The 106,203-nt window shown below is 72.7% G+C and carries 104 protein-coding genes and 5 pseudogenes; 51 read left to right on the top strand and 58 right to left on the bottom strand.

The window, feature by feature from the left end:
• The 11 genes and pseudogenes from IEZ12_RS21030 to IEZ12_RS40405 all read left to right on the top strand — a co-directional run.
• Positions 1-699 (top strand): helix-turn-helix transcriptional regulator (locus IEZ12_RS21030; protein ID WP_229847740.1); only part of this gene is annotated, 699 nt, incomplete at its 5' end.
• Positions 696-926 carry a CpXC domain-containing protein gene (locus tag IEZ12_RS21035; protein WP_043911529.1) on the top strand — a complete coding sequence of 77 codons (231 nt, stop codon included), beginning with the start codon at positions 696-698 and terminating at the stop codon, positions 924-926. The genes IEZ12_RS21030 and IEZ12_RS21035, both read left to right, overlap by 4 nt.
• Before the next feature lie 16 nt (positions 927-942).
• Entirely contained in the window at positions 943-1,098 is a 156-nt protein-coding gene (locus IEZ12_RS21040) for a hypothetical protein (protein ID WP_161801053.1), read from the top strand.
• A 143-nt stretch (positions 1,099-1,241) separates the two neighbouring features.
• On the top strand, positions 1,242-1,517 hold the full coding sequence (gene tatA / locus IEZ12_RS21045) for a Sec-independent protein translocase subunit TatA (protein ID WP_189273561.1): 276 nt from the start codon (positions 1,242-1,244) through the stop codon (positions 1,515-1,517).
• 104 nt (positions 1,518-1,621) lie between these two features.
• A complete protein-coding gene (gene tatC, locus IEZ12_RS21050) occupies positions 1,622-2,497 on the top strand; it encodes a twin-arginine translocase subunit TatC (protein WP_189273753.1) in 876 nt (291 codons plus the stop codon).
• Between the two features lie 136 nt (positions 2,498-2,633).
• A complete protein-coding gene (locus tag IEZ12_RS21055; protein WP_189273563.1) occupies positions 2,634-3,806 on the top strand; it encodes an NAD(P)/FAD-dependent oxidoreductase in 1,173 nt (390 codons plus the stop codon).
• Positions 3,807-3,896: 90 nt separating this feature from the next.
• Positions 3,897-4,205 carry a (2Fe-2S)-binding protein gene (locus IEZ12_RS21060; protein ID WP_373295505.1) on the top strand — a complete coding sequence of 103 codons (309 nt, stop codon included), beginning with the start codon at positions 3,897-3,899 and terminating at the stop codon, positions 4,203-4,205.
• The gene (locus tag IEZ12_RS21065; protein WP_189273567.1) at positions 4,186-5,589 is read left to right on the top strand and encodes an FAD/NAD(P)-dependent oxidoreductase; all 1,404 of its coding nucleotides are present in this window, start codon (positions 4,186-4,188) and stop codon (positions 5,587-5,589) included. The genes IEZ12_RS21060 and IEZ12_RS21065 overlap by 20 nt, the downstream gene beginning before the upstream one ends.
• Positions 5,590-5,631: 42 nt before the next feature.
• On the top strand, positions 5,632-6,570 hold the full coding sequence (locus IEZ12_RS21070; RefSeq protein ID WP_373295506.1) for a dihydrodipicolinate synthase family protein: 939 nt from the start codon (positions 5,632-5,634) through the stop codon (positions 6,568-6,570).
• Between the two features lie 85 nt (positions 6,571-6,655).
• Complete coding sequence (locus IEZ12_RS21075) at positions 6,656-7,663, top strand: proline racemase family protein (protein ID WP_043911550.1); 1,008 nt, start codon at positions 6,656-6,658, stop codon at positions 7,661-7,663.
• 189 nt (positions 7,664-7,852) lie between these two features.
• Positions 7,853-8,677 (top strand): annotated as a pseudogene (locus IEZ12_RS40405) (aldehyde dehydrogenase family protein); the annotation flags it as partial.
• Here the strand turns inward: IEZ12_RS40405 and IEZ12_RS40410 are convergent.
• Positions 8,614-8,787: a hypothetical protein gene (locus IEZ12_RS40410; RefSeq protein WP_308431057.1), complete on the bottom strand. Its 174-nt coding sequence runs from the start codon at positions 8,785-8,787 to the stop codon at positions 8,614-8,616. The pseudogene IEZ12_RS40405 and the gene IEZ12_RS40410 sit on opposite strands and share 64 nt — an antisense overlap.
• Before the next feature lie 32 nt (positions 8,788-8,819).
• Between IEZ12_RS40410 and IEZ12_RS40415 the strand changes: the two genes are divergently transcribed.
• The 4 genes from IEZ12_RS40415 (at position 8,820) to IEZ12_RS21095 (ending at position 12,442) form a co-directional block, all read left to right on the top strand.
• Positions 8,820-9,299: an aldehyde dehydrogenase family protein gene (locus IEZ12_RS40415; RefSeq protein ID WP_308431058.1), complete on the top strand. Its 480-nt coding sequence runs from the start codon at positions 8,820-8,822 to the stop codon at positions 9,297-9,299.
• A gap of 458 nt (positions 9,300-9,757) precedes the next feature.
• Positions 9,758-10,765 (top strand): proline racemase family protein, encoded by a 1,008-nt coding sequence (locus IEZ12_RS21085; protein WP_189273571.1) that lies wholly within the window; start codon positions 9,758-9,760, stop codon positions 10,763-10,765.
• Positions 10,762-11,691 carry an ornithine cyclodeaminase family protein gene (locus IEZ12_RS21090; protein ID WP_189273572.1) on the top strand — a complete coding sequence of 310 codons (930 nt, stop codon included), beginning with the start codon at positions 10,762-10,764 and terminating at the stop codon, positions 11,689-11,691. Before IEZ12_RS21085 ends, IEZ12_RS21090 begins: the two co-directional genes overlap by 4 nt.
• A 64-nt stretch (positions 11,692-11,755) precedes the next feature.
• The gene (locus IEZ12_RS21095) at positions 11,756-12,442 is read left to right on the top strand and encodes a GntR family transcriptional regulator (RefSeq protein ID WP_189273574.1); all 687 of its coding nucleotides are present in this window, start codon (positions 11,756-11,758) and stop codon (positions 12,440-12,442) included.
• 31 nt (positions 12,443-12,473) lie between these two features.
• Here IEZ12_RS21095 and IEZ12_RS21100 read toward each other — a convergent pair whose 3' ends face one another.
• Positions 12,474-13,091 (bottom strand): flavin reductase family protein, encoded by a 618-nt coding sequence (locus IEZ12_RS21100; protein WP_189273576.1) that lies wholly within the window; start codon positions 13,089-13,091, stop codon positions 12,474-12,476.
• Positions 13,092-13,156: 65 nt separating this feature from the next.
• On the opposite strand from IEZ12_RS21100, the gene IEZ12_RS21105 reads away from it, so the two are divergent.
• A complete protein-coding gene (locus IEZ12_RS21105) occupies positions 13,157-13,867 on the top strand; it encodes an ArsR/SmtB family transcription factor (RefSeq protein WP_189273589.1) in 711 nt (236 codons plus the stop codon).
• A 278-nt stretch (positions 13,868-14,145) separates the two neighbouring features.
• Here the strand turns inward: IEZ12_RS21105 and IEZ12_RS21110 are convergent, their stop codons facing one another.
• Together IEZ12_RS21110 and IEZ12_RS21115 are read right to left on the bottom strand one after the other, a co-directional pair.
• Positions 14,146-14,844 (bottom strand): ABC transporter ATP-binding protein, encoded by a 699-nt coding sequence (locus tag IEZ12_RS21110; protein ID WP_189273591.1) that lies wholly within the window; start codon positions 14,842-14,844, stop codon positions 14,146-14,148.
• A 32-nt stretch (positions 14,845-14,876) separates the two neighbouring features.
• Positions 14,877-15,932 carry an FtsX-like permease family protein gene (locus IEZ12_RS21115; protein WP_189273593.1) on the bottom strand — a complete coding sequence of 352 codons (1,056 nt, stop codon included), beginning with the start codon at positions 15,930-15,932 and terminating at the stop codon, positions 14,877-14,879.
• 285 nt (positions 15,933-16,217) lie between these two features.
• On the opposite strand from IEZ12_RS21115, the gene IEZ12_RS21120 reads away from it, so the two are divergent.
• The 4 genes from IEZ12_RS21120 to IEZ12_RS21135 all read left to right on the top strand — a co-directional run bounded on the left by IEZ12_RS21120 (position 16,218) and on the right by IEZ12_RS21135 (position 19,691).
• Complete coding sequence (locus IEZ12_RS21120) at positions 16,218-17,438, top strand: sensor histidine kinase (RefSeq protein WP_373295508.1); 1,221 nt, start codon at positions 16,218-16,220, stop codon at positions 17,436-17,438.
• On the top strand, positions 17,435-18,079 hold the full coding sequence (locus tag IEZ12_RS21125; RefSeq protein ID WP_043911576.1) for a response regulator: 645 nt from the start codon (positions 17,435-17,437) through the stop codon (positions 18,077-18,079). Before IEZ12_RS21120 ends, IEZ12_RS21125 begins: the two co-directional genes overlap by 4 nt.
• 62 nt (positions 18,080-18,141) lie before the next feature.
• Complete coding sequence (locus IEZ12_RS21130; protein WP_189273596.1) at positions 18,142-18,750, top strand: TetR/AcrR family transcriptional regulator; 609 nt, start codon at positions 18,142-18,144, stop codon at positions 18,748-18,750.
• Positions 18,751-18,752: 2 nt separating this feature from the next.
• Positions 18,753-19,691 (top strand): glycoside hydrolase family 113 protein, encoded by a 939-nt coding sequence (locus tag IEZ12_RS21135; protein WP_189273754.1) that lies wholly within the window; start codon positions 18,753-18,755, stop codon positions 19,689-19,691.
• Positions 19,692-19,755: 64 nt separating this feature from the next.
• Here the strand turns inward: IEZ12_RS21135 and IEZ12_RS21140 are convergent, their stop codons facing one another.
• Complete coding sequence (locus IEZ12_RS21140) at positions 19,756-20,601, bottom strand: NAD(P)H-binding protein (protein WP_189273598.1); 846 nt, start codon at positions 20,599-20,601, stop codon at positions 19,756-19,758.
• Between the two features lie 125 nt (positions 20,602-20,726).
• On the opposite strand from IEZ12_RS21140, the gene IEZ12_RS21145 reads away from it, so the two are divergent.
• The 6 genes and pseudogenes from IEZ12_RS21145 to IEZ12_RS21165 all read left to right on the top strand — a co-directional run bounded on the left by IEZ12_RS21145 (position 20,727) and on the right by IEZ12_RS21165 (position 24,423).
• Entirely contained in the window at positions 20,727-21,116 is a 390-nt protein-coding gene (locus IEZ12_RS21145) for a winged helix-turn-helix transcriptional regulator (RefSeq protein ID WP_189273600.1), read from the top strand.
• A gap of 94 nt (positions 21,117-21,210) precedes the next feature.
• Positions 21,211-22,482, top strand: coding sequence for a WXG100-like domain-containing protein (locus IEZ12_RS21150; RefSeq protein ID WP_189273602.1), 1,272 nt, complete (start codon positions 21,211-21,213; stop codon positions 22,480-22,482).
• Positions 22,475-23,161 carry a hypothetical protein gene (locus IEZ12_RS21155; RefSeq protein WP_189273604.1) on the top strand — a complete coding sequence of 229 codons (687 nt, stop codon included), beginning with the start codon at positions 22,475-22,477 and terminating at the stop codon, positions 23,159-23,161. Before IEZ12_RS21150 ends, IEZ12_RS21155 begins: the two co-directional genes overlap by 8 nt.
• Before the next feature lie 128 nt (positions 23,162-23,289).
• Positions 23,290-23,388 (top strand): annotated as a pseudogene (locus IEZ12_RS38830) (VOC family protein); the annotation flags it as partial.
• A 102-nt stretch (positions 23,389-23,490) separates the two neighbouring features.
• Positions 23,491-23,946, top strand: coding sequence for a hypothetical protein (locus tag IEZ12_RS21160; protein WP_189273607.1), 456 nt, complete (start codon positions 23,491-23,493; stop codon positions 23,944-23,946).
• Entirely contained in the window at positions 23,947-24,423 is a 477-nt protein-coding gene (locus tag IEZ12_RS21165; protein ID WP_189273609.1) for a hypothetical protein, read from the top strand. It begins immediately after the preceding gene.
• 37 nt (positions 24,424-24,460) lie between these two features.
• Here IEZ12_RS21165 and IEZ12_RS21170 read toward each other — a convergent pair whose 3' ends face one another.
• Both IEZ12_RS21170 and IEZ12_RS21175 read right to left on the bottom strand, forming a co-directional pair.
• Complete coding sequence (locus IEZ12_RS21170; RefSeq protein ID WP_189273612.1) at positions 24,461-24,934, bottom strand: carboxymuconolactone decarboxylase family protein; 474 nt, start codon at positions 24,932-24,934, stop codon at positions 24,461-24,463.
• Between the two features lie 146 nt (positions 24,935-25,080).
• Positions 25,081-25,536 carry a hypothetical protein gene (locus IEZ12_RS21175; RefSeq protein WP_189273614.1) on the bottom strand — a complete coding sequence of 152 codons (456 nt, stop codon included), beginning with the start codon at positions 25,534-25,536 and terminating at the stop codon, positions 25,081-25,083.
• A 137-nt stretch (positions 25,537-25,673) separates the two neighbouring features.
• Between IEZ12_RS21175 and IEZ12_RS21180 the strand changes: the two genes are divergently transcribed.
• On the top strand, positions 25,674-26,693 hold the full coding sequence (locus IEZ12_RS21180) for a nitronate monooxygenase (RefSeq protein WP_189273622.1): 1,020 nt from the start codon (positions 25,674-25,676) through the stop codon (positions 26,691-26,693).
• Positions 26,694-26,701: 8 nt separating this feature from the next.
• On the opposite strand, the gene IEZ12_RS21185 is transcribed toward IEZ12_RS21180, so the two are convergent.
• Positions 26,702-27,196 carry a GNAT family N-acetyltransferase gene (locus IEZ12_RS21185; RefSeq protein WP_189273624.1) on the bottom strand — a complete coding sequence of 165 codons (495 nt, stop codon included), beginning with the start codon at positions 27,194-27,196 and terminating at the stop codon, positions 26,702-26,704.
• Positions 27,197-27,318: 122 nt separating this feature from the next.
• Here IEZ12_RS21185 and IEZ12_RS21190 point away from each other — a divergent pair, with 122 nt between their 5' ends.
• On the top strand, positions 27,319-27,987 hold the full coding sequence (locus IEZ12_RS21190) for a RibD family protein (RefSeq protein ID WP_189273626.1): 669 nt from the start codon (positions 27,319-27,321) through the stop codon (positions 27,985-27,987).
• 7 nt (positions 27,988-27,994) lie between these two features.
• Here IEZ12_RS21190 and IEZ12_RS21195 read toward each other — a convergent pair whose 3' ends face one another.
• On the bottom strand, positions 27,995-29,113 hold the full coding sequence (locus IEZ12_RS21195; protein WP_189273627.1) for a DUF6183 family protein: 1,119 nt from the start codon (positions 29,111-29,113) through the stop codon (positions 27,995-27,997).
• Positions 29,114-29,157: 44 nt separating this feature from the next.
• Positions 29,158-30,603 carry an aminopeptidase P family protein gene (locus IEZ12_RS21200; RefSeq protein ID WP_189273629.1) on the bottom strand — a complete coding sequence of 482 codons (1,446 nt, stop codon included), beginning with the start codon at positions 30,601-30,603 and terminating at the stop codon, positions 29,158-29,160.
• Between the two features lie 254 nt (positions 30,604-30,857).
• Between IEZ12_RS21200 and IEZ12_RS21205 the strand changes: the two genes are divergently transcribed.
• The 6 genes from IEZ12_RS21205 (at position 30,858) to IEZ12_RS21230 (ending at position 38,473) form a co-directional block, all read left to right on the top strand.
• A complete protein-coding gene (locus IEZ12_RS21205; protein WP_189273631.1) occupies positions 30,858-32,597 on the top strand; it encodes an ABC transporter substrate-binding protein in 1,740 nt (579 codons plus the stop codon).
• Positions 32,598-32,613: 16 nt separating this feature from the next.
• Positions 32,614-33,573, top strand: a complete 960-nt coding sequence (locus IEZ12_RS21210; protein WP_189273633.1) for an ABC transporter permease — start codon at positions 32,614-32,616, stop codon at positions 33,571-33,573.
• Complete coding sequence (locus IEZ12_RS21215; RefSeq protein ID WP_043911590.1) at positions 33,570-34,559, top strand: ABC transporter permease; 990 nt, start codon at positions 33,570-33,572, stop codon at positions 34,557-34,559. Before IEZ12_RS21210 ends, IEZ12_RS21215 begins: the two co-directional genes overlap by 4 nt.
• Positions 34,556-35,539 carry an ABC transporter ATP-binding protein gene (locus IEZ12_RS21220; protein WP_189273635.1) on the top strand — a complete coding sequence of 328 codons (984 nt, stop codon included), beginning with the start codon at positions 34,556-34,558 and terminating at the stop codon, positions 35,537-35,539. The genes IEZ12_RS21215 and IEZ12_RS21220 overlap by 4 nt, the downstream gene beginning before the upstream one ends.
• The gene (locus IEZ12_RS21225) at positions 35,536-36,513 is read left to right on the top strand and encodes an ABC transporter ATP-binding protein (RefSeq protein ID WP_189273637.1); all 978 of its coding nucleotides are present in this window, start codon (positions 35,536-35,538) and stop codon (positions 36,511-36,513) included. The genes IEZ12_RS21220 and IEZ12_RS21225 overlap by 4 nt, the downstream gene beginning before the upstream one ends.
• Before the next feature lie 166 nt (positions 36,514-36,679).
• Positions 36,680-38,473 (top strand): glycoside hydrolase family 36 protein, encoded by a 1,794-nt coding sequence (locus IEZ12_RS21230; RefSeq protein WP_189273639.1) that lies wholly within the window; start codon positions 36,680-36,682, stop codon positions 38,471-38,473.
• 2 nt (positions 38,474-38,475) lie between these two features.
• On the opposite strand, the gene IEZ12_RS21235 is transcribed toward IEZ12_RS21230, so the two are convergent.
• From IEZ12_RS21235 to IEZ12_RS21285, 11 genes are all read right to left on the bottom strand, one after another.
• Complete coding sequence (locus IEZ12_RS21235; protein ID WP_100584654.1) at positions 38,476-38,850, bottom strand: hypothetical protein; 375 nt, start codon at positions 38,848-38,850, stop codon at positions 38,476-38,478.
• Positions 38,851-38,952: 102 nt separating this feature from the next.
• On the bottom strand, positions 38,953-39,384 hold the full coding sequence (locus IEZ12_RS21240) for a roadblock/LC7 domain-containing protein (RefSeq protein WP_063856568.1): 432 nt from the start codon (positions 39,382-39,384) through the stop codon (positions 38,953-38,955).
• A gap of 37 nt (positions 39,385-39,421) precedes the next feature.
• Positions 39,422-40,411 carry a transcriptional regulator gene (locus IEZ12_RS21245; protein WP_189273642.1) on the bottom strand — a complete coding sequence of 330 codons (990 nt, stop codon included), beginning with the start codon at positions 40,409-40,411 and terminating at the stop codon, positions 39,422-39,424.
• The gene (locus IEZ12_RS21250; RefSeq protein ID WP_189273644.1) at positions 40,411-40,794 is read right to left on the bottom strand and encodes a hypothetical protein; all 384 of its coding nucleotides are present in this window, start codon (positions 40,792-40,794) and stop codon (positions 40,411-40,413) included. The genes IEZ12_RS21245 and IEZ12_RS21250 overlap by 1 nt, the downstream gene beginning before the upstream one ends.
• Positions 40,795-40,972: 178 nt before the next feature.
• Positions 40,973-42,271, bottom strand: a complete 1,299-nt coding sequence (locus tag IEZ12_RS21255) for an MFS transporter (protein ID WP_189273647.1) — start codon at positions 42,269-42,271, stop codon at positions 40,973-40,975.
• Positions 42,268-42,840 (bottom strand): winged helix-turn-helix domain-containing protein, encoded by a 573-nt coding sequence (locus IEZ12_RS21260; RefSeq protein WP_189273649.1) that lies wholly within the window; start codon positions 42,838-42,840, stop codon positions 42,268-42,270. Before IEZ12_RS21260 ends, IEZ12_RS21255 begins: the two co-directional genes overlap by 4 nt.
• Positions 42,841-42,921: 81 nt before the next feature.
• Complete coding sequence (locus tag IEZ12_RS21265) at positions 42,922-45,267, bottom strand: immune inhibitor A domain-containing protein (RefSeq protein WP_229847742.1); 2,346 nt, start codon at positions 45,265-45,267, stop codon at positions 42,922-42,924.
• 66 nt (positions 45,268-45,333) lie between these two features.
• Positions 45,334-47,436, bottom strand: coding sequence for a S9 family peptidase (locus IEZ12_RS21270; RefSeq protein WP_189273651.1), 2,103 nt, complete (start codon positions 47,434-47,436; stop codon positions 45,334-45,336).
• A gap of 179 nt (positions 47,437-47,615) precedes the next feature.
• Complete coding sequence (locus IEZ12_RS21275; protein WP_043911599.1) at positions 47,616-47,945, bottom strand: ArsR/SmtB family transcription factor; 330 nt, start codon at positions 47,943-47,945, stop codon at positions 47,616-47,618.
• A 46-nt stretch (positions 47,946-47,991) separates the two neighbouring features.
• Positions 47,992-48,366, bottom strand: coding sequence for a hypothetical protein (locus IEZ12_RS21280; protein WP_043911600.1), 375 nt, complete (start codon positions 48,364-48,366; stop codon positions 47,992-47,994).
• A gap of 600 nt (positions 48,367-48,966) precedes the next feature.
• Positions 48,967-49,698: a DUF7873 family protein gene (locus tag IEZ12_RS21285; protein WP_043911601.1), complete on the bottom strand. Its 732-nt coding sequence runs from the start codon at positions 49,696-49,698 to the stop codon at positions 48,967-48,969.
• 311 nt (positions 49,699-50,009) lie between these two features.
• On the opposite strand from IEZ12_RS21285, the gene IEZ12_RS21290 reads away from it, so the two are divergent.
• Positions 50,010-52,859, top strand: a complete 2,850-nt coding sequence (locus IEZ12_RS21290; RefSeq protein ID WP_189273653.1) for a DEAD/DEAH box helicase — start codon at positions 50,010-50,012, stop codon at positions 52,857-52,859.
• A gap of 94 nt (positions 52,860-52,953) precedes the next feature.
• Here IEZ12_RS21290 and IEZ12_RS21295 read toward each other — a convergent pair whose 3' ends face one another.
• The 12 genes from IEZ12_RS21295 to IEZ12_RS21350 all read right to left on the bottom strand — a co-directional run bounded on the left by IEZ12_RS21295 (position 52,954) and on the right by IEZ12_RS21350 (position 65,147).
• Entirely contained in the window at positions 52,954-54,153 is a 1,200-nt protein-coding gene (locus tag IEZ12_RS21295; protein WP_189273655.1) for a type III PLP-dependent enzyme, read from the bottom strand.
• Complete coding sequence (locus IEZ12_RS21300; RefSeq protein WP_189273657.1) at positions 54,150-55,145, bottom strand: alpha-ketoacid dehydrogenase subunit beta; 996 nt, start codon at positions 55,143-55,145, stop codon at positions 54,150-54,152. The genes IEZ12_RS21295 and IEZ12_RS21300 overlap by 4 nt, the downstream gene beginning before the upstream one ends.
• Entirely contained in the window at positions 55,142-56,137 is a 996-nt protein-coding gene (locus IEZ12_RS21305; RefSeq protein ID WP_229847743.1) for a thiamine pyrophosphate-dependent dehydrogenase E1 component subunit alpha, read from the bottom strand. Before IEZ12_RS21305 ends, IEZ12_RS21300 begins: the two co-directional genes overlap by 4 nt.
• Positions 56,134-57,048, bottom strand: coding sequence for a phytanoyl-CoA dioxygenase family protein (locus IEZ12_RS21310; protein ID WP_043911604.1), 915 nt, complete (start codon positions 57,046-57,048; stop codon positions 56,134-56,136). Before IEZ12_RS21310 ends, IEZ12_RS21305 begins: the two co-directional genes overlap by 4 nt.
• Positions 57,049-57,095: 47 nt before the next feature.
• Positions 57,096-58,088 (bottom strand): VOC family protein, encoded by a 993-nt coding sequence (locus IEZ12_RS21315; RefSeq protein WP_189273659.1) that lies wholly within the window; start codon positions 58,086-58,088, stop codon positions 57,096-57,098.
• A gap of 71 nt (positions 58,089-58,159) precedes the next feature.
• Complete coding sequence (locus IEZ12_RS21320) at positions 58,160-59,422, bottom strand: beta-ketoacyl-[acyl-carrier-protein] synthase family protein (RefSeq protein ID WP_189273661.1); 1,263 nt, start codon at positions 59,420-59,422, stop codon at positions 58,160-58,162.
• Positions 59,419-61,050 (bottom strand): class I adenylate-forming enzyme family protein, encoded by a 1,632-nt coding sequence (locus IEZ12_RS21325; protein WP_189273663.1) that lies wholly within the window; start codon positions 61,048-61,050, stop codon positions 59,419-59,421. Before IEZ12_RS21325 ends, IEZ12_RS21320 begins: the two co-directional genes overlap by 4 nt.
• Before the next feature lie 103 nt (positions 61,051-61,153).
• Entirely contained in the window at positions 61,154-61,561 is a 408-nt protein-coding gene (locus IEZ12_RS38835) for a beta-ketoacyl synthase N-terminal-like domain-containing protein (RefSeq protein ID WP_229847744.1), read from the bottom strand.
• Positions 61,562-62,013: 452 nt separating this feature from the next.
• Positions 62,014-63,120, bottom strand: coding sequence for a beta-ketoacyl synthase N-terminal-like domain-containing protein (locus IEZ12_RS21335; RefSeq protein ID WP_189273666.1), 1,107 nt, complete (start codon positions 63,118-63,120; stop codon positions 62,014-62,016).
• A complete protein-coding gene (locus tag IEZ12_RS21340; RefSeq protein ID WP_229847745.1) occupies positions 63,117-63,383 on the bottom strand; it encodes an acyl carrier protein in 267 nt (88 codons plus the stop codon). Before IEZ12_RS21340 ends, IEZ12_RS21335 begins: the two co-directional genes overlap by 4 nt.
• A complete protein-coding gene (locus IEZ12_RS21345) occupies positions 63,380-63,658 on the bottom strand; it encodes an acyl carrier protein (protein ID WP_043912717.1) in 279 nt (92 codons plus the stop codon). The genes IEZ12_RS21340 and IEZ12_RS21345 overlap by 4 nt, the downstream gene beginning before the upstream one ends.
• A gap of 58 nt (positions 63,659-63,716) precedes the next feature.
• Complete coding sequence (locus IEZ12_RS21350) at positions 63,717-65,147, bottom strand: class I adenylate-forming enzyme family protein (protein ID WP_189273668.1); 1,431 nt, start codon at positions 65,145-65,147, stop codon at positions 63,717-63,719.
• A gap of 173 nt (positions 65,148-65,320) precedes the next feature.
• Between IEZ12_RS21350 and IEZ12_RS21355 the strand changes: the two genes are divergently transcribed.
• From IEZ12_RS21355 to IEZ12_RS21365, 3 genes are all read left to right on the top strand, one after another.
• Positions 65,321-66,406 carry an alpha-hydroxy acid oxidase gene (locus tag IEZ12_RS21355; RefSeq protein ID WP_189273670.1) on the top strand — a complete coding sequence of 362 codons (1,086 nt, stop codon included), beginning with the start codon at positions 65,321-65,323 and terminating at the stop codon, positions 66,404-66,406.
• A gap of 296 nt (positions 66,407-66,702) precedes the next feature.
• Positions 66,703-67,641, top strand: coding sequence for a LipP1 family hormone-sensitive lipase (lipP1, locus tag IEZ12_RS21360; RefSeq protein ID WP_189273672.1), 939 nt, complete (start codon positions 66,703-66,705; stop codon positions 67,639-67,641).
• Positions 67,638-68,948, top strand: coding sequence for an aminotransferase-like domain-containing protein (locus IEZ12_RS21365; RefSeq protein ID WP_189273674.1), 1,311 nt, complete (start codon positions 67,638-67,640; stop codon positions 68,946-68,948). The genes lipP1 and IEZ12_RS21365 overlap by 4 nt, the downstream gene beginning before the upstream one ends.
• 55 nt (positions 68,949-69,003) lie before the next feature.
• Here the strand turns inward: IEZ12_RS21365 and IEZ12_RS21370 are convergent, their stop codons facing one another.
• From IEZ12_RS21370 to IEZ12_RS21385, 4 genes are all read right to left on the bottom strand, one after another.
• Positions 69,004-69,768 (bottom strand): ABC transporter permease, encoded by a 765-nt coding sequence (locus tag IEZ12_RS21370; protein WP_189273676.1) that lies wholly within the window; start codon positions 69,766-69,768, stop codon positions 69,004-69,006.
• A 24-nt stretch (positions 69,769-69,792) separates the two neighbouring features.
• Positions 69,793-70,746 carry an ATP-binding cassette domain-containing protein gene (locus IEZ12_RS21375; protein WP_189273678.1) on the bottom strand — a complete coding sequence of 318 codons (954 nt, stop codon included), beginning with the start codon at positions 70,744-70,746 and terminating at the stop codon, positions 69,793-69,795.
• A gap of 88 nt (positions 70,747-70,834) precedes the next feature.
• The gene (locus tag IEZ12_RS21380; RefSeq protein ID WP_189273681.1) at positions 70,835-71,992 is read right to left on the bottom strand and encodes a glycosyltransferase; all 1,158 of its coding nucleotides are present in this window, start codon (positions 71,990-71,992) and stop codon (positions 70,835-70,837) included.
• Positions 71,989-72,306, bottom strand: a complete 318-nt coding sequence (locus IEZ12_RS21385) for a hypothetical protein (RefSeq protein WP_189273683.1) — start codon at positions 72,304-72,306, stop codon at positions 71,989-71,991. Before IEZ12_RS21385 ends, IEZ12_RS21380 begins: the two co-directional genes overlap by 4 nt.
• A gap of 99 nt (positions 72,307-72,405) precedes the next feature.
• Between IEZ12_RS21385 and IEZ12_RS21390 the strand changes: the two genes are divergently transcribed.
• The 4 genes from IEZ12_RS21390 to IEZ12_RS21405 are packed head-to-tail and all read left to right on the top strand — an operon-like array spanning position 72,406 to position 75,203.
• Positions 72,406-73,338 carry a 3-oxoacyl-[acyl-carrier-protein] synthase III C-terminal domain-containing protein gene (locus IEZ12_RS21390; protein ID WP_189273685.1) on the top strand — a complete coding sequence of 311 codons (933 nt, stop codon included), beginning with the start codon at positions 72,406-72,408 and terminating at the stop codon, positions 73,336-73,338.
• 53 nt (positions 73,339-73,391) lie between these two features.
• Positions 73,392-73,691 (top strand): acyl carrier protein, encoded by a 300-nt coding sequence (locus IEZ12_RS21395; protein WP_189273687.1) that lies wholly within the window; start codon positions 73,392-73,394, stop codon positions 73,689-73,691.
• Between the two features lie 4 nt (positions 73,692-73,695).
• Entirely contained in the window at positions 73,696-74,496 is an 801-nt protein-coding gene (locus IEZ12_RS21400; RefSeq protein ID WP_189273689.1) for a 2-hydroxy-acid oxidase, read from the top strand.
• Positions 74,493-75,203, top strand: coding sequence for a 4'-phosphopantetheinyl transferase family protein (locus IEZ12_RS21405; RefSeq protein WP_189273691.1), 711 nt, complete (start codon positions 74,493-74,495; stop codon positions 75,201-75,203). Before IEZ12_RS21400 ends, IEZ12_RS21405 begins: the two co-directional genes overlap by 4 nt.
• A gap of 78 nt (positions 75,204-75,281) precedes the next feature.
• Here IEZ12_RS21405 and IEZ12_RS21410 read toward each other — a convergent pair whose 3' ends face one another.
• From IEZ12_RS21410 to IEZ12_RS21420, 3 genes are all read right to left on the bottom strand, one after another.
• Complete coding sequence (locus IEZ12_RS21410; protein ID WP_189273693.1) at positions 75,282-75,779, bottom strand: GNAT family N-acetyltransferase; 498 nt, start codon at positions 75,777-75,779, stop codon at positions 75,282-75,284.
• Positions 75,776-77,080, bottom strand: a complete 1,305-nt coding sequence (locus IEZ12_RS21415; protein ID WP_189273695.1) for a DUF6271 family protein — start codon at positions 77,078-77,080, stop codon at positions 75,776-75,778. Before IEZ12_RS21415 ends, IEZ12_RS21410 begins: the two co-directional genes overlap by 4 nt.
• A 594-nt stretch (positions 77,081-77,674) precedes the next feature.
• The gene (locus IEZ12_RS21420) at positions 77,675-80,587 is read right to left on the bottom strand and encodes an AfsR/SARP family transcriptional regulator (RefSeq protein WP_189273698.1); all 2,913 of its coding nucleotides are present in this window, start codon (positions 80,585-80,587) and stop codon (positions 77,675-77,677) included.
• Positions 80,588-81,025: 438 nt separating this feature from the next.
• Between IEZ12_RS21420 and IEZ12_RS21425 the strand changes: the two genes are divergently transcribed.
• Positions 81,026-81,736: a helix-turn-helix transcriptional regulator gene (locus IEZ12_RS21425; RefSeq protein WP_229847746.1), complete on the top strand. Its 711-nt coding sequence runs from the start codon at positions 81,026-81,028 to the stop codon at positions 81,734-81,736.
• A gap of 200 nt (positions 81,737-81,936) precedes the next feature.
• Here the strand turns inward: IEZ12_RS21425 and IEZ12_RS40630 are convergent.
• The 13 genes and pseudogenes from IEZ12_RS40630 to IEZ12_RS21490 form a co-directional block, all read right to left on the bottom strand.
• Positions 81,937-82,046: pseudogene (locus IEZ12_RS40630) on the bottom strand (IS5/IS1182 family transposase); the annotation flags it as partial.
• A 53-nt stretch (positions 82,047-82,099) separates the two neighbouring features.
• Positions 82,100-83,269: a hydroxymethylglutaryl-CoA synthase gene (locus IEZ12_RS21430; protein ID WP_189273700.1), complete on the bottom strand. Its 1,170-nt coding sequence runs from the start codon at positions 83,267-83,269 to the stop codon at positions 82,100-82,102.
• A 3-nt stretch (positions 83,270-83,272) separates the two neighbouring features.
• Positions 83,273-84,334 (bottom strand): hydroxymethylglutaryl-coenzyme A reductase family protein, encoded by a 1,062-nt coding sequence (locus IEZ12_RS21435; RefSeq protein WP_189273702.1) that lies wholly within the window; start codon positions 84,332-84,334, stop codon positions 83,273-83,275.
• The gene (fni, locus tag IEZ12_RS21440; RefSeq protein ID WP_189273704.1) at positions 84,331-85,425 is read right to left on the bottom strand and encodes a type 2 isopentenyl-diphosphate Delta-isomerase; all 1,095 of its coding nucleotides are present in this window, start codon (positions 85,423-85,425) and stop codon (positions 84,331-84,333) included. The genes IEZ12_RS21435 and fni overlap by 4 nt, the downstream gene beginning before the upstream one ends.
• Positions 85,422-86,510: a phosphomevalonate kinase gene (locus IEZ12_RS21445; protein ID WP_229847747.1), complete on the bottom strand. Its 1,089-nt coding sequence runs from the start codon at positions 86,508-86,510 to the stop codon at positions 85,422-85,424. The genes fni and IEZ12_RS21445 overlap by 4 nt, the downstream gene beginning before the upstream one ends.
• Positions 86,507-87,553 (bottom strand): diphosphomevalonate decarboxylase, encoded by a 1,047-nt coding sequence (gene mvaD, locus IEZ12_RS21450; protein ID WP_189273708.1) that lies wholly within the window; start codon positions 87,551-87,553, stop codon positions 86,507-86,509. The genes IEZ12_RS21445 and mvaD overlap by 4 nt, the downstream gene beginning before the upstream one ends.
• Entirely contained in the window at positions 87,543-88,547 is a 1,005-nt protein-coding gene (mvk, locus tag IEZ12_RS21455) for a mevalonate kinase (RefSeq protein ID WP_229847748.1), read from the bottom strand. Before mvk ends, mvaD begins: the two co-directional genes overlap by 11 nt.
• A 79-nt stretch (positions 88,548-88,626) precedes the next feature.
• Positions 88,627-89,673: a polyprenyl synthetase family protein gene (locus IEZ12_RS21460; RefSeq protein WP_229847749.1), complete on the bottom strand. Its 1,047-nt coding sequence runs from the start codon at positions 89,671-89,673 to the stop codon at positions 88,627-88,629.
• Between the two features lie 643 nt (positions 89,674-90,316).
• Entirely contained in the window at positions 90,317-90,529 is a 213-nt protein-coding gene (locus IEZ12_RS21470; RefSeq protein ID WP_043911625.1) for a ferredoxin, read from the bottom strand.
• Positions 90,522-91,970 (bottom strand): cytochrome P450, encoded by a 1,449-nt coding sequence (locus IEZ12_RS21475; RefSeq protein ID WP_308431059.1) that lies wholly within the window; start codon positions 91,968-91,970, stop codon positions 90,522-90,524. Before IEZ12_RS21475 ends, IEZ12_RS21470 begins: the two co-directional genes overlap by 8 nt.
• A 63-nt stretch (positions 91,971-92,033) precedes the next feature.
• Positions 92,034-92,969, bottom strand: coding sequence for a terpentetriene synthase (gene cyc2, locus IEZ12_RS21480; RefSeq protein ID WP_189273714.1), 936 nt, complete (start codon positions 92,967-92,969; stop codon positions 92,034-92,036).
• Complete coding sequence (locus IEZ12_RS21485) at positions 92,969-94,498, bottom strand: prenyltransferase/squalene oxidase repeat-containing protein (protein WP_189273716.1); 1,530 nt, start codon at positions 94,496-94,498, stop codon at positions 92,969-92,971. Before IEZ12_RS21485 ends, cyc2 begins: the two co-directional genes overlap by 1 nt.
• Positions 94,491-95,741, bottom strand: a complete 1,251-nt coding sequence (locus tag IEZ12_RS21490; RefSeq protein ID WP_189273718.1) for a cytochrome P450 — start codon at positions 95,739-95,741, stop codon at positions 94,491-94,493. The genes IEZ12_RS21485 and IEZ12_RS21490 overlap by 8 nt, the downstream gene beginning before the upstream one ends.
• A gap of 527 nt (positions 95,742-96,268) precedes the next feature.
• On the opposite strand from IEZ12_RS21490, the gene IEZ12_RS21495 reads away from it, so the two are divergent.
• Positions 96,269-96,781: a DinB family protein gene (locus tag IEZ12_RS21495; protein WP_189273720.1), complete on the top strand. Its 513-nt coding sequence runs from the start codon at positions 96,269-96,271 to the stop codon at positions 96,779-96,781.
• A gap of 52 nt (positions 96,782-96,833) precedes the next feature.
• Here the strand turns inward: IEZ12_RS21495 and IEZ12_RS21500 are convergent, their stop codons facing one another.
• Positions 96,834-98,261: an MFS transporter gene (locus IEZ12_RS21500; protein ID WP_189273722.1), complete on the bottom strand. Its 1,428-nt coding sequence runs from the start codon at positions 98,259-98,261 to the stop codon at positions 96,834-96,836.
• Between the two features lie 476 nt (positions 98,262-98,737).
• On the opposite strand from IEZ12_RS21500, the pseudogene IEZ12_RS40840 reads away from it, so the two are divergent.
• Positions 98,738-98,884, top strand: a pseudogene (locus tag IEZ12_RS40840) (IS630 family transposase); the annotation flags it as partial.
• Here the strand turns inward: IEZ12_RS40840 and IEZ12_RS21505 are convergent.
• From IEZ12_RS21505 to IEZ12_RS21520, 4 genes and pseudogenes are all read right to left on the bottom strand, one after another.
• A pseudogene (locus IEZ12_RS21505) lies at positions 98,865-99,407 on the bottom strand (5'-3' exonuclease); the annotation flags it as partial. The pseudogenes IEZ12_RS40840 and IEZ12_RS21505 overlap by 20 nt on opposite strands.
• The gene (locus tag IEZ12_RS21510) at positions 99,397-99,993 is read right to left on the bottom strand and encodes a hypothetical protein (protein WP_189273727.1); all 597 of its coding nucleotides are present in this window, start codon (positions 99,991-99,993) and stop codon (positions 99,397-99,399) included. The pseudogene IEZ12_RS21505 and the gene IEZ12_RS21510, both read right to left, overlap by 11 nt.
• A gap of 226 nt (positions 99,994-100,219) precedes the next feature.
• Positions 100,220-100,747 (bottom strand): GNAT family N-acetyltransferase, encoded by a 528-nt coding sequence (locus tag IEZ12_RS21515; protein WP_373295507.1) that lies wholly within the window; start codon positions 100,745-100,747, stop codon positions 100,220-100,222.
• Entirely contained in the window at positions 100,744-102,006 is a 1,263-nt protein-coding gene (locus IEZ12_RS21520; RefSeq protein ID WP_189273729.1) for a helix-turn-helix domain-containing protein, read from the bottom strand. Before IEZ12_RS21520 ends, IEZ12_RS21515 begins: the two co-directional genes overlap by 4 nt.
• Positions 102,007-102,249: 243 nt before the next feature.
• On the opposite strand from IEZ12_RS21520, the gene IEZ12_RS21525 reads away from it, so the two are divergent.
• The 6 genes from IEZ12_RS21525 (at position 102,250) to IEZ12_RS21550 (ending at position 105,704) form a co-directional block, all read left to right on the top strand.
• Complete coding sequence (locus IEZ12_RS21525; protein ID WP_189273731.1) at positions 102,250-102,702, top strand: ATP-binding protein; 453 nt, start codon at positions 102,250-102,252, stop codon at positions 102,700-102,702.
• On the top strand, positions 102,699-102,884 hold the full coding sequence (locus tag IEZ12_RS21530) for a hypothetical protein (protein WP_189273733.1): 186 nt from the start codon (positions 102,699-102,701) through the stop codon (positions 102,882-102,884). Before IEZ12_RS21525 ends, IEZ12_RS21530 begins: the two co-directional genes overlap by 4 nt.
• Before the next feature lie 20 nt (positions 102,885-102,904).
• Positions 102,905-104,047, top strand: coding sequence for a cyclophane-forming radical SAM peptide maturase AmcB (amcB, locus tag IEZ12_RS21535; protein ID WP_189273735.1), 1,143 nt, complete (start codon positions 102,905-102,907; stop codon positions 104,045-104,047).
• The gene (amcA, locus tag IEZ12_RS21540; RefSeq protein ID WP_189273737.1) at positions 104,044-104,208 is read left to right on the top strand and encodes a multiple cyclophane-containing RiPP AmcA; all 165 of its coding nucleotides are present in this window, start codon (positions 104,044-104,046) and stop codon (positions 104,206-104,208) included. Before amcB ends, amcA begins: the two co-directional genes overlap by 4 nt.
• A 67-nt stretch (positions 104,209-104,275) precedes the next feature.
• Positions 104,276-104,965 (top strand): pentapeptide repeat-containing protein, encoded by a 690-nt coding sequence (locus IEZ12_RS21545; protein ID WP_189273739.1) that lies wholly within the window; start codon positions 104,276-104,278, stop codon positions 104,963-104,965.
• A gap of 22 nt (positions 104,966-104,987) precedes the next feature.
• The gene (locus tag IEZ12_RS21550) at positions 104,988-105,704 is read left to right on the top strand and encodes a hypothetical protein (RefSeq protein WP_189273741.1); all 717 of its coding nucleotides are present in this window, start codon (positions 104,988-104,990) and stop codon (positions 105,702-105,704) included.
• Positions 105,705-106,203 lie beyond the last annotated feature (499 nt).

Here is a 106,203-nt window from a genome sequence, read left to right on the forward strand (position 1 = left end):
GCGCTGCTGGTCGCCGCCCGCGCCGTGGCCGGCCTGCCCGGGCTGCGCGAGCGCGACCGGCAGGCGCTCACCCGGGCCGTCGCCAAGATCGAGGACGCGGCCGGCGAGAGCGCCGAGTCCGCGGCCCGGATCGGCGTCACCTTCGAGGCCGAGGGCACCGTCTTCGCGGACATCGACCGGGCGCTCAGCGAGGGTCGGCTGATCTGGCTGCGCTACTGGTCGCACGGCCGCGGCGAGCTCACCGAGCGCGAGGTCGACCCGATCCGGCTGGTCACCGAGGGGCACACCTACCTGGAAGGCTGGTGCCGCACCTCCGAGGACCGGCGGACCTTCCGGCTCGACCGGATCGCCGAGATCAAGGTCCTCGACGAGCCCGCCAACCCGCCCCGGATGCAGCCTCGCGACCTGTCCGCGGGCCTGGTGGCGCCCGCCGCCGACGACCCCGAGGTGGTGGTCGAGGTCGGCCCCGGCGGCCGCTGGGTCGCCGAGTACTACACCCACGACAGCGCCGAGGAACTCCCCGACGGCGGCCTGCGGATCACCCTGCGCTCCGCCGAGCCGTCCGGCCTGCGCACGCTCGCCCTGCGGCTCGGCCGGGACGGCCGGATCACCAAGCCGCCGCAGCTCGCCGAACAGGCCCGCACCGCCGCCCTGGCCGCGCTGGAGCACTACCGGGACGGACAGGTCCGAACCACGTGACCGAGGGCACCAGATTCAAGGTGTACTGCTCGCAGTGCCGGGAGAAGGTCGAGCTCCCGGCCCCCGAGTTCCGGCTGGCGCTCGGCGCCAGCCGGGAACGCACCTTCTACAGCTTCACCTGCCCGGCCTGCGGCGCGTCCGTCCGCAAGATCGCCGGGGAGCGGATCGTCGCCGCGCTCACCGCGGCCGGCGTGCACACCATGCGGCTGCTGCCGGTGGACGGATAGGAAAGGCCGCACGCACATGAACTGGACCCTGGTCGGCGCCGTCCTGCTGTCCACCGCGGGCCTGCTGGTGCTCGGCGTGCTCGCCGTCCGGCTCTGGCTGGACGCCCGGGCGCTGACCCGCGAGGTGGACGGGGCGGTCGCCGCGCTGCAGCGGGCCGCGGACAGGAACTGACCGCGCGGGCCCGGTCGCCGAACGTTGGGGACCGGGTTCCCGCCGCGACACCCCGAGCGGCTACCATCGCCCGCAGGGGGAGCTCTGCCTCCCCGGACCTCCCGGGTCTCCCGGATCTCCCGGACAAGGAAGGCGGTGCTCCGATGCGGATCCTGTCACCCGCCTCGCTGCTGGTCGTCGTGGTGTTCGCCGCGCTGCTGTTCGGCGGCAAGCGGCTGCCCGACGTGGCGCGGGGGATCGGGCGGTCCCTGCGGATCCTCAAGAGCGAGGGCAAGGCGCTGCGCGGCGAGTTCGCGGCCGGGGCCCAGGCCCCTGCCGCGCAGTCCGCGGCCGCCGTCGCCGAGCCGGAGCGGGTGGTCAAGTCCGCTCCCGGCGCCTCCGGTGCCCCCGGTGCCTCCCGTACCGACCGGGCCGCCTGAACCGTACGGCTGCCCGCACCACTTCCGACCACCATCGACGAGCGCACGATTCGAGGACCGGGTTGAGCAAGACGACCAAAGCGCCCAAGGACCCTGAGGGGCGGATGGCGCTGGCCGACCATCTGCGCGAGCTGCGCAACCGGCTGGTCAAGTCACTGCTGGCGATCATCGTTCTCACGATCGCCGCGGCGTTCTACCACCGGGAACTGGTGGAGTTCCTGATCCGTCCGTTGCCGGCGTGCAATCCGGACGGGTCGCTGCCGGCCGGGCTGAAGCAGTGCGTGGAGATCTCCAACATCGGTCTGACCACGCCGTTCACCGTCGCGCTGAAGGTCAGCCTCACGGCCGGTGTGGTGGCCGCCACTCCGATCTGGCTGTACCAGCTCTGGAGGTTCGTGGCGCCCGGCCTGCACCGGCACGAGAAGCGCTACTCGGTGTCGTTCCTGGCGCTCGGCACTCCGCTGTTCCTGGCCGGCGCGGTGCTCGCCTACGTGGTCATGCCGGTCACGGCGCAGATGCTGATCAGCTTCATCGCGGACGGCGTCAAGTCGATCGTGCCGGTGGAGACCTACCTCGACCTGATCACCCGCATGGTGCTGGTGTTCGGCCTGGGCTTCGAGCTGCCGCTGTTCCTGGTGATGCTGAACGTGGTCGGGGTGCTCTCCGGCAAGCGGCTGCTCGGCTGGTGGCGCGGTTTCGTGATGGGCATCACGGTGTTCGCGGCCTTCGCCACCCCGTCCGCCGAACCGCTGTCGATGCTGGCGCTGGCCGCGCCGATCTGGGCGCTGTACTTCCTGGCGGCCGGCTTCGGGGTGCTCAACGACAAGCGCAAGGCGGCCCGCAACCCCGATGCGCTGCTCGACGACGAGCAGGCGTCCGAGGTCGACCTGACGGTGGACGCCATCGAGGACTCGGAGGCGGTGCAGGCCCCGGCCCCGGTGACGGCCGCGCGCCGGGACCAGATCGACGACATCACCTGATCCGCGAGGATCGCCGTCCCGAACGGCCCCGGACCCGACGGTCCGGGGCCGTTCGGCGTTCCCGGGCCGGCCGCTCCGGGGATTTGGGCTGGTGGGGGGCTTGTCGGTGCTTCTGGATATGTGACATATTACTGACGTGCTGAAGCGAACCTCCTACGACGTCGTGGTGGTCGGCGCCGGTGTGGTCGGCGCCGCCTGCGCCTACTACGCGGCCCGGGCCGGACTGCGGGTCGCCGTGGTCGACCGCGGGCCGGTGGCCGGCGGCACCACCGGCGCCGGCGAGGGCAACCTGCTGGTCTCCGACAAGGAACCCGGCCCCGAGCTCGACCTCGCGCTGCTCTCCACCACGCTGTGGCGGGAGCTCGCCGAGGAGTTCGGCGACCGGGTCGAGTACGAGCCCAAGGGCGGCCTGGTGGTCGCCTCCGCGCCCGCCGGACTGGACGCCCTGAACGGCTTCGCCGCGAAGCAGCGGACGGTCGGGGTGGAGGCCGTCCCGGTCGCCGCGGACTCGCTGCGCGAACTGGAGCCGCACCTCGCGGAGGGCCTGCCCGGCGGCGTGCTCTACCCGCAGGACGCGCAGGTCCAGCCCGCGCTCGCCGCCGCCCACCTGCTGCGCGCCTCCGGCGCCGAGCGGTACCTGGGCGAGGCCGTCACCGCGCTGCGGCGCGGGCCCGACGGCGCGATCCGCGGCGTGGTCACCGAGCGCCGGGAGCTGGCCGCGCCCGCCGTCGTCAACGCCGCCGGGACCTGGGGCGGCGCGGTGGCCGAGCTGGCCGGAGTGCGGCTGCCGGTGCTGCCGCGGCGCGGCTTCGTGCTGGTCACCGAGCCGCTGCCGCGACTCGTCCGCCGCAAGGTCTACGCCGCCGACTACGTCGCCGACGTGGCCTCCGGCTCCGCGGACCTGCAGTCCTCGGCGGTCGTCGAGGGCACGCCCGCCGGGCCGGTGCTGATCGGCGCCAGCCGGGAGCGGGTCGGCTTCGACCGGACGCTGCGCCCCGAGGTGCTGCACCGGCTGGCCGCGCAGGCCGTCGCCCTGTTCCCGGTCCTGCGCACGGTCGCCGTGCAGCGCGCGTACCGGGGCTTCCGCCCGTACCTGCCCGACCACCTGCCCGCGATCGGCCACGACGCCCGGGTGCCCGGCCTGTACCACGCGTGCGGCCACGAGGGCGCGGGCATCGGGCTCGCGCCGGCGACGGGGCTGCTGATCGCCCGTCAACTGGCGGGTGAGGCAGTGGAGTTCGAGCTGGCGCCGTTCCGGCCGGAGCGGTTCGACGGGACGGCCGAGGGTTCGGGTTCCGGTGCGGAGTAGGTGAGCGGGCCGGAGGCGCCCGCGCGCGGGTGCCGATGGTCCGGTGGTGTGACCGGTGTGGCAGGTCAACGGTGTCAGGGAGGTGTGAGCGTGGATCCGCTCGAGTTGGTGGGGGCCGAGCCCGGCCCCGCGCGGACGATTCTGTTCGACGGGCGGCCGGTGTCCGCGCTGCCCGGGCAGACGTTGGCGGCGGCGTTGTGGGCCGACGGGGTGGTGGCGTGGCGGACGACCCGGGTGGGTGGACGGCCGAGGGGCGCGTTCTGCGGGATCGGACAGTGCTTCGACTGCCTGGCGACCGTCAACGGGCGTCCCAATCAGCGGCTGTGTCTGTTGACCGCCGAGCACGGCGACGCCGTCACCACCCAGGAAGGGCACGGACATGGTGAACTCGACGTCTGAGCAGGTGCGGTACGACCTCGCCGTGATCGGTGCGGGGCCGGCCGGGTTGGCCGCCGCCGACGCGGCTGCCGGGCTCGGGCTGCGGGTCGCGCTGGTTGACGCGGGTGCGGGGCTCGGTGGGCAGTACTACCGGCACCCTGCGCCCGAGCTCGGGGCGGCGCGGCCGGACAAGCTGCACCACGGGTGGCGGACGTTCGCCGAACTGCGGGAGCGCCTGGCGGCGGCCCCGCTGGTCGACCACCTGGCCGGGCACCACGTGTGGGCGGCGGAGCGCGGCGAGGACTGGATCCTGCACGCGACCCGCGGGCCGGAGGCCGCCGACCGGGCCACCGTCACGGCCCGGTGCCTGCTGCTGGCCACCGGCGCGTACGAGCGTCAACTGCCCTTCCCCGGCTGGACGCTGCCCGGCGTGGTGACCGCCGGTGGGGCGCAGGCGATGCTGAAGTCGGGGCTGGTGCTGCCGGGGCGGCGGATCGTGGTGGCGGGCAGCGGCCCGCTGCTGCTGGCCGCCGCGTCCTCGCTGGCCGCCGCCGGGGCACGGATTCCCGCGATCGTGGAGGCGACCGCCTACCTCGGGTACGCCCGGGGGCTGCCGGTGCTGGCCGGGAACCCGGCGAAGCTCGCCGAGGGCGCCGAGCACGCGGCCCGGCTGCTGCGGCACGGGGTGCGGCTGCGCCGTCGCTCCGCCGTCGTCGAGGCGCACGGCACGGACCGGATCACCGGCGTCACCGTGGCCCGGCTGGACGCCCGGTGGAAGCCGGTGCCCGGCACCGAGCGGCGGATCGACTGCGACGCGCTCGCCGTCGGCCACGGACTCGTCCCGCAGATCGACCTGGCCGTCGAGCTCGGCGCGGACACCGTCACCACCGCCGACGGCACGGCCGCGCTGCGGGTGGACGCCCAGCAGCGCACCAGCGTGCCCGGGCTGTGGGCGGCGGGGGAGACCTGCGGCGTCGGCGGCGCGGACCTGGCGCTCGCCGAGGGGGTGCTCGCCGCCCACTCGGTGGCCGGAAAGCCTGCTCCCGCACGGGAGTTGACGGTGCGCCGGCGGCGGCGGGCGTTCGCCGCGCTGATGGCGGCCGCGCACGCGCCCGGGCCGGACTGGACGGGCTGGGTGACCGACGACACCGACGTCTGCCGGTGCGAGGAAGTCCCGGCGCGGGCCGTCCGGGAGGCCGTCACCGAGCTCGGCGCGGCCGACGCGCGGACCGTCAAACTGCTCACCCGGGCCGGCATGGGCTGGTGCCAGGGCCGGATGTGCGGGCCCGCGGTGGCCTGCCTGTCCGGCGGCCCGGTCGGCCGGCCCGACAGCCGGCCGCTGTCCTGCCCCGTTCCGCTGGCCCAGCTGGCGCAGCGGGACGGGACGACGGAGCTCTCCGAGTAGAGCCGAGTGGGGCCTTGTGCGCCCCCGTCGACCATTTATAAAATGTCACACATCATATCGAGGGAGATCCCCGTGACTCGCACCGCCCACGACTCCGCCCGCCCCTGGCGCGGCATCATGGTCGCCACCACCCTGCCGTTCCGCGAGGACCGCAGCGTCGACTACGACGCCTACGCCGACCACGTCCGCTGGCTGCTCGACAACGGCTGCGACGGCGTCGTCCCCAACGGCTCGCTCGGCGAGTACCAGACCCTCACCGCCGAAGAGCGCGCCAAGGTGGTCACCACCGCCGTCGAGGCCGCCGGTGACGGTGCGCGCGTCATGCCGGGCGTCGCCGCCTACGGCAGCGCCGAGTCCCGCCGCTGGGCCGAGCAGGCCGCCGAGGCCGGGGCCGGCTCGGTGCTGCTGCTCCCGCCGAACGCCTACCGCGCCGACCACGACGCCGTCCGCGCCCACTACGCCGAGGTCGCCAAGGCCGGGGTGCCGATCGTCGCCTACAACAACCCGATCGACACCAAGGTCGACCTCGTCCCCGCGCTGCTCGCCGACCTGCACACGGCCGGGCACATCGTCGCCGTCAAGGAGTTCTCCGGCGACGTCCGCCGCGCCTACGAGATCGCCGAACTCGCCCCCGGCCTCGACCTGCTGATCGGCGCCGACGACGTCCTGCTGGAGCTCGCGATCGCCGGCGCGGTCGGCTGGATCGCCGGCTACCCGAACGCGCTGCCCGCCACCAGCGCCGAGCTGTACCACGCCGCCGTGGCCGGCGACCTGGCCACCGCGCTGCCGCTCTACAAGTCGCTGCACTCGCTGCTGCGCTGGGACTCCAAGACCGAGTTCGTCCAGGCCATCAAGCTCTCCATGGACCTGGCCGGCCGCACCGGCGGACCGACCCGCGCCCCGCGACTGCCGCTGAGCCCGGAGATCGACGCCGCGGTGCGCGCCGCGACCGAGAAGGCGCTCGCCGAGGGCCACAAGTAGAGCCCGCCCCATGCCCCGACCCGGACCGGCGACCTCGGGGGCGCCGGTCCGGGCCGGACCACCAGCCGTCAGGAGAGGACCCGCGATGCGGACCCGCCACGTCTTCCACGCCGTCGACTCGCACACCGAGGGCATGCCCACCCGGGTGATCACCGGCGGCTTCGGCACCATCCCCGGCGCCACCATGGCCGAGCGGCGCACCCACTTCCAGCAGCACCTGGACCACTTCCGCACGCTGCTGATGTACGAGCCGCGCGGCCACGCCGCGATGAGCGGCGCGATCCTGCAGCCGCCCACCCGGCCGGACGCCGACTTCGGCGTGCTCTACATCGAGGTGTCGGGCCTGCTGCCGATGTGCGGCCACGGCACGATCGGCGTCGCCACCGTCCTGGTCGAGACCGGCATGGTCCCGGTGGTCGAACCCGTCACCACCGTCCGCCTCGACACCCCCGCCGGGCTGGTGGTCGCGGACGTCCAGGTGCGGGGCGGCGCGGCCGTCGGCGTCACCATCCGCAACGTCGCCTCGTTCTCGGTCGAGCTCGACCGCAAGCTCGACGTGCCCGGGTACGGCTCGGTGACGTATGACCTGGCGTACGGCGGCAACTACTACGCGATCCTGCCGCTGGAGCAGTTCGGGCTGCCGTTCGAGCGGGAGCGCAAGGACGACATCCTGGCGGCCGGGCTGGCCATGATGGACGCGATCAACGCCTCGGAGGAGCACCGCCCCGTGCACCCCGAGAACCCGTCCATCCACAGCTGCCACCACGTCCAGCTGCTCGCGCCCGGCTCCGACGCCGTCCACTCCCGGCACGCGATGGCCATCCACCCCGGCTGGTTCGACCGCTCCCCGTGCGGGACGGGCACCTCGGCGCGGATGGCCCAGCTGCACGCGCGGGGCGAGCTGGCGCTCGGCGTGGACTTCCGCAACGACTCCTTCCTCGGCACCACGTTCGTTGGTCGCCTGGTGGAGGAGACCACGGTGGCCGGCGTGCCCGCCGTGGTGCCGACCGTCACCGGCCGGGCCTGGGTGACGGGGACGGCGCAGTACTTCCTCGACCCGACGGATCCGTTCCCGGCCGGGTTCCTGCTGTAGCCGGGGCGCCGCGCGTGACGGGGGGCGCGCGGCACACGGCATGCGGTGGGCGGCGTCCGGTCCGTGCGGCATGGACGGCCGCGTCCTGCGGAAGGAACAGGTCGGCGGCGGCCCGTCCTTCCGTTCCGCCCGTTGTGCGTCCCCGGCCGGGCGGGCCCCGAATTTCTTGCAACGAAAGGTGTTTCGATCGTGACCACTGTCGACTCGTACAACCCCGCCGACCCCGGCGACCTGGTCGTCTCCGCGCCCTCTGCGGGGGCCGCCGGAGTCGAGGAGGCGATCGCGCGGGCGCGAGTCGCGCAGCGGGAGTGGTGGGCGCTCGGCGCGGCGGGGCGCTCGGCGGCGCTCGGCCGGGCCGCGACGGCCGTGGAGGCGGCGGCCGAGGAACTGGTCGCGCTGACGGTGCGTGAGGTCGGCAAGCCGGTCGCGGAGGCGCGCGGCGAGGTGGCGCGGACGGTCGCGATCTGGCGCTACTACGCACAGGCGCCGTTCGCCGCGGCCGGCGAGCTGCACGAGCCGGCCGCCGGGCAGGGCCTGCTGCTGACCCGGCGTCGGCCGTACGGCGTCGCCGGGCTGGTGACGCCGTGGAACTTCCCGCTGGCGATCCCGACCTGGAAGGCCGCGCCCGCGCTGGCCGTCGGCAACACCGTGGTGCTCAAGCCCGCCCCCGAGGCGACGGCGTGCGCGCTGCGCCTCGCCGAGCTGGCCGGACTGCCGGACGGCGTTCTGACGGTGGTCCCCGGCGGCGGCGAGGAGGGTGCGGCGCTGGTCGCCGGCACCGACGTGGTGTCCTTCACCGGCTCGACCGCCGTCGGCCGGCAGGTGGTCGCGGCGGCCGCCGGGCGGGGCGTCCCCGTGCAGGCCGAGATGGGCGGCCTGAACGCCGCACTGGTGCTCCCCGACGCCGACATCGCGCAGGCGGCCGCGCACCTGGCCTCGGCGATCGCCGGCTACGCGGGCCAGAAGTGCACGGCGACCAGCCGGGTGATCGCGGTCGGCGACGCGTACGAGCCGCTCGCGGAGGCGCTGGCCAAGGCGCTCGCCCAGCTCGCCGCCGCCGACCCGGCGCTGGCGACCACCGCCTGCGGCCCGGTGATCAACGCCCAGGCGCTGACCCGCCTCACCGAGGCCGCTGGCGACCACCGCCTGCGGCCCGGTGATCAACGCCCAGGCGCTGACCCGCCTCACCGAGGCGATCGACAGCGCGCGGACGGCCGGCGCGACCGTGCTGACCGGCGGCGTCCGGACCGCGGACCGGGACGGCTGGTACCTGGAGCCGACGCTGCTGGAGGGCGTCCCGGCCGAACACCCGCTGGCGAGCGAGGAGTTCTTCGGCCCCGTGGCGGTGCTGCTGCCCGCCGCCGACCTGGACGAGGCGATCGCGCTGGCCAACGACACCCGCCACAGCCTCTCCACCTCCGTCCACTCGCGCAGCCTGGACGTCGCCCTGGCCGCCGCGGACCGGCTGGACGCGGGCATGATCCGCATCAACGCGCCCTCCAGCGGCGTGGACTACCACCTGCCGTTCGGCGGTGCGAAGGCCGCGTCGTACGGCTCCCGCGAGCAGGGCCAGGCGGTGCTGGACTTCTACACGGCCTCGCGGACCGTCAGCGTGCTGCCGACCGAGACGTACTGAGGAACGGGGCCGGCGGCGGTGCGAGGCGCCTCCGGCGGTCGGGCGCGGGAGCGGGTGCCGTCGGCCGGGGCGGAGCCGGGCAGTCGGGGCGCGTGGTGCGGGTTCGGGGCGCTCGCGCGGCCGCCGACCCGGTCCGACCCGGTCCGACTCCGGGCGTCCGGTCCGTGTCGGGGCGTCGCGCGTTCCGCCGGCGGGCCGGTGCCGGGCACCGTCGTGTGTCGGCGGGCGCGGTCTCGTGGCGGAAGTTCGCGCCCGTGCGGGGTCGGCCGGTGTGCGGTCCTGCCGCGCCGGCCCGTTCTGCGTTCTGTTTCGTCGGCGGGTCTCGTCGTAGGTGCTCGGTCCACCGGCGGGTCCGTCCGATCCGTCGTCAGCCGCCGGGCTTCGGGCCGTGGTCGCCTCGGCCCGGCGGGCTGTCCTTCTCTCCCTCTGTCAGCGTGCGTTCCTTCGTGGAGTACTGAATGAACATCACCACTACCGACTACCACACAGCCGGTGAGCCGTTCCGGATCGTCACCGGAGGCCTGCCGCCGGTGCCCGGGGACAGCGTCGTCGAGCGACGGGCGATCGCGATCGGCGCGGGTGGGACGGCGACCTCGCCCCGGCGCAGTGCGTTGGACGACGTGCGGCGGTTGCTGACCCGGGAGCCGCGGGGCCACGCGGGGATGTACGGGGGGTTCGTCGTTCCCGCGGACGACGACGAGGCGGACTTCGGGGTGCTGTTCTGGCACAAGGACGGGTACTCGACGGCGTGCGGGCACGGGACGATGGCGCTCGGGGCGTGGGCGGTGGACACCGGCCGGGTCCCGGCGCCCGAGGACGGGACGGCGTTGGTGCGGATCGACGTGCCGTCCGGGCGGGTGAGCGCGACGGTGCACCGGCGTGGCGGTCGCACCACGGCCGTGACGTTCCGCAACGTGCCGACCCGGGTGCTCGCGAGGAAGGTCGAACTGGACACCTCCCGCGGGCCGTTGGCGGTCGATCTGGCGCACTCCGGCGCGGTCTACGCCTCGCTCCCGGCGTCCGCGCTCGGCCTGGCCGTCGCCCCCGAGCAGCTGCCCGAACTGACCGCCGCCGGGCGGGAGATCAGGGCCGCGCTGGAGGGACATCCGGCGCTGGCGGAGTACCGGGACGGCGTCTACGGCGTCATCCTGTACGACGAACTGCCCGACATGCCGTCGGGCCCCCACCAGCGGAACGTCACGGTGTTCGCGGACGGCCAGATCGACCGTTCGCCCTGCGGGTCCGGCACCTCCGCCCGGCTGGCGCTGCTCGCCGACGAGGGCGCGCTCCGGCCGGAGCAGAGCCTGCGGCACGACTCGATCATCGGCACGGTGTTCACCGGCCGGGTCCGCGAACGGCGGCCGGACGGCGTGGTCACCGAAGTCACCGGCGCCGCGCACCGCACCGGCGAGCACCGGTTCGTGCTGGACAGCGACGACACCCTCGGCGCGGGGTTCCTGCTGTGATCGAGAGCCTGGAGTTGACGCTCGGCCACCCGGCGGCCGTCGAGGCGCTGGAGCGCACCCTGCTGGACGGGCTGGACGTGGAGCGCTGCCCGCAGCGGTCCGCGGTGCCCGTTCCGGCGGGGGAGTTGCTGTTGATGCCCGCCGCCACGGGTGCGTTCGCGGGTGTGAAGATCGCGGGCGTGGCGCCCGCCAACCCGGCGGCCGGGCTGCCCCGGATCACCGGCAGCTACCTGCTGCTGGACGGGCCGACCCTGCAGCCGCTGGCCCTGCTGGACGGGGCGGCGCTCACCGCGCTGCGCACGCCGGCCGTCACGGCGCTCGCGCTGCGCGCGCTCGCGGGGCCGGACGCGGCGCACCTGGTGGTGTTCGGCGCGGGCCCGCAGGCGTTCGGGCACGTGGCGGCGCTGCGTGCGGTGCTGCCGCTGGAGCGGGTGACGGTGGTGGCCCGCCGGCCCGGCCCGGCGACCGAACTCGTCCGGTACGCGCAGGGGTTGGGCCTGGCCGCGGCGGTCGGTGGCGCGGACGCGGTGGCGAAGGCGGACCTGGTGGTCTGCTGCACCACGGCGCGCACCCCGCTGTTCGACGGGCGGCTGGTGCCGGACGGCGCGGTGGTCGCGGCGGTCGGCTCGCACGAGCCGGACGCCCGCGAGGTGGACGAACAACTGGTGGGCCGCGCCGACCTGTTCGTGGAGGCGCGGGCGGTGGCCCGGCGGGAGGCCGGAGACCTGCTGATGGCGGGGGCGGCGGAGGAAAGCCTGGTCAATCTGTCGGAACTGGTGACCGGCAGGGCCGTTGTCCGCCATGATCGGCCGAGGTTCTTCAAAAGCGTCGGCATGGCCTGGCAGGATCTGGCGGTGGCGGCGGCGCAGTACTCCGAGAGCCGGTCGAGCGGAAGCGGATCAAGTCATTCACTCTCCGCAACGTGACATTGTACAATGGGGCTCTGCTGAAACCCCGCTGGGGTTCTGCTGAACCCCCGGAGGAACCGCCATGTCCGACCTGAAGCCCCGCAACCTCATCTCCGTCCAGGAGAGGCTGCGCGACCAGGTCGCCCACGCCCTGCGCGCCGCCCTGATCTCCGGTGAGCTGCGCCCCGGCGTGGTCTACTCGGCGCCGGCGCTGGCCGCCGACTTCGGGGTCTCCGCCACCCCCGTCCGGGAGGCGATGCTCGACCTGGCCCGCGAGGGCCTGGTCGAGGCCGTCCGCAACAAGGGCTTCCGGGTCACCGAGCTCAGCGACCGCGACCTCGACGAGTTCACCGAGATCCGCGCGCTGATCGAGGTCCCGACCGTCGGCCGGGTCGCCCGCACCGCCGCCGCCGAACAGCTGGAGGCGCTGCGCCCGCAGGCCGAGGCGATCGTCGCGGCCGCCCGCAAGCACGACCTGATCGGCTACCTGGAGGCCGACCGCCAGTTCCACCTCGACCTGCTCGCCCTCGCGGGCAACGCCCGCCTGGTGGAGACCGTCGGCGACCTGCGCAAGCGCTCCCGCCTGTACGGCCTCAACCGGCTCGACCAGCGCGGCGAGCTGGTCTCCTCCGCCGAGGAGCACCTCGAACTGCTGGACGTGCTGCTCACCGGCGACGCCAAGGCCGCCGAGGAGTGCATGACCCGCCACCTCGGCCACATCCGCCACCTGTGGGCGGCCGACGAGGAGGCCCGCGCGGCCGGGCGCTGAGCGTTCGGCCGCGTTCAGGGCCGAGCGTCCGTCAGGCGGTGCGCGGTGTGCGGCTGCGGGACGAGTGGCCGAGCTCCGGGCCCAGCCCGAAGTAGTGCCGGAAGTTGTACACCAGCGGGCTCCACGCGGCCGGCTCCACGTAGTCGGTGCCGGGCACGGTGATCGATTCGGCCGCGTGCACCCGCAGCACCTGCACCTCGGCCACCAGGAACTCGCCGGTCGCGTCCGCCCGCAGGTCGGCCACCCGGGCCTCCAGCTGGAGCGGGCACTCGACGACCCGGGGCGGCGCGACCAGCTCCGCGGGCTGCGCCGTCAGCCCCGCGTGCCCGAACTTGTCGCGGACGAAGTGCGCCGCGCCCGCCCGCCCGGTGGCGCCGCCGAGCAGCTCCACCTGCCGCCACAGCCCCGGGCCCGGCACGTTGACCACCAGCTCGGGGCGGGCGGCCAGGTTGCGGGAGGTCTGGCCGTCCGGGCCGAGGCCCAGCACCACCGTGCGGTCCAGCGCCCACGCGGAGGAGATCGGCGCCAGGTTGACCGCGCCGTCGGCGTCGACCGTGCTCAGCAGCACCACCGGGGTGCCGAAATACAGGATGTGCGGCTCCACCACGCGGTGCGTCGGGCCGGCGTCGGGCAGGGAGATCTCGTTCATGCCGCCGACCGTAGGCCGGGCACGCTTCGGCGCCCGCCGAAGCGTCCGCGCGGCACCATGGACGGGTGGACACCCCGCTCAGCGCCCGCCGGCTCGCCGACACGGCGGCCCTGCTCGCCGACCCGACCAGGGCCGCGATCTGCCTCGCCCTGCTGGACGGCCGGGCCTGGACGGCCGGCGAGCTCGCCCGGCACGCGGCGGTCGCCGCCCCCACCGCCACCGGCCACCTCAACCGGCTGGTCGCCGCCGGGCTGCTCGCCGAGGAACGCCAGGGCCGGCACCGCTACCTGCGGCTCGCCGGGCCGACGGCCGCCGAACTCGTCGAAGTGCTCGCCCAGTTCACCGGCGGCCCGCCGCCCGTCGCGACCTCGCTGCGGGCCGCCCGACAGAGCGGTGAACTCGCCCGCGCCCGCACCTGCTACGACCACCTGGCCGGGGCGCTCGGCGTCACCGTCACCGGGGCGATGACCGCCCGCGGCCTGCTGGACGACCGGCACGGCCTCGCCCTCACCCCCGCCGGCGCCGACTGGCTGACGGCAACCGGCATCACCGTCGCCCCCGCCCGCCGCGCCGCCGTCCGCGCCTGCCTGGACTTCACCGAACGCCGCCCCCACCTGGCCGGCGCCGTCGGCGCCGCCCTGTGCGCCCACGCCCTGACCGCCGGCTGGCTGGAACGCCGCCCCGACACCCGGGCCGTCCGGGTGACGGTGACGGGCGAGCGGGCCCTGCACGACCTGCTGGGCGTGCGCTGGGCGGACGTCCGGCCGGCGCAGTGACCCGGCGGTCGGCGGTGCGGTCGGACGGCCTTCCGCCGGCGGGTGGTCACGGCCTGCGCGGTACGGGGCGGCGGCAGTGCGGATCGCGTCGTCGGTCGGCGCGGTCGGGCAGCTCGCGGCGAAGGGCGACCGTCGCCGGCCCCGAGTGCGGCCACGGCGGCACCGCAGTGCCGTCGACGGCCTGCGCGCCCGTCTCCGCTCCGCCCGGCCGCACCCGCGACATCGGCACCCGCGGCAGCCGGCGGTGATCGGGCGACCGTCGCCGGGCGCCGCGCTGCCTAGCGGGCCGTCAGGCGGCCGTCCTGCATTTCCAGCACCCGGTCGGTGCGGCTCAGCAGGTCGCGGTCGTGGGTGACCATGACCGTCGCCGTGTCGTGGGTGCGGGTGATCTCAGCCAGCAGGTCGACCACCTGCGCGCCGCGTTCGTGGTCGAGGGCCGAGGTCGGCTCGTCGACCAGCAGGACGGACGGGTTGCCGAACAGGGCGCGGGCGATGTTGACCCGCTGGCGCTCGCCGCCGGACAGCTGGTGGGGGCGGCGCTGCTGCTTCGGGCCGGCCAGGCCCACCGACTCCAGCAGGTCCTCGGCGCGCTGCCGGGCGGCGGCCGGGCGGCGGCCGCGCACCGACTCCAGCACCAACAGCTGCTCCACCGCGGTCAGCGAGGCCAGCAGGTTCGACTGCTGGAAGACGATGCCCAGGCGCTCGCGGCGCAGCGACGTCCGCTCCCGGTCGCCGAGCGCGCCCGCGTCCACGCCGTCGATCAGCACCTGCCCCGAATCGGGGCGCTGGAGCGTCGCGGCGACCGCCAGCAGGCTGGACTTGCCGCAGCCCGACGGGCCGACGATGGCGGCGAACTCGCCGGGGGCGACGGAGAGTTCGATGTTGTCCAGGGCCGTCAGCCGGCTCTCGCCGTCCGGGTAGGTGAGGGTGACGCCACTCAGTGCGAGGCCGGTGCGGACGGCGGTGGTGGTGGTCATGGCGGGGTCCTTCGGGAAGAGAGGTACGACGGTCATCGGTTGGCGCCCAGCGCGGCGAGCGGGTCCACGGAGGTGATCCGGCGCACTGCGAGGGCCGCGCCCAGCAGGCCGAGCAGCACCATCGCGCCGACCGGCACCGCCACCGTGAGCACACCCACGTCGAACGGCACCGCCGCCGAGGCGAACGCCCCGCCGATCGCGCCGATCGCCCCGCCGAGCAGCGAGCCCGCCACCAGAACGGCCGCGGCCTGCGCGAGCGCGTCGCGCACCAGGTAGCCGCTGGACGCGCCGACGGCCTTGAGCACCGCGATGTCGGGGCGGCGCTGCACCGTCCACACCGTGAAGAACGCGCCGATCACCAGGGCGCTGACGGCGAACAGGAAACCCTGGATCATCAGCAGACTGCCCCGCTCCGCCGAGTACCCGTTGATGCCCGAGAGCGCGTCGCTCCGGGAGACCGCCTTCAGGTCGGTGGGCAGGTTCTTCGGGGAGCCGTGCACCGCGACCGCGGTCGGCTGCTTCTGGCCGGAGACCTGCTGCCACGTCGTCGTGGTCGTCCAGACGCTCGGTGCGTGCGAGAGCGAGCGCTCGGCGGTGATCGCGCTGACCGTCAACTTCTGCGCGCCGAGGGTGACTTGGCTGCCGGGGGAGAGATGGTACTCGGCGGCGGTGTCGGTGCCGACGGCGACCTCGCCGTCCTTGGGCGCCGCACCGGCCGACAGCGGCGGAAGCAGCGCCGCGTCGGTGCCCAGCACGCTCACCGAGGCCGCGCCGTCGGGGGCCGTCAACCGCGTCATCGCCACGCCCAGCGGGTGCGCGTCCCGGGTGCCCGGGGCCGCGGCGACCTGCGCCTGCTGCTCGGCCGTCACCGTGCTGGAGGCGAACGACACCTCCGGCGCCGCGCCCGCGGGCGCGCCGAACACCACGCCGTCCACCGGGAGTTCGGCGATCGTCGAGGACGCCGCCGAGGACAGGCCGCCGGTCAGGCCGTAGAGGAACACCACCAGGGTCGTGATCAGAGTGACCACCGCGCCCATCAGGGCGAACCGCCCCTTGGCGAAACGGATGTCACGCAATGCGACGAACACGGGAAACCTTCCGAAGGACAGCTGGACGAGAAGACCACTCCACCTTCGCGTTTTCGGCCCGTCCTGCCATCAGGGAGAAGGCGGACTGTGCACCGTCCGTGCGGTGCAGCCGAAAATCCATCGAACGGTTGATGCCGCGTCGCGCCGACCGGTCGCCGACGCCCCGTACCCTCGGACAGCGTGCCCCGTACCGAACCACCCCCGCCCCCGCCCGCCCCCGCACCGCACCGCTCACCCGCCGGCCCGACGCCCGCGCTGCGACTGGCCAACCTCGCCGTGCACGGCATGTTCTTCACCCTGCTGGCCGTCCTGCTGATCCGGGCCGCCGCCGACGGCGAACTCGGCGTGGCCGGCTGGGTCTGCGCCGGGGCACTCGCCGTCGCCTACGCCGCCGGCGGCGTCCTGCGGCAGATCCGCGAATCGCGCGCGCTGGGCACCGCGTGGCTGCTCGCCGTCGCCCTGCTGTGGATCGAACTCACCCTGCACCACCCCGAGTTCAGCTACCTCGCGTTCCCGCTGTACTTCGTCTGCCTGCACGTGCTGCCGGTGCGCTGGGCGTTGCCCGCGGTGGCCGGCCTGACCGCCGCCGTGATCGCCGCGCAGGCCACCACCCCCGGCGGGCTCACCACCGCCAAGGTGATCGGCCCGCTGGCCGGCGCCGCCGTCGCGCTGCTCACCGCCTACGGCTACGCCGCCCTCTACCGGGAGAGCCGGGCCCGCCAGCAGCTCATCGACGACCTGGTCCGCACCCGCGGCGAACTCGCCGCCAGCCAGCGCGAAGCCGGCCGCCTCGCCGAACGCCAGCGGCTGGCCCGGGAGATCCACGACACCCTCGCCCAGGGCCTGTCCGGCATCGTGCTGCTGGCCCGCGAAGCCGCCGCCGCCCTGCCCGACACCCCCTCGCCGGCCCTTCCGCTGCTGCGCGAGATCGAACAGAACGCCTCCGCGAACCTCGCCGAGGCCCGCCGCTTCGTCCACGCGCTCACCCCGCCCGCGCTCGACGACACCACCCTCGCCGACGCGCTGCGCCGCCTCGCCGACGGCGCCGACGCCGCGTTCCACCTCGACGGCGAGCCCTACCCCCTGCCCGTGGAGGCCGAGGTCGCCCTGCTGCGCCTCACCCAGGAAGCCCTCGCCAACGCCGTCCGGCACGCCGCGGCCCAGCACATCGCCGTCACCCTCGGCTACCTCGACGACACCGTCACCCTGGACGTCTACGACGACGGCACCGGCTTCGACCCCGCCACCGCACCCGCCCCCGGCTCCTTCGGCCTGCACGGCATGCACGAGCGCATCGCCGCCCTCGGCGGCACCCTCACCGTCGAGTCCACCCCCGGCGAGGGCACCGCCGTCGCCGCGACCCTGCCGCTGCGCGCGATCGACCCGCTGCCGATGGCCGCCGACGGCCCCGCGCCCGGCGCCCGCCCGAAGACGCCGCCCGGCGGCCGGCCGAGCACGCCGCCCGGCGGTGCGCTGCGCCTGCGGCTCGCGGGGGTGCGGCGGTGATCCGGGTGCTGGTGGTGGACGACCACCCCGTGGTGCGGCGCGGCCTTCGCGCGATGGTCGACGACCTGCCCGACGTCACCGCCGTCGGCGAGGCCGCGGACGGGGCCGCCGCGCTCGACCTGCTCGCCGCGCTCCCGGCCGGGCAGCGCCCGCACGTCGTCCTGATGGACCTGCAGATGGGCGCCGGCATGCACGGCGTCGAAGCGACCCGCCGGATCACCGCGCTGCCCGACCCGCCCGCCGTACTGGTCCTCACCACCTACTCCACCGACGCCGACATCCTCGCCGCGGTCGAGGCCGGCGCCACCGGCTATCTGCTCAAGGACGCCCCGCCCGAGGACCTCGCTGCCGCGATCCACGCCACCGCCCGCGGCGAGACCGTCCTCGCCCCGCCGGTCGCCGCCCGCCTGCTCGGCCGCGTCCGGGCCGGGCGCCCCACGCTCTCCCCGCGCGAGGCCGAGATCCTCCAGCTCCTCGCCGAGGGGCTGCCCAACCGGCAGATCTCCAAGCGCCTGTTCATCAGCGAAGCCACCGTCAAGACGCACCTGGTGCACATCTACGACAAGCTCGGCGTCGACTCCCGCACCTCGGCCGTCGCGGCGGGCCTGGCGGCGGGCCTGATCCGCGCCGTCGACCGCTGACCGACCGCCGCAGAAACCCGGACCGGGTACAGTTTCGGACCCGGTCTGAGTATGATGATCCGATGGTCGGACTGCGTGAACTCAAGAAGGAGCGGACCGGACGCCGGATCGCCGAGCAGGCCCTGCGCCTGTTTGCCGAACGCGGCTTCGAGGACGTGACGATGGGCGAGGTCGCCCGGGCCTCCGAAGTGGCCCGGGCGACCCTGTTCGCCTACTACCCCACCAAGGAGTCGCTGGTCCTGGCCGGCGTGGCCGGCGACGACCTGGCCGCGACGGTCGCCGACCGCCCCGACGGACAGTCGGCCCTCGCCGCCCTGCGCGCCCACCACCGCACCCTGGCGGCCGGCCCGGTCGCCGCCGCCGACCTGCCCGCACTGCTCACCCGGGTACGGGTGATCCAGGCCAGCCCCGCGCTGCGGGCCGCCGCCGACAGCCTCCGGTACCGCCAGCGGCAGGCCCTCGCCGACGTCCTGTCCGCCGAACACGGCGAGACCGCCGGCACGCTGATGGCCGCCCAGATCGCCGCCTCGCTGGCCGCCCTGCAGGAACGCCACTTCGCCCGCCTGGTCGCCGGCACCCCCGCCGAGCAGGCCGACCGGATGCTCGCCGAAGACCTCGAACTCGCCTTCGACCTGCTGGAACACGGCCACAGCGGAACGAGGGAGCAGTGACGGTGCGCACCCTGGGCATCACCTACGACACCGGGACCTTCACCGGCGAACGCCGCACCCGCCGCCGCTTCGACCCCGCCCGGGTCCGCCACGACCTGACGGTCGTCGCCCGCGAACTGCGCTGCGACGCCATCCGGATCACCGGCGGCGACCCCGAACGGCTCGACCTGGCCGCCCGGTTCGCCGCCGACGCCGGACTCGACGTCTGGTACTCGCCGTTCCCCGCCGACCTGCCGCCCGCGCAACTGCTGCCGCTGTTCGCGGACTGCGCCCGCCGCGCCGAGACGCTGCGCCGCTCCGGCGCCCGGGTGGTGTTCGTCGCGGGCTGCGAACTCAGCGTGTTCGCCGAAGGGTTCCTGCCCGGAGCCACCCACCTCGACCGGCTGCACGCCATGACCACCGCCGACCTGGACTGGTGGCTGGCGCTCGGCCCCCTCCCCGAGCGGCTGAACGCCTTCCTCGCCGAGGCCGCGACGACGGTCCGCCAGGAGTTCGCCGGCCCCGTCGGCTACGCGTCCGGACCGTGGGAGCCCGTCGACTGGACCCCGTTCGACCTGGTCGGCGTCGACGCGTACCGGTCCGCGCAGAACGCCGACGAGTACCGCGAGCACCTGCGGGCCGCCCGCGCCCACGGCAAGCCGGTCGCCGTCACCGAGTTCGGCACCTGCGCCTACCGCGGCGCCGCCGACCTCGGCGGCATGGCCTGGCAGGTGCCGCCCGGCGCCGTCCCCGACGAGGGCGAACAGGCCCGGCACCTCGACGACCTGCTCGACGTCTTCGCCCAGGAGGGCGTCGACAGCGCCTTCTGGTTCACCTTCGCCGCCTACGACAAGCCCGGCCCCCGCGACCTCGGCTCGTACGGCGTGGTCCGGACGCTGGACGACGAACGGTGGGAGCCCAAGCGGGTGTTCGACACGATGGCCGCCCGGTACCGGCGCTGACGGTGACCCGCTTGCGGTGGCCCACCTAGAGGCGGCTCACATGCGGCGGCCCACTTGAGGAGGCTCACTTGAACGCGGCGACGTACCGCCGCGCCCAGTCGGCGAAGGTGCGCGGGGCGCGGCCCAGGACGCGCTCCACGTCCGGGCTGATCCGCCGCTCCGCCGGAGTGGGAGCGCCGAGGATGCTCAGCGTAGTCTCCACCACGGGCTCCGGCATGAAGTCGAGCAGCTGCGCCCGCGCCTCCTCGGCCGTCTGCTCGACGAACCGCACCGGCTCGCCGAGCGCGTCGGCGAGCGCCTCGGCCCGTTGGCGGGGCGTGGTGGCGACCGGACCCGTCAGCTCGTAGATCCGCCCGTCGTGGCCGTCCGCGCGCAGGGCGACGGCCGCCACCTCGGCGATGTCGTCCGGGTCGACGGACGGCAGGGCGACGTCCGCGAACGGCGCGGCGACCGTCCGGTGGGCACGGACCGGCTCGGCCCACGCGTACGCGTTGGAGTGGAACCCGCCGGGCCGCAGGATCGTCCACGCCAGCCCCGACTGCCGCACGGCCTCCTCGAACGCCAGCGCCGTCGCCCCGTGCGACGGCGACTCGGGCCGGGTCGCCACGCCCTGCGAGGACAGCAGGACGACGCGGCCGATGCCGGCCGCCCGCGCGACGTCCAGAATCCCGTGCGGGCTCAGCAGGTGGGCGCTCGGCCCGCCGTTCTGCAGGAACAGCGCGTCCGCCCCGTCGAACACGGCCCGCAGGCCCGCCGGATCGGCCAGGTCCGCCCGCCGGTGCGCGACGTGCTCCGGGACGTCCGCCGCCGAGACGTTCCGCGACGTCGCGGTCGTCGGCATGCCGGCCGCCGCGAGCGCCCGCACCAGCGATCCGCCCACGTTACCCGTCGCTCCCGTGACTACGATCATGGCAATTCCTCTGTTCCGTACGGTGATTGACGCCCAGTCGGAGCGGCGCTCCCGGGCAGTGCGAGGACGCTAACAAGGCCGATACAGTAGGTACCTAGAGGAAAGCGACTACCCGTGGAGTGCGTGTGGCCACCGAGACCGACCGAGCATCGGCCGCCGCCACCGACCCCGAACTCGCCTGCCCCACCAGCGCGGTGGTGGACATCGTCTTCAGCCGCTGGACCACGCCGATCCTGTGGACCCTGCACACCCACGGCCGTCAGCGCTTCGTCGAACTGGAACGCCGGATCGGCGCCATCACCGCGAAAGTCCTGACGCAGCGCCTGCGTCAACTCGAACGCGACGGCATGGTCGTCCGCACCTACCACCCGGAAGTCCCCCCGCGCGTCGAGTACGAGATCACCGACCTCGGCCGCAGCCTCGCCCCGCTCTTCGCCCACCTCTCCCAGTGGGCCGCCGCCAACCTCGACCAGGTCGAACTGGCCCGGCACGCCTATGACGGGCAGGCGCCCTGAGGTCGCAGTGATTCGGTGGTCAGCGCCGCCGCGTGTGTGTATCGTCGCAGTGCGCGACCGGACGGCTGTCGCGAAACAGCAGCTGGGGGCGGCAATGGCTGTGCAACCACCACCGGGACTCGATCCTGTCATCAGCCTGCTCGGCGTCCGCTTCCCGAGCATCGACGAGGACGAACTCAGGCTTCTGGCCGACCAGTTGGAGAAGTTCGCCGAGGGTCTGGACGGCGCCCAGACGGCGGCGGACGCGGAGCTGGCCCAGCTGTACGAGGTCTACCGGGGCTGGTCCGCGGGCAAGCTCGCCGAGCTGTGGAGCACCGTCACCGGGTACTCCGGGCTGATCACCGAGACCTGCCGCACGGTGGCCAGGGTGCTGCGGGCGGCGGCCGTCGTGGTCGAGGTGGCCAAGACCCAGCTCATCACGCAACTGCTCGCCGTCCAGGCCCAGTTGGCGAAAGTCTCGGCCCGCGGCTCGTGGCGTGCGGCGGCGGTGCTGCGGCTGGGCCGCAAGATCGTCAACCAGTTGCTGGCGGCGGCGGCCGACCGGCTCGCCCGGACCGTCGCCCGGCCGATCGACGACATGGTCGACAAGGTCGCGCAGAAGATTCCCCCCGCCCCGGTGGACGGCTCCGACCGCTTCGACGGTCAGAGCTTCGGCATCGACCTCGGCCGGCTCGAATCGTGCGCGGCCGGCCTGCGGCGCGGCGCGGACGACATCGAGTCGAAGGGCCTCGACCTCCGGCGGACCGTGCAGGGCCTTACTGCCGGCGAGCCCCGCGACCCCTTCGGTGAGTTGGCGATCGAGGCCACCGAGAAGATCCTGCGGGCGATCACCGACGACGCCCTCGGACGGATCCTCACCTCGTTCCGCGACACCGCCGCCGGGATGGACAGGCTCGCGGACAGCCTGACCGAGGACGAGGACAGCAACCGCATGTCGTTGAACAGCCTCTCCATCACCGTCACCGACCGGCTCCGCCTGTCCCCCTTCTCCGATCACGGCCTCTCGCGGGGCGGTTCATCGGCGGCCGGGCTCGCCGCCGCGGTGCCCCGGTACAGCCCGGTCGGCTTCCGCCGAAGGCCCGGCGCCGACAGGCCTGCCCTGACCTGGGACTCGCCGTACGACAAGGACACCGCCCCCCGCGCCGCCCGCCCGCCCGAGCTCGTCCGGGACCACGTGCGGCGGCTCCTGGACACCGACCTCACGGCGCTCGGCGCACTCGACGAGGCCTCGCTGGAGGAGATCGCGGACACCGTGGACCGGGGTCTCACCGAACTGCTGGAACGACTCGACCGCCTGCCCGTCCCGACGAACGGGACCCTGGGCGACGATCCGACGGAAAGGCCCACCGGGGAACATCGTGGCTGAGGACGAGCAGTACGAGGCGGACTCCGAACCGGGCGGGCCGTACGAGGAGGGCTTCGAGTCGGACGACCTCTGGCAGAGCCGGGCGTTCGAGCAGGCGAGCAAGATGGCCGCGAAGTGGGGCGACGTCCCCGCGCCGACCGTCGTCGCCATGCTGGCCACCCTGAACCAGGAGGCCGAGCGCAAACAGCAGTTGCGCCTCAAGCTGGCGGAGTTCCAGCACGAGCTGGAGATGGCCAGGCTCAAGGACGGCGAGCGGCTCCACGAGTTGGAGATGGCCAAGCTGAAGGACGGCGAGCGGCTCCACGAACGGGAGATGGCCAAGCTCAAGGACGCCGACCGGCGGCACAGGCTGGACATGGCCAGACTGAAGGACGGCGAACGGCTCCACGAGCGCGAGATGGCCAAGCTCAACGACGCCGACCGGCAGCACCTGGTGGGCGTGGCCGCCGGCGTGCTGGTGAGCCTGAGCTGCATCGGCGGCGCGATCTGGTTCGGCGCGGTCGGCCACTACTGGCCGATGGGCATCCTGGTCGGTCCGGTGCTGATCGTGCTGACCAAGATGTTCGTCCTGCGCAGGAGCGACACCGGCGACGTGGGCGCGATCGCCAACACCTTCGGCAGGCGGCTGGGCCTGAGCCCCGCCCCCCGCGCCGACGCCGAAGGCACCGACGTCGGCTGAGGCGCTCCACCGGCCGGTCCGGCCGGGCAGTTCGCTCAACTCCGCCGAGGCGCTCGGGTATGTGCCCCGGGAGGGGATGAGGGACGACCGAGGGCCGGCAGCCCCCACCGGCCGGCGCCAGCGGGCGGCGGGTCGGCTGGGACAGCTACCCGGAGGACCCGGACTTCGTGGTGCTCGCCGACACCGAGGGGGACCGCCTCTGTGTGATCGACACCAGCCACGGCTGACCGAGGGCGGGGTGCGGGGTGCACGACCAGCGCCCCCGGTGGTCCGCTCCCTCCTGGAAAACCACTGGTCAGGGCGCCGGCGAGGCTGGCAGGCTGCCGGGTATGGACTCCTTGCGCGTGGTGGCGAACCGTCAGGCCGTCGGGTGGATCTGGCCCGAGCGGCTTCCGATGGCGGCGGCGGATCTGCTGGTGGACGGTCATGACTCCCCGGCACTGCGGGAGTTGGCCGGGTGCAGTGGCCGCGAGCAGCGTGCCGAGCTGGATCGGCTCTGGCGGCGGGCGCTCGACGAGCTGGGGGAGGCGGAGCCCGAGCAGGAGGACGCGGAGCGGTGGGCGCTGCGCGATGTCGCGGCCCGGCTGGCCTTCGGTGAGATCCGGTCGATGGGCGAAGTGATGGCTGCCGTCGGCGGGTTGGAGTCTGCGGAGGGGGAGTTCGTCCGGGTCGTGGGGGAGGGGTGCTGCGACGGGTGCGTCGAGTACTGGACTCCCGAGCAGGTCCGGGCCTGGGAGGCGCAGGCGCGTGCCGCCGCGGCGGCGCTCGTGGCGGAGGGGCGGTGAGTGGGAGTGCCGGAGATGGAGCGGGTGCGGCTGGTGGCGCTGCGGTACCGCGCGGGTGAGCTGAGCACCGGTGAACTTCCGATGGCCGCCGCCGAGTTGGTGGCCGACGGGTTCGATTCCCCGGCGTTGTACGACCTGGCCGGGCGGGGGCGCCGGGAGTCGGCGTCCGAGTTGGAGCCGTTGTTGCGGGAGGTGCTGGACGACTTCGGTCTGGCGTACCCGGGGGCGGTGGACGGCAAGCGGTGGCTGATGCGCGAGCTCGCGGCCCGGGTGGTGGCGAGCGGCATGACGCCCGCGGAGCTGGCTGCGGCGGTGAGCGACTGGGACTCCGAGGGCCTGGACCAGGACGAGTCGGCGTTGCTCGGGCTGCTGGCCGTCCACTGCGACTGCTGCGCCGGGTACTTGACTGCCCGGCAGTTCCGCGGATGGGAGGCCGACGTGCGGGCCGCCGCTGCCGCGCTCTCCGGGGAAGGTTGAGGGCGGCCCCTCCCCTGCGGGGGAGGGGCCGAACGGGTCAGGCGAACTGACCGGGGACGTAGTCGCCCGCGGGCTGGCGAATGATCACGTTGACCCGGTTGTAGGTGTTGATCAGGGCGATCAGGCCGACGAGGGCGATCAGCTGCTCCTCGTCGTAGTGCTTGGCGGCCTCCGCCCAGGCCTCGTCGCTGACGCCGCCCGCCGCGTCGGCGATCCGGGTGCCCTGCTCGGTGAGTTCGAGCGCGGCGCGCTCGGCCTCGGTGAAGCAGGTCGCCTCGCGCCAGGCGGCGATCATGTTCAGCCGCTGCTGGGTCTCCCCGGCGTGGGTGGCGTCCTTGGTGTGCATGTCGGTGCAGAAACCGCAGCCGTTGATCTGGCTGGCCCGGATCTTCACCAGCTCCTGGGTGGCGGCCGGGAGCGAGGAGCCGCCGATGGCGGCGCCGGCCGAGTTGATGTGCTTGATGATCTTCCCCGCGAGGGGGTTGCCGAAGTAGTTGAGGCGTGCGTCCACGGTCGGGCTCCTTGTCGAGTGTGCTTCTGCAAGGACTGACCCCGCAGCTCCCCCGAATGTGACCGCTCCGCGGATGTGACGCCTGTCACGCCACCCGTTCGCGTCCGTTCGCCTCCGTTCGGCCGTGCGGGCGGGCCGGGGCGGCGTCAGCGCGGGGCCGTTCCGACGCTGCGCACCCACACGGGAAAGGGCGGGAGCTCGGGGTCGGGCTCCAGCGGGTCGTCGACCTCCTCGGGACCCTGCTGCTCGTCGTGCAGGAAGCCCTCGACGACCGGGCCGAGATCGTCGACCGGCAGGTACGCGGCGCCGAACGGCAGCTCCTCGGTGGGCACCGATCCGGTGGAGCAGCGGAGTTGACCGGCCTGCCGGTCGTGCCACACGTAGAAGGTCGCCACCCCGCCGAAGCCCAGTTCGCGGACGCGCTCCCGGATGCGTCCGGCGGTGCGCTCGAAGGCGGCGACCACCTCATGCACCGTCAGGGACCGCCGGTCCTCGTCCGCCGCGCTCAGCAGCCAGGTGTTGGTCTCCCACTCCACCCGCCGGTCGGCCGGCTCCAGCGCCAGCGGTTCGTCCGCCACCTCGGCGATCCAGGTCAACAGCATCCGGGGAGTATCGCGGTGCGGCGAAGGCTCCGGCAAACAGGAGACCGACGGCGGACCGGGCGGCCGTCGGCGGGATCGGCCGTCGACGTAGGGTGGGCAGCGACCGGGATCGGTGCGCACGGAGGCGAGGGAGCGGCATGGCATTCGACTGGGAGGTGCCGCTGATCGCGGCCCCGATGGCGGGCGGCCCGAGCACTCCCGAGCTGGTCGCGGCCGTCAACGGCGCGGGCGGCCTGGGCTTCCTCGCCGCCGGCTACCGGACGGTCGACGGGATGCTCGACCAGGTTTGCCGGACCCGCGAGCTGACGGACCGCCCGTTCGGCGTCAACCTGTTCGTGCCCGCGCCGCCCTCCGATCCGGGGCCGGTCGTCGCCTACCGGGAGCGGCTCCGACCGGAGGCCGAGCGGTGGGGCGTGGAGCTGCCCGCCGAGGTCCGGTCCGACCGGGACGGCTGGGAGGCGAAGCTCGACGCGCTGCTGCGCGACCCCGTCCCGTACGTCTCGTACACCTTCGGCCTGCCCGGCCGGGACGAGGCCGACGCGCTCCGGGCCGCCGGCATCGGCCAACTCGGCACCGTCACCAGCCCGGAGGAGGCCCGCGCCGCCACCGCGCTCGGCCTGGACGCCCTGACCGTGCAGGGCCCGGAGGCCGGCGGCCACCGCGGCACCCACCGCGCCGAGGACACCCCGGGCACCCTCCCGCTGCTCGAACTGCTCGCCGCCGTACGGGAGGTGACGCCGCTCCCGCTGATCGCCGCCGGCGGCCTCGGCGACGGCCCGGCGATCGCCGCCGCGCTGCGGGCGGGCGCGGTCGCCGCCCAACTCGGCACCGCCTACCTGCGCACCGACGAATCCGGCGCCTCGGCCGCGCACCGCCGCGCCCTGGTCGAACTCCCCGGGACGACCGTCACCCGCGCGTTCACGGGCCGCCCCGCCCGGGCCCTCCGCAACGCCTTCATCGACCGGTACGACGCCGACGCCCCGCCGGCCTACCCCGAAGTCCACCACCTCACCCAGCCGTTGCGGGCGGCCGCGACCCGTCGCGGCGACGTCGAGGGCATGCACCTGTGGGCGGGCACCGCCCACACCTCGGCCCGCGAGGGCGGCGCGGCGAAGGTGACTCGCGCGCTGTGGGAGGATGCGCAGCGCGCCGGGTAGGGCCCGGCCTAGGGTCGGAGGTCGCGCCGGTACCAGGTGCCCGGTTTGCCGCCGAGGTCGGCCGGGGCGGCGGGGCCGTCGGAGGCGAACCCGGCCTTGGTCAGGACCCGGCGGGACGCGGCGTTGTCGTGGGAGGTGGCCGCCCGCAGGGTGTGCAGGCCGTGCAGCGCCGGCGCCGTCCGGCAGAGCTGCTGGACGGCCGCCGTCGCCAGGCCGCGTCCGGCGGCCTGTTCCGCGACCCGGTAGCCGAGGACGGCGGCGCCGTCCTCCAGGTCGTACAGGTTGAACCTGCCGAGGACCGAGCCGTCCTCGGCGACGAGGAGGTGGAAGACGCAGACGCCGGCCTCCTGCTCGGCCAGCAGGGCGTCGTGGCGCTCGGCGAACCGGTCGAAGTACTCGTCGCCGCGGTCGGTGATCGAGGCGGCGAAGTAGGCGCGGTTCGCCAGCTCGAAGGCCAGGACCGCCGGGGCGTGGTCGGCGCGCAGCCGCTGCAGCTCGGGCATCGGCCGACCGTACCGGGGTCGTACGCCGGGGTCACTCGAATTTCCGTCGGTCACCGACAGGTCCGGGTCGTGTGATCATGCCCGAGGACCGCCGGGGTCCAGCCGCGAAGAACGGAGCCACCATGGCCGAGCGCCCGTACGTGCTGCTGAGCGTCGCCACCTCGATCGACGGGTACATCGACGACACCTCGACGGAGCGGCTGCTGCTGTCGAACGCCGAGGACTTCGACCGGGTGGACCAGGTGCGGGCCGAGTCGGACGCCGTCCTGGTCGGCGGGAACACGCTGCGGGCGGACGATCCGCGGCTCCTCGTCAACAGCGAGCGGCGGCGGGCCGAGCGGGTCGCGGCGGGGAAGCCGGCGTACCCGTTGAAGGTGACGGTCTCGGCGAGCGGCGACCTCGATCGGGGGCTGAAGTTCTGGCACTTCGGCGACCGGAAGGTCGTGTACACCACCGACGCCGGGGCGTCGAGGCTGGGCGGCGCGCTGGACGGGCTGGCCGAGGTGGTGAGCACCGGTGACAGCGTCGACTTCGGGGCGATGCTCGACGACCTGGCGGCCCGTGGGGTGCGGCGGCTGATGGTGGAGGGCGGCGGGCGGATTCACACGCAGTTCCTGTCGCTGGGCCTAGCCGACGAGGTCCACCTGGCGGTGGCGCCGCTGCTGGTCGGCGAGGCGGGTGCGCCGCGTTTCGTGTATCCGGCCGCGTTCCCGGGCGGCAGCACGCACCGGATGACGCTGCTGGGGGCCGAGACGGTGGGCGACGTGGTGCTGTTGCGCTACGCCCCGTGAGGGGGCGTCAGTCGGTGTCGGTGGCCGCGAGGACGGCGAGGCGGCCGCGGTCGGGGGTGAGGGCGGCGAGGCCGAGGTCCCAGGCGATGCGGTCGAACCAGGGGGCGGGGGCGTCGAAGGCGAACCAGTGGCAGGCGGTGGCGCGGGCCTCGGCGGTGGGGAGGCCGGCGTCGGCCAGTGCGGCCAGCGACTGCCACGCGGCGAGGCGGCCGTAGGCGCCCTGCACGCCGTAGTTGTAGGCGCCGCCGGTGGAGGCGGCGGCGAACAGGACGCTCCAGGCCTCGGCCGGCGGGCAGGCGGTGACGGAGAGCGCGGAGGGCTCGGCGTCGGCGAGGCAGTCCAGGCCGAGGGTGAGCAGGGCGACCGGGACGGAGCCGACGGGCAGCGGTGCGGCGAACTCGAACACCCGGGCCTCGATGCGGCCGTTGGACTCCTCGGCCCAGTTCGCGACGGCCCGGCCCAGGGCCTCGGCCGCCTCCGGAGTGGTCGTTTCGGCGGCGGGCGGCAGCGGTTCGGCGGTACGGCGGGCCGTCAACTGCTCGCCTCCCGCACCCCCGTACGGCAGCGCGTGGCAACCGCCGTCCGGGCCGTAGCCGGGCAGGTCGGCGAGCGCCTCCAGCGGGGAGGGCGTCAGGGGCAGCGCGCCCAGCGGGTGGTGGGCGAGATGCGGGGCGGCCGTCCACGCGGAGGCGCCGGGGACGGTGTCGAGGTCCACGCCGCGCAGGATCAACTCGTGGACCAGGCAGGCCCGTAGCTCGTTCGGGGCGGGCTCGGCGAACGCGGCGGCGAGGTCGGCCGGGCGGTGGCCGGACGCCAGCAGCGAGGCCGCGGGGCGGGCGGAGTCGGGTGCCGCGGTGAGCAGCCGCAGCGCCTGCCGGACGTTCTCGGCGCCGGGCCGGGTGGCCAGGAGCCGGACCAGGTGGTCGAAGACGCTGCGGTACTGCCACTTCGGCTCCGCCCCGCCGAAGCGCCGGGCGAGGGCGAGGCCGAGCTCGGCGAGGAACGCGGCGTCGCCCCGCGCGAGTTGCTCCCGGGCCGTCGCGCGGACGCTGTTGACGTCGCTGAGACGGGGGAGGTCCGCCACGATGCGGGCGATGCGGTCGGTACGGAGGGCACGGTCGGTCACGGGGGCTGAGCCTACGCACCCGCGACCGACCGTTCATCCTGAAATCAGCCCAGCAGCTCGCCCATCCAGGACTCGATGCCGTCCACCGTGCGCGGCAGCTCGGCGGACATCAGGCGGGCGCCGTCGGCGGTGATCACCAGGTCGTCCTCGATGCGGATGCCGATGCCGCGCAGCGCGGGCGGCAGGGTGAGGTCGTCGGGCTGGAGGTAGAGGCCCGGCTCGACGGTGAGGACCATGCCTTCCTCCAGCACGCCGTCCAGGTACGTCTCGGCGCGGGCCTTCGCGCAGTCGTGGACGTCCAGGCCGAGCATGTGGCCGCTGGCGCAGAGGGTGTAGCGGCGGTACAGGCCGGAGTCCTCGCGCAGCGCCTCCTCGGCGGAGACGGGCAGCACGCCCCACTCGGCGAGGCCCTCGGCGATCACCCGCATCGCGGCACGGTGGAAGTCGCGGAAGGACGCGCCGGGGCGCAGCGTGGCGATGCCGGCGTTCTGGGCGGCGAGGACGAGTTCGTAGGCGTCGCGCTGGGCGGGGGAGAAGGTTCCGGACAGCGGCAGGGTGCGGGTGATGTCGGCGGTGTAGAGGGTGTCGGTCTCCACGCCCGCGTCGAGCAGCAGGAGCTGGGCCGGGTCGAGCGGGCCGTCGTTGCGGATCCAGTGCAGCACGCAGGCGTGCGCGCCGGAGGCGACGATGGTCTCGTAGCCGGTGCCGTTGCCCTCGGCGCGGGCGCGGGCGTTGAACGCGCCCTCCAGGATGCGCTCGCCGCGGTGGTGGCGCAGTGCGGCGGGCAGCGCGCGGACCACGTCGGCGAAGCCCGCGGCGGTGTGGTCGACGGAGAGCTGGAGCTGGTCGACCTCCCACGGGTCCTTGATCAGGCGCAACTCGCTGAGCGCGGCGGCGAGTTGGCCGTCGCGGGCGGCGTGGTCGGCGGACGGGCGGCCGGCCAGGGCGTCCAGGACGGGGTCGACGTCGGCGAGGACGCGGGTGGGCGCGCCGGTGGTGAACAGCTTCGGCAGGTCGTCGAGGTGGGCGGTGCGCAGGCCGGTGAGCTGGGCGGCCTCGGCGAGGTCGGCGCGCCGGCCGACCCAGAACTCGCCGTAGCGGCGGTCGCGGTAGAACTCGGCGGAGCCGCCGGCCCGGTCGGAGCGGGGCCGCAGGTACAGCACGGCCTCGCCGTCGGGCTCGATCACCAGGACGTGGCCGACCTGCTCCTCGCCGGTCAGCCCGGTGAGGTGGGCGTAGGCGCTGTGCGGGCGGAAGCGGTAGTCGCAGTCGTTGCTGCGGATCTTCAACTGCCCCGCGGGGACGAGCAGCCGCTCGCCGGGGAAGGCGGCGGCGATCCGGGCCCGGCGGGCCGGGAAGTACGCGTGGCCGGGGACGCGGCTGTCGGCGGGCAGCGGGGTGGCGGCCCACTGGTCGGCCATGAAGGCGGCCAGGGCGGGGGTGATGGGCAGGTCGTGGCTGCCGGTGTTCAGGGCGGGCTGGTCGGCCATCGGGTGGAACTCCTCCGAGCGGGGGCGATACAGGGACAACTGGTGTGAGCGGCTAGGAAATTGCACTGCTGAGCGGCGGGCAATGACACGGCTCGGTAACGGTCGGGCCGCCTCATTGCGCAGTGCAATTTCACATTACTATGTTACGGGTCACACCTCAGAGCGGGCCAGACCCCGGCGGCATCGATCCCCGGAGGCGCCGATCTCTCGGTGATCCGATCCCCGTTGAGCAGCCCCCAGTTCCGGAGATGCACATGAACAGGCGTACCCACGCCGCCCTCGCGGCGGCCATCGCGGCGTCCCTCACCCTCGTCCTCGCCGCATGCGGCAGCAACGGCGGCGGCGGTGACGACAGCGGCGGACCGCAGGGTGTGACCACCGAAGGCAACGGCATCGTCGGCGGCACCCCCGTCAAGGGCGGCACCCTGACGATCCTGTCGAACCAGGACTTCGACCAGCTCGACCCCGCCCGCAACTGGACCATGCCGGTGATGGACGTCGGCGTGCGCATGCTCTACCGCACCCTGACCACCTTCAAGGCCGCCCCCGGCGCCGAGGGCCTGAAGATCGAGCCCGACCTGGCCACCGACCTCGGCACTTCCAGCGACGGCGCGAAGACCTGGACCTTCCACCTGAAGGACAACCTCAAGTACGAGGACGGCACCCCGATCACCGCCGACGACATCAAGTACAACGTCGAGCGGTCGTACTCGCCGGAACTGGCCGGCGGGCCCGACTACGCGGTGCGCTACCTCAACGCCCCGGCCGGGTACAAGGGCCCGCTGGGCGGCGAGCGGCTCGGCAGCGACGCCATCGAGGTCCCGGACGCCAAGACGATCGTCTTCCACCTCAAGCGTCCGGTCGCCGAGTTCGGCTACACCGTCACCCTGCCCACCTTCTCGCCCGTCCCCAAGGCCAAGGAGGCGGGCGCCAACTACTCCAACCACCCGGTCTCCTCCGGCCCGTACAAGATCGAGAGCTACGACCGCGGCAAGCGCATGGTGCTGGTCCGCAACACCAACTGGGACCAGGCCACCGACCCGGTCCGCAAGGCGTACCCCGACAAGATCGTGGTCGACCAGACCCTCAAGGGCACCGGCATCGCCGACCGCCTGATCGCCGACCAGGGCGACGACAAGAGCGCCGTCTCCTACGTGGACCTGACGCCCGCGAAGATCTCCGAGGTGCTCACCAACCCCGACGTCAAGAAGCGCCTGATCAGCGAGAACGCGGGCTGCACCACCAAGCTGGACATGAACACCACCAAGGCGCCGTTCGACAACGCCAAGGTCCGCCTGGCGATGCAGTACGCGGTGGACAAGGAGTCCTTCGCCGCCGCCACCGGCGGCCCCGCGTTCAACGACATCGCCACCACCTACCTGCCCCCGATGCTCACCGCCGGCACGGCCGTCGACCACTTCCAGATCAAGCCCGGCGGCGACCCCGAGAAGGCCAAGCAGCTGCTCGCCGAGGCGGGCTTCCCGAACGGCTTCTCCACCGACTTCGTCACCTCCACCGGCGGCAAGGCGCAGGCCGAGGCCATCCAGGCCGCCCTCAAGCGCGCGGGGGTGAACGTCACCATCACCACCGTCGACCCCACCGCCGTCAACTCGATCGTCGGCGACAAGGAGAAGCAGCCCGGACTCACCAGCCTCGGCTGGTGCCCCGACTACCCGTCCGCCGGCACCTTCCTGCCGATGATCTTCGATGGCCGGGCCGTCAAGGACAAGGGCAACAACGGCAACATGACCCGGTTCGACGACCCGACGGTCAACGCCGAACTCGACCGGATCGCCGGCCTGGACGACCTGAAGAAGGCCAACGAGGCCTGGCTCGCGCTGGACGGAAAGATCATGGACGCCTCGCCCGCCGTCCCGCTGATCTGGCAGAAGAAGCCCGTCCTGGTCGGCTCCAACATCGCAGGCGCCTACGCCCACCCGGTCTGGGCCGGGCAGCTCGACTACGCGGGCATCGGCCTCAAGTCCGTCAAGTAGAGCGGGAGTTCCCACCATGACCACCCCGCTCCCGACGGCCGCGGCCGAGGGGGCGGGGGCCCCGGACACCACCGAGGCCCCCGCGTCCCCCTGGAAGCTCGCCCTGCACCGCCTGCGCCACCAGAAGGCCGCCCTCGTCGGCGCCGCCATCATCGCCTTCTTCGTCCTGGCCGCACTCCTCGCGCCGGTGCTCACCGCGATCAGCGGCACCCGCCCCGACACTGTCGACAAGAAAGCCGTCGACCCCTACCTCGGCGGCCTGCCCCGCGGCGCCCTCGGCGGCATCAGCCCCCAGCACTGGCTCGGCGTCGAACCGCTGCTCGGCCGCGACATCTTCGCCCGGCTGCTCTACGGCGCCCAGATCAGCCTCCTGGTCGCGTTCAGCGCCGCCCTGCTGATCACCCTGATCGGCACCGTCCTCGGCATCACCGCCGGCTACTTCGGCGGCCGCACCGACGCCCTGATCAGCCGGTTCATGGACGTCATGATGTCGTTCCCCAGCCTGATCTTCATGATCGCGCTGCTCTCCGTCGCCCGGGACGTCAACCGCGTCCTGCTGCTGATCGGCGTCATGTCGCTGTTCTCCTGGCCCTACATCGCCCGCGTGGTCCGCGGCCAGACCCTCTCCCTCAAACATCGCGAATACGTCGAGGCCGCCCGCGCCAGCGGCACCCGCAACAGCCGCATCCTGTTCGGCGAGATCCTGCCCAACCTCACCGGCACCATCATCGTCTACGTCACCCTCGCCGTCCCCGGCCTGATCGGCACCGAGGCCGCACTCAGCTTCCTCGGCGTCGGCATCCGCCCGCCCACCCCCTCGTGGGGGCAGATGATCTCCGACGCGGTGCTCTACTACAAGGTCGACCCGATGTTCTTCATCCTCCCCAGCGCCTGCCTGTTCCTGGTGGTCCTGGCCTTCACCCTGGTCGGCGACGCCCTGCGGGACGCCCTCGACCCGAAGGGCAGCCGGACGTGATCGGATACCTGCTCCGCCGGCTCGCTGCGATGGCCGCCACCCTGCTGGTCGTCTGCGCGCTCACCTTCGCCGTCTTCTACCTGTTCCCCGCCGACCCCGCCGTCCAGTTCTGCGGCAAGGACTGCTCCACCGAACGCATCGAACTCGTCCGCCAACAGCTCGGACTGGCCGACCCCCTGATCGTCCAGTTCTGGCACTACGTCACCGGCATCTTCGCCGGCCAGACCCTCGGCACCGGCCAGTACGCCGTCCAGTGCGGCTTCCCCTGCTTCGGCTACTCCTTCCAGTCCGCCCAGCCCGTCTGGGACCTGATGATGGACCGGCTGCCCACCAGCATCTCCCTCGCCCTCGGCGCCGCCGCCCTCTGGCTGCTCCTCGGCGTCGGCACCGGCGTGGTCTCCGCGCTGCGCCGCGGCACCCGCCTCGACCGCACCCTGATGGTCGGCACCATCGGCGTCGCCGCCCTGCCGGTCTACTTCACCGCGATGATCCTGCTCTACCTGGTCGTCACAGTGGCCGGCCTGCTGCCCTACCCCCGCTACATCGCCTTCACCGAGCACCCCGGCCAGTGGATCTCCAACCTGATCCTGCCGTGGATCACCCTCGCCCTGCTGAACGCCGCCATCTACGCCCGAATGACGCGCAACTCCGTCATCGAGACGATGGCCGAACCGTACGTGCGCACCGCCCGCGCCAAAGGCCTGCGCGAGCGCCGCGTCGTCGGCAAGCACGGCCTGCGCCCCGCCCTCACCCCCGTCGTCACCATGCTCGGCATGGACCTCGGCGGACTGCTGGCCGGTGCCCTGATCACCGAATCCCTGTTCAGCCTCCCCGGCATCGGCAAACTCTTCGCCGACTCCCTCAACAAGTCCGACCAGCCCGTCGTCATGGGCGTCACCCTGCTCGCCTCCTTCTTCATCGTCAGCTCCAACCTGGTCGTGGACCTCCTCTACGCCTGGATCGACCCGAGGGCGAGGCTCGCATGACCACACCCCTGCTCGCCGTACAGAACCTCGCCGTCACCTTCGACACCGCCGAAGGCACCGTCCACGCCGTCAAAGGCATCGACTTCACCGTCGAACGCGGACGCACCCTCGGCATCGTCGGCGAATCCGGCTCCGGAAAGTCCGTCACCTCCCTCGCCGTCATGGGACTGCACCGCGGCGCCACCGTCACCGGCTCCGCGCAACTCGACGGCACCGAACTGATCGGCGCCCCTGACGACCACCTGCGCACCCTGCGCGGACGGAAAATGGCGATGGTGTTCCAGGACGCACTCACCGCCCTGCACCCCTACTTCACCGTCGGCGACCAGATCGCCGAGGCCTACCGCAGCCACTTCGGCGGCACCCGGAAAGCCGCCCACGCCCGCGCCGTCGACGTCCTCGGCGACGTCGGCATCCCCGAACCCGCCCGGCGCGCCCGCGAACACCCGCACCAGTTCTCCGGCGGCATGCGCCAACGCGCCATGATCGCCCTCGCGCTGTCCTGCGAACCCGACCTGATCATCGCCGACGAACCCACCACCGCCCTCGACGTCACCGTCCAGGCCCAGGTCCTCGACCTGCTGACCCGCCTCCAGCGCGAGCGCGGCCTCGGCCTCGTCCTGATCACCCACGACCTCGGCGTCATCGCCCGCGCCGCCGACGACGTCCTCGTCATGTACGGCGGCTCCGCGGTCGAACAGGCCGACGCCGAAGCGCTGTTCACCACCCCCCGGCACCCGTACACCCGCGGGCTGCTCGACTCCCTGCCCCGCCTCGACGCGGCGCCCGACACCGCCCTGCGCGCGATCCCCGGCACTCCGCCGTCCCTGCTCGCCCCGCCCGCCGGCTGCGCCTTCCACCCCCGCTGCCCCGCGTACGCCGCCACGTCCGACACCCGCTGCACCGGCGAACGGCCGCCGCTGCGCACCGTCGCCGGCGGCCACCGCAGCGCCTGCATCCACGACGAGGTGACCGCATGACCACCGACACCGCGGTGCTGAGCGTCCGCGACCTCGGCATGACCTTCCCCGGCCCGCGCGGCGTCCTGCGCCGGGCCCCCGGCGTCCGCGCCGTGGACGGCGTCAGCTTCGACGTCCGCCCCGGCGAGACCCTCGGACTGGTCGGCGAATCCGGCTGCGGCAAATCCACCACCGGACGGATGCTGGTCCGCCTGCTCGACCCGACGGCCGGGCAGGTGAGCTTCCGCGGACAGGACATCACCCGTGCCCCGCAGCGCCAACTGCGGCCGCTGCGCAGCAAGTTCCAGATGATCTTCCAGGACCCGTTCGCCTCGCTCAACCCGCGCAAGACCGTCCAGCAGATCATCGCGGCCCCGCTGCGCGCGCAGGGCGCCTCCCCTTCGACGATCCGCGAGGAGGTCCGGGACCTGATCCGGCTGGTCGGGCTCGCCCCCGAACACCTGGAGCGCTACCCGCACCAGTTCTCCGGGGGCCAGGCCCAACGCATCGGCATCGCCCGGGCGCTGGCGACCCGGCCCGAACTCGTCGTCGCGGACGAGCCGGTCTCCGCGCTCGACGTCTCCATCCAGGCGCAGATCGTCGGCCTGATGGAACGCCTGCAGGCCGAACTCGGCGTCGCCTACGTCTTCATCGCGCACGACCTCGCCGTGGTCAAACACCTCAGCCACCGGGTCGCCGTCATGTACCTCGGCCGGATCGTCGAACTCGGCGACCGGGCGGACGTGTACGAGCGCCCCGCCCACCCGTACACCAAGGCGCTGCTGTCCGCCGTCCCGCTGCCCGACCCGGCCGCCGAGCGCGCCCGCGAACGCATCGTCCTGCTCGGCGACCCGCCCAGCCCCGCCAGCCCCCCGCCCGGCTGCACCTTCCACCCGCGCTGCCCCAAGGCGCAGGCCGTCTGCCGGACCGAGGCGCCGGTGCTCGCCCCCGACACGCCCACCCGCCAGGTCGCCTGCCACTTCCCCGAGGCATAGCGCGCCCCTCGGGCGGGACGGGAGAGCCCACGCTCTCCCGCCGACCACACCTGCGAAGGCCCACTGCGCCGCCGGGCCGACGCCCCGAACCCCCGCTCCGGCCGGCCGTTCACCCGCTTCCGCGGCCGGCCGGGGCGGGACCACTTCCCGCGAAAGGAAACCCCGCGTGACCGCACTGTCCTGGGACGGCTCCGCACCGCCGTCCGGTCGCACCGAGACCTCCCGCACCGTCGACGCCGGCCTGCTCACCCTCCGGGTGACGGCGGTCGGGAGCGTGAGCGCCCCGGCCGTGACCGTGACCGAACTCGCCGTCCCCGGCGTGCTGCTGATCGAGGCGACCACCGTCGAGCCGGACGCCCGCCTGCGGATCGAATGGCAACTGCCCTGCACCGGCGCCACCGCCTACTGGACGCCCAACACCAACGCCCGCTGGCTGCCGCCGAGTTGGGCGAACCCCCGGGAGGCGTCACTGCCCAAGGGCGCACCCGTCGGCAGCCTGGTCGGCCAGGGCGACGGCGCGCTGTGCACCTTCGCGGTCGGCGAACTCGTCCGACCCGTCGCCATCGGCGAAGGCGCGGTCGAGGAGACCGGGCGCTACAGCTGGTGGATCGAACAGGACGGCCCCGGGATCGCCCTGCGCCTCGACCTGAGCGGCCGTCACTTCGCCGATACCGTCCGGGAGTGCGCCGACTGGTGGGCCGGCCTCGCGCCCGTCCGCGCCGTCCCCGACGCCGCGTTCGAGCCGGTGTTCTGCACCTGGTACGCCCTGCACCTGGCGATGGCCGCCACCGACGTCGAGCGCCTCGCCGAACTCGCCGCACCGCTCGGCTTCCGCAGCCTGATCGTCGACGACGGCTGGCAGACCGACGAACGCACCCGCTCCTACGCCACCACCGGCGACTGGCAGCCCGCCCCCACCGACTTCCCGGACTTCGCCGCGCACGTCGCCCGCGTCCGCGGCCTCGGCCTGAACTACCTGCTGTGGCACGCCGTCCCGTTCGTCGGCGACCGCAGCGAAGCGGCGACCCGGCTGGCCGGCCACACCCTCGCCCACCTGCCGACCCTGGAGACCTACCTGCTCGACCCGCGCAGCCCCACCGTCCGCGCCCACCAGGTCGACCGGCTCGCCGCCGCCGTCGAGCAGCACGGCGTCGACGGCCTGAAGATCGACTTCGTCGACACCTTCGCCCACCGGCCCGCAGCCGGCGCCGCACCCCACACCGCCTCGCCCGAAGCGGACTGCGCCACCGTCGCCGAAGGCGTGCAGAGACTGCTCGCCGCCCTCGACGAACGGCTCCGCGCCACCCGCCCCGACGTGCTGGTCGAACACCGCCAGGACTACCTCGGCCCCGGCCTGTGGCCGTACGCCACCATGGTCCGGGCCGCCGACTGCCCGCACAACGCGGTGGAGAACCGGGTCCGCACCGCCGACCTGCGACTCACCGCCGGGCCGCTCGCCGTGCACGCCGACCCGCTGACCTGGCACCCCGAGGAGAGCCCGGAACAGATCGCCGTGCTGCTCCAGTCGGTGCTGTTCGCCACCGCCCAGGTCTCCGTCGACCTCGCCGCGCAGCGCCCGGAGCAGCTGGCCGCACTGAGGTTCTGGCTGGGCGTCATGGCCGAGCACCGCGAGCTGCTCCAGCGCGGCGAACTGCGCCCGCACCGGCCCGAGTTGGCGTACCCGGTGATCGAGGCGCGGCGCGCGGGCGCGCTGGCGTTCGGCCGCTACGCCCCGCTGCCGCTGCGCGCCGCGGGCCACTGGCGGAGGCTGCTGGTGGCGAACGCCGACCCGGACACCCTGGTGCGGATCGAGTTCGACCGGGCGCCGGGCCCGGTCGACCTGTTGGTGCAGGACTGCCTGGGCGGGGAGGTGGCGCGGGCGCAGACCCCGGTCGACGGAACGGAGCTTGCCGTCCGGGTGCCCACCGGGGGCCTGCTCACCCTCGGCCGGGCCGGCTGACCTCAGACCTCCAGGTCGGTCTCGACCTTCTTCAGTTGGTGGCGGGCCATCGCCAGGTTCGCCCGGTTGCGGTCCAGTGCCAGGTAGAGGAACAGGCCCTTGCCGGAGCGGGAGGTGAGCGGGCGGATCAGGTGGTACTGGGAGGAGAGGGTGATCAGGATGTCCTCGATCGCCTCGTTCAGGTTGAGCAGCTCCATCGCGCGGAGCTTGGCCCGGACCACGTCGGTGTTGCCGGCGGCGGCGACGTTCAGGTCCAGGTCGGGGCCGCCGCCGATCAGGCCCAGGGCCATACCGCTGTTGTAGTCGACCAGGGCGACGCCGATGGCGCCCTCGACCGACCCCATGATCTCCTTGAGCGCGGTTTCCAGCGTAGACATGGTGCAAGTACCTCTTCCAGTAAGCGAATTGACGGCACGTCAGATCGACGCCCGGGGTGGTGCGGAGACGGGACGAGTGTCGAAGGGGGGAGAGCGGGAGGGTCAGAGGGGGCTGCGGTCGAGGTCCGCGTCGGCCAGGGCGGCTATCCGCGCGCCGGCGCGGCGGGCCTCCAGGTGCAGGCGGCCGACGTTGGCCTGCGCGCCGGCCAGCAGCGTGAGCACCGTGTACGCGCCGGCGGCGTACGTCGCCGTGTAGCCGCGCTCGCCACGGGTGATCAGCTCCAGGAAGGCGCCCTGCCCGGTGGCCTCCGTGAGCCGCGCGCCCACGCCGAGCGCGGCGGCGGTCAGCGCGGCCACGCTCTCCGCCTCCAGGGCGCTGGTGTCGTGGGCCACCACCAGGCCGTCGACGGTGGCGACCAGCGAACCCGTCAGATGCGGGACGCGGGAGCGCAGGCCCCGCAGTTCGGCCTGCACCTCGGCTTCGGGCAGCACGGGCGTCCTCCTCGCGGTCAGTTGACGGAACGTGCGCTTCATGACTCGGACGGCGGGCAGGTGCGGGCGGACAGGGCGGTCACAGGGCCTCCAGGGCGGCACGTAGTCGGAGCAGCAGGCCCACCTCCGGGTCCGAGGAGTCGTAGGAGCGCGGGCCGGGCGGCAGCAGCACGTCCGGCGGCGTCGGCCCGGGCGCGGCGGCCGGTGGCGGGTCGGGGAGGACGGCGGGCCGGCCGGCCGAGAGCAGCCCGGCGGCGGCCAGCTGCCGGACGTCCAGCAGGGCGCCGAAGGTGGTGCGGCCCAGCAGCCGGGCCAGTTCGGGCACGGTGCGGGTGCCGTCGGCGGCGGCCAGCAGCGCCTGCCGGCGGTGGCGCGGCACGGCGGTGCGGCGGACCGGGACGGCGCCGGTGGCGACCGGCGGGGCGGAGTCGAGTTCGGCGGACGGCCAGCAGGCGTCCAGCAGGGCGCGGCGTCGGCCGACCGCGCCGCGCAGCTCCAGGACGGACAGCGGGCGGGCGAGCCGGAAGCCGGGGCGGGCGGCGGAGTCGAAGCGCAGCTCGCCGCCGTGCTGGGCGAGCGCGTCGTGGGCGCCGTCCAAGGTGGCGGCCAGGCGGGCGAGTTCGAGTTCGCCGCGGCCGACCATCCCGGCGGCGAGCAGGTGGTCGGCGGGGTGTCCGCCGGTCAGCGCCATGCTCTCCTCCCAGGCGCGGACGGTGACCCGGCCGGCGGCGGTGAGCAGGTGGCCGACGCTCGCCCCGCGCGGGGACTCGGCGTGCACCACCAGGCCGGCCGCCAGGTGCACCGCGCCGTCCGGGCCGTGCAGGACGCCGGTGGCGCCCTCGGTGGCGAGGTCGGTGAGCGCCGCCTCGAACGTGGTGGCGGGCGCGCAGGCGGAGCGTCGGCGGCGGGGGAGCGGGGCGGCCTGGGTGCGCCGCGGGCGGGGGCTCGACTGCGGGGCCGGGGCGGCGAGTTGAGAGGAGGCGACCAGGAGCGGCGGCACGGTCGGCATCGGCGGGACGCGGTAGGGGCCGGTGCTGGAGGCGGGCGTGAGGGTGTCGGCGGACCACATCAGGTGAGCACCAGTCGGTCGGCGATGGTGGCGAGGCGGAGCCGGGCCATCGCCAGGTTGGCGTGGTCGCGGTCCAGCCGGAGGTAGAGGAAGACGTTCGCGTCGAAGGCGGCGGGGACGAACCGGATCAGGTGGTAGTTGCCGGCCGAGGTGACGATGACGTCCTCGGCGGGCGGGGCGCCGGAGTCCGGGTCGGCGAACGACGGGGTCTGGGTGACGGCCCGGGCGAGTTCGGTGGCGTCGGCCGCCCCGACCTCGTGGTCGCCGTCGGGGCCCAGTCCGGCGGTGCCGATGGCCAGCCCGTTGGTCCAGTCGACCAGGCTGACCCCCAAGGCGCCGGTGATCCCCATGGCTTCCGCAAGGCACTCTTCGATCCCGGGCACGTACGGCGTTCCCTCCCCACCGTGCCGGACACGGTGCGTCGCTGCCACCGCTTTCACCTGCGGTAGTCTGACCGGAACGCAACGCTACCGGCGGGGCCCCCGCGGGGCGAGACTTTCGGCCATATCCGTCGGGCATATGCCCGAATGCGCTATCGTGCCCCGGAATCCCGCCCCGACGTCAGGTCGAATGTTCGAGTCGTTCCTCCTGGTCAGCCGGGTCCTCCGGGTCCACCGCCCCGTCCTGGCCGGGCAGTTCGCGCAGCCGTGGGATCGGCGAGAAGACCACCCACAGTCCGGAAGCGATCGCTCCGATCGCGGCGATCCAGAGCGCGGGGCGCAGGCCCAGGGTGGAGCCGAGCAGCCCGCCCAGCAGCGAACCGAGCGGCCGCACACCGTAGTTGACTGCCTGGTAGGCGCCGGAGACGCGGGAGCGCAGGGCGTCCGGGATGAAGGCGGCGAAAATGGTGCCCGCGGAGATGTCGAGGACCATCACGCCGATGCCGGACAGGAACTCCGCGGCGAACAGCAGGGCCGCGGCCGTCGCGCGCGACCCGCCGGCCAGCGGGATCAGCAGCAGCGGCGCGGCGAACGCCACCAGGCCGAACAGGAAGGCCGGGCCGATGCCGATCCGGGCCGCCACCCGTCCGGTGAGCGCCGCGCCGAGCAGCGTGCCGACCGCCGCGGCGCCCAGCACCGCGCCCAACAGGCCCGCGCTGAAGCCGAGTTCACGGGTCGCGTAGAGCACGAACAGGGCGCTGAGGACGAAGGTGAACAGGTTGACGGTGGCGGTGCCGAGCAGCGCCGCGCGCATCACGGGGGAGCGGCGGATCCAGCGCAGGCCCTCGCCGGTCGAGCCGCGCCCGGCCTCGGCGGGCGGCGGCTCCTCGGGGCTGATCCGGCGCAGGAACAGCGCGGACGCCACGAAGGACAGCGCGTCCGCCACCAACGCCACCGGCGCGGACAGCAGTTGGACCAGCAGGCCGCCGAGGCCCGGGCCCACCACGTAGCTGGCCGCGCGGCTGCCGTTGATCAGCGCGTTGCCGCTCAGGTACTGCTCGGCGGGGACCAGGGCGACGAACAGCGGCGCGTTGCAGACGTTGAAGAACACCGACAGCGAGCCGACGGCCAGCACCACGGCGTACAGCTGAAAGAGCGTCAACACGCCTGCGGCCCAGGCGATCGGGACGGTCAGCAGCGCCGCCGCGCGGCCCAGGTCGGTGACGATCATCACCCGGCGCCGCTGCCGGGAGCGGTCGGCCCAGCTGCCCGCGTGCAGCGACAGCAGCAGGTACGGCAGGTAGCCGGCGGCGGCCAGGTAGCCCATCTGCGCGGCGTCGGCGTGCAACGCGGAGACCGCGATCAGCGGGATCACCAGCAGGGTGACCTGGTCGCCCAGCGAGGAGACAGTCTGCCCGGTCCAGTAGCGGCGGAAGGCCGCCTCGCGCAGCAGTTCGGGTATCCGGAGCCGGCCGATCACGGCCGCACGTCCGTCGGCACGGCCAGCTGCATCAGCTGGACGGCGCGCGCGCCCTCCGGCCGGTCGGCCGTGCGCTCCACGTAGGGGCGGGTCAACTCCTCGATGCGGGTGAGGAGTTCGGTGAGCTCCTCGGGAGTGACCCGCACCACGGTGTCGCCGAAGCCGGCCGCCTCGCGCCACTCGGGCGCCTCCTCGGCGCGGTGCGTCAGCCAGCCGGTGGCGCGGGCGAAGTAGCCGTCCAGCACCGCGCGTTGCAGGGTGTCGACGGCGGCCGCCTGCTCGGGGTCGGCGGGGGAGGAGTCCCAGCTGGTGAGGTCGGCGGTGGCCTGCCAGGGCTTCTCCCGCCCGCGCCCGCCGCCGGCCTCCTCCACCAGCCCGTACTTGGCGAGTTGGCGCAGGTGGAAGGAGCAACTGGCGACGGACTCGGTGCCGAGCAGCTCCGCGGCCCGGGTCGCGGTCAGCGGCCCGTGCACGCGGAGCAGGCCCACCAGGGTCATCCGGGTCGGATGGGCGTAGGCGCGCAGGGCGCGCGGATCGGTCAGCCGGACGGCCGACGGCTGTTCGCTCATGTATCTAAAGCTATCTTTCTAAAGAAGCCTTTACAAGAGGAGCGGCTGTCGGCCGACCGGTACTTCAGATCACCGCGGAGCTCAGGACGCCGGGCCCACCCGGACGGTGGTCAGCTTGCCGCCCTGGGTCTCGCGGACCACCTCGATCCGGGTGTTGGTGTCGGGCACCTTCACCCCGAGCTGCGGGATCGCCGGGTCGGTGTACACCCCGCTGTGGTCGTCGAAGGCGGGCACCGCCGGCTCCGAGGGAACCTTGGTCGCCACGCCCGCCTTGTGCAGCGTGAACGCGTCGGTCCTCTTCAGCGAGAACGTCGCGTCGTAGGACTGCGAACGCCCGTTGGTGAGCGAGCCGTCCGCGAACCGCAGCGCCTTCGGGTGCGCGTCCACCGGCAGGATCAGCCCGCCGCCCAGGTGGTCGACGGTGTTGTTGTTCTCGTAGGAGGTGTCCCACAGCCAGACCAACACCCCCTCCTGGTACGGGTAGTTGTCGATCACGTCGGCCTTGCCCGGCACACCCGAGTAGCCGAAGTTGTACGGCCCGGTCTTCAGGAACGCGCCGTACCCGGCGTAGCGGCGGTTCTCCACCAGGTAGGCCCGCGGGTGCTGCTTGACGGCGTCCTTGCCGTGGATGACCGAGAACCCGACGGCCGCCCAGTCGCCCGGGCCGCCCTCCGCGCCGTCGGCCAGCAGCACCGCGCCGTCCGCGGTCAGCTTCACCGCGTCCACCAGCACGCCCCGGCCGTGCGTGTTGGTGTCGGAGGTGACGTGGAAGCGCACCTGCACCTGCTTGCCGAGGTACCCGTCCAGCGGGAGGTGCAGCTGTCGCCAGCCGCCCGAACTGCCGCTCAGGCCGGGCGTGTTCGCCGTGGTGTCGCCGATCGGCAGCCCGTCGACGGTGCCGTGCAGCGGCGTCCAGGTGCGGCCGCCGTCCGCGGACGCCTCCACCGTGAAGAAGTCGTAGTCCTGCTCGGTGTCCCACCAGGCCGCGGCGTCGAGGGCGGCCGAGGAGGTCTTCCCGGTCAGGTCCACGGTGCGCGACAGCGAGGCGTCCATGTTGTCGCCGGTGTCGCTCCACCACTGCGCGCCGCCCTCGAACGGGTCGGCCAGCGAGGTCGTGGTCGAAGCCGGCGGCAGGTGCACCAGGACGGCCTGCGCCTGGTCGGTGTTGTAGCCGGACACGCCCAGGGTGTGGCTGGAACGGGTGGCGGCCTGCGCCTCGTCGTAGTTCAGCCAGCCCATCTGCAGCTTGCTCCAGGCGTCCAGGTCGCCCGGGTACGCGCCGGTGGTGTTGCGCCCCTTGCCCAGGTACGAGCCCGAGGACATCAGCGACCAGAAGCTGACGGAGTTGTCGCCGCCGTTGGTCGAGTAAAGGTCCGGCAGGCCCAGGTTGTGCCCGAACTCGTGGGAGAACAGGCCGACTCCGCTGTTCTCGCCCGCCTGCACGTAGTCGTACACGTACAGGCCGGTGTCGCCGACCGGCGCGCCGCCGATCCGGTTGCCCGCCGGGCCGGTCTGCCCGGTCGGGTCGGGGAAGGTCCAGCTGCGGTGCGCCCACAGGGCGTCGCCGCCCTGCGCGCCGCCGCCCCAGGTCTCGTCGACGCCGGCGTGCACCACGATCACGTTGTCGAGGTAGCCGTCCGGCTCGTCGAAGTTGCCGTCCTTGTCGTAGTCGTAGCGGTCCTGGACGTCGTACTGCGCCAGCTCCGCCTTGACGTCCGCGGCCGTGCGGCCCTTGGCGATCTCGCCGTCGTACCAGGCCTTGGTGGCGTCCCGGACGAACTCCTGCGCCTGGGTCCAGCCGCCGCCGCCCTGCGGGCCCTTGTTGGAGCCGTAGCGGGCCTCGTTCCACGGCAGGGTGACCCAGTCGGTGACGGTGCCCTCGATGTCGTACCGGCCCGAGGACTGGGTGCGGTAGAAGTTGCGCATCGAGTTCGCGCCCGGCGCGTCGTCGAAGAACATCTTCCGGTAGGAGTCGCGGCTGAAGTCGTTCTGCCAGTAGGTGTGGGTGTCGTTCGCGCCCGGCTGCGGAATCCGGTTGTGCTGCGGGCCGGGGGTGCCGCCGTAGCGCGGCTTGCCGTCGTACAGCGTGGTGTTGTCGACCTGGTCGCCGAACTGGGCGAGGATCACGAACACCTTGTCGGTGCGCTGGTGGGCGAGCTGGACGTAGTCGTTGCCGATCTTCACCTTGGCCGGGGTGGTGCCCTTGTCGCTCTTGGCGACCCGGCCCTGGTTGACCTGTGCCATGGCCTGCGCCTTGAGCGCCTGCCGGGCCCGCTCCTGCGGCGGCACCGGCGAGGGCGGCGCCTCCCGGCCGTCGGTCGCCGACTGCGGGGCGGCGGTGGACGGTTGGGCCTGGGCGGGGGCGGCGGTCAGGGCTATCGCGCCGGTGGTCAGGGCAGCCAGCAGGGCTGTGGGGAGTCTGCGCAAGTGACCCGCTCCTCAATGGGAAAGGGGGAGGAAAGGAATGGTCGGTAATATTTCACATGTCACGCATCAGGCGGAAGGGGTTGCGCCCAACTCCCGCCCCAGGCCCAACTTCTCGCGGAGGAAGGCGAGCTCCACCGCCGCCACCCGCTCCAGCTCGCCGTCCGGCAGCATGTGGCTCACCCCCGGCAGCGGCAGCACCGCGTGCGGACGCCCCGCCCGGTTCAGCGCCTGCGACAGCAGCAGCGAGTGCGACGGGTGCACGTTGTCGTCCGCCAACCCGTGGATCAGCAGCAGCGGACGGCGCAGTGCCGGCGCGTCGGCCAGCAGGCAGTCCGCCTCGTACCCCTGCGGGTTGTCCTGCGGCAGCCCCAAGTACCGCTCGGTGTACGCCGTGTCGTACAGCCGGAAGTCGGTCGGGGGCGCACCCGCGCTCGCCACGTGGAACACGTCCGGGCGGCGCAGCACCGCCAGCGCCGCGAAGTACCCGCCGTACGACCAGCCGCGCACGCCCACCCGGGTCAGGTCCAGATCCGGGTGCTCCGCGCCCAGCGCCTGCAGCGCCGCCACCTGGTCGTCGATCGCCACCTGCGAGAAGCGGCGGAAGATCGCCCGGGTGAACTCCGGTGACACGAAAGGCGTTCCGCGGTTGTCCACGGTCACCACCGCGAAGCCCTGGTCGGCCCACCACTGCTTCAGCTGCCAGCGGCGCGGCTCGTTCGCCACCGCCTGGAAGCCCGGCCCGCCGTACACATCCAGCAGCACCGGAAGCCGGTTCCCGGCCACGTGCCCGCGCGGGTACAGCACCGCCGAGGGCAGCCCGTGCTCGGTGACCCGTCGCAGCAACGGCTCGGGCCGGTAAGGGAGTTCGGCCGACAGGTCGGGGAACGCGGTGCGGGCGCCGCCGGGCCCGACCAGCTCGCGGCGGACGCCGTCGAGGGACGCCGAGACGAGCAGCAGCACGCCCTCGCCGTGTGCGGCCACGGTGTGCACGCCCGGGCCCTCGGTGAGCCGCTCCGGCGCGCCGCCGTCCGGGTCCAGCAGGAACACCTGCTGGTCGGCCGGGTCGCCGTCGCCCGCCTCGACCAACAGGCCGCCGTGCCACGGCCCGACCACCCGGCGCACCTGGAGGCGCTCGTCCGTCAGCGCCTTGCCGTCCAGCGCCAGCCCGCGCGCCGCCGGGGTGTCCGCCGAGGTCAGCACCCGCCCGTCGGACAGCCGCAGCGGCGTGCCCGGCAGCGGGTCCACCCAGAACTCGTCCTCGGTGCGGGAGAGTTCGCGCGTGACGCCGGTGGCCGGGTCGGCGCTCAGCAGCAGCACCCGCTGCTGCAGGCGGTCCGCGACGGTCAGCAGGATCTCCCCGTCGCCCTCCCAGTCGGCCGCCAGCAGGTACGGGAACTCGGCGTCGTCCCAGCGCAGTCGGGTGCGGTCGCCGGACAGCCGCAGCACCCACAGCTGGAGGTCCGCGTTCGGGCCGCCCGCCTGCGGGTACGCGAACGACTCCGGCTCCCGCTCCGGGTGCGCCGGGTCGGCGAAGTGCCGGAGCGGCACGGCCGATTCGTCCACCCGGGCGGCCAGCACCGCGGAGCCGTCGGGCGACCACCAGTGGCCCCGGGAGCGGCCCAGCTCCTCCGCCGCCGCGAACTCCGCCACGCCCCAGCGGGCACCGTCCGCCGGGCTGAGCCGGCCGCCCGAGGTCAGGTGCAGCGCGTCGTCGGCGACGTACGCGACCAGCGCGCCGTCCGCGCTCGGGCGCGGGTCGAACGCGGGCCCGGCGACCGGGAGTTCGGTGCAGGAGCCGGTCGCGGTGTCGCACCGGAACAGCCGGCCGTCGAGGGCGAAGACCGCCGTGGCGAGATCGGCCGTGGCCGCGAACGAGCCGATGCCGGGCGCCCACACCCGGATCCGCTCGCGCAGCCGGCGCTCCACCGGCGGCAGGTCCGCGACCGCGCCGGTGCGTCCGGGCGCCAGCGCCGACGGGTCGGCCACCAGGTGCTCCTGACCGGTCGTCAGGTCGAAGATCCACAGGCGCTCGACCGGGTCGGTCGGGCCGGTGGAGCGCAGGAACAGGGCGCGGCGGGCGTCGGCGGCGAGGGTGACGGCGCGGGGCGAGCCGTAGCTGAAGCGGCCGGTGGCGGCGCTCAGCGCGAGAAAGGGGTCGGTGTGGGTCACCAGCCGATCGTTGCGGGGCAGGGGTGGGTTCGGCTAGAAGTATGACCTGTGAAATGTCACACAGCATAGGCATTCGAATTGGAGTTCACCGTCCACGCGGTCTGCCTGCCGCGGGAGCTCGCGCAGCGAGACGTCATGAGCGGGCCACCCGGTGCGGGGGCGGGTGGCCCGTCGGCGTGTCAGGGGGAGGCGCGGAGCTCCTCCAGCAGCATGCCCTGATCGGCGAGCAGCTCGGTGAGTATCCGGCGGGCGGTGCGCAGCAGTTCGGCGACGTCGGCGCCGGCGAGCGCGTAGACCACCGTGGAACCCTCGCGGGTGGCGGTGACCAGGCCGGAGCGGCGCAGGATGGCCAACTGCTGGGAGAGGCTGGACGGTTCGACGTCGAGTTCGGGCAGCAGCTCACGGACGGGCGTCGGCCCCGCCTGGAGCAGTTCGAGCACTCGGATCCGGACCGGATGGCCGAGCATCCGGAAGAATTCGGCCTTGGCCTGGTACAGCGGTACGGGCATGCTTCCTCCCCTTGTCTCCGGCGGCCCGTGGGCCGCCGCCCCGCGCTCAGACCTCCAGGGACGCCTCGATCCGCTTCAACTGGTGCCGGGCCATCGCCAGGTTGGACCGGCTGCGGTTGAGCGCGAGGTAGAGGAACAGCCCGCGCCCGCCGGCCGTGGTCAGCGGGCGGATCAGGTGGTACTGCCCGGTCAGGGTGACCAGGATGTCCTCGATCCCGTCGTCGTGGAGGTTGAGCAGCTCCATCGCCCGCATCTTGGCACGCACCAGGTCGGTGTTGGCGGCCGCGGCGACATTCAGGTCGATCTCCCCGCCGTCGCCGAGAGTCCCCAGCGCCATTCCGCTGCCGTAGTCCACCAGCGCCACGCCGATGGCTCCTTCGATGGTCATGGCTTCCTTGAGCGAGGTTTCGAGATTCGCCATCGCCTGTCCTCCTGCTGCTGTCGCGGCCTGGTCGGTCGGCACGACTGTAGGAACCGGATCGCACTTCGGCCGAGTGTTGACCGGAATCGTTCGAAGCTGGACGGCCTTCGATCGACAAGCATCGAATCGCTGATCACTTGAAGACATTTGAAACTCAGGATGTGAACACTTCTCGGAAACGCCACTCGGGAGAGCCGGCCGCCGAACGTGACGGGGCCCGGGAGCGGTATCCAGCTCCCGGGCTCCTGAGGTGCCACCCAATTGCTCTGCGCCGGCACGTTTAAGGCCGAGGGTCACTCTCACAACGTCGTGCTTTGCCATTGAAGCTACCGCGCCAGGAAGAGGCGCAGGCGGGAGTCGAACCCGCATCCGACGTTACCGGCCCTCGACCGGTCGATCCGGCGCTCGGCGGCGAATGCTGAGACTTGAGCGAGAGTCTGAGATTGACGGGGTTTGCCTCTGCCTGGTTGGGCCACCCCGGCGCGTGTGGTGCCGGGGGGAGGACTCGAACCTCCACCTGTACCCCGAAGTCAGCTTCAACTTCAGTGTCAGCTTGCGCTTCTCGCGCCACCCCCGGTCTCACCCGGGGGGCTCTTGGGGCTACCCGAACAGGTAGCCGAACACGGCGTCGCCGACCCGGCGGTCGGTGACCTCCGCGGCGTTCGCCTCCTCACGGGCGAACTGCACCGCCTGCTGGAGCTTCTCCACCCGCTCCAGCAGCTCGTTCACCCGGCGCGCGGGCAGCGCGCCGGAGAACTTCACGGTCGTCCAGTACCCGATCGCGACGTCCTCGTAGTAGACCTCGACCTGCGCCGGGTGCTTCTCCGTCGCCTCCGCCTTCACGTGGTTGCGCGGCACCTTCTTGGTGCGGATGGTGCGCACCGCCTCGGTCTTCCACGCGTCCGAGGACGGGTCGTGCGACCAGGACTCGGCGGCGTCCAGCACCGGCAGCTTGCGGACGAACGTCCGCAGGTCGGTCAACTGCTTCTCCAGGAACAGCAGGTACGTGACGGGCGCGTCGGCCACCAGCGTCCGCCCGTCCACCACCACGTCGGCCCGGGCCTCGGTGTTGGCCCAGTCCTTCGTCGCGGTGACGTCGAACAGCCGGGTGAGCGTGGCGGCGGTGGTGCGCAGCACGTCCTCCGCCTTGACCTGCACCCGCGTCGACTCGGGCGGCAACTGCTCGCCCTCCTCGTCCTTCGGCTGGTACGTCCGGGAGATGCCAGCCAGCAGGGCGGGCTTCTGCAGATCCTGGTGAGCCTGCGTCAGCTCCTGGAACGACTTCGACTTGACGCCTTTTTCCACGGCGATGATCTGGTTCAACTTGGCCACGGCGAGGACGCTAGCGGAACGCCCGTTCGACCCGCACCGGGTTTTTCGCGGCCCGGTCCACCTGCGGCGACGCTCACCCCGAGCAGCCGTCCGATCACGCATCGCACCGTCTCCCGCCGGCGATTTCAGCTGCCGGAAAAGTCGGCTGTTGATGTCACTCCAGACGGGTAATCTCAGGCTGAGATGCTCGATCACCACACCCCAAGCACCCGCTGCGCCCCGTCGCCCGCCAGGGCCACGGCCCCGCAGCCGCAGGCGTCGCCGTCTGCGCCCCCGTCCAGCCACACCCACGGGAAGAAAAGGTGACGCCAGTGCACGGCAGCCCCACGCCCGAAGAGCAGCTCAGCCCCGCCGAGCGGTACGCGGCCTCCCGCGAACGCGCCAAGGAGCAGGCGACGGCCCTCTACGGCTTCCAGCAGTTGTACGACTTCCCGCTCGACGACTTCCAGGTCCGCGCCTGTCAGACGCTGGAGAGCGGCAAGGGCGTCCTGGTGGCCGCCCCCACCGGCAGCGGCAAGACCATCGTCGGCGAGTTCGCCGTCCACCTGGCGCTGGCCGCCGGGCGCAAGTGCTTCTACACCACGCCGATCAAGGCGCTGTCCAACCAGAAGTACGGCGACCTGGTCAAGCGCTACGGCCAGGCCAAGGTCGGCCTGCTGACCGGCGACAACTCCGTCAACGGCGACGCGCCGGTGGTCGTGATGACCACCGAGGTGCTGCGCAACATGCTGTACGCGGGCTCCAGCGCCCTCGACGGCCTCGGCTACGTGGTGATGGACGAGGTGCACTACCTCGCCGACCGGTTCCGCGGCGCCGTCTGGGAGGAGGTCATCATCCACCTCCCCGAATCCGTGATCCTGGCGTCGCTGTCCGCGACCGTCTCCAACGCCGAGGAGTTCGGCGACTGGCTGGACACCGTGCGCGGCGGCACCGAGGTGATCGTCTCCGAGCACCGCCCCGTCCCGCTCTGGCAGCACGTGATGGCCGGCAACCGGATGTACGACCTGTTCGCCAGCCCCGACCGGGACGGCCGCCCCAAGGGCAGCCTGAAGAACCCCGCCAAGGCGGTCAACCCCGAGCTGGTGCGCCTGGCCCGCTCCGAGGCCGACCGCGGCCGGGACAGGTTCGCCCGCGGCCGCGGTCGCTCGATGCCGGCCGGCCGGCCCGGCCGGGTCTGGACGCCGAGCCGGGTCGACGTCATCGACCGGCTCGACGCCGAAGGCCTGCTCCCCGCGATCACCTTCATCTTCAGTCGGGCCGGCTGCGAGGCCGCCGTCCAGCAGTGCCTCAACTCCGGCCTGCGGCTGAACCGCGAGGCCGACCGCGCGACCGTCCGCCGGTTCGTCGAGGAACGCTGCCGCGACATCCCCGACGAGGACCTCAACGTGCTCGGCTACTTCGAGTGGCTCGACGGCCTGGAGCGCGGCATCGCCGCCCACCACGCCGGCATGCTGCCCAGGTTCAAGGAAGTCGTCGAGGAACTCTTCGTCAAGGGCCTGGTCAAGGCGGTCTTCGCCACCGAGACGCTCGCCCTCGGCATCAACATGCCCGCCCGCTCGGTGGTCATGGAGAAGCTGGTCAAGTGGAACGGCGAGACCCACGCCGACATCACCCCCGGCGAGTACACCCAGCTCACCGGCCGGGCCGGCCGCCGCGGCATCGACATCGAGGGCCACGCCGTGGTGCTGTGGCAGCGCGGCCTCGACCCGGAGGCGCTGGCCGGCCTGGCCGGCACCCGCACCTACCCGCTGAAGTCCTCCTTCCGCCCGTCCTACAACATGGCCGTCAACCTGGTCGGCCAGTTCGGGCGGCACCGCTCCCGCGAACTGCTGGAGACCTCCTTCGCGCAGTTCCAGGCGGACCGCTCGGTGGTCGGCATCGCCCGCCAGGTCCAGCGCAACGAAGAGGGCCTGGACGGCTACCGCGAGTCGATGACCTGCCACCTCGGCGACTTCGACGAGTACATGTCGCTGCGCCGGCAGCTCAAGGACCGCGAGAACGAGCTCGCCCGCGAGGGCTCCACGCAGCGCCGCGCCGCCGCCGTCGAATCCATCGAGCAGCTCAAGCCCGGCGACATCATCCACGTCCCCACCGGCAAGTTCGCCGGCCTCGCGCTCGTCCTCGACCCCGGCCTCCCGCCGGACGTCCGCGGCCGGCACGGGCGCTCCGGCCCCCGCCACCCCGACTACCAGGACGGGCCGCGCCCCGTCGTGCTCACCGCCGAACGCCAGGTCAAGCGCCTCGCGATGATCGACTTCCCGCACCCGGTCGCCGCCATGGACCGGATGCGCATCCCCAAGTCCTTCAACCCGCGCAGCCCGCAGTCCCGCCGCGACCTCGCCTCCGCGCTGCGCACCAAGGCCGGTCACCTCGAACCCGAGCGGTTCCGCAAGGGCCGCGCCGCCGCCGCCGACGACCCCGAGATCGCCCGGCTGCGCGCCGCGCTGCGCCAGCACCCCTGCCACGGCTGCGACGAACGCGAGGACCACGCCCGCTGGTCCGAGCGCTACCACCGCCTGCACCGCGACACCGAACTGCTGGAACGCCGGATGCGCTCCCGCACCCACACCATCGCCCGCACCTTCGACCGGGTCTGCGGCCTGCTCGCCGAGCTCGGCTACCTCAGCGGCGACACCGTCACCGACGACGGCAAGCGGCTGGCCCGGCTCTACGGCGAGCTCGACCTGCTCGCCTCCGAGTGCATCCGCGAAGGCGTCTGGGACGGTCTCGCCGCCGCCGAACTCGCCGCCTGCGCCTCCGCGCTGGTCTACGAGGCCCGGCAGTCCGACGACGCCACCGCCCCCCGGGTCCCCGAGGGCGGCGCCAAGGACGCGCTCGGCCGGATGGTCCGGATCTGGGGCAGGCTCGACGCCCTGGAGGAGCAGCACAAGATCTCCACCGCGGAGGGCGTCGGCCAGCGCGAACCCGACCTGGGCTTCGCCTGGGCCGCCTACCGCTGGGCCCTCGGCCACGACCTGGACGCCGTCCTGCGCGACGCCGACATGCCCGCCGGCGACTTCGTCCGCTGGACCAAGCAGCTGATCGACGTCCTCGGCCAGATCCAGGACGCCGCCGGCGACAACGTCGAGCTCCGCCGCACCGCCCGCAAGGCCGTCGACGGGATGCGGCGCGGCATCATCGCGTACTCGTCCGTCGGGTAGCGGTACCTGCGCAGCGGGCCCGGCCGGTCGGCGGCCGGGCCCGTTCGCGTCCGTCCCCGTCGGTGCGGTCGAGCCGGGGACGCCCGGACCGGGGTCAGGCGTCGGCCGGGAGCACCGTGCACGGCAGCGGGTCGAAGCCGTTGAACCCCTGGGTGAGGTAGCTGACCGCGTACGCGCCGCTGGAGAGGATCCACACCGGGTCGCCGGAGGCCACCGCCCGGGGCACCGGCACCCGGCCGGTGGTGCGCCCGTGCGGGAAGGTGTCGTCGCTGTCGCAGGTCGGGCCGGCGATCACGGCGGGAACGCGGTCCTCGTCCGGGTGGGTGGGGAAGACCAGCCGGTACTGCACCTGGTCCATCTCGTACAGCCCGTTGAACTTCCCGCAGCCCAGGTAGAGCCAGTGCTCCCGCTCGCCGTCCGGCTGCTGACGGTCCGTCAGCCGGTAGACGTGGGTGCGGATCGCGCCCTGGTCGGCGACCAGGTGGCGGCCGGGCTCCAGGACGAACGCCAGCTTGCCGCCGTGCAGTCGGCGCAGCCGGTCGAGGCCCTGCCGGACGGTGCGGAAGATCTCGTCGAGCGGTGGTTCGAGCGCGGTGCCGTACCGGTCGACGTAGCCGAGGGCGGGCAGGCCGCCGCCGAGGTTGACGTGGTCGAGCCGGATCCCGTCCCGTTCGAGCTCCACCATGGCGTCGGCGAGCAGGTCGAAGGACGCCGCCCAGGCCTCGGCGGTCAGCTGCTGCGAGCCGACGTGCACCGAGAGCCCGGCGGGGGTCAGCCCGGCCGCCCGGGCCGCGGTCATCACCCGGACGGCGTCCGCCGCCGAGCAGCCGTACTTGCGGCTCAGGCCCCAGAGCGCGCCCTTGCCGGTGGTGGCGAGCCGGCAGAACACCCGGGCGCCCGGGGCGTGTTCGGCGATCGCGGCGACGTCCGCGAGGCTGTCGGTGGCGAAGTCCCGGATGCCCAGGCGGTGGGCCTCGGCGATGCCCCGGTCCGACTTGACGGTGTTGCCGTAGTGCACCCGCTCGGCCGGGACGCCGGTGCGCAGCGCCTGGGCGATCTCGTTCGGGCCGGCGGCGTCGAAACCGGCGCCGAGCGCGGCGAGTTCGGCCAGCACCTCGTCCACCGGGCAGGCCTTCATGGCGAACCGGACGGCGACGCCCGGGAGTTCGTCCCGCAGCGCGGTGTAGCGGCGGGTGATGCCGGCCAGGTCGTAGAAGATCCGGTCGTCGCCGGACGCCGCCAGGGCGGAGCGCAACGCCGGGCTGAGGGAGGTGAGTTCGGCGGTCAGGTTCAACGGCCCCGGTCCTCGCGGCTGGAGGTCGGCCGATGCTTCATCACCGCACGGACGGCGTCGCGCAGTTGGTCGCGGTTCGGCTGCAGGGCGCGGTCCAGTGCGGGGGCGAACGGCAGCACGGCGCCGTCCGGGCGGGTGATCCGCCGGGGCGGGGCGATCAGGCGCAGCTCCTCGGCGGCGGTGGCGACGATCTCGCCGCCGATGCCGCAGCTGCGGTTGGAGTCGTCGACGACGACCAGCCGGCCGGTGCGCTCCAGCGAGGCGGCCAGTGCCGTCCAGTCGAACGGGTACAGGGTGCGCGGGTCGAACACCTCGACGGAGACCTCCGGGGCGAGCTCCTCCGCGACGGCCAGCGCGTCGTGCACCAGGTGGCCGACGGCGACCACGGTGACGTCGGCGCCCTCGCGGTGGATCCGGGCCGAGCCGAGCGGGATCGGCGACAGCTCCCAGGTCACGGTCTCGCGCACCGGCAGGGCGCCGGCCGGGGCGAAGACGACCACCGGGTCCGGGTCGGCGATCGCCGACCGGAGCAGCCCGTAGGCGTCGGTGGGCGTGGCCGGGACCACGGTCTTCATCCCGGCGTGCGCGAACAGGCTGTACGGGTGGTCGGAGTGCTGCCCGGCCCAGCCGTCCCGGGAGCCGGAGCCCGGCACCAGGCAGGTCAGCGGGACGTTCGCCTGGCCGCCGGTCATCAGCGAGAACTTGTGCGCCTGGTTGACGAGTTGCTCGAAGACCAGGAACAGCAGCGAGGGGATCTGGAACTCGATCACCGGCCGCCGCCCGGTCAGCGCGGCGCCGATCGCCATCGAGGTGAACGCCTGCTCGGAGAGCGGGGTGTCGACGATCCGGCCGGGGCCGAAGCGGTCCAGCAGGTTGAGGGTGGGGCCGGCCATGCCGGCGCCGATGTCCTCGCCGAACACGCAGACCGCCGGGTCCTCGGCGAGGGCGTCGGTGAGCGCCCGGTTGAGCGCCTTGGTGTAGGAGAGCCTCATGCCCCGGACCCCGCCCTCGGACGCAGCCCGTCCGCGTAGAGGTGGTCCAACGCGCCTTCAACAGAAGGGAGTTCGGAGTCGAGCGCGAACTGCCGGGCGGCGGCCAGCTGCTGCGCGACCGAGGCGTCCAGCCGCTCGGCCAGGCCGGGCGGCAGCAGTGCGGCGGCGCGCGGCAGCGGGTCCAGGCCGCGCCAGTCGGCGACCTCCTCCGGGGTGCGGTAGCGCAGTTTCATCAGCCGTTCCATGGTGTGGTGCCCCTCGAAGCGGTAGGTGCGGCACTCCAGGAAGCCCGGTCCGCCGCCGGCGGCGGACCGCGCGACGGCCTCGGCGGCCGCCGCGCGGACGGCCTCGGCGTCCATCCCGTCCACCTCGACGGCGGGGATCCCGAAGGCGGCGGCCCGGCCGGTGGCGCTGCCGGCCACCGCGGTGGCGGCCGGCAGCGTGGTGGCGTAGCCGTTGTTCTCGCAGACGAACAGCACCGGCAGCCGCCACATCGCGGCCAGGTTGAACGACTCCAGCAGGACGCCCTGGTTGAGCGCGCCGTCGCCGAAGAACGCGACGGCGACCCGGTCCTCGCCGGCCTGCCGGGCCGACCAGGCGGCGCCGACCGCGATCGCGCCGCCGGCGCCGACCATGCCGTTGGCGCCCAGGATGCCGAGCGAGAAGTCCGCGGCGTGCATCGAGCCGCCCCGCCCCCGGTTCAACCCGCCGGTGCGGCCCAGCAGTTCGGCCAGCAGCCGGCTCGGGTCCGCGCCCTTGGCGAGCACGTGGCCGTGGCCCCGGTGGGTGGAGGTGATCCGGTCCTGCGGGCGCAGCGCGGCGCAGACGCCGACCGCCACCGCCTCCTGCCCGATGTACGGGTGGATGCCGCCGGTGATCTCCCCGGACTTCACCAGGCCGAGCGCGAGCTCCTCGAAACCGCGGATCAGCCGCAGCATCCGGTAGCGCCCGGCGGGGGAGCCGAGGTCGGCCGAACCGGGCAGGCCCGTCACCGGGCTCCCCGCCAGACGACCGGGCAGATCTCCGGGTCGGCGTAGTCGGGGCGGCCGTCGGCGGTGCGGCGGACCAGCACGTCGTGGTTGTACGAGGCGGGGCTGCCGTCCGGGCGGGTGGCGTGGCGGTACGCGTTGGCGCCGTCCTGGAGGTGCAGCGAGATCGCCCGGCGCGGGAAGTCGGCCAGGTTGGCGCCGCTGCCGTGGTAGGTGCGGCAGTGGTGGAAGCTGACGTGCCCGCGCGGGATCACCACCGGGACCTTGCGCACCTCGGCGCCGTTGTGGCGCGCGTTGGCGGCCAGGATCGACTCCAGCTCGGCGCGGTCGCGCTGGGCGAAGTGCCGGGTGGCGTCCTCCTCGGAGGGCAGCTCCGCCCAGCGGTTGCTGCCGTCGACCATGGTGATGGTGCCGTTCTCCACCCCGCAGTCGTGGAACGGGATGAAGGCGGTCAGCATCTCCTCCGAGGTCGAGGTGTGCCAGTAGTGCTTGTCGAAGTGCCACGGCACCTGGTTGGAGGGCTCCTCCGGCACCGGCGGCTTGAAGATCAGCGTCGACTGGAAGATCCGGATCTCCTCGGCCCCGGCGAGCACTGCGGCGACGGCGCCGACCAGCGGCTTGCGCAGGATCGCGGCGATCGCGTCGCTCTCGTAGTGCACGTAGTCGTTGTGCCGCTGGACCGGCCCGTGCGCGGGCTCCCAGGCGGCCAGCCGGGGCGGCCGGACGGCGAGGGCGCGGTCGCGCCGGCCCTCGTAGTAGTCGTCGGTGGCGGCCTGGAGGGTGTCGAGCTCCTGGTCGGTGAACAGCCGCCCGGAGAGGTACCAGCCGTGCTCGCGGTAGCCGGCCACGTCCTCGGGCGTGGGCAGCAGGGCGGTCTCGGCCGGGGTCAGGACGAACTCGGGTGCGACGGTCATGGGGCGGTCCTCCTCGGAGGGCGGTCGGGTCGGGTGGTGGCGGCCGGTCAGACGGCGGCGGCGGCGCGCTGGCGCTCGACCGCCTCGTACAGGGCCTTGATGTTGGCGGTGCCGAAGGTGCCCGCGCCCTGGCGCTCGATCAGCTCCAGGAAGAAGGTCCGCCGGGGGTGGGTGGAGCGGGCGAAGATCTGGAACAGCTGGCCGCCGTGGTCCTGGTCGACCAGCACGTCCAGCTCGCGCAGCGTCCCGACCGGGATCGCGGTGTCGCCGAGCCGCTCGGCCAGGCCGTCGTAGTAGGCGCCGGGGGTGGCCAGGAACTCGACGCCGCGCGAGCGGGCGGTGCGGACGGCGGTGGCGATGTCGTCGGTGCGCAGCGCCAGGTGCTGGACGCCCGCGCCGTCGTGGTCGGCGAGGAAGGTGTCGATCTGGCCGGCCCGGCGGTCGGTGTCCGGCTCGATCAGGGTGAAGGTGACGTCCCCGGAGGGGCTCTGCACCACGCTGGAGTCCATCGCCTGCTCGCCGACCTCGATGTACTCGCCGAAGATCAGGCGCATGCCGAGCGCGGCCTCGCAGAACCGCACGGACGCGGCGAGCCGCCCGGCGGGCACGCAGATCGCGACGTGGTCGAGGGCGTCCAGAAGGTCGCCGCCGGCGGGCTCCGGGGTGCTCTCCGGCAGCGGGACGAAGCGCAGCGCGGTGTCGCCGAAGCCGGCGATCAGCGCGCCCGCGCGGTCCAGCACCTCGGCGCCGTGCCGCTCGGCCCGCTCCAGCGCCGCCGCCGGGTCGGCGCAGCCGAGCGCCAGCACGGCGACGCCTTCGCCGTGCCGTTCCACCCAGTCGGCCACCGGGTGGCCGCCGATCCCGCTGGACAGCAGCCGCAGCCGGATGCCGCCCTGGAGCAGGTGGACGGCCCGCAGCCCGGGCGTCCACGCGGGCTGGTCGGCGTCGCGCCGGAAGCCGAAGCCGTCCTGCAGCTCGGCGGCGGTCCGCGCGGCGTCCGCGCAGTGGTACTCGACGTGGGTGATCGTCTGGATGGGCAACTGGGCTCCTGGCAGCTGGGATTCGAGCGCGAAGGCAGCAGGCCGTGGCGGCCTCTTCGGCGCTGGTGGCCTTACTTGACGGTGCTGGTGGGCGTCGGCCCGAAGACCAGACTGGTGTTGTGGCCGCCGAACGCGAACGCGTTGCTGAGCGCGGCCCGCAGCCGGACCGGCCGGGCGGCGCCGCGGACGTGGTCCAGCGCGCACGCCGGGTCGGGGTCGTCCAGGTTGAGGGTCGGCGGGAGCAGGCCGCGGGCCACGGCCAGCGCGGTGACGGCGGCCTCCACCGCCCCGGCCGCGCCCAGCAGGTGGCCGGTGGCGCCCTTGGTGGAGCTGACGGCCGGCCGGTGCTCGCCGAACACGGCGTTCAGCGCGGCCGATTCGGCGACGTCGCCGAGCTTCGTGCCGGTACCGTGCGCGTTGACGTAGCCGATGTCGGACGGGGCCAGACCGGCGTTGGCGAGGGCGGCGCGCATGGCGTCGGCGGCGCCCGCGCCGTCGGGGCGGGGCATGGTCGGGTGGTGGGCGTCGGTGCTGGAGCCCCAGCCGATCAGTTCGGCGTACCCGGCCGCGCCGCGGGCGGCCGCGTGCTCGGCGCTCTCCAGGACCAGGACGGCGCTGCCGTCGCCCAGCACGAAGCCGTTGCGGCGGGCGTCGAACGGCCGGGACGCCTGCGCCGGGTCCTCCCAACCCTGGGCCAGCGCACGGGCGTTGGCGAAGGCGGAGACGATCGTCGGATGCAGCGAGGCGTCCGTCCCGCCGCACACCACCATGTCCGCGTCGCCGGCCCGGATCAGCCGCAGCCCCTCGGCCACCGCCTGGGCGCCGGCCGCGCAGGCCGTCACGATCGCGGTGCTGAAGCCCCGGATGCCGTGCTTGATCGCGACCCGGGCGGTGGCCATGTTGGAGAGCATCCCGGGCAACAGGTACGGGCTGACGCCGGGGCGGCCGCGCTCCTGGCGGCGCTGCGCCTGCTGCTCGTAGGTCTCCAGGCCGCCGCCGCCGGTGCCCAGCACCACGGCGGTGCGGCGGGCGTCGACGTCGCGGCCGACCACCAGCCCGGCGTCGGCCAGCGCGTCGTCCGCGGCGGCCATCGCCAGCAGCGCGAAGCGGTCGACGCAGCGGGTCTCGGTCGGCGGCAGCACCTCCCGGCCGTCGATGTGCGGGGCGATCCCGGCGGCGGGCAGCCAGCCGTGCGCGACGTGGCCCTCCGGTACGGCGGTGATGCCGCTGAACCCGGAGGTCAGCGCCTCGAAGACGTCGCCCGGCTTGCGGCCCAGCGAGGTGACCAGGCCCAGGCCGGTGACGACGGCGCCCGGCCGTCCGACCCGGGTCATCGGGCGCCGGCCGCGAGGTTCAGCGCGCCGAGGTGGCGCTCGCGCAGCAGGACCTTGCGGACCTTGCCGGTCGGGCCGAGCGGGATGTCCGCGTCGTCGACCACCAGGACCGAGCGGACGGTGGCGGCGGTGTGCTCGTCGAGCGCGGCGACCACCTCCTCGGTGCGGTCGACGGCCGGGTCGGCGCCGGCCGCGAGGAGCAGCAGCACGTCGGTGACCACCCGGTCGCCGTCCTTCACCGCGACGACCGTGCAGTCCTGCACGCCGGGGACGTCGGCCAGCACCCGTTCCTCGGACATCGCGGTGTACAGCCGCCGGCCGCCGCCGAGGTCGACCGAGTCGACCAGCCGGTCGACGTGGTAGTAGTAGCCCTCCTCGTCCCGGTACATCAGGTCGCCGGTGAGGAAGCGGCCGCGCAGCCGGGTGCGGTAGGTGGTGACCGAGTCGTTCCAGTAGCCGGGCGCCAGGGTCGGGGAGGCGGTGGCGAGTTCGCCGACCTCGCCGGGGCCGAGCGGCTCGCCGTCCGGGCCGACCACCTCGCAGTCGACGAAGGTGTGCGGACGGCCCACGCAGCGGCCGTACTTCTCGGTGCCGGGGGCGTGGGTGATGTGGAAGTGCGAGTGGCCCATCTCGGTCGAGCCCAGGCCGTCGACGAACACCGAGCCCGGCAGGCGGACGCGGCCCTCGCGGGTGACGGTCTCGCGCGAACCCTGGGCGATCAGGCGGCGGATGTGCGCCTCGTGCGCGCAGTCGCCGGTGTTCCACCACAGGCCGACCGAGGACAGGTCGCGGGCGGACAGGTCCTGCCGGGCCAGGTCGGCCCACGTGGTGGCGAAGCCGAACACGCTCTGCGGCCGCCAGCGCTCGATCGCCGCCGGCACGGCCGGGCCGGTCTGCTGCGAGATCAGGTGCAGTTGGGAGTCGAAGCTGAGCGCCAGGTTGAGCGCGATCAGCGTGGCGGCGTGCGCGGCGGGCAGCACGCTGAGCACCCGGTCGATGCCCTGCGGCCGGGGCAGCGCGGCGCGGTGCCGGATCGACGCGTACAGGCTGGCGTGCGAGTGCACCACCGCCTTGGGCATCCCGGTGGTGCCGGAGGAGTGGGTGATCGCGATCGGGTCGTCCGCGTGGTGGCGGTAGGGGGCGGGCGCCGCGTCCGGGGCGGCGGCGCCGAGGTCGGCGGCGTCGGCGAGCACCGGGGCCGCCGGGTCGTACTCGGCCAGTTCGGCCCGGTGCGCGGGGTCGGTGAGGATGCCGGCGGCGCCGAGCCGGGCGATGTAGCGGGCCGCGCGCTCGCCCTCCACCCCGGGGTTGAGCAGCGCCGGGATCGCGCCGAGCCGGGTCAGCGCCAGGAAGGACAGCACCTGGTCGGCGGCGGCGCTCACGTACACCACCACCACGTCCCGCCGGCCGACCCCGAGGGCGTGCAGCGCGGCCGCCCGGGCCCGGACGGCGCGGTCGGCCTCGCGCAGGGTGAGGGCCTCCCGGGCGGCGCGGCCGTCCACCGGGGTGTCGAAGGTCAGCGCCGGCTCGTCCAGGCCGATGCCCAGGGCGATCCTGCTGGTCAGCACGTTCCCGGCGCCGACGTCCGGGTCGTTCGCCAGGAGGCTGCGGATGCTGCGGGTGCTCATGGTGATGGATCCCTCCCATGGTGCTGACCATGCGGGTGCGGTGCGGCGTCCGGGGACGCGTACGGACGGGGTGTCGGAAAGCGGGGTGCGCGCGGACGAGGGCTCAGGCGGTGACCAGGACGGCGGTGGCGTGGCCGGCCTTGCCCCGAGCGTGTTCGGCGTGGTCGGGCTGCTCGGCGGCGATGACCAGGACCTGGTCGGCGTCGCCGTCCGCGAGCAGCAGGGCGGCCAACTCCAGTGCGTCCGGCGGGACTTCACCAGGTGCGGCGGCGGTCGCGAGGCTGATCGCGACGACCGGGCCGGTCAGGCCCCAGCGGGCGGCGATGTGCCCGAGGACGGCGTTCGGGTTGGACTGGAAGAACAGCAGTGGCGGCATCCGATGCCCCGCCGCGCCGGTGTCGATGGCCAGCGCGGTGGCGCGGTCACCCCCGGCGCTGGCAAGCAGCAGGCCGGTGCGGCGCGGTTCGCCGGGAAACCCGGGCCTGTCGGGTCCGCGAGGTCCGCCGGGCAACTCGGGCTCGCCAGGCTTGTTGGGTGACCCAGGTCCGCCGGGCGCCCCGGGTTTGCCGGGCTCGCTGGACAACCCGGGTCCACCAGGCAACCCACAGCCCCCGAGGCCGCCGGAGGCGATGGGTCCGCGAGGCTCACCGGGCTTCGTCCCGGGGCTGCCAGGCAATCCGGGTTCGCCGGGCACGCCAGGCGACCCGCAGTCTCCGGGTGTGCCGGGTGTGCCGGGCAACGCAGGTCCACCGGGTTCGCCGGGTTCGCCGGGTTCCCCCGGCTTGTTCGGCTCGATGTGTGCGTTGGGCTCCTCGGCTCCGCCGGGCTCGCCGTAGTGCGCGGCCAGGCAGCGCTCGGCGACCGCCGCGACCAGTGGGTTGAAGGTCGAGGCCGAGAAGCCGGGCAGCGGGGGCGGCGGCGCGCCGTCGGTCCAGGCCGCGGTGGCGAGCGTGCGCAGGTGGTTCATGCGGCGGCCACCAGGAGTGCGGTGTTCGCGCCGCCGAACGCCGAGTTGAGGCTCAGCGCGTAGCGGGGACGGGCGTCCTCGCGCGGCCCGGCCAGCACCAGGTTCAGCCCGATCTCCGGGTCCGGTCCCAGCCAGCCGGCGTTCACCGGCAGCCGCCCGCTGCCCAACGCGCCGATGGTGACGGCGAGTTCGAGCAGCGCGGAGGCCTCCAGGGCGTGCCCGTGGACGGACTTGCTGGAGCTGACCGGCAATCCGGCCAGCGCCTCGCCGAACACCTCGCGCAGCGCCCGCGCCTCCGCCAGGTCGGACATCGGCGAACCGGTGCCGTTGGCGTTGACGTAGCCCACCTCGGCCGGGGCGACCCCCGCCCGGGCCAGCGCGGACCGGGCCGCCCGGGCCACGCCCGCGCCGTCCGGCCGCGGCCGGCACACGTGGTGCGCGTCCCCGGAGCGGCCCCAGCCCGCCAGCCGGGCCAGCGGACGGGCGCCGCGCCCGGCGGCGGCGTCCGCCGCCTCGACCACCACGGCCGCCGCGGCGTCCCCGAGCAGGGTGCCGCTGCGCCCGGTGCTGAACGGCCGCAGCTCGCCGTCGCGGGCCAGCGCCCGGCCCGCGTCGAAGGCCGCGAAGACGCCCGGCTCCACCAGGTGCCCGGCCGCGACCAGCACCCGGGGGTGCCGGCCGGAGCCGACCATGGCGGCCGCGTCGGCCACCGCGGTGGCGGCGGCCACGCAGGCGCCGGTGTAGACCCGGGTCACCCCGGCCAGGCCGAGGGCGACGGCGCCCCTCGACACCTCCTCGGCGACCCCGCGAGTGCGCAGGTCACTGTGCAGGGCGAGCAACAGCGGTGCACCGGCCGGAAGTTCGGACTGCGCGCAGGCGTCGGCGACGGCGCCGAGCACCGCGTCGGCGAGCGGCGGCGGGTCGGCCAGCAGGGCCGCCCGCCGGGTGCCGCGCCGGGCGACGTCGAAGCGGGCCACCTCGGCGAAGCCGGCCCCGGCCGTGGCGGTCGCGGCGGCCAGCGGGGCGAGCCCGGCGCCGAAGGCGCTGAGCACCCCGAGGCCGGTGAACACCGGCCGTCCGGCCGGCGGTGCGCTGCTGCTCATGACCGGGCGGCCCCGCCCGGGGAGGGGGCGGCGGCGAGCACGGCCTCGCGCAGCACCGCGACGGCGTCGTCCACCGTGCGGACGGCGGCGAACTGCTCGTCCGAGAGCTCCAGCTCGATGCCGTAGCGCTGCTCGAACTCGGCGGTCAGCCAGGTGAGTTCGAGCGAGCCGAGGTTCTCGGGCACGCGGTCCGCGGGCCGCTGCCCGAACGCTGCGAGCATCGCCACGACCTCGGCCCGGTCCGGCAGCACGGTCGTGCTCACGCGGCGGTGCCGGCGGCGGCGGTGGAGTCGGCGGCGATCCGGCGGGCCACGTCGGCGGTGAACTGGTCGAGGGTCATCAGCGCGGTGGTCTCCATCTCCTCCACCTCGAACTTGACCCCGAACTCGTCCTCGACCTGGACCGAGAGCTCGGCGAGCGCCAGCGACTCGAGGTCGAGGCCGGCCGGGCCGAGGTCGGTGTCGCCGGTGACCTCGTCGACGTCGTAGTTCATCCCGGCGAGTGCCGCGATGACGAACTCGTGGATGCGCTCCTGCATGGTGTGCTCCTCGTGCTGGGTCGGGGTTCGGAACGGTGTGCGGTCGATCAAGGCGTGCTCAGAGTGCGGCGGCGCGCAGCGCGGCGGTGTCGCGGACGAGCTTGCCGGTGGCGGTGCGGGGCAGCGCCGGGAGGAAGGTGAGCTGCCGGGGCCGCTTGAAGGCGGCCAACTCGCGGGTCAGCGCCTCGCGGACGGCGTCGGCCCGATCCGCGGTTCCGGCGCTCTCGGTGGCCAGGTAGGCCTCGATGGCGCCGTCGACGAAGACCACCACGGCCTCGCGGACCTCCGGCAGGGCGGCCAGGGTGTGCTCGACCTCGTTGAGGTCGACCTTGAGGCCGCCGATCGAGACCTGCGAGTCGCGGCGGCCGAGCACGGTGATCCGGCCGGTCGCCGGGTCGACCCGGCCGGCGTCGCGGGTGTGCAGCCGGCCGTCCGACCAGCGGGTGGGGTCGGTGAGGCCGGGGTACGGGGAGGCGGCCGTCGCGATGTGCAGTTCGCCGCCGTCCTCGCGCACGTCCATGCCGTGGACGGGCGCGGCCTCGGGGTGCAGGGCGCCGTCGAGGTCGGTGGCGATGACGCCGAGCTCGGTCATCCCGTACATGGTGCCCAGCGGCACGCCGTACCGGTCGGTGAAGGCGGCGGGCAGGCCCGGGCGGACCAGCTCGCCGGCGACGATCATCCGGCGCAGTTGCGGCAGCGGCGGCGCGCTGGTCGCCCCCGCCAGCAGCTCGGCGTGGAACGGGACGCCGATCACGGTGGTCGGCCGGTCGTCCGCGGCGATCGCGGCCAGGATGCCGGCCGTGGTCATCCGCGCGGGGACGGTCAGCGGCACCCGGGCGTACAGGCTGTTGAGCAGCCCGCCGACCAGGCCGAGGACGTGCACCACCGAGGAGAGCAGGACCACCCGGCCGCCGGCCTTCGGGAACGCCTCCAGCCGTGCGTAGCAGTCGAGTTCGCGCAGCAGGTCAGCGGCCGTACGGGCGATCACCTTGGCCGGGCCGGTCGAGCCCGAGCTGAGCTGCACCAGGGCGTGGCCGGTCGCGGCCGGTCGGCCGTTCGGCAGCGCCACCGGCACCGGGTCGGTCTCGGCGAACCCCCGCAGCGCCGCCGCCGGGCCGTGCGCCGACTCGACCAGCACCTCGGGCGCCAGCCGTTCGACGGCGAGCGCGACCTCGCGGTCGGTGAGCCGGTGGTCCAGCAGGACGGCTTGGGCGCCCAGCTGCCAGCAGGCCAGCAGCGCGGCGACGTAGCCGAGCGAGGGCGCCAGCCGCAGCGCGGCCGTGCCGCCGCGGCGCAGGCCGGCGGCGGCGAGCCGGGCGGCCTGCTCGGCGACCAGGGCGCGCAGCGTCGCCCGGTCCACGGGGGCGCCGAAGCGCAGGCACTCCTGGTCGGCGGGGCCGGCCAGCAGGTAGCGGTCCACCCAGTCGTGCGGGGCCTCGGCGGCCTCGTACGGCTGGGCGGGAAGAGAAGAAGATCCGGTCAACGCCACTCCACGAAGGGGAGGTTGGAAGGACGCCGTGCACGACGAACGGGGTCGGTTCGGCTTTCTGACGATTGCACAGGCGTTTGAGCCGAAGCAATGTCTAGACCAATGGGGGCATGGCCTCCTACGCTGCCGGGCCGGAGCGGGCCCGACCGAGGCCTGCCCGGAAAGGCAGCCCCGTGGAAGCGCTGGAACCGGCCGACTTCGAACGCGCCGCCCGCGACCGACTCCCCGCCGAGATCTGGGACTTCGTGCAGGGCGGCAGCGGCGCCGAACGCACCCTCGCCGCCAACCGGGCCCGGTTCGAGGAGTGCCGGCTGCGCCCGCGCACCATGGTCGACGTCTCCGCCACCGACCAGAGCCTCACCCTGCTCGGCAGCCGCCTGGAGACCCCGATCGGCATCGCCCCGATGGCCTACCACCAGCTGTTCCACCCCGAGGGCGAGGTCGCCACCGCCCGCGCCGCGGGCCGCGCCGGCGCGCTCATGGTGGCCGGGATCTTCGCCAGCCGCACCCTGGAATCCATCGCCGAGGCCGCCACCGGCCCGCTCTGGCTCCAGCTGTACTGGCTGCGCCGCCGCGACGTGCTGGCCGCCCTGGTCGAACGCGCCGAAGCCGCCGGATTCCGCGCCCTGGTGCTGACCGTCGACGCCCCCCGGATCGGTCGCCGCCTGCGCGACGCCCGCAACGGCTTCGCCATCCCCGCGCACGTCCGCGCCGTCAACGTCGACCAGGCCGTGATGGCCGCCAGCCACCGCGCCGGCCACGGCAGTTCGGGCCTCGCCGAGCACGCCAAGGAGCAGTTCGACCCCACCCTGACCTGGGCCGATCTCGCCTGGCTGCGCGAACGCACCCGCCTGCCGATCGTCCTCAAGGGGATCCTCACCGCCGAGGACGCCCACCTCGCCGCCGAGCACGGCGTCGACGCCGTCCTGGTCTCCAACCACGGCGGCCGCCAGCTCGACGGTGCCCTCCCGTCCCTCGCCGCACTGCCCGAAGTGGCCGCCGCCGTACCGCCGAACCTGCCCGTCCTCCTGGACGGCGGTGTCCGGACGGGCACGGATGTTGCCCTCGCGGTCGCCCTCGGCGCCCGAGCCGTCCTGATCGGCCGGCCCGTCCTGTGGGGCCTCGCCGTCGACGGCGAGAACGGCGCCGCAAGGGTCCTCGACCTGCTGAAGGCCGAACTCGACGACACCCTCGCCCTGTTGGGGCGGCCACGCCTGACCGACCTCGACCGCAGTGCGGTCGTCCCCGACGGCCGCTGAACGCAGGCGGGTGAGAACACGCGAGCGCTGGAGGTACCCCCAGGCGAAGCCGAGGGGGGCGGAACTGCGCGACAAGCGCCAACCAGTCCGTAAGGTCGCGGACACGTGCAGGTCATTCTCCTGCGTCGCGATCTTGCGGGTGAGTGCCTTCCGCTTCGCGCAGTTCTCCCCCAGCCCTAGCGGGCCGGGAGGTGCCCCCACGCGCCCCTGGTTGTGCTCCCTGGTTTCGCCCCCTCGCAGAACCCCGTACCGACCCGCCGCCACTGACCGGCGGCCCGATCCTCCAGGAACGTCCCTTGCCACTGCATCCCCAGGCCGAGGCCATGCGCGCGCAGCGCGCTGCGGCCGGTACGCCGCCGTTGTACACCCGTACCCTCGCCGAGGCCCGCGCCGCGGATCTCGCCGACATCCGGGCCGCCGCCGGGAACCCCGAACCGGTCGGCTCGGTCGAGGAGCTGACCGTCGACGGGCCCGGCGGGCCGCTGCCGCTGCGGATCTACCGGCCCGACACCGGAGCCGACACCGAACTCCCCGTCCTGCTCTACCTGTTCGGCGGCGGCTGGACTCTCGGCTCGCCGGACACCAGCGACGCGATCTGCCGTCGCCTCACCAACGCCGTCGGCTGCGTCACCGTCTCGGTCGGCTACCGGCTCGCCCCCGAGCACCCCTTCCCGGCCGCCGTGCACGACGTGATCGCCGCCGCCGAGTGGATCGCCGCGAACGCCGCCGGACTGGGCGTCGATCCCGAGCGGATCGCGGTCGGCGGCGACAGCGCCGGCGGCAACCTGGCTGCCGCGCTCACCCTGGCCGCCCGGGAGCGCGGGGGCCCGGCGCTGCGCCACCAGCTGCTGGTCTACCCCAACACGGACCACGCCGCGGACACCCCGTCCGTCCGCGAGCACGACGACCCGCTGCTGTTCAACCGCCGCTCGGTCGCCTGGTACTGGGGCCACTACCTCGCCGACCCGGCCGACGGCGCGGACCCGCTGGCGTCCCCGCTGCGCGCCCCCTCGCTGGCCGGGCTGCCGCCCGCGACCGTGATCACCGCCGAGTACGATCCGCTGCGCGACGAGGGCGAGGCGTACGCGCGAGCCCTGCGCGCCGCCGGCGTCCCCGTCGAGCTGCGCCGCTACGACGGCATGCCGCACGGCTTCTTCGCGATGGCCGGCGTCCTGGACGACGGCCGCGACGCCCAGCGCCACGCCGCCGACCGACTGCGGGAGGCCCTGCGGTGACGACGACCACCACCACGCTCCCGCTGGGCGAGCTGCACGCCAGCCTGGCCGATCCGCTGCTGGACGCGATGACGTTCCTCAACGAGGTCACCGAGCGCTACCCGGACGCGCTGTCCTTCGCCCCGGGCCGCCCGCACGAGGGCTTCTTCGAGCCCGAGGACGTCCACGGCCACCTGGACGCCTACCTCGCCCACCTCGCCGAACGCGGCCTCAGCGGCAGCGCCGTGCGGACCGCGCTGTTCCAGTACGGGCCGACCAAGGGCATCATCGCCGACCTGGTCGCCCGCACCCTCGCCAACGACGAGGGCCTGCACGCCGCCCCCGAGTCGCTGGTGCTCACCGTCGGCGCCCAGGAGGGCATGCTGCTGGTGCTGCGCGCGCTGTGCGCCACGCCCGAGGACGTCCTGCTGGTCAGCTCGCCCTGCTACGTCGGCGTCACCGGCGCCGCCCGGCTGCTCGACGTGGCGACCGTCCCTGTCCCGGAGGGCCCCGACGGCGGCCCCGACCCGCAGGCCGTGCGGGCGGCGGCCCGCGCCGTCCGGGCGGCCGGCCGCCGTCCGCGCGCGCTGTACGTCGTCCCCGACTTCGCCAACCCGTCCGGCACCAGCATGCCGGTCGAGGCGCGCGCCGGGCTGCTGGACGCGGCGGCCGAGGAGGGGCTGCTGGTGATCGAGGACAACCCGTACGGCTTTTTCGCCCGCGAGGCCGGCGACCGCCCCACCCTGAAGGCGCTGGACCGGCGCCGCCAGGTGATCTACCTCGGCTCCTTCGCCAAGACCTGCTTCCCCGGCGCCCGGCTCGGCTACGTCGTCGCCGACCAGCAGGTGCTCGCCCCCGACGGCCGCACCACGCTGCTCGCCGACGAGCTGGCCAAGCTGAAGAGCATGACGACGGTCAACACCCCGGCGCTCAGCCAGGCCGTGATCGGCGGCATGCTGCTCCGGCACGACTGCCGGCTGCGGGACGCCAACGCCCCCGCCCGCGCCCACTACGCGGCCAACCTCGCCGCTCTGCTGCGGGAGTTGGAGCGGCACTTCCCGCCGGCCGAACGGGCCCGGCTCGGCGTGTCCTGGAACGAGCCGGAGGGCGGCTTCTTCGCCGTGCTCCAGGTTCCGTTCACCGCCGACGGGGCGGCCATGGAGCGCTGCGCCCGCGAACACGGCGTGCTCTGGACGCCGATGGCCCCGTTCTACCCGGCGGGCGGCGGCGAGCGCCGCCTGCGGCTGTCGATCAGCGCCCTGAGCGAGCGGCAGATCGGGACGGGCGTGGCCCGGCTGGCCGACTTCGTCCGGGCCGCCGCGGGCTGAACACGACGGAGCGGGGAGGGGCCGCAGCCCCTCCCCGCTCCCCGGCCGGGTGCGGCTACCGGATCCGGGCCGAGAACAGCCGGGCCGAGTAGAACACCGCCGCGACCGTCAGCACCGTGACGATCAGCAGCCCCTGCCAGACCACGCTGTCGCCGGGGTGCCCGGAGAACAGCGCCCGCATGCCCTCCACCGCCCAGTAGAAGGGGTTCCACTCCGCCACCCGCTGCAGCCACATCGGCGCCAGCGCCAGCGGCAGCAGCACGCCGGAGAGCAGGCCGATCGGCTGGGCGATGGTGTTCACCACCGGCGCCATCGCGGCGTCGTTGGGCAGGGCGAGGGCGATGCCGTACGAGATGGCCGAGGTCATCAGCGCCAGCAGGGCGAGCAGCAGATAGGCCAGCAGCAGGCTCCCCGGGTCGACCCGCAGGCCGAACGGCAGCGCGACCAGCGTGATGATGACCGCCTGGACGAGCAGCCCGACCGTCTCGCGCAGCGCCCGCCCCAGCAGCAGGGCGAGCCGGCTGACCGGGGTCACCCGGGAGCGCTCGATGATGCCGGCCTTCAGCTCGCCGAGCAGGCTGAAGCCGGTGTAGAGGCCGCCGAAGATGCAGAGCACCGCCAACAGGCCGGGGACGTAGATCTGGTAGGCCTCGGCGTAGCTGGTGGCGCCCATGGGGGCGAGCACCTTCTTGAGCAGCGGGGCGAACAGCAGCAGGTAGAAGACCGGCTGGGTGATGCCGATGACGATCCAGATCGGTGTGCGCCACATCAGCAGCACTTGCCGCTGGAAGACCAGCCAGGTGTCACGGGCGAGCTTCACGGAAGGAACCCCAGGGATCTCTCGTCAGGACTGTTCGATGGATCGGCCGGTGCGGGCCAGGAACACGTCGTCCAGGCTCGGCCGTTGGAGCTGCACCGTCCCGGGGACGATGCCCGCCCCGTTCAGGACGCTCAGCAGCAGCGGGATCGCCGCCGCACCGTCGTCCAGGTAGAGCCGCAGGCCGTCCTCGCCCGGCTCCAACCGGTGCAGGCAGGGCTGACCGCGCAGGGCGTCGGCCGCGGGCTGGGCCTCCCCGGCGGCGAGGCCGAGCAGGACGACGTCGCCGGAGATCTCGCGCTTGAGCGCCTCGGGCGTGCCCTCGACGACGACCTGGCCGTGGTCGACGATCGCGACCCGGTCGCAGAGCGCGTCGGCCTCGTCCAGGTAGTGGGTGGTCACCACCACGGTCATGCCCTCGGCGCGCAGCCGCTTGATCTCGGCCCACACCTGGCCGCGGCTGGCCGGGTCGAGGCCGACCGTGGGCTCGTCCAGGAACAGCACCTTCGGGGAGTGGATCACCCCGAGGGCGATGTCCACCCGGCGGCGCTGGCCGCCGGAGTAGGTGCTGCAGTGGCGGTCGGCGAACTCGGTCAGGTCGAAGGCCTTCAGGGCGTCCTCGGCCTGGCGCTGGGCGTCGGCCTTGCGGCTGCCGTACATCCGGGCCTGCATCACCAGCTCCTCCCGGCCGGTGACCGCGTCGGCGGTGCCGCCGCCCTGGGCGACGTAGCCGATCCGGCGGCGGACCCCGGCCGGGTCGGCCAGCAGGTCGGCGCCGGCGATCAGGGCTTCGCCGCCGTCCGGGCGGATGAGCGTCGCGAGCATGCGCAGGGTGGTGGTCTTCCCGGCGCCGTTCGGGCCGAGGAAGCCGAAGATCTCGCCCGCTCGGACATGCAGATCGATGCCGCGGACGGCGTCGACGACGGTGCGGCCGTGCTTACCGGACGGATAGGACTTGCGAAGTCCCTTGGTCTCGATCAACCAGAACTCCCGGGCTGGGGCGGTGTGCGGGGGCTCGCGCCCGCCAACTCCCGTGCGGAAAGCCGGGATTGGCGGGCGCGAGGCGGAATCAGGGGGCGACCAGCGCTTCCATCCGGTCGGCGGCGGTCGACGCCCCTCCGCCGGACAGAAGTTGACGACCGATCAGCTCGGCGGCCGTCCGGTGGGAGGGCTCGTCGAGCACCCGCCGCAGTCGCTCGGCGATCACCGGCGGACTGACCCGAGCGAACGGGACCCGGAGGCCGGCCCCGGCCTCCACGACCCGCTGCGCCACGAACGGCTGGTCGTTGCGGATCGGCGCCGCCAGCACGGGGACACCGTGCGCCAGCGACTCGACCACGGTGTTCATCCCACCATGGCAGAGCACCGCGTCCAACCCGCCCCTGGACAGCAGCTCCAGGACCGGTGCCCGATCGACCACCGTGACGGAGTCCGGAAGGGCAGCCGGCAGTGCCCCGCGGGGCGCGGCGATCACCGCCCGGACGTCCCCGCCGAGCAGCGCCAGCGCCTCGACGGTGCGGTGCAGGAAGTCCGCGCCGACCGCGTCCGACATCGTCCCCATGGTGACCAGCACGGTGCGCCGGCCCGGCTCCAGCCGCTCCCACGGGAACGCCGGGTCGGCCGGCCGCTCGGTCAGCACCGGCCCCACCAGGGCGAGTTGCGGCAGCGTCGGCAGGTCGCCGAGCAGCGCCCGCCCGGTGGTGGCCAGCACCAGGTGCGGCGAGAGGCGCGGATCGGCGAATTCCTCGGCGGGCAGCTGCGCCCGCTCCCACAGGCCCGCCAGCAGGCCCGCCGTCCAGGCCTCGACCTGCGGCAGGTGCCGGTACGGGCGGCCCAGCTCCATTGCCCCCGGCGCCAGCGTCGCCCACGGCAGCCCGTGCCGGTGCGCGACCAGCGCGCCCGCCGGGGTGTGCTGGTCCACCAGCAGCGCGTCCGGCCGGAACTCCCGGACCACCGCGTCCAGCGGCTTCAGGGTGAACCTGGCGTACGGGACGACGAAGCCCTCCCACAGCGAACGCAGCGAGGCCAGGCCGTGGCCGCCCATCGCCCGGAACATCCGGTTGCCGGTGCCGAAGATCCGGGCGTCGGGGCCGAGCAGCGGCCGCAGCATCGTCCCGGTGCCGGTCCAGGCGACCTCGTGGCCGCGCGCGACCAGCTCGTTCGCGATCCCGGCCGCCGGATTGACGTGCCCGGCCAGCGGCGGCACTGCCATCAGGAAGCGGCTCATCGGCGCACCAGCTCCGCCAGGTCGCCGACGGTCAGCGCAGCCAGTCCGTCCAGCCCGAGGCCGGCCCGCAGCGCGCCCAGGTCGGCGCCGAAGCGCTCCCGCAGCAGCGCGTCCAGGGCGGCGAACTCGCTCTCGTCCAGGGCGAGATCACCGTCGAGTCGGTCCTCGGGGGCGAGCGACTCTGCCCAATCGGGCAGCGCGTCGGCGGCCTCGGCCAGCGCGGCCAGCAACCCCGGGTCGAGGGCGGCGGGAGGCCTTGAGGCCAGGTCGGAAGCGGTTTCTCGGTATGCGGAGTAATGCTGGGGATCGGTCATCGGAAGGCTCCACCGGCTCGACGGCAACGGGGGTGAGGGAGAGGGCTCCAGGGCGGTGATCGCTTGTGCGACCCGCGGAGCGTGGGAATACTAACCGGCGTGACCGCACTGGAGGCAGTGGCCGTCCACCTCCCCCCGCGACTCGAATCGATCGAGGACGTGGGCGCCCGGATCGGCCTTACCCCACGTCAACTCCGACTCTTCCGCCGCTTCCACGGCCTGGACCAGGTGCGCCTGGACCCGGACGGGACGCTGCTCGACCTGCTGGACGCCGCCGTCCGGGCCCTGCCCGAACTGCGCGGCAACGAACACCGGGTCCGGTACCTGCTGCACGCCCGCAACACACCGGTCGCCGTGCCCTACCCGCTCAACCCCCTGCACCAGCTCAAAGAACGCTTCGGCCTCACCCGCGCCGACGCCTTCACTGTCACCCAACAGGCCTGCGCCGCCTCGCTGTTGGTCGTCGACCTGGCCGGGCGACTGCTCGCGGACGACGGCGACCCGTCGGCGCTGGCCCTGGTGGTGGCGGGGGAGAAGACCTTCACCCGGGACGCCCAGGTCCTCCCCGACACCACGATCTTCGCCGAGGCCTCGACGGCCTGCCTGGTCAGCCCCGGCGGCGACCGGAACCGGGTGCTGTCCTACGCGGTCCGCCAGCGCCCCGAGTTCTACGGCCGGCCGGCCGAGGACCCGGAGCTGATGGTCCGCTACCAGCGGGAGTACCAGCCCACCATGATCGAGACCGTGCAGGCCGCGCTCGACCAGGCCGGTCTGGACCTCTCCGACCTCGCGCTGCTGCTCCCGCACAACGTCAACCAGGCCTCCTGGCGGATGATCTGCCGCCAACTCGGCCACCCCGTCGAGCGGGTGGTCCTGGACAACGTGCTCACGGTCGGACACAGCTTCGCCGCGGACGCCTTCGTCAACCTCCGCACCGCAACCACCGGCGGAGCGCTCCGGCCCGGCGACCACTACCTGATCGCCGCCGCCGGCGTCGGCGCCACCTTCGCGGCCATGGTCCTGCAGCACTGACGCGCCGCCGCCGCATCCTCGTTCCTCTCCACCCAGCACTGGACGGTCCACCCATGTCACACTCCGCCCTGCCCACCACCGAGTCGGTCGACCCCGAGGTGCGCGGCCGCATCCGGCGCGGCATCGAGGACGTGCTGCCGCGCGTCCTGGGCGTCGAACTCGCCGACATCCCCGCGAACGCCTGCTTCCTCGACGACTACGGCCTCACCTCCTCCGGCATCGTCGAACTGGTCCTGGACATCGAGGAGACGCTCGCCATCCAGGTCGACGTCGAGCACCTCGGCATCGACGACATCCGCACCGTCGACAGCCTCACCGACTACGTCGTCGGGCACTACGCCGACGAGGACTGACCCGATGCCCACCGAGACCCGCGGCCTGCGCGTGACCAGGGCGGTCGCCGCCGGATTCGACGGCCACTCCGCCGCCGCGCTCCACCCCGACCTGCGCGTCTTCACCGGCGACCTGGTCCGCCCGTACGGCCTGCCGCTGCGCGAGGACCTGCTGGCCGAAGGCGCCGGGCACGACTACGGCGAGATGGCCGCCGGCCTGATCGAACAGGCGCTGCCCGGGGGCGAACCCGCGGACCTGCTGATCCTGGCCTTCTCCTCCCCGGACGTCCTGCCCGCCGCGCCCTCCTCGCTCCGGCTCAGCCGCCACTGCCCCGGACAGCCGACCGCCTTCGCCGTCTGCGACCAGGGCAGCGCCACCGCCTTCGCCGCGCTGCGGATCGCCGCCGCCCACCACCGCACCGGCGGCTGCCGGCGGGCCGTGATCGTGCTCGCCGAGCAGAGCGCCCTGCACTACCGGCCCGCCGAGCCCGTCGAGCTGCCCGCCGAGCACCGGGCCGTCGTCCTGGTCTGCGAGGAGGCCCCGGGGGAGGGGATGCGGGTCCGCCAGCAGGCCGAGCCGGACGGCGCGCAGGCGCTGCGCTCCGTCCTCGACGAACACCGTCGACTCGGGCCGGACGCCGGGCTGTTGCTCGCCGCCGGCCTCGCCTCCGGCGACACCCCCGAAGGCGCCCGGGCGGCCCGCCCCGGACAGCCGTTCACCGGCGTCTGGAGCCTGCTCGCCGACCGCCTCCCCGGGCCCGGCCCGCTGCTGGTCGCCGACCACGACCGCCGCCTGGGCCGGCTCAGCACCCTGACCCTGCCGTGAACGCCCCTGCGCGGGAAAGCGCCACCGACGTCGTCGACGTCTGGAGCATCCCCACCGACCAGCCCCCGGCCGTCGTCCGCCGGCTGTACGGCCTGCTCGACGCCGAGGAACGGGAGCGGGCCGACCGGGCCCGCGACCCGCGGCAGGGCGAGCGGTTCACCGTGGTCCGCGGCGCCGTCCGGCTGCTGGTCGCCGAACGGCTCGACGTCGCGCCCGCCGACCTGGCGTGGCGACGCGGCCCGCACGGCAGGCCCAGCCCCGCGGCCGGCGGCCGGATCGACGTCAACTGGTCCGCCTCGGGCGCCCTCGCGCTGCTCGCCGTCGCGGACGGGCGCCGGGTCGGCGCGGACGTCGAGCAGCTCCGCCCGCCCGGCGTCGGCATCCGGATCGCCCGCCGGCACTTCCCGCCCGCCGACGCGGCACTCGTCCTCGACGCGCGCACCCCGGCCGACGGCGCCGACCGGTTCACCCGGCTCTGGTGCCGCCGCGAGGCCTGCGTCAAGGTCTACGGCGGCCGGCTCGCCCAGGGCCTCGGCCTCCCGCTGGCCGGCCCCTCCCCGCTGCGCCTGGCCGACCCGGGCCCGCTCGGCCCCGGCCCGCTCCGGCTCGCCGACGTCCCCGTCCCGGGCCCGTTCCGCGCGGCGGTCGCCGTCGACGAGGACCGCCCCTTCACCGTCCGCCACCGTACCTGGGCCGCGCCCTACTGAACCGAACTCCCTTGCCGCGCAGACGCGTTGAGCCCGACCGGCAGCCAGGCCGGTCGGGCTCCTCGGGTACTGCCGCGGTCAGCCCACCGGCCTCGACATGTAGACCGCACGCCGCCCGTAGGACGCGGGCACGGCCACCTCCCGGTGCGCGCGGTAGCCGTAGAAGCGCAGCAGGATGTCGGAGCCGCGCACAGCGATCATCGAGATCTGCGCGAAGCCCCCCTCCGCCGCCCGCGCCTGCGCGTGCTCCATCAGGTGCGCGGCGAGCTCCCGGCCGCGCAGCTCCTCGGCCAGCACCAGGTCGTGGACGTGCAGGTTGTCCGACTCGAACGCCCCGGCCTCCGCCACGGCGAGGTCCGGGCAGCGCAGCGGCGGGTACGGCAGGCTCAGCAGGTAGCCGCGGACGACGCCGTGCTGTTCCAGCACGTAGCAGGTCTCCGGCGAGCAGCGGGCCCGGGACTGCAGCGCCTCCCGGCCCTCCGACAGACCGTCGGCCGCGTAGGCGTCGTGCTCCAGCGCGACCACCGCGTCCCAGTCCCCGTCGGCCAGTTGACGGATCAGGAACTCCCCGCTCACCCGCCGAGCCCCCGCTCGCGGGCGGCGGCCACCATCGGGGCCCAGGCCTCGATCAGCACGGCCCAGCGCTCGGCGTCCTCCCGGGCCTCGTCCAGCAGCTGCTGCCGCTGCCCGGCCACCACGTCCGCCAGCTCGGCGTACTTGCCGCCCAGCTTGCGGTAGAGCCGGTCCACCTCGTCCAGGCACTGCTCGTTCACGTCCCGGTCCAGGTCGACGGTGCCCCGCACCAGACCGAGGATCGGCTCGACCAGCAGCTCGTGCCGCTCGTCCAGCAGCCCGCGGCCGAGGTCGATCATCTGACCGTAGACCGGGTACAGGTACAGCATCGAGAGCAGCATCTTGACGAAGCGCAGCTGGTACGAGACGAATCCGGCGCCGACCCGGCGTTCGGGCGTGTAGTAGTTGACGATGTGCCGCTTGTGGATGACGGCGGGCAGCTTGGAGTGCACCAGGGCGTGCAGCAGCGCGTAGTCGGCGCCGATGGTGCGCAGCGACGGCACCAGCGGCAGCACCTCGTAACCCCGGTGGTCCAGGGCGACGTTGCACATGTAGACGTCCCAGATGTCGGGCACGCCGAGCACCGAGTCGTCGCTGTCGAAGGTCTCAGGCTCGGCGCCCTTGAAGGAGATGTCCACCATGGCGTCCTGCTGCTCCCGGGTCCACACCCGCGGCGTCCACAGTCGCACCAGGTCCCGGTAGACCTCCGGGTCCAGCTCGTTGATCTCGCCGATGTCCACGTTGAGTTCGCCCATGAAGGCGGCGCTGACCAGCATCACCGGCTTGTCCGCGTCCGCCGGGTCGAGCTCGGAGCGGGCCACGCCGGCCACCGCCTGGCCGGCCGGCTTGCCGATCGACAGCAGCTCGTGGTGGATCGGGAACATCTTCTCGCCGTCGACGACCTGGTAGTCGAAGTCGTCGTTGCGCAGGTGCGCCGAGGTGCAGCCCAGGGCGGCGGCGCCCAGGAAGATCCGGTTCACGCAGGAGCCGTACGCGACGGTCGGCGGCAGCATCAGGTCGAGCAGCAGCTCGGGGTCGGCGCCGCCGGAGCGCCGCGCCACGTCGAGGAAGAACTCGCGCTGCGCCTCGTTGCCGAGGTGGTGGACGAACACGCCGGGGGCGGGCGTCAGCGAGGCCACGGCGTCCGCGTTCTTCGCGAACTCGGCGTCCTCGGTGGTGTCGAGGACGAGGAGGTGGACCTCGACCCCGAAGGTCTCGACGGCGTAGGCCGCCTCCTCGGTGAGGTCCGCGATGGTGCCGGGGCAGGCCCGCATGGTGGGCAGGGCGAGGCAGACTCGTTGCATGGTGATGGGAAGCTCCGTCTGATCGTCAGATTCGTTGCGGCGCTCGGCGGTCGAGCGGGGGGAGCGGCCGGGGCCGGTCCGTCGCGCCGTCCCGGACGAGCTCGCCGGCGCGGGCGGAGGGCTGCGGCGGCACCGTGGATGACCTGGTCGCCCCACAGTGGACTGGACCAATCCGGAGTGTCAACGCTCTGCTCCCGGGCCGCCCGCACCGCCCGCCGACACTGCCCGATGGGGCAGCCGGCCCTGCCCCGGGGCGGCCTCGGGCCGGCTCCCGGGCGGGCCTCTGCGCGAAATGGTTCGAGTGCGCACGGGGGTCCTCCAGGTGAACGGAGAACGGTCGTGCGGAATCCGGCCGGGAATCGTCGGCGGCCGGTGCGGCCCGACTTCCGTACTCGAAGTCCGATGGCCCGGCGCCCGCCCCGAGCGAATGATCTCCGGAATGTCAATTCGCCGCGCGGGCGTTCACTCCGAAATTGATCCGTGATGATCGTTGCGCAGCCTGCGCCGAATATCTCGGGAAGATAACGGATTTGCGGTGGAGATGTTCCGGAGACGGCGAAGACCTTTACTTCCGGACCGCCCCGGAAGGGCCGGCTACGCCAGGCAGGCCCGGCCGCGGTCGCGCTCCCCGAGGTCGAACAGCGCCCGCTCGATGGCGGCCAGCGCGTTCGCCCCGCGGTGCTCCAGGCCGGCCTTCCGGGCGATCGCCAGCGCCTGCTCGGCCGCCTCCAGCGCCCGGGCCGGCAGCCCGGCGGCCCGGCAGGACTCGGCCAGGCCCAGCAGCACGCCCGGCATCCGGTCCCGGGCGCCGAGCGCGCGCAGCGCCCCCAGGCACTCCCGGAAGTCCTCGCACGCCTCCTCGAACCGGCCCATCCCGTGCAGCGCCGTCGCCCGCGCGTACAGCATGTGCACCTGGCCGACGAAGTCGCCCAGCTCCCGGAACGTCACCAGGCTGCGCTCGGCCCTGGCCAGGGCCGACTCCGGCCGGTCGACGGCCAGGTCGGCCAGCGCGGCCATCCCCTCGACGAAGGCGTGCGAGGACCGGTTGCCCAGCTCGACGCTCAGCGCGACGGCCTCGTCGCACCAGACGGTGACCTCCTCGTCGGTGCAGCGCGGGAGACCGGCCAGCGCCAGCACGACCAGCGCCCCCGGCAGCAGCTCCGGCTGCCCCGTCCGCCGGGCCAGCGTCACCACCCGGGCCGCCTCGGACCGGGCCTGCCAGGTCCGCTGGAACTCCCGCTGCGCCCACATCAGCGTGTACCGGGCCCGCGCCTCGCTGACCGGCAGGCCCGCCGCCCCGGCGGCCTCGGCCACCCGTCCGGCCAGGTCGCACAGCTCCGGCACGGCCATGCCCAGGTCGATCAGCTGGATCAGCACCAGCGTCAGGTCCGCGACCACCGCCAGCGGGCCGTCCGGGTCCCGGGTGACCTGCTCGGCGACCGCCAGCACGGCGGCGACCTCCCGCCGGGCCCAGCGCAGCCCCTCGGCCGGCCCGGCGAAGGCCGGAACGGCGGGCGCCGGCCCGGCGACCTCCGCCGCCACCAGGTCCGGGAACGGGTAGCCGGGCCGGACCACCCGGTACAGGCCCGCCACCGCCGCCAGGTAGTGCCGCAGCAGCCGCTCGACGGCGGCCCGCCCGACAGCCTCCCCGTCCACCTCCCGGACCAGCTCGCGGGCGAACAGCCGCAGCAGGTCGTGGTACTGGTAGCGGCCCGGGAACGGGCAGGACAGCAGCCCCAGGTCGGTCAGCGCCTCGGCCAGCCGCTCGGCCGCCGGCTCCGGCAGCTCCAGCAGCACCGCGGCCGCCGCCGAGGACACGCCCGGGCCGTCCGCCAGCGACAGCAGCCGGAACGCGCGGGCGGTCTCCGGGTCGAGCTGGTCGTAGCTGAGCCGGAACGACGCGGCGACCGCCAGCTCCCCGGTCTCCAGCTCGGCCAGCCGCCGCCGCTCCGAGGCCAGCCGGTCCGCCATGTGCGACAGCTGCCAGGCCGGACGGGCCGCCAGCCGGGACGCCGCCGTCCGCACCGCCAGCGGCAGGAACCCGCAGGCCGCCGCCAACCGCCGGGCCGCCGCCGGCTCGGCCGCCACCCGGGACGCCCCGGCGATCGCGGTGAGCAGCCGCACCGACTCCTCCGAGGTCAGCGGCTCCAGGGCGACCCGACGGGTCATCGGAACCCCCGACAGCCAGGCCCGGCCGGTCACCAGCACCGCGCAGGAGCGGCTGCCGGGCAGCAGCGGCCCGATCTGCCGGCTGTCGCGGGCGTCGTCCAGCACGATCAGCACCCGCAGGCCCGCCACCCGGGACCGGAACAGGGCGGCCCGCTCCGCCGTCCCCTGCGGGATCGCCGCGTCGGCCACGCCCAGCGCGCCGAGGAAACCGGCCAGCACCTCGCCCGGATCGGCCGGGAACGCCCCCGCCCCCTGCAGGTTCACGTACAGCTGACCGTCCGGGTACAGCCCGCCCACCGCGTGCGCGACGTGCACCGCCAACGTCGACTTGCCGACCCCGCCCAGGCCCGACACCCCCACCACCGGCATGGCCGGACCGCCGGGCGCCAGGTCCGCGCACAGCGCCGCGCACAGCTCGTCCCGGCCGGTCCAGTCGGAGAGGTCGGCGGGCAGCTGGGCCGGCGCGACCGGCACCGGCCCGGTCGGCCCGCCGCCCGCCTCGACCACCGGCGCGGGCTCGGCGGCCGGCGCGGCCAGCTGCGGATCGCCCGACAGGACGCCCAGGTGCAGCTCGCGCAGCCGCGGCCCCGGATCGACCCCCAGCTGCTCCAGCAGCGTGCGGCGGGCGTCCGCGTACACGCCCAGCGCCTCGCCCTGCCGCCCGCTGCGGTACAGCGCCAGCATCAGCAGCTCCCGCATCGGCTCCAGCAGCGGGTACTGGCTGACCCACACGGTCAGTTCACCGATCACCTCCGCGTGCCGCCCGGCCTCCAACTCGGTCTCCAGCCAGGCCTGGACGGCGTTCAGCCGACGCTCGACCAGCCGGGCCCGGTGCGCCTGGGCGAACGGCCCCGGCAGCCCGGCCAGCGGCTCGCCGTGCCACAGCCCGCACGCCTCCCGCAGCAGCCCGAGCGCCCCCGCGACGTCCCCCAGCGCGCGGGCCCGGCCCGCCGCCGCGACCCGGTCCTCGAACACCTCGGCGTCCACGCAGTCCGCCGGGAGCCGCAGCACGTAGCCGCTGCCCGACGACACCAGCACCGACGGGTGCACCCGGTCCGGCTCCAGCACCCGCCGCAGCCGCGACACGTACGTCCGTACGACGGTGGCGGCCCGGGCCGGCGGCTCCTCCCACAGCGCGTCGAGCAGCTCGTCGACCGACACGATCCGGCGCGCCCGCAGCGCCAACGCGGTGAGCAGCGCCCGCTGCTGCGGCGGACCGAGCTCCAACTCGCGTTCCCCGCACCAGGCCTGCACCGGCCCGAGCAGACCCAGGCGCAGCCGCTCCCCGCCGTCCGGCTCCGAAGCCGACGTGCCGCGGGGCTCTCCGATTTCCGTCATCGTCAGACGGTAGCGGTTCCGACCAACCGGCCGCGGCGCCGGGGCGGGGCAATTCCGCCGCCGCGCCGGGGCCTTGTCGGCCACCCGTCCGCGCGCTTTCGATTCCGCCGCGACCGGTCGCGGAAACGGCCGCGCCGCGGACCGTCCGCCCGGCGGGCCCGGAAAAAAAAGAAAACTTCCCCCGCCGAACGGGAACCGATGACGCGGATGCGGATCCGTCAATCTTTTATTGATCGGCGGCGGATAGCTTCGGCCCCGGTGCACATGTCCGTCGGACCTCAGACGGACACGGGAGCTCCCGCGGTGCCAGCCGGGCCGCAGGAGGAGGAGAGACGGCGTCTCGTGCGGACGACGCCAGCCGACCGGTTCCGACGGTGCGCCGCCGCCAGTGGGGGGCGGTGGGCGCACCGCCAAGCGCAACGAAAGGAATCCAGCGCCGTGCTTCAGTACGCCGACGACGTCCGCGCGACGACGACCCGAACGATCCCGACGCAGACCGCCCGAACGATCCCGGCCCAGACCGCCCGGCCGATCCCGGTCGCCGTCCACGCCCTGGACCCGCTCTCCCGAGCCGGAGTGGTGAGCTACCTCCGGCAGTGCCCGGAGATATCGCTCGTCGAGGAGGACCACCACCAGGCCGGCACCGGCGTCGCGCTGCTGGTCGCCGACACCTTCGACGAGGCCGCCATGGCCGGCCTGTCCCGGCTGGTCAAGGCCGAACGGACGCGCGTGGTGCTGATCCTGGACCGGATCCAGGAGCCCGAGCTGCTCAACGTCGTCTCGCTCGGCGTCACCACCATCCTGTGGCGCCGCGAGGTCACCGGCGAACGCCTGCGCCAGGCCGTCCGCACCGCCGTCCGCGGCCACGGCGACCTGCCCCCGGACCTGCTCGGCAAACTGATCGGCTGCATGGGCCGCCGACGCACCGGCGACGGCCCGGACAACAACCCCGCCGACTACGGCATGCTGCCCCGCGAGGTCGACGTCCTGCGCCTGGTCGCCGACGGCATGGACACCGGGGAGATCGCCGTCAAACTCCTCTACTCGGAGCGGACGATCAAGAACATCATCCACACCGTCACCACCCGCTTCCAACTCCGCAACCGCGCCCACGCGGTGGCCTACGCCCTGCGCGAGGGCTACATCTAGGCGGTGTCCTGACGATCCCTTGTCGAAACCGGGCGGCCGGCCCGGACCCGGTTGGCGGCCTGGTCGGCCTTCTCACCCGGCAGCGGCCGTCCGCGCTCAGGTGGATCCTGGTGGTGAAGCCGCCGCGCGAGCGGCCGAGCGCCTCACCTCCCGCACCACCTCCGCCAGCCGGTCGATCAGGTCCGCCCGGACCCGCCGCAGTTCACAACCTGCCGATGGTCCCGCCACCTGCCACAACGCCGTTGCTCACCGGCAGGAGCGGCTCCGGCCGCTCCCACCGGGCATCCGTCAGATCACTCCTGCTCCCCATAGTCGTAGCAACGACTCAACTGATCGCCAGGACAAGGCCCAGGGCTGCTCCGGTCAGCACGCTTGGTAGAGGCGCTTGTGGCCGCTGATACCGGACAGCCGGAACGGTCCCGTGGTCTGCTGCGGGGTGGCGTGGTCGCCGCCGTCGAGGGGGAAAGCCCACTCGTGCAGCTCGCGGTAGCCGACGTAGTCGATGGGCCGTCGCCGGGAGACTGCCTCGATGTTCGCCTCCGTCCGCAGCCGGTCCTGGTATCCGGCGACGATGGTCCCGCCGAAGAACTCGGCGACGCTGCCGGAACCGTAGCTGAGGAATCCGATGCGCTCACCGGTCAGGTCGTCGGCCTGGTCGAGGAGCGCGGCGAGGCCCAGGTAGACGGACGCGGTGTAGCTGTTCCCGATCACCCGGTTGTAGGCGGTGGTCCGGCCGACGGCACGCGTGACGTCGTCGTTGTGAACGTCGTGGCTGCAGTAGTTCAGCAGGTGCCGGTGGGCCTTGTGAGCCATCTTGGTGAACGGCTGGTGGTAGCAGAACGCGGCGAACTGCTCCAGGGAGTGGCCGCCCCGCTCCGAGTAGTCCTTCCAGGCCCCCTCCACCGCCTGGAGGTAGGCGCCGATGGATTCCCGGCCGTCGACCAGAGCCGTGGTGCGGTAGTTCGGCCGCCAGAAGTCCATGACATCGACGGTGAACAGGCCCGACGGATCCTCGATGCGCACCAGCCCCGGATCGGCGCCGACGAGCATGGCGACCGCGGCGGCGCCCTGCGTCGCCTCACCGGGGCTGTCCAGGTCGTACTTGGAGACGTCACTGGCGATGACGAGAACCTGCTGGGAGGGATCGCGCTGCACCAGGCCGATGGCGAACTGCAGGCCGGCCGTGGCCCCGTAGCAGGCCTGCTTCAGCTCCACGACGCGGGTGGCCGACGGCAGTCCGAGCAGGGAGTGGACGTACACACCGGCCGACTTCGCCTGGTCGATCGACGATTCGGTCGCGAGCACGACCGTGCGGATCCGGTCGCTGCCGTGCCGGGCGATGACCGGTGCGGCAGCCGTCGCGGCCAGGGTCACGATGTCCTCGTCGGCGGCCGGGACGCTCATCGACTCCTGGCCGATGCCCACGTGGTACTTGCCGATCTCGGTTCCGTTGTGAGCGGCGAGGGCGGTGTGCGGCAGCACGAACTCGCTGGTGGCGAACGACAGATCATGGATGCCTATGGCGAGGGGCATGCTCTAGACACCTGCCTTCGCGGTCTTGTGGCCTCGTTCCAGTTGGACATGCGCACGCATCAGTTCGCCGGGGTTGGTCTGCGCCGCGAGCAGCGACAGCTCCCCGCAGAGCACCGTGGCCGCCGCGATGACGGCGAGCCGGCGGGCGTTCTCGCCAGGCTCGCGGGACGCACGGCAGCCGAGCCGGTTCAGGTTGGTCTCCACGAAGCCCAGGCCCTTGCCGTTGCCGACCGTGCCGACGATGAGGTTCGGCAGTGTGCAGGCGAAGTAGAGGTCGCCGTCGCGGTCCTCGGCCGTGACGACGCCCTGGGAGCCCTCGACGATGTTCGCCGCGTCCTGACCGGTTGCCAGATAGAACGCGAGCAGCATGTTCGCGTAGTGGGCGTTCGCCGATCGGATGCCGCCTGCGAGAAGGGTCCCGAGCAGGTTCTTGCGGAGGTTCAGCTCGGCGATCTTCGCGGCGCTGGTGTTCAGGACGTCGGCCACCACGTCACGCGGCACGAGCAGCTCGGTGACGACGTTCTTGCCGCGGCCCAGGATGCCGTTGATGGCGGTGGCCTTCTTGTCCGTGCAGTAGTTCCCGGAGATCGACCCGTAGGAGATGCCGGGAATCGTTTCCAGCAGGTGTTGGAGGAGCACGTCGGAAGCCAGGGTCGCCATGTTGTGCCCGGAGGCGTCACCGGTGCTGAACTCGAACCGGACGAACAGCAGGTTTCCGGTGATCTCATGCCGGATGCCGATCAGCTGGGCGAACCGGCTGCAGCCGCGGACCAGCTCGCGCAGCTCGTCGATGCGGGCCTCGATGGTCCGTGCCGCGGAGAGTGCGGTGAGCGCGTCGGTCGCCTCGACGAGCACGGAACGGGTCATGCGCTCGTCGACGAGCGTGGCGACGATGCCCTTCTCGGTCAGCCGGGACACCTTCGCGCCGCGGCCGACCGAAGGCCAGAGCGGAGACTCGTAGGTGGCCAGCGGCACCTGGGTTTCGATGGTGGCGACGTTTCCCGAGATGCGGACGGGCCCCACCCACCTCATCGGGACGCCGGCGGTGGCGTGCGCTTCGGTCATCGTGTGATTCCTGTCATCTCGGAACGGATGTCGGCGGAGCTGCTGCGCTGGGCGAACCGCCGGATGTCTATGCCCCGGTCCGTGCAGAAGGACCGGAGCGGGCCGTGGATCAGCACGTCGCAGCGGGTGAGGTCGGCGGGGGTCCGCGCACCGAGCATGGTCTGCAGCGCGGCGAGCTGGTCCAGCCAGGTGGAGATCTGTGCGATCAGGGCGGATACGCCCCCGTCGATCAGCGTGCGCAGGAATACGCCCGAGGAGCCCACGGCGCCGGCGCCGAGCGCGAGCGCGCGGGCGACGTCGAGCGGGTTGCGGATCCCACCGGAGGCCAGCAGGGGGAAGCCGACGTCCTGAGCGTCCAGCAGACAGGCCGGGGTGGACTGTCCCCAGCCGTGCAGGAAGGCGTAGTCGCCCAGGGCGCGCCGGCTGTTCTCGATCCGGGCGAAGTCGGTGCCGCCGCGGCCGCTGACGTCGGCGACCCGTACCCCCAGATCCGGCAGCGCCAGGAGGGTCTGCCTGCTGAGCCCGTTGCCGACCTCCTTGACGATCACCGGGACGTCGACGGCCGCCGTGATGTTCGCGATCTGGGCCGGCCACGACCCGAACGACCGGTCGCCTTCCGGCATGGGCGTCTCCTGCGCCGTGTTCAGGTGGATCTGCAGGGCGTTCGCCTCGATCAGGTCGACGGCACGGCGGGCATTGTCGACGGACGCGGTCGCGTTGACGTTCGCCATCACGAAACCGTCGGGGTTCTCGGTGCGCAGCACGCGGAAGGTGTCCGCGCAGGAGGGGTCCCTGAAATAGGCGTGCATGGACCCGGACGCGATGGCGGCGCCGGTCTCCCGGGCGGCGATGGCCAGGTCCCGGTTGATGGCGCCGGTCTTGGTGCTGCCGCCCGTCATCGCGTTGATGTACAGCGGCAGTCGCCAGGTGATGCCGGCGAACGTCGTGGCCAGGCGGACGTCCGGCCGGTCGATTCCGGCGAGGGCGTGGTGGACGAACGACACGTCGTCGAACTGGTTGCGTCCGCTGTGCGCGCGCTGCTGCTCCGTGGCGAGCCGGACATGGTCGTCCTTGCGCTGGGCACTGCTCATTCCTCGACTCCTTCCGTGGCGGGAGACACCGGTAGCGGCAGCACCCCGGCCGCGGCCCATCGCCTGTGCAACGGTGAGCGGTCGTGGCGGGCCTCGGCGTCCAGCAGCGCGATGCCGCAGTCGCCGCCCCCGGCTCCCGAGGGCTTGGCGGCGCCTCCGAGGCGTTCGGCGATGGCGCAGAGGGCCGTCAGTTCGGGGGTGAAGATGCCGAGGCCGACCTCGTCGTCGAGGCGGACCATCTCGTGACGGGCCCGCCGGACCTGCCGCAACAGGCCCTCGGTATCGCCGCCCTCCAGCGCGATGACTGCGGCGTGCACGAGCTCGCCGGTCGCCGCGACGTATTTCCGGTACGCGGGGCTGCCCCGCCAGGTGCGCCGCTGCAGGTCTGTCAGGAGGGACGTGGTGGACACGGGGTTGCCGGTCCAGCCGACTTCAAGGCAGAGGTTCCGGGGCGGCGACAGCCGTCGTACGGAGAAGCCCGGCCACGGCGCCCGGAGTGCCTCTTCGACTCCCTGACGGCGGGTCAAGTCGAGTACGACGCCCCGGTCGGGCGCCCGGTAGGCGATCCAACCGCCCCAGGTGCTGGTGGCGATGTCTCCACCGGATCCCTTGGGGTCGATGTGGGCGGAGGCGATCAGCGCCGTCCGGAAGCGTTCTTCGGCGGTGAGTTCCAGTCCGCAATGGGCTGCGACGGCACTGACCGTCGCCACGGTCACCGCGCCGCTGGAGCCCAGTCCGAGCTTCCGGCCGTCCTCGTGCAGCGTGCTGCTGATCGACACCGCCAACGGCGGGACGGACCGGCCGCGTTCGGCCAGGAGGCGGGCCACGGTCTCGACCGCCGCCACCACATGAGGTGTGCCCGTATCGCCTGTCAGCCGCCCGTCCTGCCACGGGTGGTGCACCGGGCCGGCTCCGATGTCGGAGGAGACGACGACACCGGGTGCGGCGCCGTCGGACACGGTGACGGTGACGTACCGGTCAACTGCCACCAGGATCGCCTGGTTGCCCGGTTCCACCACCGCGTATTCACCCGCGACGAAGAGCTTGCCCGGAGCGCGCCGGGTCACCGTGCGCGGGCCGGTCACCGGCATTCCTCCGCCACCAGGCGGGCGCCCCGCCCCGGACCGGCGATGTGCACCGCTCCGACCGGGGCGGCGGCGCGCAGGGCTTTCGCGACCCGCTCGGCGTCCGAACGTGGGCAGAGCACCTTCACGTTGGGACCGGCGTCTATCGTCGCGTAGGCCGGCACGCCGTCCCGCCGCAACTGCAGAACGCCGTCGAGGACGGCGAGCGAGGCAGGTGACAGGTAGCGCACGGCGGGGCGTGCGGCCAGCATGGTGGCGTGCATGCCGAGGGCGTTGCGCTCCGCGATCTCGCCCACCGCCGGCAGGTCGCCGCGGGCGAGCGCGGCTCGCATGTCCGCCAGGTCGGCCCGGCTGGACACCGCCCACGGCTCGTACAGCGGTGAGGTGTCCACGGTCCTCCGCATGGCCTCCCGGCTGGACACCGCCTTGGGGGCGGAGCTGACCACCGCGACCACCAGCGCCGGCTCCAGGTCCACGACCGGCACCGGTTCGGCGTACGAGCTGAGATCGGCCTCCTCGGGAGTGCCGCCGGCGTGGCCGGCGTGCCATACGGCGAACCCGTCGAAGATCGACCGAGAGGCCGACCCGGAGCCGCGTCTGGCCAGCCGGGACAGGCCCCGTGCGTCGAGACCGAGCCCGTACGCCGCGGCGGCGGCGACGGCGAGGGCAGCGAAACCGCTGGCCGAAGAGGCCAGGCCGGCCCCGGTGGGGACGGTGTTCTCCGTGTCGACGTGAGCCCGTTCGGTGCGCCCCGACCGCTCCCGCACCAGCCGGAGGAATGCGGTGATGCGCCGCTCGGCCTCTCCCGTCGCGGGCTCGCCGTTGAAGGCCACCGTGTCCTGCCCGGCGCCGGGTGCGAGCTGGACACGGGTGGTCGTCGGGAAGATGTCCAGAGTCATCGACAGGCTGTCGGTACGGGGCAGGACCAGGTGCTCGTCCTTCTTGCCCCAGTACTTGATCAGCGCGATGTTCGGCTGGGCAACGGCTGTCGCGATGTCCGTCCGCTGCGCGGACAGCAGGGCGGACGGTTGTTCAGCACTCATGAGTGGACCTCCTCAGCTGTACGGCCCACGTGCGTACGGCACCGGCAGCGTGCAGCTGCCGGGCCACTTCCCCGGCCCGCTCCGGGCGGGACATCGCGAGAACGCAACCGCCCAGACCACCACCGGTGATCTTGGCGCCCAGGCTGCCGGCCTGCAGCGCGGCATCCACCAGCGCATCGATCCGGTCGGTGCTCAAACCCGCCCCGCGCAGCAGGCCGTGATACTCGGTCAGGCACGATCCGAATGCCTCGGGTTCGCCCTCGGCGAGGGAGGCCCTGGCATCGTCGACGAGTTGCGCGGCACGGCGCATGAACCGTTCCTCCTTTCCGGTCCCGGCCCGGAATCCGGCGCGAAGCAGCTCGATCGCCTCCTTGGTGCTCCCTGCGGTTCCGCTGTCCGCGACGACGAACAGTGCGTCGCAGCCGATGTCCAGCGCCTGTGCCGTGCCCGCCTGGAAGAGGAGCGGGGCGGTGGCCCCGACGGTCATGGCGTCGACGCCGCTGGCCCGGCCGTGCGTCAGGTTCTCGGCCTCCTGCACCAGGTCGAACACCTCGCCTTCGGTCAGCTCCCGGCCGACGAGGTCGGCCAGGGCGAGGATGATCGCTCGTGCGTTCGCGGCGCTGGAGCCGAGCCCGCGGCCGGGTGGAATCGCCCCGTCGAGGCTGACGTCGAGGTGTTGTCCGCCGGTCACTCCCATGTGCGCCTTGAACGCGGCTGTCAGACGTCGCAGACCGTCCAAGGCCTGCGCCGTGACCGCGCGGGAAGCCGACCCGGTCATGGTGAAGGTCGGACCGCCCCGGCTCTCGGCGGATTGGCCGGACCATCCTGCGCTTGCCGTGACCGCGAGTTGGGGAATGGGCATCGCGAGCGCAGGGGTCCCGTACACGACCGCGTGTTCTCCCAGCAGAATGGCCTTGGCATGAGCGCGACCGGTACCGACGGCGCGAGCCCGGTGGGCCTTCGAGCCCTCCTCCACCGAGGTCGGAAGGGTCAACGCACTCAGCTCCCCATGTCGTTGCCGCGGTGAGACCGCATCGTCAGGAATCCAGGAATGTGCTAGGCGGAACGTTTCTTCAGTGGTTCCTGAAAGCGACATAGTCGGCCATCGCCAGCAGCGGCCGGCGTTGCTCCTCGGTGAGGCCCAAAGCCTCCAGCTGATCCGCCGCACCCCTCCTGTGCCGGTCGATCTCGGCTTCCGTCCACGCGCGTCCGCCGGCCGACTCGATCAGCTTGGCGGCGCGGTCGGCCATCTCGTCGGTCAGCGGCTCCGCGCCGCGGTAGATCGCGGCCAACTCCTCGGCGGCTGCGCCGGTGCCGTTCATCGCCGCGGCCACCGGGATGCTCTTCTTCCTGTTCCGCAGATCGGAACCGGCCGGCTTGCCGGTGGCCGCGGGGTCGCCCCAGATGCCCAGGACGTCATCCACCAGCTGGAACGCCATCCCCAGATGCCATCCGAACCTGGCCAGGCGCTCACGAGCCTCGGCCCCGCCCCCGGAGAGTCCCGCACCCAGCTCGCAGGCGCAGCTCAGCAGCGCGGCGGTCTTCGCCTCGGAGACGGCCAGCGCCTCCTCCAGCGAGATGGTCGTGCGGTGCTCGAACGCCACATCCGCCATCTGCCCTTCGGCGAGCGTCGCGATCGTCTCGGTGAGCAGCTTGGTGGCCCAGGTCCGGTGCTCGGAGTCGCCCTCCAGGATCGCGCAGCCACGCGCGAGCAGAACGTCGCCGGCCAGGATCGCGGCCGGGACACCCAACGTGGCCCAGACAGTGGGGCGTCCTCTGCGCTTGAGATCACCGTCCATGACGTCGTCGTGGAGCAGGGAGAAGTTGTGCACCAACTCGACCGCGACGGCGCCACACACCGCCCGCTGGACATCGCCCCCGCAGGCCTCCGCCGCGAGGACGGTCAGGGCCGCGCGAATCATCTTGCCGCTGCCCTGGTCCGTCGGCTGCCCCGCCAGGTCCAGCCAGCCGAAGTGGTAACCGACGATCGGGCGTATTCGGCTGCCGAGCGTCTCAATCGTGGCGCGCAGTGCAGGTGTGGCGATTCCGGCTGCCCGCAAGGTGTGGTTGCGGCCCGCATCGACTGCGCTCTCCAGTGTTTCGGCGGTATCGGTGTACAAGAAGTGCCCCTTTGCCGTGGAATGGACAGGACGATGCGGCGAAGATCCGCGGGGGTAACGGTGTCTCCTGGATCCGGCCCGGCCGGCCCGGCGTCGAGCTCGGGCCGGCCGGACCTCGGATCCAGGTCGCGCTAGGGCGTGGCGAAAGTGCTGGTCACAGCCACTCGTTGATGGCTGCGACCAGCACGGTCGCCTCGTAACGGACGGCGAGCTTCTCGTAGCGAGTCGCCACGGCCCGGTGGCGCTTGAGCCTGTTGATCCCGCGCTCCACCGCGTGGCGTTCCTTTGCCGCGTCTGCGCAGGCAGGTGCGGTTCGCGCGGGAGCCGTACGCCTTGTCGGCGCGGACCTTGTCCGGCCGGGTTCGCGGCCGGCCTCGACCGATGCGGGAAACCCGGATGCCCTCCGAGACCGGCTGGAACTGCGGGCTGTCATGCCGCTGACCAGCAGCGACAGTGGCTTTTGTCCATGCTCGACCGCACCGTGTGCCGTCGATCAGCTGCCGCCGGGTCCACACCGGTGGACGGCCCGGCTTTTCGCCCGGCGGCAGCAGCGGTTCAAGCCGGGCCCACTGGTCGTTCGTCGGATCCCCACGCCCTACGGCAGGCGATCACTCACGACCAGGATCGGCTTTCGCCGCACGTCCTAGTCCGGGCGATGCCAGGACAACGCCCCGGAGGGGCACTTCTCGACCGCTTCCTGCACCTCTTCGTTCGTGGCGAGGTCGGCCGTCGGGGCGTCCGGGAGCAGTTCCACGTACCCCTCGATGTCCTGCCCGAAGTAGTCGGCGGCAGAGATCAGGCACTGCCCGGAGCCCACGCACAGGTCGCGGTCGACCCGCACCTCGAGGTCACTCATCGTGCGCTCCGCTCTCCGTCCGCTTGGTGAACAGGAACTCCAGGTCCTTCGGGGAGAGCGTGATCGTCGCGTTCATCTTCGGCTCCGAGTAGTCGCTGAGCGCGAAGTCCCACTGGTGGACCATCATGGCCAGGCAGTAGGTCGCCTCCAGCACCGCCACGCTTTCGCCGAGGCAGCGGTACGCGCCGAACCCGAACGGCATGAACGCGGACGCCGTGACCTCGGTACCGTCCTTGTCCAGCCAGCGGTCGGGGTCGAACTCGTCGCCGTGCGGGAAGTTCCGTTCGTCCCGCTGCTGTCCGTAGTGCGAGTACAGGATCGCGGCGTCCTTCGGAATGGCGTAGCCGCCCAGCGTCGTGTCCACCGACGCCTGCCGCGAGAGGAGGTACGAGGACGGGTACATGCGCAGCGCCTCGAACAGCACCCGCTTGAGCGCCGGCAGGTCGTGCCGACCGATCTCGATGTCCAGCCAGTCACGGTCCTTGACCAGCGCGTCGATCTCCGCCCGGCATTCGGCGAAGATCCGCGGGTGCCGGGCCAGTTCGTAGCAGGCCCAGCTGATGGTGTTCGCCGTGGTCTCCGTCGACGCCAGCAGGATCGTCGCCGCCTGGTCACGGACCTCGGTCCGGTCGAACTTCTCGCCGGTCTCCGGGTCGGTCGCGTTGATCAGCATGTCGAGGAGGCCGGCTTCCTCACCGGCTCCGTTGCGGAACTTGTCGTCGATGACCGAGTACATGTACTCGTTGAAGGCGTTGAGCAGCCTTTCGAAGTCCCGGTTCGACTTCGTCGGCAGGTGCTTGTAGATGCCGGTCACATCGACGGCCTGGATCGCGGCGTTCTCGACGAAGACCGGGACGGCCTCGCGCACGAGTCGCAGGACCTCCGGCGGGGTCTTCTCGCCGAGCATGGTCGAGGTCACGATGTCGCAGCCGACTCCCATGACCGGCCCCATCAGGTCATAGGGCCGCCGTTCGGGCACCGCGGCGACGAATTCGGACATGATCTTCCGCATCACGGGGAGATGCATGGCCAGCCGGCGCTGGCTGAACGACGGGAGCATGATCCGTCGTTGCCGCCGGTGCAGGTCACCGGAGGTCGTGACCACACCGTTCCCGACCATGTTCCGCATCTTCTTGAAGTGGATGCCGCGCACGAACTTGTCCGCGTCACTCACCAGGATCTGGGCGAGCAGCTCGTAGTCGTTGACGAAGTACGCGGTCTTCGGGCCCAGCTTGACCCGCGTCACCGGGCCTGCGTTGCGCACCGTTTCGATGAACTCGAAACGGGACCGCAGGATCATCGGCAGATGCCCGAGCACCGGAACGCCACCCGGAGCCAGGCCGGGACGCCTGCCCGGAGTCGTAGCGGTTCTGGGGGTGGTGACGGAGCCGGTGACGCTGGAAGAGGTGGCAGTGCTCATCGCTAGTAGGTTTCCCTTCATCCGTACACCGAGGGCGAGGAGAGACAGCCCTCTCTGTGGGGGGTCGATGGCGCGACTTGCTGCTCAGCGGTAGCGGTTTGTCTCCGTCGGCCAGGTCGCCGCTGCGTAGATCAGCGGTCGATGGCACGCGAGGTAGTCGAGCAACTCCTGTGCATGGCTGCCGAGATGGCCGCTGCGCTTGATGGATTCCTCGATGCAGTCCAGGTCGGTGATCGCCTGCACGCAGTCGTCGCGAACGTGGGCCAGCGCGGTGCTCTCGTCGTAGCCGGCGTGGTCCATCAGGATCCGCACCGCATTCGACTTGTCGACCGCCTTCTTCTCCCGGCCCCACGAGTAGTAGTCGTTCGACAGACAGCCGAACCGCACCACCACATCGTCGATCGCTCGTCGGACGGGGTCGTCACGCAGCGCTGCGAAACTGCGGCCGCCGTTGATCCACTTGTCCAGAACGACCTGGACGTCCATCGTGCAGTAGCCGCGGCGGAAGCTCAGATACGTCGCCAAGGACGTCTTCTTGGTGTATTCGTTCCATACCCCTTCCCACTTCATCGCCGTGATGGCGCGCTTGATTTCGTGGCCGATCTCGTCCGCTGCTTCCGCGCCGAGCGCTGCGTCGAGCCGGGACATCGTTGTCCGTACCAGCTCGAAGAAGGGGTCCGACAGACGGGGCCCGGCAGTTCGCCAGGTGTCCACGACCTCGGTGACCCCGTCGAACCACTCGCCCGGAGCCAGCCGCCCGCCGTCCTCCTGGACGTAGTCCCACCGGTCGTCGTTGACGATGAGGCAGGCCGTCCACAGCGAAGCCGCCAGCAAGGTTTCGGCATCCGCATCGGGATAGACCAGCGCCGCGGCCCCCACGATCCTCGAGTGCCCGGAAATCACGGCGTAGTCGGATTCCTGGAGTTCGAGCGCAGCGATGATGGAGCTGTAGGCCGATTCGGCCTCCGCCGAATTCGGGTTCCGCCGGCCTTCGTGCTCGAACTCGATCGCGTCGGGCATCAGTACCTGCCCACGACGGCACGGCCGCACATCACCGTCACGTCGACGATCCGGAAAGGCGTGTACAGGTCCTTGCCCATCCACAGCGGGGGATTCTCCCTGGACTCGTCCTTGAAGAAGTCCTTGGCCCTGGATATCGCTGCCGCACACTCCTCGGCGCCCTCGCCGCCATGGCTCGCGAACAGGTCGAGCGCCAGCACCGCGTAGGCCGTTTCCTCGGGTGACGGCTCCGCCATTCCCCAGCCGCCCGAATCCGTCTGATGCCGAAGCAGCCATTCCCTGGCGCGACGCAGCGAATCCAGCTGCGGTTCATCCTGCTTCCGGGCGTCGAGCAGGGCTTCGACACATGCCGCCGTGGAATAGTACGGCGAGACATTCCATTTGTCGTACCAGCAGCCGTCCTCGGTCTGCTGGGAGATCACCCACTCGGCACATGCGTCCTCGATGGCACCGTATTCCGTGATGCCACGGCGCATCCTGAGATGATTGAGGTACTCGAGGGCGTGTGCGTTCACGGTCTCCGAGGGCGTTTGCTCCGCCGGATACGAAACGAAGTGGTCCTCGGCCCAGAACTTCATCAGGATTTCCGGGTGAGTGGGGGCGCCGAGTTTGTCGCCGGCGAGATTGGCGTAGGCCGTGTCGTCTCCGTCGGGCGGCAGACCCGGCCCGCCACCGATGCCCGAATCGCTGAATCCGGCGGCAATCTCTTCGATGATTTCCCTGGGGATCGGCACGTCCGGGAAGTACTTGAGCACCAGGTTGAGCACCCAGAGCACCTCGAAGTACGGCATGGAGCTTCCCATCGGGATCGCTCCGCCGTAGCGGCTCTGCGCTTCATCGAGATAGGCGCGAGTCGATGCCCCGGCGTCCGTCCCCACAGCCGACACCCAGGCCGCTGTGGACGACGGAGAACACGTCACCGCACCGTCCGCGGCGGGCGTTACCGTCGCCGCGAACTGTTTCGGCAGCGGATGGAACGCCTCAAGTGTGTGCCATGCCGTCTTCGGGATGGCCTGCCCCTGGGCGATCCGGTCGCTCAACTGGCGCCACAGCTCAGGCTTCGCGCCCGGCGGACCGGGAAACTCCTGCTCGTGCCCGGCCTTGCCGGCTGCAGCCGGGCGGTGGCGCTGCAGCACCTCGCTCAGCAGATCGATCAGGCTGGGCACGATGATCTCGGATGCCACGGTGTCGGGCAGCCTCGGCAGCCCGCCCTCACCGAGCGCCAGCTCCCAGAGCTTTTCGCAGGCCCGCGCCACAGCGTCCGTCACTCCGGCCCGGTCGGCGTATTCCGGCCGCGAGGACAGACCCGCCACCGCGCCCAGCGTCGGTACGAGCTCGAACCCGACCGACCCCCACAGGCCGTCCGGTCGCTGCGTCGCGAGCAAGTAGTCGATCTGCGGTGTGCCCACGTCCGCACGCTCGGATATCCGCAGGAACTGTCCGGTCTCGTACGGCGAAGGGCTGAACTTCGTTACCGGGTCGGCAGCGCGGTCCTTCAACAGGGCCGCTATCCGATCGGCGTCACTCATCGCCGGCACCGCTTCCGCCGACACCCCGCAGATTGACGGGGAGCGTCTTCAAGCGTCGGCTGATGAGCAGCACCGGCTGCCAGTCAGGAGTTTCATATCCGGGATTGACGTCAGGGAAGCGGTCCAACAGAATCCTGAAGAATTCGTCCGCCTCCATCCGTGCGAGCGCCGCGCCGAGGCAGTAGAACATGCCGGTGGCGAAAGCGAGATGGTCGTTCGGACGCCGGGTGGCATCCAAGCGGTCCGGGTCCTCGAATACCCGCGGGTCGCGGTTTCCCGCCATCAGCGCCAGGAGGAACTGCTGCCCCGCCTCGAATTGATGACCAGCCACCTCGACAGGCTCGGTACTGACCCGTGAGATCACCGAAGCCGGTCCGGCGAGCCGGAGCATCTCCTCGACCGCACCCGGCATCAGGTCGGGATCGGACTTCAGCAGCTCCAGCTGATCAGGGTGATCGAAGAGCTGGACCAGGCCACTGGTGATCAGTCCGCCGGTGGTCTCGTGCCCGGAGAAGAGCAGCATCACGCAGTTGGAGAGGATCTCCGCCTCGCTCACGAGGCCCTCGCGCTCGGCGGCGACGAACATGCTGATCAGGTCGTCCTTGGGCTCCGCCCGGCGCTCCTTGACCACCTCCAGGACGAAGTCCTGCATCGCCAGCAGGCTCCGCTGGCACTCCATGAGCCGGTCATAGCTGACGATTTCGGCGATCGCCCCGATGTCGGCCGACCAGGCGAGCAGTTGCGCCCTGTTGTCCATGGGCACGCCGAGCATCTCGGCGATGACGCACGCGGGCAGCGGATACGCGATGTCGGAAACGATGTCCATGCGTCCGGCCGGCTCCACCGCGTCCAGCAGTTCGTGCGACAGCTGCCGCACGCGCGGACGCATCCGATCGATCATGGCCGGGGTGAAGTAGCGCTTCAGCAACCCGATGAACCGCTGATGATCCGCGGGAACGGTGTGCCCCATCCACTTCTTGACGGCGCTGCTCAGCGGCTCCAATTCCTCTTGCTGTTCGGGGCTGAGCAGCCGTATGCCCTGTGTCAGGTTGGCCGGGGCCATGCGGTGGTCTTTCAGCACTCGGACGATATCGGCATGTCGAGTGAGAAAAGCTGCGTCCATGACCGGAACCCAGGCAATTGGGGTCTTCTCGCGTAACTCATGGAGCTCTGGAATGCGGTCCACGTACTTGCCGGACGAGATCAGTTCGTACCTGGGAAACTTGGTCTCTAAGTCAGCCATCTAGCGCATCTCTCCAGTCGCTGATAGTGCAACTTTCATGAACGACAGCCCGGTGGTACTGATACGCAGCACTCTAGGCGTCATGACGTGTCACAGTCAAGCTCAACTGGACGTTCTGGCAAGGGCTTTGACGGCGCATCACTCTCGGATCTGGCCGGCGTCCTCGGCGAAGGTGACGTCCTTGGTCGAGTGGACGGCGTTCTCGGTGATCCAGTGGCTGCGGGCCCAGGAAGCGATCTCGGCGGGGGACGCCTGGTGGGCGGGCAGGACGCTGGTCAGGAGGGGCGGCTACACGTTCCGCTGCTCGCCGACCGCGAGGCCGAAGCCGCCGCGGTTCGATCAAGTCAGGACGTGCCGTCAACCTGCCACGTCCGCATCGGGGGTGATGCGAGAGAGCGAGCGGCTGCTGACAGGTTTCGGTTGCTGTCGTGGCGGATCGCCACCCGTCTGCGCTGGACAACTGTTCGCCCTGCCGACAGGCCCTGTCAGCCGAGGGATTCGGCCGACGGTCACCGATACTTGGTCGGGTGAGCACCGCCGAACGCCCGGTACCGCCCTTGAACGCCGACGAGCGCACCACGCTCGAGAGCTGGCTCGACTTCCACCGCGCCACGCTCGCCATGAAGTGCGAAGGCCTGGACGACGAGCAGGCCGCCGTCGCGTCAGTGCCGCCGTCCGGCTTCACACTGATCGGCCTGGTCCAGCACATGGCGGAGGTGGAGCGGAACTGGTTCCGCCGGGTGCTCACCGGAGAACAAGTCCCACCCATCTACGACCCGCAGGCTGACCCGGACGGCCCCGACGGCGGTTTCGAACTGGGCGAGGGCGTTACTCTGCGCGACACTCTCGCCACGTGGCAGGCGGAAGTCGTCCGCGCCCGCGAGCACTCCGTCGGCCGTGCGCTGTCCAACACCGGCCGATTCATGGACCAGGACGTCAGCCTCCGCTGGATCTACGTCCACATGATCGAGGAGTACGCCCGTCACAACGGGCACGCCGACCTGGTCCGGGAACGCATCGACGGCGCCACCGGCGTGTAGAGCCGGTCGGACGGTGCTCGCCCCGCCGGCCCTCCGCGCATCGCCCGACCGGTCAGGTGTCCGCCGACTGCCTGTGCCGGATACCGAACGCCGCCGCGATGCCGCAGGCGGCGAAGACGGCCGCGCCGGCGAATGCCATGGCCATTCCGTCGACCAGGAGTCCGTGCGGGAGGACACGTGCGTGGCCGGTCGCGAAACCGAAGACGGTGATGAGCACGGCGAGCCCGACCGACGAGCCCACCTCCTGCATGGTCTGCAGGACACCGCCGGCCGCGCCGGCGTCCTGCGCCTCCACAGTCGACATGATCGCCACGTTGGCCGTGGCGAACGTGAACCCGATGCCCATGCCCAGCAGCAGCATCGGTACGAGCAGACCGGACAGGTACCCACTGTCGGTGGACAGTTGGGTAAGGCAGACCATGCCGGTGGCGATCAGCGAGGTACCGATGACCATGAGCCATTTCGTTCCGAGCCGGGGCAGCAGCCGGGCGGTCAGGCGACTGGTGACGACCAGGCCGAGTGCCATGGGCAGAAACGCGAATCCGGTGACGAGCGCATTCCATCCGAGCACGTTCTGCAGGAACTGGGTGAGGAAGAAGAAGGTCGAGATCATCGCCATCGCCATCAGGAACGTGATCACATAGGCTGCGGCACGGTCACGGTCGGCGAACACTCGCAGCGGCATCAGAGGTTGCCCGGTGCGCGACTCGATGGCCAGGAACGCTGCGACGAGAACCAGCCCGGTGCCCAGCGCGGCGATGGTCGGCCCATCGCTCCAACCCCGCTCGGCGGCCCGTAGAAGCCCGAAAATCAGTGCCGCGACACCACCGGTCGCGGTGATCGCGCCCGGCAGGTCGAGCCGTGCCGCATGACGGGTCGGGGCGGGCACCAATCGCGGGGTCAACAGGGCGATCGCGAGCCCGATCGGCACATTGATGAACATGGCCGCCCGCCAGGACAGCCAGTCGGTGAACAGACCGCCGACGATCAACCCGATCGGAAAACCCCCACTGGCGATCGCGGAGAACCAGGCGAGGGACCAGTGCCGATCCTCTTCCTTGGTGAAGGTAGTAGTGATGAGCGCAAGCGCGTTCGGTCCGGCGGCGGCGGCGCCGATCGCCTGGACAACCCTGGCGATCACCAGCGCAGAGGCCGAGTCGACGAGGCCGGCGGCCAGCGAGGCGCTCGTGAACACAGCGACTCCCGCCACGAACACCCGGCGTCGACCGAACAGGTCACCGGCCCGCCCGCCCAGCAGCAGCAGGCACCCGAAAACCAGAATGTAGGCGTTCACGACCCAGGAGAGACCGGTGGAGGTGAAGCCGAGATCGTTTTGAATATGTGGTAACGCCACATTCAGCACGGTGGCGTCGATGACCAGCATCAGCTGGCAGGTAACCAGCATCAGCAGCACCGGGATCCGCCGGAAAGTCGGTTCCGACGTGCGTGGCAAGTCAGCAGCAGAGAGCTGATCTGTCATGGGGTACCTCCAGGGTTGTCACGAGGACTGGGGGAATCTCCTTGAGCCGGCTTCATGCCGAGCTCTTGAGTGGGGCCGAGCCTACGGACCGGTCTTTGCGCTTTCAAAGCAAGCAACGAGTTTTCGACATCTTTGCCGATCACCCCGCAGGTAGTCGGGTGAACGCCCCGGCCCGGTACGACCTGCCTTCAGGCGTGTGCTCGTACTCTGCGCACCTGCACGTCCGCTCCCTCCTCGGGATCCTCGCTGACTTCGCCGGTGTTATTCGCGATGGCTGGAAAACACGTCAGCGGGCCCGGCGAACAATAGGCTCACCGCCCCGGTTGCCCGGGCTGCGGCGCGGAACCCGGCATGTGCCGGAATTGTGCGGATCGCGTGCCGCCGGGTGCGGCTCACGAGGAGCCTGTGGTTACTGGGGCGGAATTCGTGGAGTCGTAGCGGCTGACGGCTCGTCGCCCGTGCGGTATCACCGGGGCATGCGGTATCCACAAAGGGGCGAGCTGACCGCCGAACGGCAGCAGTTCCGCGAGGAGTTACGGCTGAATGCGGCCGGGAGATTCGCCCAGGGCGAGGCGAGCTCGGTGATCGCCAAGGACCTGCGAGTCAGCGTCCGTCCGGTGCAGCCGTCCGGTTCCGTTCTCGGCGGGTGTCGGCGAGCGTGTCGAGGAGGCGGGTCAGGGAGGTGCCGAGGCCCCAGCGGTCGGCGAGCTGGTCGAGGGCCATCGGGTCGCGCGGTTCGTGGGGCAACTGCGGGTCGAAGACGGGGAGTTGGATGTCGGTGGCGACGCGGACGACGGTGGGGGCGACGTCCAGATAGGGGGCCGCTTCGAGGAGGTTCTTGCGGCGGGCCGGGGTGAGCTTGGAGGCCGGGTCGGCGGCGGCGGCCCGGACGGCCGCCAAGTCGCCGTAGGTCTGGATCAGTTGGGTGGCGGTCTTCTCGCCGATGCCCTTCACGCCCGGCAGGCCGTCGCTGGCGTCGCCGCGCAGGGCCGCGAGGTCGGCGTAGGAGGAGCCGGGGACGCCGTACTTCTCCAACAGGGCCGCGTCGTCCATGCGCTGGGCCGCGCCGATGCCCTTCGCCGGGTACAGCACCGTCACGGCGCGGGCGTCGTCGACCAGTTGGAACAGGTCCCGGTCACGGGAAACAAAAGTTTCCCAACACGCGAAACCGGGTCTGACCTGCGAGGATTCGGACATGCTCAGAGCCGTTGTCGGTGCACGCGTCAGCGTGGTCAAGGGGGCCGAGAAGGTCTCGCACCTGGTGCGAGAGGGACTTCGCGGACCTATTCAACGACCAGAGTGTGTCTTCGGAGATACCGAAGCCGTGCACCCGCGGGTCTGCGAGCTCGTTGGTGACGAGCCGCAGCAGGGATGCGAGGTCCGGTGCGGTCTTGGCGAACTCGTCCAGGGCCGGCCCGAGGCGGTCGAGGAGTTCGGTCTGGGCCTCGGCGATCATCTCGCCGAGGTCGGCCTTGGTGAGATCACCCAGGCCCTCCAGCGCGTCGAGGCCGTCGGCCTCCCTGGCGCTCTTCCAGCGGATCAGCAGCTTGACCGGGAACTCGGCACTGCGCGGGCCATCGATCACCTTGTGGTGCGGGGTGCACAGCAGGATCAGATTGGAGAACTGGTTGCGCTCGTCGACCGACCAGGTCGGGTCGAACCGCGGACCGTTCTCCTCGAAGGCTCGAATGTGGGCGATCTGGAGGTTCTGAACGGGCTCACCATCGACCATCCGGATGGTCGGCTCACCGCAGTCTGGCCAGTAGCAGGCGCCGCGAGCCAGGGTAAGGAGTCCGGCGATCGTACCGCTGCCGTAGCTACGGCGTGGCTTCGAAGTCACCTTGAGAAACCAATCGTTGACGGTCAGTCATTCAACGGTAGCCGTCACGTACGACAACGGGGGCAGCTTTCCCGAGTCCGAGCGGGCACTGGTTTCGGGTCCGCCGATCTGGGCGCTGTCAGAGCGGACGGATCATCGCGGTGAGCCGGGGTGAGTCAGGCGAGGGTTGCTGGCTGTTGAAGGCCTGGTAGCCCCAGGCCTCGTACAGGGCCTGGACCTTGCCGTCCCCGGCGAGCGGATTGACCATCAGGGTGACGCGATCCTCGGTGCGGTGGGCGAGGAGTTCGTCGTGGATGCGGCGGGCGGTACCGGTACCGCGCCAGGGGATGCTGACGCCGATCTCCTTGATGGCCAGCACAGGGGTGTCGGTGAAGCCGTCGGGCAGCGGTTCGGTCATGCGCTTCCAGTACCGGTCGTCGGCGTCGGCGGTGTTGCCGTAGGCGTAGCCGATCGGGACGTCGCTGTCGTAGCCGAGGACGAGCTCAAAGCCGGGCTCGGTGGCGTGCCTGTCGAGGCGCTCGGCGAATGTCTGGACGCGGTAGTTGGCCAGGTGCAGCAGGGGCGCCCGCACGTCGGCGTAGACGTCCAGCAGGTCCTGGCGGGCCCGCACGGTGAGGTTGGTGTGGTGGCGGAGTTCGATCGTCACGCGGTGGTCCTCCTGGTGTTGTGTGCGTACTCGGCCCAGGTGCGGGCCAGGTTGCTGCCAGCGGCCAGGTCGCCCAGCTTTGTGCCGAAGACGTTCAGCATCCCGGTGACGCGGGGGTGGGCGGAGACCTCCGCCGGAACCGACATGGCGGTGGCGACAGCGGGTTCGAGGTCGCCCTGGCCGAGCTGGGCGTGGGCGAGGCGGACCGTGGTGATCGCGTGTGAGCGCTGCATGGCGCCTCGGCGAAGCGCCATGCAGCGGTGCGCGTGAGCTTCTGCTTCCTCCCAACTGCCGGCCGACAGGTAGGCGGCCAGGGCCAGGGAGTCGAGTTCGGCCTGGTCGTAGAAGGCTGTTATCCACAGTGGGCGGGAGGCACCGGAGTCGGCTCGGTCAAGGGCCTCTTGGGCGTGCCCGAGAGAGCGTCGTACGGCATTGGTGTCGCCGGTCAGGCCGTGGATGGCCGCGTGGCGGGCGTGTCCGAGGGAGGCGAACAACGGGTCGCGCCGGGCGATGGGCAGGTTGCGGGCCACGTCGTTGGCCGCGAGCGCGTCGCCGGGCCGGCCGAGATGCCGGTAGAGGCTGCCGGCATGGGACCAGATGCGGAACTGGATGGACGAGTCACCGGACATGGCTGCCAGGGAGGCAGCCTTCTGGTGGTGCTGGAGAGCGACGTCGAAGCGGCGGCCGTCGATGGCGGCCCACATCGCGCTCGACATGAAGGAGGCCGCGCTGGCGTACAGCTGAGCCCTGATCCGCTGGGTGGCGGTGCCGCGTTCCTGCAGGGCGAGGGCTTCGTCGGCCAGCTGGCCCGCCCTGGTCTCGATGCTGAGGCGACCGCCGTGGCGGTGGTCGCTGGCGACGACCTCGGCGAAGCGGGCTTGCAACTGTTGGACGTCGCCGATCCCGATCCGACGTGGTCCGGCCGCGACGCCCGTGAGTGCGGCTACGGCGGTGCCTCCAGCGGCTGCTACGAAGTCGCGTCGCCTCACGTCTTCCTCCGATGTGCTGCTTCGGGCTCGTCCTGAGGGGACGAAGCCCAGTTCCTCGGGCGGGCAGTCGAATACTGCCGTGAGTGCAAGGCGGATCTTCGCCGGCGGCCAGCGGGTCTGACCAGTCAGCCAGTTGTGGACCGTGCGCTCTGACACCGTGCCGAGCTTCCCGGTGAGGATCTTGACCTCGGCGTTCACTTCGCGGGCTAACTCTGCCTTCGTCATGCGGCGTTCGGCCATCCGGAGGCGGAGTGCAACGTTGGCCACCATGCGGTCAACGTAGCTGCGGTGTGACGTGGTGTGCAGGGGGTCGGGTAATGAGACGGTCAAGTTTTCCGGCCGGGCGCGGACCAGAGGCACTCGCACTTTGCCTCACTGCCCCGTAGCTGACGGTCGTTCACTGGTTACGCGAGGTCGTCCCCTCTCGGGGACGACATCCGGTGTCAGGCCCGATCTGTGTTCCGAGCCTGGCACCGGTCAACCCTCAACCACACTCCAACTAGGAGTTCCGCCATGGCCATCACTGCTGGCGTGCCTTCGCGAGCCGAGCCAACGGCCGCCGTGACTGCAGCCATCAGCGGTACCGAGTCGGTCGGCGTGGATCTGCCTTACCGGGCCGAGTCCGTGTCTGCCGCTCGTCGGCTGGTGCGCGTGCAGCTTGCGGTCTGGGGCCTGGAGCACTTGGTCGAGGACGCCCAGGTGATCGTTTCGGAGCTGGCGACCAACGCGGCCAAGACCGGGTGCCGGCTGCGGATGCGAGTCGAGATCGAACGGCTCACCGAGAAGGCAGTCCAGATCCGTGTCACCGACGGCTGCCGCGTCCTGCCGGTCATGGTCAAGGCCGACGGGGAGGACGAGGGCGGCCGGGGTATCGCTCTGGTCCACCATCTCACCGGCGGTCGTTGGGGCGCTGACCAACTGCCGGACGGCAAGACCGTCCACGCCGAACTGGGAGCTGTGGCATGAGCGCCCAGCACCGCGGCCCCGACTGTGACCTGCTGGGCGACGCCATGAAAGCCCTGGTGGTGTCCGGCCACCTCGTCGTGCTCGGTCTGCTCGGCTACCTGGTCGAGCACCAACCGCCCCAGTACCAGCCGCTCACTGCGGCTAGCGCGCCGGACACTGACCTGGGCGCCGAATCCCTCTGACCGAGTGAGGAGCCAGCACGATGCAGACCTTGGCCCGCTACCGGCGCCGCATCGCCCGCCGTCCGAACACGGTGGTCGTGCAACCCGACGGCTTCTGCAATCTGAACTGCACCTACTGCTACCTGCCCGACCGAGGCCGGCGCACACCGATGCCGGTGGCGGTCGCTGAGGCGGTGGCCCGCTCGATTGCCGAGTTCGCCGACACCACGACCTCCGCACCCATCGAGGTTTTGTGGCACGCGGGCGAGCCGCTGGCCGTGGGGCGGCAGCGGTTGGCCGAGCTGCTGGCCCCGTTCGAGCCGCTGCGGCAGGCCGGCCTGGTCGAGCACTCGGTGCAGACCAACGCGGTGTTGATCAACCCGGCCTGGTGCGACTTCCTGACCGAGTACGGGTTCCGGATCGGGGTGAGCATCGACGGCCCGGCCGCCCTCAACCGTCAGCGCGTCGACTGGGCCAGACGCCCGGCCTTCGACCGGATCATGAAGGGCATCGGCTGCCTTCGGGACCACGAGGTCCGGTTCTCCGCGATCGCAGTCGTCAGCACCGAGAGCATCCTCAACCCGGAAGGGCTGCTGGACTTCATGGTGGGCCTGGGCTGCCACAGCGTCGGGCTGAACATGGAGGAGACCGAGGGCGTCAACACCGGCCGGGCGGTGCCCACCGTCGAACAGGCCCGCGAGTTCTGGCGCCGCACCATCGCCTGGTCGAGGCGACACCGCGAGCTGACCGTTCGCGAGGTCGACCGGCTCGGCAGCTACCTGCGGTCCGCCCGTACGGCGGGTCTGGCAGCGTGGGAGGACGCGCTGATCGACCCGATCCCCACCGTCTCCGCTGCCGGGGACGTGGTCCTGCTCTCGCCCGAACTGGCGGGCATCAGCGACCCGGCATACAACGACTTCCGGGCCGGCAACGTCCTGGAGCTGACCATCGGCTCCATGCTGGACCGCGCGCATCACCTGCGGTACGTGCGCGAGTTCCTGATCGGCCTGGACGAGTGCGAGGCCCGGTGCGAGTTCTTCGGCTTCTGCCGGGGAGCCCAGGCCGGCAATCGCTACTTCGAGAACGGGCGCCTGGACACCACCGAAACCACCTACTGCCGCGTGTCCAGGCAGGCCCTCGTCACCGCACTGTCCGATACCGTCCGAGAGGAGCAAGCAGCATGACCATCCTCGAACTGCTGGCCGTCACCGATTCCCCCGTGGTTGCCGACCTGACGTCCAGTCACCCGGTCGCGGTCGCCAAGTTCGACAACCGACCGACCTGGGACAACGTCGGCTCGTCGTTCGACAACCGGCCCACCTGGGACAACAAGACCAGCAAGTAGCAACACCTGAGCACCCGGGCCCGCACCGCGCGGTGCGGGCCCGGCCCGACAGAGCGGAGCCCCACCCGTGGACAGCATCACCTTCGGCCGCGTAACCGTCACCCTGCCGACCCTGGACGAGCCTGGCCTGTACCTGTCCAACGTCGCATCCCTGGACTCCGCCCGGGGCATCTTCCAGGACTTCCAGTACGGCGACACCGACCTGCGAGACCTGGACCTGTCCGACACCAGCCTCATCACCGGCCGCGTCAGGGGGCTGCGGGCCGATCGCGTCCAGCTCGACAAGGTCCGCCTGGACTCCGTCGAGTTTGACACCTGCGACCTCGCCACCGCCCGCATCGCCGACAGCAAGCTGTCCCGCGTCGTCTTCCGCAACTGCAAGATCATGGGTGCCAGCCTCACCGGCGTGGCCCTGGACAACGTGCTCTTCGAGAACTGCAAGCTCGACTATGCGAGCTTCGAGCAGGTCCGGGCCACCGGGCCGGTCGCGTTCTCCAAATGCGTGCTCACCGAAGCATCTTTCACCGGCTGCGACCTGACTGGGGCGGTCCTGGACGCGTGCACGTTGCGGCTGGCCGAGTTCGGGCGGGGCAAGTACCAGGGCTTGGACCTGCGCGGCAACGACCTGACCTCGCTGCGGGGCGTCGCCCACCTTGCCAAAGTGGTCATCGATCGGGCTCAGCAATCGGAACTCGCCGAAGCCCTGATCGCGGAGCTGGACGTGACCTTCGGCGACACCCTGAACCAGCGCCGGTGACCCGAACCGGGAGGAGCCCGGATTGAACCTCGCCATCGCCCACACCGACCCCGCCGCCCTCATCGCCCGTTGCGAGACCACCGGGGTCCGCATCGCCGGCAGCGAGCCGGAGTACGAGTCAGGGGCCGTCCTTCCGGCCGGTCCCTGGCAACCACTGACGGCTGCCCTGGCCGCACGGCTCAAGCCAAGGGCCCAGACCGCCGACAACACGCTGGTGGAGCTGGTCAAGCTCTCCGTCGGCCCGGTGCCCGCGAGCCTAGCGGCTTTGGCCGACCCGCTCGGGGATCCGGACGCCGTGCACCTCGGCCAGGCCGCCAGCCCCGCCAAGGCGCTGACCACCACTCCCAACTACCAGGACGGCCGCCGCATCGGACTGCACGTCGACAACTGGGACCGCCTGGACTACCAGTCCAAGCACACCGGCCGACGGCGCCTGTGCTTCAACCTCGGCCCCGGCACCCGCTACCTCCTGCTCGCCGACCTCGACATCCGCACCATCTGCCGCACCCTCTACGCCGACCCCGCGAGTCGCTACCCCCACACCGACGACCTGCGGGCCTACGTCGCGGGCCGGCAGCCGCTGCGAGTTTTTCGCATCCGGCTGGCCCCGGGCGAGGGCTACATCGCCCCGACTGAACTGCTGCCCCACGACGGCTCGACCGAGGACCAACCCGAGCTGTCCACGGCAGCGTTCTGGCTCGGCCATTGGCCGCGCGGCATCCTCCGCTCTGCGGTCTGACCGTGGGTGAACGGAACCGGGTAGGCCGGGGCATGCGCTTTCCTGGACGGGCGCCGAGTGCTGCTGCGTAAGTTGGCCGCTATGCGGCGTAGGTGACTCCGTCGAACGTGAACGCCCCGTTGCGCGAGATCGGTACGGCGATGGGCTCCGCGACGCCGGTCGTGGAGTCGACCACTCCGAAGCCCATCGCCGGGCGGAAAGACGAGGCTGTCGATGGTGCAGTGCGGCGAAGCGTTCCGATCTCGAAGCCCCAGAGAGTCTCGGCCGTCGGATCGTCAGCCGGGATCTCTCCGATCAGTGCGAGTCCGCTGGTTCCGCTGCAGATGATGGAGTGTCCGAACCCGCGAGCGAGCAGGATGGCAAGTGCGCGTGTTCGTCCAGCACGCCTCCGCCCGCTACACCAGCACCACCATCCTGGACACCGAGCGCCGCCTGGTCGAGGCCGCCACCACCCGCGCGACCGGTGGCCTGACCTCGGCGTTCGTCGGCGCCGCGATCG

The sequence above is a fragment of the Kitasatospora griseola genome, assembly GCF_014648555.1.
In the GTDB taxonomy this organism is placed as follows: Bacteria; Actinomycetota; Actinomycetes; order Streptomycetales; family Streptomycetaceae; genus Kitasatospora; species Kitasatospora griseola.

Coding starts and splice junctions, on each gene's coding strand:
- IEZ12_RS21140 (WP_189273598.1), bottom strand. CDS start 20,601: ATGATCGTAGTCACGGGAGCGACGGGTAACGTGGGCGGATCGCTGGTG.
- IEZ12_RS21525 (WP_189273731.1), top strand. CDS start 102,250: ATGGCCATCACTGCTGGCGTGCCTTCGCGAGCCGAGCCAACGGCCGCC.
- IEZ12_RS21385 (WP_189273683.1), bottom strand. CDS start 72,306: ATGACCGATCCCCAGCATTACTCCGCATACCGAGAAACCGCTTCCGAC.
- tatA (WP_189273561.1), top strand. CDS start 1,242: ATGCGGATCCTGTCACCCGCCTCGCTGCTGGTCGTCGTGGTGTTCGCC.
- IEZ12_RS21245 (WP_189273642.1), bottom strand. CDS start 40,411: ATGTGGTCCGCCGACACCCTCACGCCCGCCTCCAGCACCGGCCCCTAC.
- IEZ12_RS21400 (WP_189273689.1), top strand. CDS start 73,696: ATGCCCACCGAGACCCGCGGCCTGCGCGTGACCAGGGCGGTCGCCGCC.
- IEZ12_RS21070 (WP_373295506.1), top strand. CDS start 5,632: ATGTCACACATCATATCGAGGGAGATCCCCGTGACTCGCACCGCCCAC.
- IEZ12_RS21075 (WP_043911550.1), top strand. CDS start 6,656: ATGCGGACCCGCCACGTCTTCCACGCCGTCGACTCGCACACCGAGGGC.
- IEZ12_RS21110 (WP_189273591.1), bottom strand. CDS start 14,844: ATGACCACCACCACCGCCGTCCGCACCGGCCTCGCACTGAGTGGCGTC.
- IEZ12_RS21520 (WP_189273729.1), bottom strand. CDS start 102,006: ATGGTGGCCAACGTTGCACTCCGCCTCCGGATGGCCGAACGCCGCATG.
- amcA (WP_189273737.1), top strand. CDS start 104,044: ATGACCATCCTCGAACTGCTGGCCGTCACCGATTCCCCCGTGGTTGCC.
- IEZ12_RS21160 (WP_189273607.1), top strand. CDS start 23,491: ATGGACTCCTTGCGCGTGGTGGCGAACCGTCAGGCCGTCGGGTGGATC.
- IEZ12_RS21530 (WP_189273733.1), top strand. CDS start 102,699: ATGAGCGCCCAGCACCGCGGCCCCGACTGTGACCTGCTGGGCGACGCC.
- IEZ12_RS21260 (WP_189273649.1), bottom strand. CDS start 42,840: ATGAGCGAACAGCCGTCGGCCGTCCGGCTGACCGATCCGCGCGCCCTG.
- IEZ12_RS21085 (WP_189273571.1), top strand. CDS start 9,758: ATGAACATCACCACTACCGACTACCACACAGCCGGTGAGCCGTTCCGG.
- IEZ12_RS21475 (WP_308431059.1), bottom strand. CDS start 91,970: ATGAAGGGAAACCTACTAGCGATGAGCACTGCCACCTCTTCCAGCGTC.
- IEZ12_RS21470 (WP_043911625.1), bottom strand. CDS start 90,529: ATGAGTGACCTCGAGGTGCGGGTCGACCGCGACCTGTGCGTGGGCTCC.
- IEZ12_RS21500 (WP_189273722.1), bottom strand. CDS start 98,261: ATGACAGATCAGCTCTCTGCTGCTGACTTGCCACGCACGTCGGAACCG.
- IEZ12_RS21380 (WP_189273681.1), bottom strand. CDS start 71,992: ATGAGCCGCTTCCTGATGGCAGTGCCGCCGCTGGCCGGGCACGTCAAT.
- IEZ12_RS21185 (WP_189273624.1), bottom strand. CDS start 27,196: ATGCCCGAGCTGCAGCGGCTGCGCGCCGACCACGCCCCGGCGGTCCTG.
- IEZ12_RS21320 (WP_189273661.1), bottom strand. CDS start 59,422: ATGACCCGGGTCGGACGGCCGGGCGCCGTCGTCACCGGCCTGGGCCTG.
- tatC (WP_189273753.1), top strand. CDS start 1,622: ATGGCGCTGGCCGACCATCTGCGCGAGCTGCGCAACCGGCTGGTCAAG.
- IEZ12_RS21395 (WP_189273687.1), top strand. CDS start 73,392: ATGTCACACTCCGCCCTGCCCACCACCGAGTCGGTCGACCCCGAGGTG.
- IEZ12_RS21325 (WP_189273663.1), bottom strand. CDS start 61,050: ATGAGCACCCGCAGCATCCGCAGCCTCCTGGCGAACGACCCGGACGTC.
- IEZ12_RS21200 (WP_189273629.1), bottom strand. CDS start 30,603: ATGGCCGACCAGCCCGCCCTGAACACCGGCAGCCACGACCTGCCCATC.
- IEZ12_RS21210 (WP_189273633.1), top strand. CDS start 32,614: ATGACCACCCCGCTCCCGACGGCCGCGGCCGAGGGGGCGGGGGCCCCG.
- IEZ12_RS21345 (WP_043912717.1), bottom strand. CDS start 63,658: ATGCAGGAGCGCATCCACGAGTTCGTCATCGCGGCACTCGCCGGGATG.
- IEZ12_RS21225 (WP_189273637.1), top strand. CDS start 35,536: ATGACCACCGACACCGCGGTGCTGAGCGTCCGCGACCTCGGCATGACC.
- IEZ12_RS21120 (WP_373295508.1), top strand. CDS start 16,218: ATGTTCTTCACCCTGCTGGCCGTCCTGCTGATCCGGGCCGCCGCCGAC.
- IEZ12_RS21300 (WP_189273657.1), bottom strand. CDS start 55,145: ATGAGGCTCTCCTACACCAAGGCGCTCAACCGGGCGCTCACCGACGCC.
- IEZ12_RS21220 (WP_189273635.1), top strand. CDS start 34,556: ATGACCACACCCCTGCTCGCCGTACAGAACCTCGCCGTCACCTTCGAC.
- IEZ12_RS21415 (WP_189273695.1), bottom strand. CDS start 77,080: ATGCAACGAGTCTGCCTCGCCCTGCCCACCATGCGGGCCTGCCCCGGC.
- IEZ12_RS21040 (WP_161801053.1), top strand. CDS start 943: ATGAACTGGACCCTGGTCGGCGCCGTCCTGCTGTCCACCGCGGGCCTG.
- IEZ12_RS21510 (WP_189273727.1), bottom strand. CDS start 99,993: ATGGTCGATGGTGAGCCCGTTCAGAACCTCCAGATCGCCCACATTCGA.
- IEZ12_RS21430 (WP_189273700.1), bottom strand. CDS start 83,269: ATGCCCCTCGCCATAGGCATCCATGATCTGTCGTTCGCCACCAGCGAG.
- IEZ12_RS21420 (WP_189273698.1), bottom strand. CDS start 80,587: ATGACGGAAATCGGAGAGCCCCGCGGCACGTCGGCTTCGGAGCCGGAC.
- IEZ12_RS21175 (WP_189273614.1), bottom strand. CDS start 25,536: ATGCTGTTGACCTGGATCGCCGAGGTGGCGGACGAACCGCTGGCGCTG.
- IEZ12_RS21205 (WP_189273631.1), top strand. CDS start 30,858: ATGAACAGGCGTACCCACGCCGCCCTCGCGGCGGCCATCGCGGCGTCC.
- IEZ12_RS21235 (WP_100584654.1), bottom strand. CDS start 38,850: ATGTCTACGCTGGAAACCGCGCTCAAGGAGATCATGGGGTCGGTCGAG.
- IEZ12_RS21280 (WP_043911600.1), bottom strand. CDS start 48,366: ATGGCGAATCTCGAAACCTCGCTCAAGGAAGCCATGACCATCGAAGGA.
- IEZ12_RS21335 (WP_189273666.1), bottom strand. CDS start 63,120: ATGAGCAGCAGCGCACCGCCGGCCGGACGGCCGGTGTTCACCGGCCTC.
- IEZ12_RS21435 (WP_189273702.1), bottom strand. CDS start 84,334: ATGACCGAAGCGCACGCCACCGCCGGCGTCCCGATGAGGTGGGTGGGG.
- amcB (WP_189273735.1), top strand. CDS start 102,905: ATGCAGACCTTGGCCCGCTACCGGCGCCGCATCGCCCGCCGTCCGAAC.
- IEZ12_RS21130 (WP_189273596.1), top strand. CDS start 18,142: ATGGTCGGACTGCGTGAACTCAAGAAGGAGCGGACCGGACGCCGGATC.
- IEZ12_RS21485 (WP_189273716.1), bottom strand. CDS start 94,498: ATGAGTGACGCCGATCGGATAGCGGCCCTGTTGAAGGACCGCGCTGCC.
- fni (WP_189273704.1), bottom strand. CDS start 85,425: ATGAGCAGTGCCCAGCGCAAGGACGACCATGTCCGGCTCGCCACGGAG.
- mvaD (WP_189273708.1), bottom strand. CDS start 87,553: ATGAGTGCTGAACAACCGTCCGCCCTGCTGTCCGCGCAGCGGACGGAC.
- IEZ12_RS21190 (WP_189273626.1), top strand. CDS start 27,319: ATGGCCGAGCGCCCGTACGTGCTGCTGAGCGTCGCCACCTCGATCGAC.
- IEZ12_RS21095 (WP_189273574.1), top strand. CDS start 11,756: ATGTCCGACCTGAAGCCCCGCAACCTCATCTCCGTCCAGGAGAGGCTG.
- IEZ12_RS21490 (WP_189273718.1), bottom strand. CDS start 95,741: ATGGCTGACTTAGAGACCAAGTTTCCCAGGTACGAACTGATCTCGTCC.
- IEZ12_RS21240 (WP_063856568.1), bottom strand. CDS start 39,384: ATGAAGCGCACGTTCCGTCAACTGACCGCGAGGAGGACGCCCGTGCTG.
- IEZ12_RS21150 (WP_189273602.1), top strand. CDS start 21,211: ATGGCTGTGCAACCACCACCGGGACTCGATCCTGTCATCAGCCTGCTC.
- cyc2 (WP_189273714.1), bottom strand. CDS start 92,969: ATGCCCGACGCGATCGAGTTCGAGCACGAAGGCCGGCGGAACCCGAAT.
- IEZ12_RS21065 (WP_189273567.1), top strand. CDS start 4,186: ATGGTGAACTCGACGTCTGAGCAGGTGCGGTACGACCTCGCCGTGATC.
- IEZ12_RS21310 (WP_043911604.1), bottom strand. CDS start 57,048: ATGACCGTCGCACCCGAGTTCGTCCTGACCCCGGCCGAGACCGCCCTG.
- IEZ12_RS21100 (WP_189273576.1), bottom strand. CDS start 13,091: ATGAACGAGATCTCCCTGCCCGACGCCGGCCCGACGCACCGCGTGGTG.
- IEZ12_RS21180 (WP_189273622.1), top strand. CDS start 25,674: ATGGCATTCGACTGGGAGGTGCCGCTGATCGCGGCCCCGATGGCGGGC.
- IEZ12_RS21275 (WP_043911599.1), bottom strand. CDS start 47,945: ATGCCCGTACCGCTGTACCAGGCCAAGGCCGAATTCTTCCGGATGCTC.